This window comes from Flavobacterium supellecticarium, from assembly GCF_004801375.1.
Lineage (GTDB): Bacteria > Bacteroidota > Bacteroidia > Flavobacteriales > Flavobacteriaceae > Flavobacterium > Flavobacterium supellecticarium.
Genome location: NZ_SSNZ01000001.1, coordinates 749729 through 865071, shown reverse-complemented (window position 1 = coordinate 865071; position 115343 = coordinate 749729). Strand labels below are relative to the sequence as shown.

Sequence of the window (115343 nt, the reverse complement as noted above, 5' to 3'; positions counted from 1 at the left end):
ATGATTGTTACTTTTCCTAAGGACTCTTTTAACGATACGGTTTTTCCTTCCGGGTTTGGAGCCGAGAAATCAGGTGCTGCTTTACCAACCTGTACCGCAGTTTGTTTGTCTAAAAAGTCTTTAATGGTTTTTCCGTGCTTGTTGTCTTTAGCTTCGGGTGTAAGTAATTTATAATACTTTTCGATTTTGTCAACCGGTAATGACTGATAAATCGTGAAGTTTTCCAATAACATAACCGATAAGAACGATTCCGGGTGTTGTTGAATGAAGTCTTCCGATTTTTTGTTTAAAGCATCCTGGAATACCATATATTGTTTTCTAAGACTGTTAACAGTAACCGTATCCTGAGATTGCTGAGCCATTGCCATCTTTTGATTGTTGGCAATTTGGAAGGCCTGCATTTTTTTGAAAATCGGTTTTGATTCGTCGTTATATTTTTGGAACTGATCATTAGTAACGGTTCCGGTAACGCGTGAATTACGGATAGAATCTTTTACAAAATCGACTTTGATTGTTCCGTTTTCCAATATAAAAGGTACCATGTCACCGATGTCCTGGATTCTTAGGAAACAAAATTCTGGTTTATCGGCGATTCCTTTAAATTCGAATTTTCCGTCTTTAATTTTTACGGTGTCCTTTGAGATGGGACCTAATTCGCTTTGCGTCGCAATAATAACCATTTTGTCATTATCCACTCCTTTTGCTTCTCCGGAAATGGTATAACCATTGTCTTTTTTACAAGAAGCAAATACGGCAGCAACAGACAGTACTAAAAAAAGTTTTTTCATTGTTATTTTTAATTTGTTATGCTACAAATGTATTTAAAAACTGATTAAAAGTAGTCGTTAAATAGATTATTTTTAACAGTTGGATATGCAAAGCCCCAAAATCATATTGCTCGGATTTTGGGGCTTTTGTATTTAGTTTTGTGTGGAAGGACAAACAAATTTGGTTAGTGCTACAGGAGTATTCCGAATTCCGGATATTCCTTTTTCAATATTAATGATATTGTGATAGCCTCTGGCTTTTAAAATCGAAGCCATAATCACCGAACGGTAACCACCGGCACAATGCAGGTAAAAATCACTTTCTGTAGGTACTTCCGATAATTGATTGTTTACAAAATCCAATGGAATATTGATTGCTCCCTCTACGTGTTCGGCACTGAATTCTCCCGGTTTTCGGGCGTCAACGATCGGCAGTTTGGTAGTGTCTTTGGCGGTTGCAAATTGCTCCGGTGTGATCGAAACAATACTGTCGGTTTCAAATCCGGCTGCTTTCCAGGCTTCAACTCCGCCTTTTAGGTAACCATGACAATTGTCAAATCCTACACGTGACAGTCGGGTGATGGCTTCTTTTTCTTTTCCTTCTGTTACAATTAATAAGATCGGTTGTTGCACATCCATAATCAAGGCGCCTACCCATGGAGCAAAATTTCCCTGTAGGCCAATAAAAATGGATCCCGGAATATGTTCTTTTACAAATTCGCTTTCATGACGTACATCCAATAGTAAAGCTTCCAACTGACCTGCCATGGCTTTGAATGCTTCCGGGCTAAGTGCGGTATCGGCTTTGGCCATTACCGTCTCGAGGCTGTCATAACCCTGAATGTTCATCAATACATTCTGTGGAAAATAGGCCGGAGGTGCTCCCAAACCATCCAAAAGTTCCGAAATGAATTCGTCTTTGGTCATATCTGCACGTAAGGCATAGTTCACTTTTTTCTGATTCCCAAGCGTATCGGTCGTTTCTTTACTCATATTTTTACCGCAAGCACTTCCGGCTCCGTGATTCGGATATACAATCAAATGATCCGGTAATGGCATGATTTTATCGCGTAATGAGTCGTATAACATCGAAGCCAGTTTTTCCTGTGTTAAATCGGATACCAGCTTCTGTGCCAGATCCGGACGTCCCACATCACCAATAAATAAGGTGTCTCCGGTTATGATACCGTGCATTTCTCCGTTTTCATTCAATAATAAATAACAGGTACTTTCCAACGTATGTCCGGGCGTATGAATGGCTTTTACCGTATAGTTCCCGATTTTAAATTCCTGACCGTCTGTAGCGATTGTCGCTTCAAAACCAGGTTGTGCGGTTGGACCGTATACAATTGTAGCACCGGTTTTTTGAGCCAGATCCAAATGTCCGGAAACAAAATCGGCATGGAAATGGGTTTCAAAAATATACTTGATCGTTGCGTTATCTTTGGTGGCTTTATCAATATAAGGCTGTACTTCGCGAAGCGGATCAAAAATGGCTGCTTCACCATTGCTCTCCAAATAATAGGCGGCGTGAGCAATACATCCGGTATAAATCTGTTCTATTTTCATAATTGTATTTTTTTATTTTGTGTAAAGATAAGCGGTTGCTTTTTTTTGAAAAGTGACTTTTGTCACAAATGAAAACTTTCCTTAAGCAGAATATAAACCGCCATTAGAAGGACAAACCAGCCAAAACCTTTTTTTAATTGTGTTTCGTTGATAAACCGGTTCAGGTAAATCCCTGCAAAGATACCGAAAACCGATACCAAAGAAAAAGTTAAAAGAAACGTCCAGTCGGCATTTAGATTTTCCAGATCTCCCGTAAAACCGATTAACGAGTTTATTGCGATGATCAATAAAGAAGTGCCAACTGCTTTTTTCATCGGAAGTTTAGCAAAGAAAACCAGGGACGGGATGATTAAAAAACCGCCACCGGCACCAATTAATCCAATGACCACTCCAATCAAAAAAGTCTGCGGAATCAGGAGGAAGAAATTGTTTTTAGAGGTATCCGTTTCAGTTTCATCGGCGTTTGCTTTTTTTCGAAGCATGGCCAATGCCGCGAGAAACATAATAATCGCAAAAAATCCCATCAAAAAGGTATCTTTTGACAATGTGATAAAATCTGTTTTTATAAGCGTATCCGGTAGCGCCGGAACTAAAAAACGACGCGTAAGGAAGACCGCAATAAACGACGGTATCGCAAATAAAAAAGCGGTTTTAACAGCAACCATTCCTTTAAAATAGTTGCGAATGGCTCCGAAACCGGAAGTTGTGCCAACAATAAACAGGGAATAGGCTGTAGCCGTAACCGGCGGAATTCCCAAAAGATAGACCAGTACCGGAACCGTTAGAATGGAACCGCCACCACCAGTTAGTCCTAAAATTAATCCAATGCAAAGCGCACCGATATATCCGAAAAACGATTCCATTTTAAAAAACAAGAATTTCGATTTTGTTACGATGTAATTTGATTTTTTGCTCGTCCTGTAAGCGTTTTAGTAAGCGAGAGATTACGACCCGTGAGGTATGCATTTCGGAAGCGATTTCCTGATGCGTTGTGCTGATTTCGGTGGTACCCAATACTTTTGCTTTGTCGGTGATAAATTTATACAGGCGTTCGTCCAGATTCATAAAGGCAAGTGTGTCGATGGCTTCCAGCATTTCCATCAAACGGGCGTTATAGCTTTCGAATACAAAATTCCGCCAGGTAGGGTATTTTACAATCCATTCTTCCATTTTAGCAATGGGAATCAGGACCATTTCACCATCGGTTTCGGCAATAGCGCGGATTTTACTTTTGTTTTTTCCCATGCAACAACTCAATGTCATCGCGCAGGTATCGCCCCGTTCTAAAAAATAAAGTAACAGTTCATCCCCATTGGGATCTTCCCGCATGATTTTGATGGCGCCTTGTAAGAGGAGTGGCATCCATTCTATATTTTCTCCTATTTCTATAAGATAGTCGTCGGCTTTGAATTTTTTATAACTGGAAATCGAGTTGATTTCTTCTAGCAGGGCTTCTTCAAAAATGAAGTCGTACGATTCGAATAAGAGTGCTTTCATATGGTATTTTTTGTAAAGGTATCTTTTTGAAGCGAAACTTGATGTAACATTTGTTTCAAAAGAATCGGGTACCATGGGTTTATATCCGGATTTATTTTTATCTTTATCAAACGCAATGAATTGCGTAGAAAACCTACCATCAGGCATTTTTTCCTTCCAAGTCCTGTTTCCCAAAAATAAATACAGTAAAGAATAACGGATGCGCTATCCTTATAACGCTTTCGATCTCCATTGCTATACCGTTTTTGTTACTCCTGTATTTCCCAAATCATACGCAGTATAAATGATATTGTCATTGGTAAATGTGTGTACTAGTAATAAATAACAATAACATATGCGTAAAACGACACTTTTTGTATTGATTATGATGATTCCGTTTATATGTAAAGCCCAGAATCCGGTTTCGAACCAAAAAATGACCGCCGATTCGATAACGCCTGCTTTTTTTCAATTGGGCGAAGTAAAAATAACCACTTTTAGGAAAAGTGTAATCAAAGATCGGATCAGTCAGGCCGCAATGGAAACCTATAACAAGACAGAAGTAGGACGCGCTTTAAATTTGTTGACAGGTGTAAACCTTACGGCATCCGGACCAAGAAATGAATCGATGGTTTCGATTCGGGGATTTGACCTTCGTGCCGTTCCGGTATATATGGATGGAATTCCGGTTTATGTTCCATATGACGGTTATGTGCATCTCGCCCGATTTACGACTTTCGATCTTTCGGCTATTGATGTTTCCAGGGGATTTTCATCCCTGCTTTACGGACCGAATTCTCTGGGTGGTGCTATTAATCTGATTTCAAAAAAACCTTCGGGAAAAATAGAATATAGCGGTGCTTTAGGTATGATCAATACTAATGGCTCCCGTGGGGATCTGAATATTGGTTCGAATTTAGGAAAATACTATTTTCAGACGGGATATTCCTATTTACATCGCAATAGTTATCGTATGGCTTCCGGTTTCCACGCTCGTCCGAATGAGGATGCTGGTGAACGGGATAATTCGTTTCGTACGGATCAGAGGATCAGTTTTAAAGCCGGATGGATACCCAACGAACGACATGAATATGTGTTGGGTTATTGCTATCAGAAAGGTGAAAAAGGAACACCGGTTTATGTTGGAGATGATCAACTGAATCCGCTTTTGGCCAAACCCCGTTTCTGGCAATGGCCTGTCTGGGATAAGGAAACATATTATTTTTTATCGGATACGAAGTTAAATGATACGGATTATATCCGGAGCAGAATTTATTATGATACATTTAAAAATACACTCAACAGTTATGATGATGCTTCCTATACGACACAAACCAAGCCTTATGCTTTTCAAAGTCTTTATGATGATTATACCTATGGAGGAAATGTTACGTTTGGAGCGGCACCGACGTCATTCTTAGTGTAAATAACGTAACGCCGGGTAAATCGCAAATGCAAAATATCGGGGCAGCCGAATTTATGGGAATGGAAATAACTTTTAAATATGATTTCCGGGAAAAGTTGTCTGTGGGAGGTAATTACTCCTATATAGAAAGGCATAATAACACCAATCCGGCTGTTTTGTTCACGGATATTCCCAATACAAAAGTATTTCTGTATACGCAGTATAAGCCGATAAAACCGATACGGTTACTAGCCAGTACTGAATTTAATACATCGCGAAACAGTTCGAGCTACGGAACCAAAGCCGCGGATTTTACGCTTGTAAATTCGACTGTATCGGCCCGGTTATGGCGGTATACGGATATTGAAGCCGGGATTAATAATGTTTTTGATAAAAATTATAGGTTAGTTGAAGGATATCCGGAAGAAGGCCGGAATTTTTTTGTGACACTTCGGATTTTTAATAACTAAAAAAGACCGGTTGCTGAGGCCGGCCTTTCGTTTTAAATAAAACCTGATAAATAAAAAAAATGAAAGTATAAGCGTCAATTATCAATAAACCGGATTCGTTTATCATTAATATACACGTACCGATATGAATTCTTAATCGTTACAAATGAAAAACATATTCTAAAAACGAATAATTTTTTGCCTGAAAAGTAAAGCTATTTGCACTAAAAATACCGGATGATTTTAGAAGGAATGGCGTGAATAAAAGGGACGTACAACAGGTTTACTTGAAAAAGGAATAAACAAGACATTATGTAGACAGAAACAGACACTGTTTTTAGCCGTCTCGATTCACTTTTTATTGTAAGAGGACTTCCCTTTGTGTCGAATTATAAAAGCTACAATTTTGGGAGTTGGAAAACAGGTCTAAATGCCGTTTAAATTATGTTAATTTATTAGGTAATTCGTTTTTGCTTCAATTTTAATACTATATATTTGTATGCTTTTTTACAGAGCAATCTAACAAACAAACAAAAGTAAGTTGTAAATTATTAAATAGTATGGCAACAGCACAAAAGCCGAAGGCTAGCATGTATGAAAATGTTAAGAATCAGTTTGAAAAAGCTGCTTCTGTGATGGGACTGGATGAGACTGTTAAAAAAATCCTTTCTGTTACGAATAACGAAATTGTTGTTCATTTTCCGGTGAAAATGGATAACGGAACAGTCGAAATGTTCACAGGGTACAGAGTACAACACAATAATGTTTTAGGTCCTTACAAAGGAGGTTTGCGTTACCACGCAACGGTTGACATCGATGCTGCAAGAGCATTGGCTACCTGGATGACTTGGAAAACATCTTTGGCCGGCCTTCCGTATGGAGGTGGTAAAGGGGGTATCCAATTGGATCCGAAAAAATATTCACAAGGCGAATTAGAGCGTATCACGCGTCGTTTTGCCTATGCATTAGGAGATAATATTGGTCCGGAACACGATATCCCGGCACCGGATGTGAATACCAATGCACAAATGATGGCTTGGATTGCCGATACTTATATGTCGACAAAAGCACCGGCTGAACGTTCTAAAAACCAACACGTTGTTACAGGTAAGCCTGTAGGATCAGGAGGTTTGGAAGGTAGAGACCGTGCTACTGGTTTTGGTGTAGTCGTAACATTGGAGTCCTGGGCTAAATTAAGAGGAACTTCTTTAGAAGGTAAAAAATATATCGTTCAGGGGTTTGGTAACGTAGGATACTGGGCTGCTCACTTTATGAACAAAAACGGGGCTATCCTTGTTGGTGTTCAGGATGCAACCGGAACAATTTACAACCCGGAAGGAATTGATCCGGAAGCTTTATTGCGTTTCCAGGCCGATAACAATACCATTTCAGGATACAAAGGTACTCAGGATTATAAAGCAGATGAATTCTTCGGAATTGACTGTGATATCGTGATCCCGGCTGCTTTAGGTAACCAGATTACTGCTGAAAATGCTGATTCTATCAAGGCTCAGGTTATTGCTGAAGGAGCTAATGGTCCTATCGATACCGATGGTGAAACAATCTTATTAGCAAAAGGAATCGAAATTATTCCAGACATCTTATGTAACTCAGGAGGTGTAATCGGAAGTTATTTCGAGTGGTTACAAAACCGTAACGGAGAAATCTGGACTATGGATGACGTAATCATCAAATTAAGAAAAAAACTGGAAGATGCATTCAGCAAGGTAGTTTTAACCGGAAGTCAGTATAAAACAGACTGGAGAACGGCTGCTTATGTTCAGGCATTAGCCCGAATTGAAATGGCATACAAACAAAGAGGTATTTTCCCATAATTGGGTAGAACATACGATACGAAAAGGGGCTGACTCACTTTTGAGTCAGCCCCTTTTTATTTGATCAGATGACTTAGTGCCATACAAAACCATCCGAAAAATAATAGCAAACCACCAATTGGCGTTATGGGACCGAGAAATTTTAATTTTTTACCACCAATGCTGCTCAGGCATAAACCGTAAATGCTAAATGAGAATAAAAACGTACCGATTATAAAAAAACAGGCCGTCAGAGTTTCAATTGTTTTTGAAAAAGTGAATAGATTACTGATAAAAACCAATGCCAGTGCATGGTACATCTGGTATTTTACTCCGGTTTCAAAACTGTTGAGCGATTTGGTACTTAGTTTCTTTTGTAGGATATGTGCTCCAAAAGCTCCGAAAATAACGGCTAAACCGCCATAGCAGGCACCAATAGTGAGTAGGGTCTCTTTCATAATTGTTCGTTGTTTGGTGGGAAAGTAGTTTTAGTATTACAAATATAAGCGGGAGAAGCCAAACCACCAATTAAATTCTTAAATCTGCATTTAGTATCTTTGCCGGATGAATGGGAAAGTTTACGATAAAACCAATTTTTTTAAGCATACCTTCTGTATTTTTAGGGAGGTGGCTCCCGATGCGGTACAAGAAAAAAAGTTTCATTATACCAGTAAATCGGGAAGTAGTTATTATTTTACAGAGGAAGGTGTATATCGAAACGCCAATCATTGGGGAAGAGCGGCCAATTGTCGTTGGCGTTTGCTGCCTTTAACGGATGGAAAAACGAATAATGCCATAGCCAAAACCGGCTATGCAAAATGGACGGATTTTTATCCGAATAATGAAACGGAAAATTTGTTTTATATCGAATGGGATCCCGAAACCGATGCCATTCATTTCCAACATAAATCGAACCCGGAATACAACGGTAATGCCGTTTTGCGTAATGCTGCCGAAACCACCAAACGTATACAATTGATCAAAAAACTTTTTGAAACCGATAACTGGGCCGATTATCTTAAGTATGACGATTTTGAGGCTTTACGAAAAACGATAACGGAAGCTTTGATCACAACAAATAAAACCCTGCAACAAATCAAACAACCCTTTTTGTAATGAGTCGGCAAAACGAAGAAAATAGAAAAAAGCACAGTAAGAAAATCAACGAAAAGCGTTTGCGGGAACAGCGTTCGGAATCCGATCGCAAAGCCAAATTGAAATTGATTCTGCAAAAATTTAATTCTGATACCAATGCTGACTAATTGTTATTGCGGGAATCTGATACCGTTTTCCGACTGTTGCGAACCGTATATTAAAGGAATTAAAGCGGCGCCTACTGCCGAAACACTAATGCGTTCCAGGTATTCGGCCTATGCGGTTCATGCGATTGAGTACCTACTCAAAACGACGCATATTTCACAACGCAAATACCATTCGAAAAAAGACATCGAACAATGGGCGGTATCCAACCAATGGGTGAAACTGGAAGTACTTCAGGCTACCGAAAAAACTGTAGAATTTAAAGCGTACTTTCTGGATGATCAACTACAGCCACAGGTGCACCATGAAAAATCGACCTTTAAACAACAAAACGGGCATTGGTTTTATGTAGACGGGAAATTTTACTAAACTATTTCTTAATTGAATAATGATCGAATACGGCTTTGGATACCTTTGCTATGATAGTATTGTTAGTCGTATCATCTTCCATCGAATTTTTTACGAATACGGCTATGGCGTAGGTTTGTCCGCCGGGTAGAAAAACAATGCCGATATCGTTTTCGGCTGCTTTTAAACCTTCTTTACTGCGAAAGGAGCTACCGGTTTTATGCGCCACAAGTATGTCTTTTGGTAAAAGTCCTTTTAGTTTATCCGGTCCGGTTTTGGTACCCAACATCACGTTTAACAGGTAATCATAAGACGTAGGAGACAAGATTTTCATCTGATAAAATTGCTGTAGCAGTTGTACGGCCGCCAGTGGTGATGTCGTATTCAGATACTGATTTTCCCATTTCAGATGCATTTCTTCTTCCGTAGCAGTGATACGCGTGTCTTTTATTTTTAGGTTTTTAATATAGCGATCTACTTTTTTGGTACCACCGGCCAGACGGAATAAGATGTCGCAGGCGTTATTATCACTTAGAGCAACCATATAGCTTAAAAGTTCGCTTAGTTTGATGTTAATATTGCCATACGGGTAATTTTCGCGAAGCGGACTATGCGTGTTTTCTAATAATTCAGATTTCTTGACAAAAATATCCTGATCCAGTCGTAATTTTCCTTGATCAACCAAATGCAAAACAGCCAGTGCGACATGAAATTTATACACACTTAGGGTTGGATAATCCGGTGTGTTGTTAAAGGTTACTGTATCTTTTGTCGTAAAATTATATACGGCAATACCAACGGTCGCTTTTTTGTCTTTAACGATTTCCTGGAATTGTACACTCAGTGGACTTACCTGAGCAAAAGCAGAACCTCCAAAGATAAGTGTGAGAATAATTGGTAACGTTTTAAATAATTTCATATTTGAGTAGTATTGCGTATAACGTTCTGTTAGCTTGGCGATAGTAATGGAGTAACGGATTGGTTTCTGTTAATGATAAATTTTTTTGTAAAAAAAGTGTCAAGTTTACTAAGCAAGTAATTAATAATTACGACAAACTGCTGCTAGATACTGTTTTTTACGTTTTTATTTTCTATGGACTTCATGCTGCTTTGAAGAAGTCGCTTAGTTGATAATAATTGTCTTCCAGTAAATATTAATGATTTTCTTCTTTCGTATCTAAAATATACTAATGATTCATAAGCTTGTTTATTTGATATTAATATATCGAGTAATTCTGTAACTCTTGGGTCTGATTTATCGAAATTTGGGATTTCAATTATGATTGGATTTACAACTTGGTTAAATACAATGTCTAAATTATTACCTAATCCATTACGTAATATTTCTCTTTGTTTAAAAACCACCTTATCTTGAATCAAAGCCATTAATTTGTCATTTTGTAATTTAGTAGTTACAAACTTATTGTTGAATTCAAGTAAACGTTTTAATGAACTATTCCACAGTCCGATACTTCTATTTAAAGGCTCGTTTAAAGTTTGGTTGATTTTATTTTGAGATGAAATGAAATCTTCAATATTATGAAGACTATTTTTTATATTTATAAAGTCTTCTGATTTCTTCTTAATTTCTCCTTTTTTGTTAAGTACTAAAATTTGAAACAAATATTTAAAGTCAATTTCTCTAATTTCTGTAAGTTTGAGTTCAGGCATTATTGAAAGTGCTAAATTTTTTGCTTCCCAATCTTTTGTTTTTTTACAAACTTTTGAAATCTCATCAACTTGAAAAGTTATAAAAGTAAGAATAGATAAAATATTAATTCTAAAATATTCTTCCATTTCTTTATTTTCTTCAATTTGTTTTTTCTCTTCAACCCTTTTTTGCTCGCGAATTCCTTGTCTATAAATCCATATAGAAATAAATCCTCCTAAAAAGGCAGAAAATAGCGGAACTATAATTTCTGATAATAGTTTTAGGTTTAATAAATTTGTGTCTAACGTCACGTGGCTTTACGGGATTTTAGGATTTTTGTTACTGATGTTTACAAATATATCGAAATGAATAAAAGAAAAAAAAACTTATTTCGATGAAGAAAATACGAGTACTAACTCTGCCAGATATATACTCGAGCACAAATTTCGTAAAGCCACTGTTAGCGCTAGTTATTATTTTCTCTGTAAAGTTTTAAACCTCTTAATTTATTGTTTATTAAATAAAATATTCCTGTGGAAACTAAAAACATAATTACTTTTAGAAATAATGAAAGTGCTAAATTAGAAGGATAAATATCAACTTCATTATACATTGTCCATGAGCTTGGGAGATAATCCCGGTGAAACATTATAGTAATTATAATCATTCTTTCTATTGATATCATCAAGAGAATACTAAAGAATATTCGAAGAAAAATATTTTTTCTAATAGCCTTGAATCGTAACAATTGTGTAATTAATACCCAAAGTAATGGTTGAATCCAAATCCCAAACCAATACTTTCCAAACATTCTGTTCAAAAGTTCAGTTTTTTCTTCTTGAGGTAGGACATTTAATTGAACAAATATCCCGATAATCCATAATATTAAATACACAATGCCTATGAACGAAATAAATCGATTTGTTTCTTCATCAACTTTTTTGATAATAGGGTTCTTAATAAAAATTGAGAAAAGAAAGTATAGAAAAGTAAATAATCCAAAAGCTGTAAAAAAGTCTATTTGAATTAATTGTAATGTGAAAATTATTTGCTCCGTCATCATTAAATTGTTGTTCATATTGTTTGGGATAATTACCACTAACAACCAAAATTACAATAAATCAATCGTTTTAATAAATAAAAAAGCCTTTTAGTTTTGAGCTAAAAGGCTTTATAATAGGGTATGTTTTTGCTTATAGCTTATTCATATTTCCGGCTAAGGTTTCGATAAATTTACCGATTGGTCCTTTAACCATCATCGCCATCATCGGGTTAAATTCGCCTGTAAATAACAATTGAACTTCCGAGGTATTGGCCGTTAACGTGTTGATGTTAGCGGTTAACGTAAAAGGTAATTTGTCGCTGGCAGCACCCAAAACAACTTTGTTTGGAGCCACTTTATCTTTCATTTTTAATTTGATCTCCGGCATACCTTTTAATCCGAAAATAAAAGCGTTTTCATCCAATACTTCGAATTTAGCAATGTTCTCCGGCATTAATTTCTCAAAGTTTTTTACATCGGTAAGCGCATCAAATAAATATTGGGCGGATTTTTCTACGTTAACTTTTGGGCTTTCTAAATTCATATTCTGTATTGGTTTTTTGCTAAATTAGGTTTATTACACTTCGATTCCCCAGGTTGAAGGGTTCTGACGCCATTCTTTTAGGGTTTCGTGTTCTTCTTCGGTGATGTATTTTTTTTCAACAGCTGCTTCCAAAAGCGTGTCGTAATTTCCAAGGGTATACAAGTCGACATTGGCTGCTTTGAAATTATCCTGAGCCAGATCAAAACCATAGGTAAAGATGGCCACCATCCCTTTTACATTCGCTCCGGCTTCTTTTAAGGCTTCAACCGCCATTAAACTACTTTTTCCGGTACTGATAAGGTCTTCGATAACCACTACGTTTTGTCCTTTTTGTAAAAAACCTTCCACCTGATTCTGACGACCGTGTTTTTTAGGTTCCGGGCGTACATAAACAAAAGGAAGTCCAAGATATTCTGCTACCAGTATTCCAATACCAATAGCTCCGGTTGCCACTCCGGCAATCACATCGGGTTTGCCAAATTCTTTTTCGATATGTTTGGCAAATTCATCACGGATATAATTCCGGATCGGTGGAAATGAAAGCGTTATACGGTTATCGCAGTAAATTGGCGATTTCCATCCAGAAGCCCATGTAAAAGGATTTTTTGGATTTAATTTAATTGCGTTTATTTGTAAAAGCAATTCGGCAGTTTTTTTAGCTGTGTCTGTATTAAAAATCATAGTACAAATGTATAAAGTTTTTGTGAACGACAAACCACTTTTCTTGACAAATCAAATTGTTAAAGAAACCGATTTTCAGCTTTTTCTTTTAGAAAGTGTGGATATCAAGCAAGTTATTGTAAAAATGTTTCAGAATAAGATTCCAAAAGCTTTTTTGTATTATCCTGATGAAAAGGAAATTATGAAAAAACTAAAAGCCAAAATTCCGGTGGTAAAAGCCGGAGGCGGATTGGTTTACAATAAAAAAGGCGAGGTGCTTTTTATCTTCCGGAACGGGAAATGGGACCTGCCTAAAGGAGGCATCGAAAAACGGGAGGAAATCGACGAAACAGCTATCCGTGAAGTAGAGGAAGAAACCGGCGTAACCGGTTTGAAGATTGTGCAAAAACTGCAAAAAACCTATCATGTTTTTAAACGAAACGGTCGCTATAAATTAAAAGTGACCCATTGGTTTGAAATGAAAACGGATTTTGATGGTATTCCGAAGGGTCAGATTGAAGAAGGTATCGAAAAAGTCGCCTGGTTAAAACCCGATGAAATTAAAGAAGCGCTGACCAATTCCTATGAAAACATTAAATTATTGTTTGAGACCGAAAAGGTAACCGAATAAAAAATGCCCCAAATAGTGTCTGACTTTTTGGGGCATGTTCAATCCCGGCTTTTTTTAATTTACGATGCGATATACGGGATATTGCATATGTGATTTTTCGTAGTATTTTGAATTGCGGTAGACCCAATCCAGTTGTGCCTCGCCGCTATTTTCAAATTTGGAATCGCTTTTTCGCTTTTCGTCCAAAGCCTTTTTTAGTTCCGGATTGTCCAGAAGCAGTTGCTTGGCCACATCTTCAAAAACATAAGGCGAATAGTATTCCTTTTGCTGTAAAATGGCATCAAAGAAATTCCAGTTAAAATACGAATCCACCGCTTCCGGCTCGAGCGTTTCCAATAGGAATTTGACATTCTTCTGTTGTGTCGGAATCAGATAATCCCCTTTTTTAAAGGCTTGTTTTACAGTAGTTTTGATAACGTTGGTGTTCGAATGTCCGTAGTGACCTTCGAAAGCGGAATTTCCGGTTTTATAATCGGTTATTCGATAACTTTCAACCGTAATAATACTATCCTGTTGCAGGCGTTTCATCGTGATGTTGTTTAGCTTTAGCAAATCGGTTACATTCCACCATTGTTTCGGGATAACGTAGTATTCCGGAATACTGACCTGTTTTTTCGGTTTATAAAGTTCATAATACGGAATCATTTTTTTGAAAGGTTTATTTCGGTCGTAATACAAACGCGGTTTTCCGGAAACGTCGCTTGGTTTGTAGTTGCCTTCATAGCCCAAAAACGGAATCTGAGTCACTTTAGCCGAATCGATTTCCCATTCTACCGTATATTTTGTATTCGGTTTATAAGCCTCCAGGGTTTCACGGCGGATGTTTTTTATTGTCTGATAATGCACGTCTGTATAACGAAGCGTACTCAGCATATATTCGTAAGTCACTTTTACGCGATCACTGTATTTTTTTAGCATATGGGTTTCGACCATAGCGCCAAATGAATTGAATAAAGACGCATAACCGGTCGAAAAACGAGCGGTTTCCATATTTTTAGCAAAACCGTTTTCTGGTGTTTTATTGTAAATATTTACATAAGGTACCGGTTCTATTTTTTTGGATTGCAGGTCTTTTAAAATGGCCGGGTACATTTCGCTGTTAAAATATGTTCCGGCTTTTCCGCCTAATTTCTGATAGTGTGTCGCAATATACGTTAGCGTATACTGGTAATCGGCACCGTTACTGACGTGGTTGTCGATAAAAACATCCGGATACACCAATTGGAAAATTTCAGCAAAACTGCGGGCGTTTCGGGTATCCGATTTGATAAAATCCCGGTTCAGATCATAATTGCGTGCATTACCACGGAAACCAAAAGATTCCGGTCCGTTTTGGTTGACACGCGACGTGGAATTCCGATTTAAGGCACCACCGATATTGTAAATCGGAATGGTTACCACAACCGTATTGTTTGGAAGTGCAATCTTTCCGGTAGCCAAATCGCGGAACAGCATCATGGTCGCATCGATACCGTCGGGTTCTCCGGGATGAATTCCGTTGTTGATCAAAAGAATAGCTTTTTCGTTTTGTATACTGGCAAAATCAAATACTTTGCCGGGATTAAAGGTTACGATATGTAACGGTTCGCCACTGTCGGTTAATCCCATCGTTCGCATGGAAATACTTTCAAAATTTTTGTCCAGCATTTCATAGTAGGCTATGGTTTCTTCGTAGGTAGCCGTCTGATTTCCATTGCCTTTTTCGTAGGGTGTTGCATACTTTTGCTGTGCTAATAATGGAAGGCATTGCAGTAAAAAAAGAAGTGCAATTTTATAGGATTTTTTCATTCGAATAATGCGGTTTGTGGTTTCTGTATTTGTTTGTGGTAAATGTAAGATTTATTGCGTTGTAAATTATCTGATTTTCGAATAAAAGGAGCTCGTCTTGTTATTGAAATTGTAAGTCGAAATTGAAGTTTTTAGGAGCAACTTTTTTATTAATTAGATTGTGTTTTGGGTATATAATTTTTAATTTCCCTTTTTTATAGGATATTTCGTTAAATTTTATACTTTTTTTAGGGAATCATTTTTTTTATGATTAGATTCGCGTTTGTAACTCAAAAAACATTTAAACATGAAAAAAATTACTCTTTTAGTATTGTTTTGTTTAACATCCCTTGCTATAAATGCACAAACTGTGCTAACTCATTCGAGTTCACAGGCAATTGATGGTAATACTGTAGCGTGTGGAAACAGCAGTACTGGTACATCTAGTGATAACCGTTATTACAGAGCTTTTAATCTGGCTTCAATGGGAGTGACTTCAAGTTTTAACTTATCTGCCATTCAGTTTGGAGTAGCGTCATTAACAGCTCCAAGTGGTTATGTAGTAACCGTTAAGGCATATTCAACTACAGCTACTTTTCCTACAGGATTTCCTGCAACAGGATATACATTGTTAGGACAGGCAGACTATACGGTTCAGGCGGCTAATGTTGGAACCATTGTATCGGTGCCGTTAACAGCTACGGTTCCTGCTAATTCAACATTGGTAGTTGAAGTAGGATATGCTGCCGGAGCAACCGGAGTGCGAATCAGTTTAGGATCGAATACAGCACCACAAACAGGACCAAGTTATATTGCTTCAACAGCTTGTAGTATTGCTACTCCGACTGACGTAGCGGCAATTAACTTCCCGGATGTACACATGGTGATCAACGCTGTTGGAACAACACTTGGCGTGAATGAATTCGCTTCAAAATTAGTATCTGTTTTCCCGAACCCTACTTCAGGTTCTCTTACTGTACAAATGCCTAACGAATTGCAAATTAACAAAGCGGCTTTAGTAGACGTATCCGGAAAACAATTTGCCGTTTCGGTAAACAACGGAAATACAATTGATATTTCTGGATTCGCAACCGGAATCTATATGTTGAATTTAGAAACAGCAGAGGGTACTTTGGTTAAGAAAATTGTAAAACAATAGTCAACCGATACCTTATAAAAAATAAAAGTCGCCTTATGGCGACTTTTTTATTTTAGAACTACCGATTCGGGCACCAGGACACGATAATCACCGTTATTCCGGATCACATCGCGAACAATACTGGAACTGATATAAGACGTACTCGCAGCAGTTAATAAAAAGACCGTTTCAATCTGTGATAACTTACGATTGGTATGTGCAATGGCTTTTTCGAACTCGAAATCAGCCGGATTGCGAAGTCCACGTAAAATAAATTGTGCATTTAGTTTTTGGCATAAATCAATCGTCAGACCGGTATAGGTTACCACACTTATCTTAGGTTCGTTTTGAAACGCATCAGTGATAAATTTCAAACGATCTTCCAACGAAAACATATATTTTTTTTCAGCATTTACACCAATGGCAATAACAATTTCATCAAATAGCGGTAAAGCCCGGTTAATGATGTCATAATGTCCGAGAGTAATCGGATCGAACGAACCGGGAAAGATGGCTTTTCTCATATTATTTCAGGGCTAGTGTAATCGCGTTATCAAATAAATTCGGAAGCGAAATTCCGGCTTCACGGGCTTGTTGCGGTAAAATACTTTCGGTGGTTAATCCCGGAATCGTATTCATTTCGAGCATATGCGGTTCGCCGTTTACAATGATAAATTCACTACGCGAAAAGCCTTTCATTTTAAGAACTTCATAGGCGCGTTTGGCCACTGCATTTACTTTTTCGGTTAGTTCCGGAGCAATTCGAGCCGGAGTGATTTCCTGTGATTTTCCAAGATATTTGGCTTCATAATCAAAGAAATCGTTTTCGGAAACAATCTCCGTTATCGGTAATACTTTGATTTCTCCTTTATAATTGATCACACCAACTGAAACTTCGGTTCCGTCAAGGAAACTTTCGATGATGATCTCGTTATCTTCTTTATAGGCATTTTCGATTGCCGGTAATAATTCGGCCTCGGTTTTTACTTTGGAAATACCAAAACTGGAACCCGATTTATTTGGTTTTACAAAACAAGGCAAGCCTACAGTTTTGATAATGGTAGCTGTGTCGATAGTATCACCCAGATTCAGATAATAGGAGGTAGCGGTTTTGATACCATAGGGCTTTAAAACCGATAACAGGTCACGCTTGTTAAAGGTTAATGCCGCCTGATAATAATCACAGGACGTTTGCGGAATTCCCAATAACTCAAAATAGGCCTGCATAAGTCCGTCTTCGCCCGGAGTACCGTGAATGGCATTAAAAACGACATCAAACGATAAAGTATTTCCTTGGTAGGCTACGGTAAAATCATGACGGTTCACCGAGTATTCGGTATTATTGTCGTCAACCATTACCCATTTGTCTCTAAAAATATGGATACGGTAGGCGTTATATTTTGATTTGTCTAAAAAAGAATAGACCACATTTCCACTGGTAAGGGAGATTTGGTACTCGCTGGAATAGCCTCCCATGATAATGGCAACATTTTTCATTTTGTTCCGTTTGAATAATGAGTTAGTATACTACAAAAGTATTATTATTTGTTGAATCATGTTGGTTTGTGATATAAAATATAAGGGGTTATGAAAGTAAAACCTCCAGTATTTTATATATTTGCCAAAATTCGAATATCTATGAGCTGGAAAAAGTTTTTAACTAGTTTTACATTCTTTAAACATTTAGCATTAGCATTAATTATTATCATTGTTTTTGTGGTTTTGGTAATGCAATGGCTGGGTTATGCCACCAATCACGGGGAAGAAATTCCGGTGCCAAATCTGGGCAAAATGAGCGTTGAAAAAGCCGAAGAAAAATTAAACGATATCGACCTGGAAATCCATTTGCTGGATACGGTTGATTTTAGAGCGGATTTCCCGCCATATTCTATCGTGGAACAGGATCCGCTTCCGGGTGTAACGGTTAAAGATGGTCGTAAAGTGTATGTTAAAGTAAACTCAGGTGGCTATTCGCAGGTAACGGTTCCGGATCTGATTCAGAAAACGTACCGTCAGTCTTTGTCGACTTTACGCGCATTGGGATTGGACGAAGGTAACATCAAATACGTACCGTATATGGCGAAAGACGTAGTTTTGGAAATGAAACAAAACGGTAAACCGTTAAAAGCCGGTGATAAAGTATTAAAAGCTTCTAAAATCGATTTGGTTTTGGGTGACGGTAAAACCGGATATGTAGAGGAAACAACAACGGACAGTATTCCGGTAAAAGAACAGACAACAAACAGTAATGCAGAATAATACTACTATTGAAGATGCCGATTTAGAAGGCGAATTGTTTGAACATTATCGCTTTGAAGCGGCCAAAGGTCAGGCACCTTTGCGCGTGGATAAGTTTTTGATGAATCTTGTTGAAAATGCAACAAGAAATAAAATTCAACAGGCGGCAACAAACGGGAATATCTTTGTAAACGATATTCCGGTAAAATCCAATTATAAAGTAAAAGCGTTCGATGTGGTGCGTGTCCTGATGGAGCAACCACCATTCGAAAATATAATCATTCCGGAGAATATCCCGTTGGATATTGTCTATGAAGATGATCAGTTACTTGTGATCAACAAACCAGCCGGATTGGTTGTACATCCGGGACACGGAAATTATACCGGTACCTTGGTGAATGCCTTGGCGTATCATTTTGAAAGTCTCCCGATGAATAGCAGTGAACGTCCGGGATTGGTTCACCGTATCGATAAAGATACGACCGGTTTACTGGTAGTAGCCAAAACCGATCATGCAATGGCATATCTGACGAAACAGTTTGCCGATAAGACTTCCGAAAGGGAGTATGTGGCTTTGGTTTGGGGCAATATTGAAGAGGAAAGCGGTACGATCGAAGGTTATATCGGTCGCCATATGAAAGATCGTATGCAGATGTCGGTTTACGATAGTGAAGAGTATGGAAAACATGCGGTTACACATTATAAAGTGTTGGAGCGTTTTGGATATGTAACATTGGTTTCCTGTATTTTGGAAACCGGACGTACGCATCAGATTCGTGCCCATATGAAACATATCGGACATACGTTATTTAACGATGAACGTTATGGCGGAAACCTGATCTTAAAAGGCACAACGTTTACCAAATACAAACAGTTTATCGATAATTGTTTTAAAACGCTACCAAGACAGGCATTACATGCGAAAACACTAGGTTTTGAACATCCAACAACCAAAGAGTTTATGCGCTTTGATACCGAATTGCCACAGGATATGAAAGAATGTATCGAAAAATGGCGTACGTATTCGAAGTCTCATACAATGGAGGAAGAGGAATAACGAGAAAAGAGAAAAGAACAACGATTTGTTCGGTTTGATATAAAAAACGCCCCGATTATCGGGGCGTTTTTTTATTCCAAATCTCATACCTACGATGAAAGAGGGAGTATAATAATTAAACGAGTCTGAAAAAATCAGGCTCGTTTAATTACTTAGGATAGTAAAGGGAAGTGTTGTTAACAACAAACTCGTTTTTAGGATAGGTATACCAATCGACAAATTCATTGTAGAGTTCCTCGTTTTGTTCCTTCCATTTCTTAAATTCCTCAGGATTTCCCATTTGTAATAAATAATGACTATAGGCATCCATCAAATTGCGATCCATCAATTGTTTTTGATAAGCAAAAAGTACATTCGGATATTCTTTGTAATCTTCCATAAAATAGTTCTGTAAGAATCCGATTCGCATTTTTGATAAAGACTTTAAATTCAGTTCTTTTTGTCCATCCATTCCTAACATAAAGTTTTTTCCAAACATACCGCAAAACGGCATTTTGAATTTACCATCCTTTATTTCATCAACACTCATCACAATTTTACAAAAGTCAACTCTTGTACTGTCGTTGTTTATAGTAATGGTGTTTTGGTAGGTCTTATAAAGTAGCTCACTCATTTCGCTAGCGCGTTTGGTAGTTCGTTCCAGATTCATAAAAATTTCACCATAAATAAGTCCTGAAAGTTTTTGATTGGAACTCATAAAAATTTTAGCTAAACGATAATAATTGGACGGAAACATCGGATCGGCTTCAAGTCCATTTATATAATTGGCACAAGCTTCATCATACTTTTCCTGGATCAAAAAAACATTACCTTTTTCTAAGTATAGATTGCCTGCGTTTGGAAATATTTTTATTCCAGCATCATATTCCTTTATTGCTTTTTCCGGTTGATCAAGATAACTATAGCAATTCCCGGACATTTGGTAAACCTGACTATTACAGTTTTTATATTTTTTGGTTTTATTTAGAATACTGATTGCTTTTTGATACTCTTTTTTAAGCATATAAGCATAGGCAATTTCGTAGGGATAGGTATAATCTTTAGGATCCATTTTCTGGCATTCTTCTAGCATGGAAATACTTGCGTCTATTTCGCCTTTATCCATTAATTTAATCGCTTCTCTAGCCTTTGTTTTAGCTAGTTCGTTTTGTGATTGGGAAAAAACGGTCAGGGAAAGTAGTGTGCAAATAATAATAAAATAGTGCTTCATTTTGGATGGGATTAGTGGAAAAATAATAAATGTAATACTGCTGTTTAAAGGAAAGCAAACATAGCCATTCTTTTTATTAATTTAGAAAGGTAATAATAAAAAACACCCCAATTATCGGGGCGTTTTCTGTTTTATTTATTTTTAGTGTCAATCCATTTTCTGGCGTTAACAAAAGCTTCATGCCATGGCGATACCTGATCCTGGTGACCGGCCGGATAATGGGCCCAGTTCCAGGGGAAGGTCGAACGCTCAATATGCGGCATCATTACTAGATGACGACCGGTTGTGTCGCACATCATAGCCGTGTTGTAATCCGAACCATTTGGATTGGCCGGATAGCCTTCGTAAGCATATTTGGAGACAATCTGATATTGATCCTCGGCATACGGTAGTTTGAATTTACCTTCGCCATGCGATACCCAAACGCCTAATGTGCTTCCGGCTAAAGACGATAGCATTACGGAGTTGTTCGGTTGTACGGTCACGGATGTAAAGATACTTTCGTGTTTACCGCTGGTGTTATGGTGCATTTTTCCGTGTACGTCGTGTTCCGGATTGATCAGCTCCAATTCCATAAACAACTGACAACCGTTGCAAATACCAACGGATAGGGTGTCTTCGCGTTTAAAGAAGTTTTTCAGTGCGGTATTGGCTTTTTCGTTGTATAAGAAAGCGCCAGCCCAACCTTTAGCAGATCCCAGAACGTCTGAATTTGAGAAACCACCTACGGCGCCGATAAACTGGATATCTTCCAATGTTTCACGACCTGTGATCAGGTCGGTCATATGAACGTCTTTTACGTCAAATCCGGCTAAATACATAGCGTTGGCCATTTCGCGTTCGGAGTTACTTCCTTTTTCGCGGATGATAGCTGCTTTCGGACGTGGTTTCGAAGCGTCGATAACCGGTTTTTTACCATCAAAATGTGATGGGAACGTATAGGTTAAGGGTTGGTTTTTATAGTTGTTGTAACGCTCTTGCGCCATTCCGTTTTTGGATTGTTTCTGATCCAAAAGGAAAGATGTTTTATACCAGGTATCGCGTAATTCGGCTACGTTAAACGTAAAAGTATCCGCGTTGTTGGTAAGCGTTACAGTGTTTCCGGCTACTACTTGTCCGATTTTGAAGAAGGAAACGCCATTGTTATTTAAGATCGCTTCTGCTTCTGCATCAGTCTGGAATACCAATCCGATGTTTTCATTAAAGAATGCTTTTACCGTATCGGCTTCTCCTAAAACGGATAAATCAAACGAAGCACCAAGGTTAACATCAGAAAAACACATTTCTAAAAGGGTTGTAATTAAACCACCGCTTCCAATATCGTGCCCGGCTTGGATATGTCCGCCTTTGATCAAATCCTGGATCGTGTTGAATGCTTTTTTAAAGTAAGCTGCATCGGTAATCGTTGGTGCGGAATCACCGATGGTATTTAAAATCTGCGCAAAGGATGAGCCTCCTAATTTAAAGGTATCCTGCGACAGGTTAATATAGTAAATCGCGCCACCATTGCGTTGTAACACCGGTTCTACGACTTTAGTGATATCAGTACAGTTACCCGCTGCCGAAATGATTACCGTTCCCGGAGCGATTACTTCGTCATTTGGATATTTTTGTTTCATCGATAGGGAATCTTTCCCCGTTGGAATGTTGATGCCTAATTCGATGGCAAAATCGGAACAACCTTTTACAGCTTCATATAAACGGGCATCTTCACCTTCGTTTTTACACGCCCACATCCAGTTGGCCGATAAGGATACACCGGCTAAATTGTCTTTTAACGGTGCCCAAACAATATTGGACAAGGCTTCTCCAATGGCAGTACGGCTTCCCGCTACCGGATCGATCAAAGCCGAAACCGGAGAGTGTCCGATTGTAGTAGCGATACCTTCTTTGCCCTGGAAATCCAAAGCCATCACACCCGCATTGTTTAGTGGTAATTGTAATGGTCCGGCACATTGTTGTTTGGCAACACGTCCGCCGACACAACGGTCTACTTTGTTGGTTAGCCAGTCTTTACAGGCTACGGCTTCCAATTGTACTACCTGATTCAGATAGTCCGGAATCGAAGCAGCGGTATAGTTTAAATCTTTATAGTTGCGAACTATGGTTTTGTCGCTCATAATCATTTTCGGCGAACTACCAAACATGTCTTCCAAGGCAAAATCCATTGGTTTCGCACCGGTTGTAGCCGATTCGAATGTAAAACGATGATCACCGGTCACATCTCCTACAGTATACATAGGCGAACGCTCACGGTCGGCGATACGTTGTAAGGTATCCAGATCTTTTTCACCGATTACCAATCCCATACGTTCCTGAGATTCGTTTCCGATGATTTCTTTTGCCGATAAGGTAGGATCGCCAACCGGTAGTTTGTCCAGGTCGATTTTACCGCCGGTTTCTTCAACCAATTCCGACAAACAGTTTAAATGCCCTCCGGCACCGTGATCGTGAATCGATACGATAGGGTTATGGTCACTTTCGACTAAACCACGTACGGCATTGGCTGCCCGTTTTTGCATTTCGGGATTCGAACGCTGGATCGCATTTAATTCGATCCCTGAACCAAAAGCTCCGGTATCGGCTGATGATACGGCTGCACCACCCATACCGATACGGTAGTTTTCACCGCCAAGGATTACGACTTTATCGCCTACGGATGGTTTTAATTTTTTCGCCTGACTTTCTTTTCCGTATCCGATACCTCCGGCTAACATGATCACTTTATCAAAACCTAATTTACGGGCTTCTTCTTCGTGTTCGAAGGTTAATACGGAACCGGTAATCAACGGCTGACCGAATTTGTTTCCGAAATCGGAGGCCCCGTTTGATGCTTTGATCAGGATATCCATTGGGGTTTGGTACAACCATTTGCGTTCGTCCATTGCCTGTTCCCATGGACGGTTTTCTTCCAATCGGGAATAAGAGGTCATATATACGGCTGTTCCGGCCAATGGAAGGGAACCTTGCCCTCCGGCAAGTCGGTCGCGGATTTCTCCTCCCGAACCGGTTGCTGCTCCGTTAAACGGTTCTACGGTGGTCGGGAAGTTATGGGTTTCGGCTTTTATCGAAATTACAGAATCAAATTCCTTTACATCGTAAAAATCCGGTTTGTCTGCTGTTTTTGGCGCAAACTGTTGTACTCTTGGGCCTTTGATAAAGGCGACGTTATCTTTATAGGCGGAAACAATATCGTTTGGATGTGTCTCCGATGTTTTTTTGATCAACTTGAAAAGAGAAGTCGGTTTTTCTTCGCCGTCGATCACAAAGGTCCCATTAAAGATCTTGTGACGACAGTGTTCCGAGTTCACCTGTGAAAAACCAAATACCTCCGAATCGGTCAATTTACGACCTAATTTAGCCGATAATTGGTTTAGATAATCCACTTCTTCTTCGCTTAAAGCCAAACCTTCTTGTTGGTTATAGGCTGCGATATCCTCGATTTCCAGTATTGGTTCCGGTTGGATGTTAATGGTATAAATATCCTGGTTCAGGCTGGTGTATTTCTGGAAAAGCATCGGGTCGAAATCGTTAAAATCGGCCGTTGCTTTTTCAAACTCTTCGATACGGATAATACCGGAAATTCCCATATTCTGAGTAATTTCAACGGCATTGGTACTCCATGGCGTGATCATGGCGGCACGTGGGCCAACAAAAAAAGCATCCAGAGATGCCTTTGTATCGTTAACAACCGTGCAAGGGTTTTCAGAAGTGCTTGCAAACAGCCAGTTTAATTTCGTAATGTCCTGAGCCGAAAGCTCGTTTTGCGATTGTACTGCAAAAACCGTGTTGGTCTGGTTTCCGAAGAAATGAATCATTGTGTGTGTTGTTAGTGTGTTGTTTTTAAAAATGCAAAATTAATCTAATTCGGTCAATTAGACAATTTCAGCGGCTATATTTTTTAGCGGTTAATTCTCGAATATCACGTGGTTATAAGCACCCAGATCGGAACCTCCGTTGGGACGTACATTTCCAAGGATGTCTTCTAAAAACGGATTGGTCATGGTCGTTCCAAAAGCTTTTGCATCAGAATTATTGCCAATGATCAATTGGTTTTTGTTCGGGTTTTTAAAATCCGGTTTAAACGAATTGGAATTTACGGCAATACGACAGTTGCTATAATCGGTGGTATTGGCAATAGGATATAAATTATTGTTTGAAAATTGTTGTGCCACATCAAAGAATTTGATCAGACAGTTATTGAATCGGAAGTTAAAAGCTTGCGAATTGTTTCGGGTCATCGAAAGCGGAATATTGCTCGATCCAAACAGTATACAGTTGTCAAATTGGGCCATTTCCAATGGAATTAGCTGTTGGTCGGAACCGTTGTCGATCGCTACGGCAACCTGATTGGGACGTGACCAGTAATTCACAAAAGTCGATTGTCTAAATAGGTATTTTCCACCAAAAGTACAAGCCAGCGCTGCTTGTCCCGCTCTATTGATAACTATATTATCACCTTTGATATGCGCATTTCGGGCTAATAAGCCAACATTGGCACTGTTATAAATCTGTACGTTGGTCAATTTTAGGGTTTCGTCGGTACCATCGTTTCCTTCGGTTAAAATACCAACCACAGCATTTTTAATCGTCAGGTTTTTTAAATCGTGTGCCGTACTACCGTTACGTAACCAGATGGTTCCCCATTGTCCCGGAACTTCCGAAAAATCCTGTTCCAATCGGTCGCCTTCAAAAATCACTTCGTTTTCCAGTGCTTCGGTTACCGATTTGGTTCCGGCCACTTTTAATGACGCCCCCTGTTGTACGATCAAACCGGATTCGGCATGGAAATGAATCCGGGCACCGGCTTGTACGTTGAGGGTTTCTCCGCTTGGTACCGCGGCATAGCCATATATTACATAGGGTTTGTCTTTTTTCCAGAGGAATTCGTCGCCGTTGGTTGGATGACTATGGTTTAGATTCCGACCACGGGTGGTGAGGGTATTACCGTTTTCATCAACGCCTACCTCAACCTGTTCGTATACACCGTTGGTACGTCCCGGATAGATAAAATAGGCATCTTTAACCAGGGTTACCAGATCGACTTTCTGGTAGTTGGTACCATAGTCAAATTCGATTTTATCGGTGTATAAATATTGGGCATCCGGAGCGGAAAAATCGTTGTAATTAATGGTGGTTTCCACAAAAATATACATACTGTCTTTGGCCAGTAATTCTACGTTGTTAAAGACTTTACCCGGAATTCCGTCGACCATTAATCGGTATTTGGACGCATCGCCCTGTCCCAATCGGACACTTGGGATTTTGATGTCTTTATTACTGCGGTTGTACACTTTTAACGTATAGGTACTGGAACCGATATTCGTAAAAACGGTATCCAGATAGATCGTGTCTTTCGAAAATTCCAGATTTCCGGTACTCGGTTCGAAAGAAAAATCATTTCGACAGGAACTCAGAGCAATAAGTAAAAGGGTGACAAGGACGTAGTAATAATGACGCATGTTTCTGATTTTTGGTAAAAATACTAATTTTTGGATGTTAAATTATACTTAAATTACAATTTATATATAACGTTCGATGGCTAAGTTTATTCTTACTTCAGTTTTGATTTTGTAATTTTACCATTCAAAATATAGTTTATGTCATTTGATAAAGAAAAAGTACTGCAGCTTTGCAATCATTTGTCGAAAAATACATTGATGCAAACCTTAGAAATTGAATATATAGATGCCGGAGAAGATTTTTTAGTAGCCAAAATGCCTGTAAACCCAAGAGTACACCAACCGATGGGCTTGTTACACGGAGGCGCTACGGTAGCGTTGGCAGAAAGCGTGGGAAGTGCCGCTTCTATCATGTTTGTCGACCCGGAAAAGCAGGAGGTACGTGGTATCGAAATTTCGGCCAATCACCTCAAAAGCAAAAGGGAAGGAATTGTCTACGGAACGGCCCGAATTATCCATAGGGGACGTAGCCTGCATCTGTGGGAAATCAAAATTACCGATGAAGAAGGAAACCTGATCTCCCTTTGTAAACTCACCAATATGGTTTTACCAAAAAGAGCGTCATGACCGATTTATTTCTGAAAGTAAAAGTACATCAGGGACAAAACCTGCCATTTGTCATTTATTCAAAACCGGGCTCTGACGAAATCATTGGCCTTTTTCAAGTAAATGATCATGTGTATTTGGCCGAAAGTTTTTCCGAAACGGGCTTTATTATGGCTCCGTTTGATGGTGAAAATTATGTGCTGATTCCGGAAGAACATTCCGAAATTATAACGGAGAAATACGAACTACCGACTATTCCGGAAGAAGGAACCGTTTCTCAGGAGTATGATGAAACGGCAAAACAGCATTTTGAACAGTTGGTGGAAAAAGGCGTAGCCGCGATACATTCAGGGGATTTTAAAAAGGTGGTGCTTTCGCGGAAGGAAAAAGTAGGCGGCACGACCAAAGATGTAGAGCATTTGTTTCCACGCTTACTGGCAAACTATCCGAACGCCTTTAAATATTGTTTTTACCATCCGAAAGTCGGAATGTGGATGGGCGCCACGCCCGAACAACTGCTAAAAGTTAAGGATTATCAGATGCAAACCGTAGCATTGGCCGGAACGCAGCTTTATGAAGGAACCGAAGCAGTGCACTGGGAACCGAAGGAAATCGAAGAGCAACAATATGTAACGGAGTTTATTCTGGACAATCTTAAAGATTGGGCATCGGAAGAAAAAATATCCAATCCGTATACGGCCAGAGCGGGAAATTTGTTGCACATTAAAACAGACATTTCGGCGCGTTTAAATGACAAAGAGAGTCTGAAGCAAGTACTTGAAATCTTACATCCGACACCTGCAGTTTGTGGATTACCAAAAGAAGCCGCACGTACTTTTATTCTGGAAAACGAAGACTACGACAGGGAATTTTATTCGGGATTTCTAGGCGAACTCAACAAGAATTTTTCGACGGGTAGGAGTGAGCATTCCGATTTATATGTGAACCTGCGGTGTATGAAAATTAAAAAAGAAAACATTCATCTGTATATCGGTTGTGGCATTACCAAAGATAGTGTACCGGAAAAAGAATTTTTCGAGACACTGAACAAATCGATGACGATGAAAAAGATATTAGCATAATTAGATAAAAAACAAAATGAAATTAGATATACTAGCCTTTGGGGCGCATCCCGACGATGTAGAATTGGGATGTGGTGCTACCCTGGCAAAAGAAATTAGTTTAGGTAAAAAAGCGGGAATTATCGATTTAACACGTGGCGAACTGGGAACCCGCGGATCGGCTGAAATCCGGGATGAAGAAGCGCGTAAAGCGGCTGAAATCCTGGGAATTGCCGTACGGGAAAATCTGCGGTTCCGCGATGGTTTTTTTGTAAATGATGAAGCGCATCAATTGGAGGTGATTAAAATGATCCGGAAATATCGTCCGGAGATTGTGTTGTGTAATGCCATTGACGACCGACATATAGATCATGGAAAAGGAAGTAAATTGGTTTCGGATGCCTGTTTTCTTTCGGGTTTACGCCGTATCGAAACGGAAGTGGATGGAGTGGCTCAGGAAGCCTGGCGACCAAAAGTGGTGTACCACTATATTCAGTGGAAAAACATCACGCCGGATTTTGTAGTGGACGTGACGGGTTTTATCGATAAAAAAGTGGCCGCGATTTTAGCCTATGGTTCGCAGTTTTACGAGCCCAATTCGAACGAACCAACCACGCCAATTGCGACAAAAAACTTTTTGGATAGCCTGCATTATCGCTCGCAGGACCTGGGACGACTCATCGGAACGGATTATGCCGAAGGTTTTACGGCAGAGAGATATTTGGCTGTCAGTAGTTTAGAAAATTTGATGTAAATTTTTTTAAAAAATGCTTGCGTGATACGGAAATTGCCGTATATTTGCACCCGTAATCAAATGGTGATTGTAGCTCAGTTGGTTAGAGCGTCGGATTGTGGTTCCGAAGGTCGTGGGTTCGAGACCCATCATTCACCCTTAGTACTTTAAGCGGCTTTAGAAATAAAGCCGCTTTTTTATTGGTACAAAATTTTATCAGAGCGAATCGTTTTTTACTGAAACGGATCTTTTATAATCCGATTCAGTCATTTTATATTCCTTTGATTGATTTTTAATAACTCCAGATCATGTCAATTTGATTTAGTTTCTTATAATTTTCTCCGTTAATTCATAAAATTGGAATAGATGCGTTTAACAGGATAGTAAAGTTTACTGTTTCGCTTGTCCTATCCAATAATAGATTAGTACATAAATCAAAAGCAAAATCCCATTTATAATGATATAAAGTTCGTCTTTAAAAATCGCGAATGAAAAAATAAGATTGCTGGCAAGTGCCGTTAAAAAGAAAATCCAGGAAAGGGTTCTTGCCATAGTTGCTGTCCTCGGAAGTGTAAAACGTATTCCGATGGTTAGAATTAATGTAGTCGCCAGGAAAATGAAACTGCCAACGGTTACTAAATTTTTATTTGCGTTTGTATTAAAGGCATAGAAGCCGTAAGCGATTAAGGCGCTTACAGCTACTGCGATGCTGGTTTTTATAAAATCTAATTTCATTTGTTTGTTTTTTTAAATTGTTGGAGGGGGAGGTGGAACTGAACTGAATAACATTGCAATTTCGGGTACATTACCCGATAATTCCCAGCCAGCCATGCCTTCTTTCCAAATATGATGGTTTTGAGTAAACTGCCCACTTTGAATAAATTGTTTTAGTTGTTCCAGGTTGAAAGAACCGGATTGCTGACCGTTTAATGCTACATGATACATTGTGACAGGAGGTAGTGGTGGCATACTACTCATATTGCCCATCATTTGCCCCATTTGGTTGCCTATTTGACTACCCATGGCACTACCAATTCCCATTCCAACCATTAAACCTGAGGCATTCAATCCGCCTTCTCCGCCGTCTAAATCGATGTTGCTCATTGTTCCAAGATTTTGAGCCGCCGTTTTTAAAACATCAGTCTGCTGATTAAGTTGATGAACCGCAAAGTTTTTGCCTTCAACCCCTAATTCCATATCTTTTCTTTGGATTCGAGTCGTTTCCAAAAGATTCTCAATTTCTATGTCGGTTTTAGCTTCGGCTAATTTGGTTTGCTGATCGGCTGTTATTTTTTTCAGTTGTAAATAATGAGCGTGTGTTTTATCTAATTCAATTGTTCCTATATCCAAGCGTTTTAGATTTACACCAAAATGTTCTTCTAAATCGGATTTTAATTTAGATTGAATATGATCACTTATTTCATCGATTTTTCGTTCAATCTGCATTACCGGTAAGTTGTTATCCTGTGAAGCATTAATGATGACGGACTTTGCTTTTCGTTGGAAAAAATCTTTGACTTGATTTTTAAAATCTTCTAAATCAAAATTGATTAAACGGTTTAGTTTGATGAAGTTTTTATAATCGGTCACATTAAACGTCAACGTTCCTCGGACAGCACAAGGAACACCTAAATCTGTAAATCTGGGGTCGTAAAGATCAAAATAAGGAATCCCAAATTTGATTTGAATATTACCGGAAAGATTGATATAATAGATTTCGGCCTGAAACGGAGAACTCCCGTTAAAAGCGGCTCCTACAATATTTGTAAGAATTGGGAAGTTGGCAGATTGTATTGTTTGGTCGTGTGGACCATGTATAAAATCCTGAATGGTTCCGTCGTTTTGCTTGTAAAAAAATACAGCAAGTTCTCCGTTTTTTACACGTAAACTACTACCGTAACGTATTGCGTTTTCTTTATTTGTGGAATTAACCGGGCCAGACGGTCGCCATTTCCAAACTAAATATTCCTGTTCATCACAACGGATTACGTCCATCAACCCGCCTTCTTTTTTATTGCCAAATAATGCCATTTGTTTGTTTTTTATAATGAAATTTACTTTAAAGAGTTAGGTGTTAGTACTACTTTTATGTTGCTGCAATGGCATTACAAATAATAAAAACTAAAATAAGAGCAGCGCCTGCACCCAATACATGGAATACTTTTTTGGTGTTTTCTTTTGTAATGTTTCGGGCCTTTTCAACAATAGCCAGTACTTCGGCATACGTTTTTGGATCGTTTTTCATTGACATGGATGCTTTCGAATTTATCTGCTCAATTTTTTTAAGCCATATTTTATTCCAGGTATTTTTGTATTTGGTGTCTTCGGAGAAGATTGTCAGATAGGATACCGGATTAATTTTACTGGATGAGATTGTCAGAAATTCCAAAATATTTTCTTTGGAAACAGGTACGGGATAGTTGAGTACAAATTCTTCTTTTCGGGCATCGGTAGTCGACCATTTTGCTGATTTTGATGTTGCCAGGATAAGCTGAATACCTTTTATGAAAATCAAAATATACCAGAAGAATAACCATAATAATACGGTTCCCAAACCAATGTTACTTCCTGTGTTTTGCGCGTAAAATCCTGTACTTCTTGTTGCTTCTATTTCATCAAGCTTATCAAAAAATCGAATGATACTTCCTGATACTTCAATGTTTCTGAATTCAGCGCCACAATCGGAACACTTTGTTACAAAGCTTTCTGCAATGGCACCACAGGCGGGACATTTTTTGATGTCACCAAACTTATCCGATTCAGGAGCGGCAACAGGTTCTTGTGTTTTGTGTTTTATTTTTTCAAAAAGGCGTGCTTCCAGGACGATTTCAAATTCGTCAAGGTCAATTCCTTCGGTTTCGGCTTTTTTAAAGAGGATTTGTCTTTCTTTTTCGGTTAGTTCTCCATCAGCTAATGCTAATGCTATGAGTTTTTCTATTTTTTCGTTATATAGTATCATATGTTTTTATTTTTGGTTAGTAACTTTTTATATTCAACAATTTCATTGGTGTTATACTTTCTCAATCGCCCTACCAGTAGGCTCTAAAGCAGAATTGATGATGGAGCTATGATTAGATGTTAAGAAAATCGGATAAATGAATTTCTTCATCTATCCGATTGATTATTAATTCATATCTGAAATAGCTTGCGTTAATTTAGCTTGGATTTTAAGAAATTTAGTCATTTGAGCAGGAGTCATTTCATTTTCTGACTTTTCCATTTTCTGCGATAAATCAGTTGCTTTTTCCATATATTCCACATATTTGGTCATTGCAGAGGCATCTCCGCTTTTAGCATCTTCCATCAGAATTATGTATTGATCAACAAATTCTTCATAGCTTTTTAAATAAGCATCAGTAGCATTTTCGTCTGTGGACGTGGCAGCAACTTCTATGGTATTTTCGTCTGTTTCGGAAACAGGCGTTTCATATGTAGTTGTTACTTCGTCAAGAGACGTTTCTTCTTCGGTTTTATTGTTTTTACAAGATGTTAACGATATTGCAAGGGCTGCAATGAGTGTTAAGTGTGATTTTTTGATATTCATATCTGATAATTTTAAGTTTTAATAAAAGTGAGTTTTGAGTAGTGACTCAATAGTTTAGGCCTATTAAAAATTAAGGCGGGATTTTAATATGTATCAATTTCTTTATGGTTTCTAAGGTGAGGCAATTTATATGCGTTTTATTTGATTCCTTTACGAGTTTCCGTAATGGGAAAAAATAATGCGAATGCGTCGCCTTTGTCTATCTAGAGGTCCGACAGTGTAGTACAGTACAAAATAAAACGGAACGTCTACGTTTTATCGTAGACGTTCCGTTTATCTCGTCCTAAAATAAGTTGCTTATTTCTCAGTAATTTTTTTTAAGAAACAAATACACTTTTCTATTTCAAATCTTTCCAGATAATTAAAGCTGAATTTGTTAACCCGATCATTTATTTGTATCAATTTATATGTAGATAATAGAGAAGTAAAACTTTAAAAATTACTTTTAAAGCCGCTTTTTTTATTATAGTAGTATAAATTTTCGATCCAGTCTATAAAAACAAAACCCTGTAGTAACAGGGTTTTGTTTTTAGATCGATTAACGAACGGTTCGTTCCGTAATGTTTTCGTTGTATTTTTCATAGAAAATTTCCAATCGTTCCGGATTGATTTCGCCATTAGCATTGGTTGCTGTTTGTAAATGTTATTTGAGTTCGTTAAAAAGTTGCCAAATATATAAAACGAATCTATATGATAAAGTATTATTGTAGGTAAAGTTTTAATTTTTAGCAGGACCTGGTTTATACGTTATATTTGTTGTAAAAAAGCGAGAGGAGATTAAAACAACCTTATTCTGAAATAAGTAGATTTTTTGGAGTATCTTAGGACAATATGTAATAGTTATAACCCCAAAATCTATTTTATATGAAATTTAAGTACATACTAACACTTTTTTTGATGGGTGGTTGTTTTGCTATGGCACAAACCAAACCGATTCTGATCGAAAATGTCAGACTTTTGGACCTTAAAGCGGCTAAATTAACCACACCGATGCATGTTTTGGTTTCCGGTTCAACCATAGAAAAAATAAGTGCCACAACTATTACAGCTGATAAGGATGCTGTAAGAATCAATGGTGGTGGAAAAACGTTAATGCCTGGTTTAATCGATGTTCACGTACACATGACCTTTGGTACGTTTACGATGGCACAATTGATGGGAGAAGATTTAACGGAAGAATTTCTGGTTCGTAAAATAGGAGAATCGGCACAACAAATGCTACTTCGCGGATTTACAAGTGTCCGTGATGCGGGAGGCCCTATTTTTCCGTTAAAAGCAGCCATCGATGCCGGTAAACTAGTCGGCCCACGTATCTGGCCTTCGGGCGCTGTGGTGAGTCAGACTGCCGGGCATGGCGATTTTAGAGCACCAAGTGAACGCTCTCGCCGCTTTTTCGGAAAACCGTCCCGAGCAGAACAAGTGGGCGCTACTTTTATTGCCGATGGCCGGGATGATGTATTAACGGCTGTACGGGAAAACCTGCGTTTTGGCGCCAGTCAGATTAAACTCATGGCGGGTGGTGGAACGTCGTCGGCCTATGATCCGATTGATGTGACGCAATATACGCTCGACGAAATGAAAGCGGCCGTTGAAGCGGCATCCGACTGGGGGACCTACGTTATGGTGCATGCCTATACGCCAAAAGCGGTGCAACGTGCTGTTGAAGCCGGAGTTAAGTGTATTGAACACGGTCAGATGCTGGATGAAGAAACCTTAAAATTACTGGCAGAGAAAAACGTATGGTTAAGTCTGCAGAATTTAATGGATAACAACGACAGTATGGATGAACAGCGCAAACAAAAGCGTAAGCCGGTATTGGAAGGACAAAATAAAGTATGGCCTTTGGCGAAAAAGTTAGGTGTAAAATTGGCCTGGGGAACCGATTTTCTATTTCAACCGGAATTAAACGATGAACAGAATCGTTATATTTTACGGCTTCAAAAATGGTTTAGTAATGCCGAAATTTTAAAGATGATCACTCAGGATAACGGTGAATTGTTGCAATTATCCGGTTTGCGCAATCCGTATCCCGGAAAACTAGGAGTCGTGGAAGAACAAGCTCTGGCCGATTTACTGTTGGTAGATGGGGATCCATTAAAAGATTTGTCGTTAATCGCAAACCCGGAAAAGAACTTTTTACTGATCATGAAAAACGGACAGTTATACAAAAATACCATCAAAACTAAAAAGTAGGATATCTTTAAAATAGTATCGTGGTTTAGGGGTTTAAAAGGATATTTTGGCGACTGATGATTTTATTTTTTAAGATTTATAGGATTGAATTGATAAAAAATTATGACTTAAATTGATTTTTTTGTTAATTTGGTTCTCACTTTTATATAATAATAAATGGCGAAATTCAAAATCGAAATCAAGTGGGCTTTTATATTTATCATGATGTCGCTGCTTTGGATGGTACTGGAAAAAATTTGCGGCTTGCATAGTACCCATATTGATAAGCACCAATATCTGACGATGCTTTTTATGATTCCGGCTGTTTGGATATATGTTTTAGCGCTAAAAAATAAGAAAATGAGCTATTATGACGGTGTGATGAGCTATAAGCAAGGTTTTATAAGCGGCTTGATCCTTACGTTGATTGTGGCGCTTTTTAGCCCGGTAACACAGTGGATCATCTCTTGTATTATTACTCCTGAATATTTTCCAAATGTTATCGAGTATTCTTTAAAATCGGGTTATCATAAAAACCGGGAAGCAGCGGAAGCCTATTTTAGTCTTGAAAACTATATGAAACAGAGTGTCATCGGAGCATTGATGATGGGTATTGTTACGTCTTTTATTGTTGCCTTTTTTGTACGTAGTAAAAATTCCAAAAACAAATCTTAAAACTATATTACTATGAAAATAATAAAACTGATTGTCTGCCTGCTTTTCGGGCTTATGTTTATCAATGCCGGGCTTAATAAGTTTTTGAACTATATGCCTATGGAGAAAATGAGCGAAGAACAAATGAAAATGATGGAGGCTCTAATGACTATAAAGTGGTTGATGCCGCTAACCGGTGTTATCGAGACTGTTGCCGGATTATTGTTTATCATTCCTAAAACCAGGGCTTTAGGTGCCATTATGATTCTGCCGGTTATGGTCGGTATTGTTTGTCATAATCTTATTTTTGAACCATCCGGACTTCCTTTGGTGTTGCCGCTTTTTCTAATCAATATTCTAATTATTGTTGATAACTGGAAAAAATACAAACCAATGTTTTCCTAATATAAACGACTACTAACAGAAACGCCCCGTTGTTTACCACTTTAAACAACGGGGCGTTTCCTTTTAAAGGGGCTATTATTATTTTTTTTCTTCCGGGCGATCTTTGATCTGTGATGCTTTTAAATAAACCTTTTTACCCGTTTTGTTTACATAGTATTTTTGGTTTTTATTGTTAATGTAAACATCGGTCCCATCCGGAGCCATCTTACCTTTCCATACTTTGTCGGAAATTTTGGAAGTTCCTTTTACAGCGACTTCCGCAGTTTTGTCACCTACCTTTTTAGCGGTCTTTTCAATTTTATCGCCTACGCTTTCTTTTTTTTCCTGTCCTTGTGCCGAAATCGAAATGATTGTGAACAATCCCAGGAATACCAGGGTTAAAATACTGCTTCTTTTCATACTATTATTATTTTAAAGTTATTCGGTTAAAAACTTTTTTGCTGTAGCAGGTGATGCGTTTTTCTCTGTATGAATGTTCTATTCTATAAAGATAGTAATAAAATAGTTATTTATTATCTACTTGTTGTTTATAGACCATTGTCTAACCTGTAAATAGATTTATATTCGAAAATTAGAGTAGAAAAAGTCCGATTATAAAGACTAACAGTTCATATGATGAGATGATAATAGCGTAAAGATCTAATATTGCATCACGTTCTTATTCAAATCTCACTTGTAATTATTTTGGTAAGTTTTTTGTTGATGAGGAAGGGATGGCGGCTTAAATACGGATTGTATATGCCGGATAAACTTTTTGTATCTTGAGATTATATGAAATGCATTATCTATTGTTAGGTATTTATATAGCTATATTTAAGTTTTCCCTTTCCCCATCAATTACACAATCAGTACTCTAAATTACAGGATCATATCTTTCCCTAAGATATTGAATAAGAATATAAAGTCCTGTTAAAGCAGGCATCACTCCAATTTTTTAGCTCTGTGGCTATTTTTAATTATATCGATTGATATCGGTTATGTTTTGCTTTCGAATGTGCTATGTACATATCGAAACAATTCGATAGCTAATAAGAGCTAATAAATAATAAATAAGTTAAAACTAAATATATATATCTTATGCTTATGAGAAAAAAACTCCTGTCAATTTTATTTGTGCTAGGGGCATTCGAAATGTACGGACAAGTGGGAGTTGGAACGGAACTCCCGGATATTACTTCACAATTGGATGTAGTCGCAAATAATAAGGGAATATTAATTCCAAGAGTAAGTCTAATCGATTCCAAAAGTAAAGACCCTATAGTGAATGATGGAACGTTGCCAAATGGTCTTATCGTTTTTAATATTGCTACTTCTGGTCAAATCCCGGATAATGTTAGCCCGGGATTGTATTATTGGCTTAATGGTTCCTGGAATAGAATGATCAGCCCTGTTGATATTCGAACGTCCGAAGGGACTGTTCTATATAACCCGGAAGTTGTTGCTCTTAGTTATATTGATCAGCAAGGTGATTCGCGAATAATCAATATCGATTCCCTTGTAAAATCAAATGAAACGATCACAACACTCGTGAAAAATCAGGATGGTAGCTATACCTATACCAATGAAGCCGGACAATCGAAACGGATTGATTTTACAGGAGATGCTGTAGTCGAACAGTTTGATCATGAAGTGGTGCTGGAAAAGATTGAAGCGCTTATTAAACAAAAAGAAACGCAGACATCTCTTGTTTATGATCCGCTAACACATGTTTTGACTTATAAAGCGGAGGATGGAAATACTACCACTATCAATTTGTCAGAATTATTGAATAATGGTTCGGAAACGCTAACAGCGCTGAGTTATGATGCCACTGCACATACCATTACCTATAGAGCGGAGGATGGAAATACTACCACTATCAATTTGTCAGAATTATTGAATAATGGTTCGGAAACGCTAACAGCGCTGAGTTATGATGCCACTGCGCATACCATTACCTATAGAGCGGAGGATGGAAATACTACATCCATTGATTTGAATGCTTTGGCAAATAACCCGGAAACGCTAACAGCACTGAGTTATGACGCCAGTACGCATACCATTACCTACAGAGCGGAGGATGGAGCTAATACATTCATTGATTTGAATGCTCTGGCAAATAACCCGGAAACGCTAACAGCGCTGAGTTATGACGCCAATACGTATACCATTACCTATAAAGCTGAGGATGGAACTAATACATACATTGATTTGAATACTCTGGCGAATAACCCGGAAACTATTACGAGACTTTCGTATGACGCTAACACATTTATTCTGAATTATAATGCAGAGGATGGAACGACTACCGAAGTGGATTTATCGGATTTGGTCAATGGCCCGGAAACCTTGACCGCTCTGGTATATGATGAAGAGCGTAAAGATTTGATTTATATTGATGAACAAGGAACTAGAAACAGGGTTAACCTGCCCGTCTTTCAGAAAAATACGGAAGATGCCACAAGTCCATGGTATGTAGATGGCGGAACTGTCAGCGCAACATCTAATACGGAGAATATTTACCATACCGGAAATGTCGGTATTGGAAGACAGCCTGCTCCAGACACAGCCTTAAGTGTAAATGGATCCGTAAAAATTAATCCTGAGAATGAGGAGCGTAAAGTTTCGGTGAATATTGGTGACGGAAATACAGCCACAGGAGCGAATGCTTTGGTAAGTGGTAAACATAATGAAACACACGGAGAAAATACGGCAATTGTTGGAGGAACAGGAAATACCATAACAGAGCAAGGTGAATTTGGTGTTATTATTGGAGGCGAAACCAACCGTATTGTGGCAAGAAACGGCACAATTGTAGGTTCCAAAGAATCTGTTGCCAGTGGTCAATATAGTGTGGTTTTGGGCGGAAGTGATAATATGGCTCCTTCTGTTCATGAAATAGTTTTAGGGAATAGAGCTAAATTGTATTCTCCGGATGGAGGAAGCAATGTATGGGATAGAAATGACCGTATATTCACTGTAGCTAACGGTGACAATAATGGTCGATCGAATGCCCTTACGGTTTTGAAAAACGGAAATACCGGTTTTAAAAGTGCAGCTTCTCAGCCTACCGAAACCATCGATGTTGGTGAAGGAAAGGTACGAATCCGACAAATCCAGGGCGAAGACGGTAGTGACGATGACAGATTGGTCGTGGCCGATGCCGATGGGGTTTTGCGTACGATAGACAGAAGAGATTTACAATTAAATCGTAATTCGGATGCGCAGATCGAACCTTGGCTGGTCGTGGGATCAAACCAAAAAGCAAGATGGAATGGACAAAATATTTATCAGGCCGGTGGTGTTAGTATTGGACATGCCAGAGGATCTTTGCCATGGGCTGACCGGTTACGATTAAATGTATACGGTGCCGTACGTGGAGGCAAGGAAATTAGTGAAGGTGAAATCGGTGCTTTTTCTGCGGCCTTTGGATTTCGAAACAAAGCACAGGGAGCCTATGCATTTGTTACTGGAAGAGACAATACTACTCAACCATCTGCAGAACTGGCTACAATAGACGGTGGACATCACAATTTTATAGCTGACGGAACCGATACATCCGGTATTTTCTCAGGACGACATAATACGATAAGTGCCACCTACGGTGGTGTTATACTAGGAGGAGAAAAGAATACTGTTCAAAGTCCTTTTGGTGTGGTTGTGGGAGGAAAGTCAAATTCGGTTCTTGGTAGTAATGAGCGCGGTGTGGTTGTGGGAGGTCTTCAAAACACTGCCCTCGGAATTAATACGGTGGTTCTTGCAGGGGAAAACAATGCGGCTTATGGTAATCATTCTTTTGTATTTGGAGGAAAGTTCAATGCAGCTGAAGGAGAAAAGGGCTGTGTTATAGGAGGAGAGTTTAATAGAGTTGGTTATAGAAGTGTTTATTCGGGTATTATATGTGGACAATCTAATGAGATAGTCGATTCTCAAAACGGGTTCGTTCTTGGTGGGGATACTAATCATATAATCAATTCCACTGAATCTATTATTTTGGGGGGTTACGGCAATTATATACTAGGAGAAGGTACTAATATTTCATATTCGGCTATTATTGGGGGAAGAGAGAATAAGGTAAAAAGAAAGAATTGTGCCGTTATTGGTGGTATAGCTAATCATGCTATGGGTGAATTTAGTATGGTATTAGGAGGAGCTAGTTCTACAGCAAAATCCTTTCACGAAGTAGTTATAGGGCCTTATGGAGACATGTATGACGGAAATTCGCCAACGGAGTGGGATGAAAATGACAGATTGTTGGTAGTTGCAAATGGAACAGCTAATGAAAACCGCTCTAATGCAATTACGGTTTTAAAAAATGGAAATACCGGTTTTAAAAAACAAGCGGTTGTTCCTACAGAAACGATAGATGTAGGATCCGGGAATGTTCGCATCAGGGATATAAATGGTACTATGGGCGCTTTGGAAGATAAAGTTGTTGTGGCCGATAGGAATGGGGTGCTAAAAACCATTAGTCGCTCCGAATTCAAGGCACCGGGATCTAATGTAATCTTTAGCGATGGTTTGATGGGGCTTGCTGTACGACCAGAAGAAACTCTGGATGTAGGTACCGGAAACGTACGTATTCGCGATATTAACGCTACAGAGGGGAATAAATACGAAGATCGGATTGTTGTTGCAAGCTCGACCGGAGTTTTAAAGACAATAAGTACCGGCGAACTTATCGAATTAATTCCGGTTAGCGGATTTGTGGCAACACAAATCGGTGAGCAACGAAGACAAATTGAGTTGCAAAATACAGTAATCAGCACATTGCAACAAAGCTTACAGCGAATGGAAGAAAAGTTGGAAGCATTGGAAGCTACTGTTAGTAGTGCCAATTAGTTATAGTTTTCTTCATACTTAGGAGTGCTTAAAGTATAGGATCCCTTTTAAGTAAGGTGCTTAAAAGGGATTTATATACTGTTTTAAAAGTAAAAGAATCATTGAAATTATGAATAAAATTTTTGTAATAATTATAGCGGCTGTCTGTGGAAGTATTCCGGTTTCCGGACAAACCGTAAATAACGGGCAGATAACAGTGTCGCCCGGAACAAAATTTTCCAGTGTTGCCGATTTTAAAAATAACAGTACTGCAAATTTTGTAAATGACGGTACTTTTTTTGTCTATGCCAATTTTCATAATGATGGAATTGTTGAGTACGATCCAACGCAGGAGGGAGTAACCCATTTTGTCGGAGAGCGACAGCAAAATATTTCGGGCGCTGTTGTGAGTAAGTTAAACCATACGCTATTTAATAATCATTCCGAACAACCCGCTTTTTTGCTAAACGGAAAAGTCAGTGTGGGTGGAAATTCGGATTTTGAATACGGAATTATAAAAGTGGAAGAGAACGGTAGTTTTATTTTTGAGGCGGTAGCAACGCATTCTCATGCAGATTCAGATAGTTATGTGGATGGTTTTGTAGAACGCCTTGGTAGAGAGGAATTTCAGTTTCCGGTCGGAAGCTACGGGGCTTATCATCCCGAAACTATCGGAACCTGCGATTGGAGCGATGCCACTTTTAAAGGTGGTTACCGTAAGGAAAATTCTAACCTGCACTATGCACATAATCAAAAGGAAGACAACATTCTGATTATTGATAATACGCAATATTGGATATTGGAATGCAATCATCATGATACACACGAACTTCCGTTAACGCTGTCTATAAGCGAAAATATGTTCGGTACAGAACTCAATAACAATACCGAAGTTGCTATTGTTGGCTGGAATACTGAAACACAAAAATGGAAATCCTATCCTACTGTTATAGATACCGATCAGCAATTAGCCACTGCTGTTACGCTACATGATGGAATTTTTACCTTGGCGAAGATTGAAAAAACAAATGATATCGATGATCAAAACAATGAAATAATTGTTTATAACGGTATTTCAGGAAATGATGATGGAAAAAATGATTATTTCTTTATCGAAGGATTGAACAAATTTCCGGAGAATACTTTAGAAGTCTACAACCGATGGGGAGGAAAGGTATTTGATGCAAATCAATATGGTACTCACGAAAATTGGTTTAGAGGATATTCCAATGCCAAAGGAACAATCGATAACGGGAAAAAACTTCCATCGGGAACTTACTTTTATGTTTTAACGTATAAAATAGCCAATGGTAAAATTAAAAAGAAAGCAGGATATCTATATATCAATTGAACCCGGAATGCTTGATTATAAATTAAAAGGATTATGCTTTACAACATATCAGGCTATATAAATAACGTTAATGATGAAAAAAATTATAACAATAGGAACAATTTTATTGTGCTTCGCCTGTTCGTTTGCGCAACAAAATGTTCAGTATACACAATATATGTATAATAAAATGGCTTTTAATCCCGGATATACCGCGACAAGTGGAATACCTCGTATCATTGGAATTTATAGGTCGCAATGGGTAGGGATTGATGGAGCTCCTAAAAATATAGTATTATCAGGACAAACCCCTATAAAAGAAAAACGACATGGTATTGGATTTACTGTCGACAATGATAAAATCGGTCCTTCTTCAGATACCCGTTTGGCATTTAGTTATGCACATCCGGTAATGCTTTCGGACAAAATAATAATGTCGTTGGGGGTAAATATCTGTGGAAATTTTATGGAAATTGATTATGATAAATTACAAATTCTTGATCATACCGATAAAGAACTAAGAGGGAAATTGTCACAATTCTCACCAAATATTGGTGCCGGTGCTTACTTTTATTCAAAAAAATGGTTTGCCGGCTTGTCGGTACCTGATTTTTTAGAAACAAAATTTTACAACGATATACAATCATCGGTAGCTAAAAGGAAAATGCATTATTACCTTACTGGTGGCTACTCGTTTGATTTGGATGCTATGATTCAGTTTAAACCGGGAGCATTGATTAAAATAGTTCAGGGAGCACCTTTAGGAGTCGATGTCTCTACAACTTTTCTTTTTAATGATAAACTTCAGTTAGGAATATCGTACAGATGGGGAAATGCACTCAGTTTTTTGACTGGCTTTAAAATTGGCGATTTTACTGTTGGCTATGCATATGACTATAGTGGGGGGACTATTGGAGAGTATACTTCGGGAACACATGAGGCTTTTTTGCAATTTGATATTTTAAAAAAACATGCTGAAAATAAAGACAAAGATCTACCGAAACCCAATCATAATACTATAACAGATTTGCTTCAGAGGAATAAAACTGAAGAGCAACAGGATCTGGAACTGAAAAATAAACCAGTTCAAACAAATCCGACTACTGCCACTGAAAAGAAACAGTTGAAAAATGCAAAACACCTTGGAAAAGAGCAGGCAAAACGCGAAAAAAAAATAAAGCAAGCTCAGGAAAAGGCACTTAAGAAAGAAGTTCGTAAACAGGAAAAAACACAGAAAAAGAAGAAAACCGTTGGAACAACGAAAAATAAAAAATAACAGTAAAAAACAAAAATGCCATCTAACTGATGGCATTTTTATTATATAATAATCACTGATAATCTAATAAAAGGGCTGGCTAATTAAGTAAATATGACTTTTTGTATTCCGATGGGGTAATACCGTGGTACTTTTTAAAAGATTTAATGAAGCTTTCGTTGGTATTGAATCCCAGAAAATCATAAACTTTAATATGTTCTTTGCTTTTTGTTTGAAGTAAAACAACAGCCTTATCCATTTTGTGTTTTAAAAAATATTTCTTTGGAGAAATTCCGTAAATCTGTATGAAATGTCTTTTAAAAGTTGAAAGGCTGAGATTACACATTGATGCCATGGAAGCGATACTTATGTTTTTATATATGTTATTCTCTACAATTTGATGTATTATTGATTTTTGACGACAAATAATATTAATAAACCAGTTGATTGTATCGGGATTCTGGCTGAACAAATCCAACATAAATTCCTCAAATTTTACAAGGCATATGTTGTCTGGAGCTTTACCATGGGTAATATATTGTAAAGAAGGTAGAAAGCAACTATTGATAAAATCACTCTTTTTACATTCCAGGTAACTCTCCAGATAACGAACCGTACGATTGTTCTTTACTTTTAGAAAATCCGGATATTTTAAAAGAAAATCGTTGAGAATCTTATTGTTAAACATAATGCAGACACCTTCAATAGGATTTTTTTCTTTTGAACTTGTCTCACAAATAAATTGAGCACCAGTCGAGAAGATCATATAATTGCTACTGTTTAGTGCAATAGTATTTCTTTTGATAATTACTTTTTTAATACCCTTAATCGGAAAAAAAATCATATTATAATTAAGGACTGCTTTAATTTTTGATATGGGTCTTTGGGTCTGAAAGTGAACTATTTGTGCATCGTTTACAAGGTCATTTGTCAGACAGCGGGCGGTTTCAATTGAATTAAATACACGATCTTCCATCATAGTAAGATATTAATAAAATTAAACTTAATCTTTTGATTCATGACAGTATACTTATACTATCCTAACATAAATGTTCAAAGCAGTAGTATAGGAACATCATACAGATGTGTAAAGTTTATGGTCTTGAGGCAATATCACTAATTGTAGCTTTATGATTCAAATGAGTACTGTAATCATTTACATCATAATCTACTAATGGGAGGAATCGTAACTGGGGTGAATTTGTCTTGGTTTATCGCATAGGCATTAAATTTAGATTACTAATTCTTTTTAACGGCGGGGGGGGGGGTAAGTATTTTGGAGGAGTAAAAGAAATAAGAAATCCCTTTTAGTAAGGATAACTTAGTGGTAAACTTATGGAAAAATTTATTTCCATAAATTAAAAACGAAGTACAGGTAACCTTGTGTTTTGGCTTCAGGCTTATTGTGTGGTTACTTGGATTTTCTTATATAAAACAAATATAGTTAAAAAATATTATAAAAATAAAGAAAACATAAAAAAAAGTTAATTTGAGTATAAATGGTTAAAATATGTAAAATTTAGTTGTAAAAATGTACTTTTTATCAGGTAAACTCCTGAAGCGTGGCAATATGAATCTTAATTAGCTACTCAATCGTTCATTTTTCTTTACTAAAAGATTGAAAGATTTGAATATAAAATTTCTATTTATTCCTTTGTATCAGATTTGAATAAATATCAAATTAGATTAAGCTACTATAAGGCTCTGAATCAGAATGCGGGAATCGCTTTGGAAGATTTAAAAAAAACATAGCCTTATAATGTAAAACGAAATCATCAGATTACTGTCCACACTGATGTGTATTAAAAAAGTACTTGACTATTAAATGTAATGCTAAACTATTGCTTTTGATTTTTATGAAAAAATTTATTGGGGTTAGTTACTATTTCCAGCGTGAAATAATTTATTTTTTTTCATATTTAATCCAAAAAAAAATGTTTTTTGATCATTTTTTTTGCCGGTGTGGTTAACCGGCTTTTTTTATTTATAAAAGTTAAGAAAGTGGTTTGATATAATGCTTTGTAGGTCTGAAAACAAAAAGAATTTAACAGGATTTTATAACTTCAAACGGAACAGATCCGATTTAGAATCCTTAAATTTAAACAATTCTAAAAACAGTCTCAATAGCCCGAATTTAGACTGAATAACTCAAAATCTGCCAATAACTATGAAGACGATTATCATCGCAACTGATTTTTCAGCCGAAGCTATTAATGCTACAAAATATATTGCAAAAGCGATTACCGGAAAAGCCTATCAACTTGTACTTTATAATCTGTATAACACTTCCATTCACGCCCAAAATGCACGCTTGTCGGCTATGGAAATCGATAAAATGTTTCAAGCACAAAAAAATAAGGTAAACGAAAAAGCAAGCACTCTAAGCGAAATGTACCATGTTGAAGTGGTGGCACATGTAGTGGCGGGTAATTTTTACGATGAATTAGTAAAAAGTATACAACAATTTAATGCCGAACTGGTAGTAATGGGAATGGCCGAAAGATCGGTGGAGCAAGATTTGTTAGGCAATACAACCACCGCTGCGATCAGTATGTTGAAATTCCCGGTACTGAGTATTCCTTTGGGAACCGAATATAACGGCATTAAACATATTCTTTTTGCCTGCGATATCGTGAGAGGTGTGCATAAGACGGTACTCGACAGAGTACGGGAAGTTGCAGCCGATTATCATGCCTCGGTTGAAGTGTTTCATATCCGGGAAAAATCGGAAGAATTCATGCAGCAACAAGACGAAAAATATCCAATGGAAGAAACATTATCCGGAATTCAGCATACCTATAAAAACGTACAGTCGTCCGAAATAATAAAAGCCATTCGCGATGAAATTGTAGCCTCTGAAACCGATTTGCTGATTATGGTTCCGTATAAATATGGCTTCTGGGATTCGATGCTACACAAAAGTAAAACCCGAGCGATGGCATCCGGAAGTAAGGTTCCCTTATTATCGCTTCCGTTATAAGGCAATTTAAATTCTTTTTAAACTATAGGTTAAATTTAAGAATTGACTTGTTTTCCGAAGCAGGACTCTCTAATTTTGTCGTGTGAAAAAACTGGCCGTATACATACTTGTATTTCTGATTAGCCTGAACAATTGCTTTTTTGTACAATTGTTCAAACTGCCGGTTCTGTTCCAACACTTTGAAGAACATCAAAACGATAATGGAAATCTCGGCTTTGTCGATTTTCTGGCCATGCATTATTGGGGCGACGATATTAACGATTCGGATGATGATCGCGATATGCAGTTGCCTTTTAAAAAAGTGGATCACCATGTACCGCATTTGGTGTTTATTCCGAATCGTATTACCTATACTACAACGATCAATCGTATACCGGATACTTCCCGGTTAAAAATTACCTATAATAACCACTTACACCCTAATCCGCATTTGGGTGCTTTGTTTCGTCCTCCAATCGTATAACTTCTGTATCGGATTTTAAAAAAATACCAAAGGCACAATTGTGTCTGTTGGCGCATTTACTATAAATTCAAATGAAGTCATGCTTACAAAAATCATTCAATTTTCAGTTAAAAATAAACTGGCAATTGGGATCTTCATGTTACTATGGGTAGTCTATGGTAGCTATGAAGTGACTCGTTTGCCTATTGATGCCGTACCGGACATCACGAACAATCAGGTACAAATTATTACAACGGCACCAGCCTTGGGAGCCGAAGATGTGGAACGGTTGATCACCTTCCCGATCGAACAGGCTATTAGTAATATCCCGAAACTAAAAGAAAGCAGAAGTATTTCCCGCTTTGGTTTGTCGGTTGTTACAGTCGTTTTCGATGAAAAAGCCGATGTGTACTGGGCGCGACAACAGGTTACCGAACGCCTGCAACAAGTAGCTATCGACGAAAATGCCAACCGACCCGAAATGGCACCGGTAACCACCGGATTGGGCGAAATTTACCAGTATGTTCTCAAACCCCAAAAAGGTTTTGAAAGTAAGTATTCACTCGCCGATTTGCGAACCATACAGGATTGGACGGTGAGGAGACAGTTGCTTGGAACACCAGGTATTGCCGATGTCGCAACCTTTGGCGGAAAGCTAAAACAATATGAAGTAGCCGTTAATCCTGCCCGACTCAAAGCACACAATCTAACCATTAGTGATGTTTTTACAGCGCTAAACCGTAGTAATCAGAATACTGGTGGCGCTTATATCGAAAAAGGACCTACCGTTTCCTATATCCGTAGTGTGGGATTGGCTCGGGACATAAAGGATATCGAAAACATTGTGATCAAATCTACTCAGGCCGGAACGCCGGTACTGGTTAAAAACATTGCGGAAGTAAAATTAGCAGCTGCCATCCGTTATGGAGCGTTAACCACAGATGATCGCGGAGAAGCCGTAGGCGGAATCGTGATGATGCTAAAAGGTGAAAATGCCAGTAATGTAATCGATAACGTTAAAAATAAAGTCTCCGAAATCGAAAAAATCCTTCCGGAAGGCCTTACGATTGAACCCTTTCTGGATCGTACCAAAATGGTCGATAATGCTATTGGGACCGTAGAAAAAAACCTTATCGAAGGCGCGCTGATTGTCGTTTTGGTACTCGTTCTCTTTTTAGGAAACCTGAGAGCTGGTCTTATTGTCGCTTCGGTAATACCACTTTCGATGCTTTTTGCCATTTGTATGATGAACGCTTTCGGGGTAAGTGGCAACCTGATGAGTCTCGGAGCACTCGATTTCGGACTGATTGTCGATGGAGCCGTGATCATCGTGGAAGCCATATTGCATCATTTGCATTCGGAAAAAAAATACCAACTACGAACCGATATTTCACAACAGGAAATGGATCAGGAAGTAACCGGATCAGCTTCCCGTATGATGAATGCGGCTGTTTTTGGTCAGATTATTATCCTGATCGTTTATTTGCCAATTCTGTCTTTACAAGGGATTGAAGGGAAAATGTTCAAACCGATGGCGCAAACGGTGGCTTTTGCAATTCTCGGAGCGTTTATCCTGTCGCTAACGTACGTTCCAATGGTTAGTGCGCTGTTTATCAGTAAAAAAGTAAACCACCAACCCAATATTTCCGACAAAATAATGACGCGTTTGGAAGCGGGGTATGAAAAACTACTTTCAAGAGCGTTAATTTTCCGAAAAGGAATCATAGCGGTTGCAATCGTTTTGTTTTCGTTGGCAGTATTGTTATTTACCCGAATGGGAGGGGAATTTATTCCACAACTGGAAGAAGGTGATTTTGCAGTCGAAACCCGATTGTTACTCGGAACGAATCTGACTACAACTACCGAAACCATACAGAAAATATCCGTCGCACTAAAGGAACGGTATCCCGAAGTAAACCGGGTCGTATCCCGAATCGGTAGTGCCGAAATACCAACAGATCCGATGCCGATTGAAGGAGGAGATATGATCATTGTACTCAAAAATAAATCAGAGTGGACCAGTGCGGCTTCATTTTCCGAATTGGCCGAAAAAATGGCAGCTACCGTTCAGGAAGTCGCACCAGGGGTGACAACGGGTTTCCAGTTTCCGGTGCAAATGCGCTTTAATGAATTGATGACCGGTGCCAAACAGGATGTCGTTTGTAAAATCTATGGAGAGAACCTTGATAAACTGGCACAATATGCCGATCAGTTAGGAGCGATTAGCCGTAGTGTAAAAGGTACAGCCGATTTATATGTCGAAAAAGTAACCGGTATGCCACAAATTGTGATCGATTATAACTGGGCCGAAATGGCAAAATACGGACTGTATGTTCAGGATATTAACCGTACGGTGAATGCTGCATTTGCCGGTGCCATGGCCGGGAATATTTATGAAGGTGAAAAGCGTTTTGATCTGGTCGTACGGGTCGATGCCACAGGACGGAGTGACATTAACGACGTTCGGAATCTTCTGGTAGCTACGGCTTCCGGAGCGCAGATTCCGTTATATCAGGTAGCGTCGGTTCAGGAAGTGGAAGGACCAAATCAGATTCAACGGGAAGATGCCAAACGCCGGATTATTGTAGGATTTAATGTGCGTGGTCGCGATGTGCAGAGTATTGTAAACGAACTGCAACAAAAGGTAAACACCCAAATTAAATTTGATCCGGGGTATTATGTGACCTATGGCGGTGCTTTCGAAAACCTGCAACAGGCAAAAAGCCGATTGGGTGTGGCGGTTCCGGTAGCATTACTGTTAATCTTCGGGCTATTGTATTTTGCTTTCCGATCGTTTAAGGAAGGAATCATCATTTTTACAGCCATACCACTATCGGCTATTGGTGGTGTATTCGCACTGACCTTACGGGATATGCCGTTTAGTATTTCGGCCGGAGTTGGATTTATAGCGCTTTTCGGTGTTGCGGTTCTGAATGGAATCGTACTGATATCGGAATTCAACCGGATCCGAAAACAGGGCGAAATTACCGATCCTTTACAATTGATCATTAACGGTACCAAAAACAGATTGCGTCCGGTGTTGATGACAGCGGCTGTGGCTTCTTTAGGATTCCTACCCATGGCATTGAGTAATGGTGCCGGTGCCGAAGTACAACGTCCGCTGGCTACGGTGGTTATCGGCGGATTGCTAACCGCTACTTTGTTAACCTTATTTGTATTACCAGCCATTTATTTAATGACCTATCATACGAAACAATTTCAAAAGAAAATGAAAAAAAGTAAAAACAATAATTTGATCCTATTCTTGTTCGGATTTTTGATTTCCGGGGGATTATGGGCGCAGGAAATGGTTCCGGTTTCGTTGGACCAATCGGTTGCCATTGCGATCAAAAACAATAAACGAATCCGGGCAGCGCGACATAACGAACAATCGAAAGAATGGTTGCGCCAGTCGGCCTACGATATCCCGAAAACTAATATAGACGTCGACTACGGGCAATTTAATAGTCAGTTTAAAGATAACCGTTTTGGGATAAGCCAGACGTTTAATTTTCCAACGGTATATTCCCGGCAAAAAAAAGCATTAACAGAAGGGTTTCGGGCGGCCCAGGCACAAACACAACTTACGGAGCAGGAGTTAAAAGCGCAGGTGCGCCTATGGTATTATGAGTTAATCTGGCTACAACATAAAAAAGCGTTATTGCAGTATGCCGACAGTATTTACCGTTTGATGGAAGAGAAGTCGAAACTACGGTTTAAAGTTGGCGAAACGAATATATTGGAAAGAAGTGCCTCACAGTCGGCACGACAGTTTTATACGAATCAATTCAATATGATCAATCAGGATATTGCGATTGCACAGCGATCGTTTAATACGGTTTTGCAGGATAGTATTGTATATGTTCCGGAGGTTTCAATAATTAAAATGGACGAAAAAGGAAGGTTTGAAAAATCATCTGCCGAAAATCTTCCGGCGGTAAAGTTATCGCAATACGAAGCCGAAAGTGCCCGTTGGCGTTGGAAAACCGAACGCGCCAGAATGTTACCGGATATCACGTTAGGGTATAATAATCTTAGTATTACCGGTTTTCAGACCAATGCGTCGGGACAGGAAGTCTATTACGATAGTAACCAACGGTTTAGTTATATAAATGCCGGAATAAGTCTGCCGTTGTTTTTCGGAAGTCAGTCGGCGCGTAGTAAAGCCGCCAAAGCTGAGTGGGACTATTATAAAACGCAGGCGGAAGCTATAAAAACAGAACTTTCGGCACAACAACTCAACGCCGCAAAAGAACTGGAAAAATTCCGGGAAAGTTTGCAATATTATGAATCACAGGGACTTGAAAATGCCCAAACAATCATCGATGCGGCAAACAGCCAGTTAAATAATGGGGATATCGATTACCTGCAATGGGTACTGGTAGTCAATCAGGCCATCACCATCAAAAACGAATACCTCGATACGGTCAATAATTACAATAAGGCTGTGATTCGGGTACAATCTTTAAATAACCTTTAATATGAAAAAGTATAGCATCTCCATAGTCGCATTCGTATTTTTGACATTGATTTCCTGTAGTAAAAAGGAAACCGAAACATCAAAAGAAGCCACACCACCTACGCCGGGCATTGTAAAGCTGAGTGCCGCACAGGTTCAAAATGCCGGAATAAAGGTAGGACAGCCCTCCGAAAAAGAACTTAGTGGCGTGCTGTCCTTACAGGGAACCGTAACTGTACCACCACGAAGTCGCGTGGACGTAACGTTTCCGTTGGGTGGTTATATCCGTAAAACAAACGTAATGCCGGGTATGCATGTCAAAAAAGGACAAGTACTGGCGCAAATTGAAGACATGCAATATATCCAGTTGCAACAGGATTATCTTACGGCTAAAGAAAAATACAATCTGACCGTAATGGAATACAACCGTCAGAAAGAATTGAATGCTAAAAAAGCCAGTAGCGACAAACTGTTTGAACAAATTACAAGCGAACGCGAAACCCAGCGAATTACGATGACTTCATTGGGGCAAAAGCTTTCGTTACTGGGAATCGATACCGGACGATTGTCTACCGCTACGATTAGTAAGTCCATTGCCATTGTATCGCCGGTAAACGGACTGGTGTCGAAAGTAAATATTAATATCGGAAAATATGTCGGACCGACAGAAATGTTGTTTGAGTTGATCGATATGCAGGATGTCGTACTGTCTTTTACTGCTTTTGAAAAAGATATTGCCTATCTGCAAACCGGACAAAAACTGGACGTTTACACGAATGATCAACCGGATCGAAAACACCGCGCAACAATCGCTTATATTAATCATTCTCTAAATGAGGATCGTGCTGCTGAGGTAATTTGTAAAGTAGAATCGTACGAACCGGCTTTACTTCCGGGACTCTTTGTAAACGGTACGATCGAGGTGCAATATAAAAAGGCACTTACGGTTCCGGAAGCTAGTGTGGTGGATTGGAAAGGAAAAAAATACGTTTTTGAGGCACAACCGGAAAATCATTTTGCAATGATACCGGTAGCTGCAGGAATTGCACAGGATGGATTGCAACAAATTGTATCCGATAAAATCAATTCGGGTTCCAAACTGGTTATCCAAAATGCTTATACGCTGCTGATGAAAACGATGAATAGCGGAGAAGAATAAAGAGAATAGAGAAAAGAGTTGGGCGTTAGAAATAATTTGCCCGAGATAGAAAGACCTGTCAGGAATTGTCTTACCTGACAGGTTTTTTTGTTATATACCGAAATTGGAAAGCGGTACCGTGAGTCGTTCCAGAAAATAACGGGCGGCTTTTTTCTGATAGGCATCCTGATGTGTGATGATCATCGCACGTCGGGTCATGTTGATTTTGTTGATCGGAATAATAGCCAGCTCCTTGTCGATCGCAACAGTGGTTTTGGCCAGGATCGTATACCATTTTCCGGATTTTACCAAATCGAGCAAAGTAGGAATATCATTGATCTCGGCTGATATTTTCGGATGAATATTGTGTTTGGCAAAGATATCACCCACAAACTTACGGGTACTGTAACCAGCTGCCGGTAATACAATAGGCAATTGACGTATTTCTGTCAAATCAATTTCTTTTTTAGCGGCCAGCGGACTATTTAATGCCGCAACCAAACACAATGGCGATTCGAACAATAGTGTATACGTCAGGTTTTCGTCGGCTACGATTTCTTCAAAAGCCAGAACCAGATCCAAATGCAAACCGATCAGTTTGTCGTGTAATTCTTCCGAAGTACCAAAGTACACTTTTACGGTAACACCGGGATAATCGCTCAGAAAGGCAATTAATGCCGGTGTGAGCAGATGGCGTAATCCATAGGTCACTCCAATAGAAAGATCACCGGTTTTGAGTTCGCCGAGGTCTTTTAATAGGGTTAATCCGCTATTGGCTTTGTTAACGGTTTGCAGTGCATAACTGTAAAAAAGAGCTCCGGCTTCGGTGAGTGTAATCCGTTTGCCGATCCGGTTAAACAAAGGCGTGTCGAGTTCGATTTCCAGTTGTTTGATTTGTTGCGATAACGTACTCTGACTAATATTAAGCGCTTCGGCGGCAGCGGTAAAATTGAGTAATTCCTTGGCTTTTATAAAATATTTGAGTTGACGTAGTTCCATTTTTAAATCGGTTTTATCGATTGATGATATAGAAAAATAACGTTTTACAAATTTATAAATTATAGGGAACTTTGTAGTGTAAAATGATGTAAAAATGAATATGTTCCGGTCACTTAAGTATAGAAATTTCCAGCTTTTCTTTTATGGACAATCTATTTCTTTAATGGGAACCTGGATGCAAAAAACGGCTGTAAGCTGGTTGGTTTACCGACTTACGGGATCGGCCTTTTTATTAGGGTTGGTCACTTTTGCCAGTCTGATTCCTTCTTTGGTACTATCGCCTTTTGCCGGTAGTTATATCGAAAAGCACAATCGCTTTAAAATTATGATGAAAAGTCAGGTTATCTCAATGCTACAAGCGGGTACGTTGGCCATAATGATTTACTTTAAATATTATAGTATTCCGGCGCTGATCGGTTTAAGTTTGCTTCAGGGTATGATCAATTCGTTTGATGTAATCTGTCGGCAAACGCTCATGATGGATATGGTGGGGAATAAAGAGGATCTGCCCAATGCCATCGCGTTAAATTCAACGATGACCAACCTGGCCCGGATCATCGGTCCGGCTTTGGCTGGATTAGTGTTGGGAACTCTGGGCGAAGATTTCTGTTTTATCGGGAACTTTTTAAGTTATATTCCGGTATTGTATTGTTTGTACCGAATGGATATCCGGATTTCAAAAAATACCGAACCGGTTAATAATGTATGGTACGAGTTAAAAGAAGGCTTTCATTATCTGGTACACGAAAAAGAGTTGATCAGTTTGATTTTATTACTTTCAATGAACAGCTTGATTGTGATTCCGTTTAATACGCTGATGCCTGTTTTTGCCAAAGATATTTTTAGCGGAACGGCCAGTACTTTTAGTTTGTTCGAAAGTGCGATTGGTCTTGGTGCGGTGATAAGTGCCGTGTATCTGGCAAATCTTAAAAAGTTCGATCATATTATTAAAATCATCATAATAGCTGGTTTTATGTTGGGAAGTAGTGTGATGTTACTGGCGGGTTCCAACCTCATCGCCGTTTCGGTTATCCTATTGGTTGTAGCCGGTATCGGAATGATGGCACAAACATCAGCTATCAATACCTATATCCAAACCCATGCACATCCAAGTATGCGTTCGCGTTCCATTAGTTATTATATAATGGGCTATCAGGGACTAATTCCGGTAGGAAGTCTTTTGGCCGGTGTTGTAGCCGAATCGATCGGGGTGCGTTTAACGGTGGTTTTTCAGGGCGCCATTGGTATTGTAGCGATACTGGTATTCTACCTGTATTGGAAACGCATGAAAACCAATAGTATTATAAAAGAAGAAGTGTATAGCAAAGAACAATTCTAATCATGAAAATCATACCCCTTAGCGAAGGCATATTCCGGGCCAGTAAAATAAAAGAATTTACCTTAGTAGATACGAATCCAATAGGAGAACCCGGTGCGTTAAAAATGGCAATATGTCCTTTTCTGATTCAACTTCCGGACGATCTGCTTTTGGTTGATGCCGGACTCGGTTTTGAACGTAACGGTAAACCGATTCTGGTTTCGTTATTGCAAGACGCTGGCTACGAACCGGAACAAATCACAAAGGTTTTGTTAAGCCATTTGCATAAAGATCATACCGACGGACTGGGCTTTTTTAATGCGGATCATTTTGAAACCTATTTCCCCAAGGCAACTTTGTTTTTGCAACAAAGAGAGATGGATTATGCCTTGTCACAACCCGAAAATCCATCGTTTAATTTGCGAACGTTAAAGGCCTTACAGGAATTGCCAAATGTGGTGTATATGGAGGCCGATAAAGGTACTATCGGAGCACATATTACTTTTGAAGTTACCGGTGGGCATTCGCCGTTTCATCAGGTGTTTTGGTTCCGGGATCAGGATGAAATTGTATTTTATGGTGGCGATAATCTGCCGCAGGAATCCTATCTGAAATACCATATCGCCTATAAAACCGATTATGATGGGAAAAAGGCAATGGCATTACGTCAGAAATGGGAACAACAGGCTCGTGTGGAAAACTGGAAGCTATTATTGTATCATGATTTGGAAAAATCGGTTATAAGATTATGATACTGTTAAAAAATAATGTTATAAGTAATTTCTGTTATAAATTGGTAAATCGGTTGTTTTTTAGGGAAATAACTCTATTTTTGAAAGAAAAGAATTATTTTTTTAAGACATATGAAAATAAAAGGTTTTAATCTAAATCCCCGAAAAGTAAACAGAATTAAAAAACGACTTCGCAATTTACCCAAAGGGAGTAATCTTTATAAGTACGTTCGAAATAAATCCGCTTTTCTGTATTTAAGTGCGATCAAAAGTACAAGGGTCGTTTATCCTTCCAGTGTGGTTTTGGAGGTTACCAATCATTGTAATCTGAAATGCATTACTTGTCCGCTTCAATATGATTCCGGACAAGCGATGGATAAAGGTTTGATTAATGTCGATTCGATGCTGAAAATAGTTGATGAGGTAGCGCCTTATGTCGATAATATCGGACTCACCGGAATGGGAGAAACGCTCATCAATAAAAATCTCGAAAAAGTACTCAAGTATATCAAAGCCAAAAAAATGGGGATACAGACTTCTATCTCTACAAATGCTCATTTACCAACTACTTACGATTATTTAAAAAGAATCCTTCCTTATCTGGATCAGCTTCAGGTATCTATAGACGGTATTGGTGCCGTTTATAATGAAGTTAGAGTGGAAGGGAATTTTGATTTTTTCGTTGAAAATGTCCGTAAAATAAAACCTATTTGTGATGAATTTGACGTTCCGATTCTGTTTAATTTTACCATTGTCAAAGAGAATTTTCACCAAATGCCCGAAATACTAAAATTGGCAGAAGATCTGGGCGTGCAGTATGTTAATATGAATCCGATTAATATAACCGCTGTAAGCCGTTATGATATCTCGTACTATGATTTTTTTACGTCAGATGAATATGTCGCGGTTTTAAATAAAACGATCGAAGTAAGTAAGAAAATTGATAACGTAACGTTGTCATTATACGATTACAAATCCGAAAACGGTTTTAAAAAGTGTATCTATCCGTGGATGCATAATTATGTTACCTGGGATGGCTATTTAATTCCGTGTTGCGCCCGACCGTTTCCAAAGGAATTGAATTATGGAAATGTTTTTAAAGACGGACTACTGAATTGTTTAAATAACGAACAGTTCCGAGAAGTAAGAAGAATGTGGTACAACAATGAAACGCCAAAGTTTTGCGAAGATTGTATTGTATGTGTTCTTAAACCGATTACAACAGAACTCGATGTTGCGGTTGCCTAACATCATTATAAAGGCAATGTCCGATACATAACATAACCTCGAATGATAAAAAAAATAGCCGTTTTACTGCTTTTGAGTAGCATTTTTTTCTGTAGTTGCCGTAAAATGGATCGAAAAACGACAAGAGAAGTGGTACAGCATTACCATAAAGAAGGGAAACTGAATGGTGCTGTTTTGATTGTACAAAACGATAGTATGGTTTGTGATACGGTTTTGGGCTATGCCGATTTTAAAAGTCAGCGGCCGTTAGAAAAGGAAACGCCGTTTTATATCGCGTCACTGGCCAAACCCATTACGGCTATCGGTATCATGTTGTTGGAACAAAAGAAGCTATTGTCGTACGACGATCGTGTAAATCGTTATATAAACGACTTGCCGGATTATTTAAAAGAAATTACAATCCGACAATTGCTCACGCATACTTCGGGCGTGTGCGATTATGAAAATGTGTTAACCGGAACGCTAACGAATAAAGACGTTATGCATTGGTTACAAAATCAAAAACTACAATTTGTACCCGGTATGAAGTATCAGTATAGTAATACCGGTTATATCCTTTTAGCATTGATCATCGAAAAGGTTTCCGGAACATCATTAAAAACGTTTTTAGAGGAGAATATAAGCCACCCTTTGAAAATGCAGCATATGGTGGTATATGATGAAACAAAACCGGATATTCCCGCTAAAGCTATCGGGTATACGAAGAATAAAGTAAAAGATGATTACACACAACTCACAACCGGCGATGGTGGTATTTATGCGACAACTGATGATTTATATAAATTGGATAAGGCATTGCGTAACGGCTTATTGCTTGCTAAACACAATACGGAAGTAATGTACCGTTTACCGGTTTTCCCGGACGGTAAATTGGGGCCTTATGGATTGGGCTGGTTTGTTGAAAATAAACATACTGGAAAAATAGTCATGCATACCGGCGGATTAGCAGGTTTCCGAAGTTTATTCTGGCGCGATTTAAAAAATAATACGACAATTATTGTACTTACCAATCAAGGGGATGCTTTTCCGGTTTATAACTTTTTGGATGAAATAAAAGAAACCCTTGTGAAATAGGGCATTTTACGTTTTTTAAAGCCTAAAAATCAGTACTTTATTTTGTCAATAAAATAGTGGTTTTAAGTAGAATACAGCGGTTTTAAATAGTTATTTTTAATAGATAACACTAAACGCATTAAATATGATTTCAAAATTGAAAAGCTTGTTCCTGGTTGCTGTTGTGGCCGGGTTCTCTCAAAGTTTGAGTGCACAGGATATCAGAGTTGGTGTACACGCCGGTTTCCCGATTGGCGATGCTGCTGATGTTTCGTCATTTAATTTAGGAATAGATGGTGCCGTTTACTTTTATAAAGTAAAAGACTTTCTGGATTTGGGGATCGCAACCGGATATTCCCGTTTTTTTGGTAAAACGGTAACGGTGGCGGGTATGGATTTTACCTACGACGATTTCGGTTATATTCCGGTAGCGGCTTCGGGTCGTGGAAAATTTGATCACAATATTTTCTACACCGCAGATATCGGTTATGGAATTGGACTGAATAACGCCGACGGTGGTTTGTATTATCAGGGTAAAGTAGGATGGAACAAAGATAATTTCGATCTGTTCGCCTTTTACCGTGGAATATCCGATAACTTTACAGTGTCTGCTATTGGGGTAGGTGTGGCGTATAAACTACACTAATCCTTTTTTAAAATTTAGGAACTGCTGTACGCTACCGCCAAACCGGTAGCGTTTTTTAATTCAATTTGATTACCTTCGACCGGATTGTAGCACTATCGTATGGCTGATTTACCTTTACAACAGCTGGGGAAAGCCCTGGATTTTATCGAGCAACATCTGGAAGAACCGTTGTCGGTAGAAAAAATCGCTACTGTAGCAAATTATTCGCCCTTTCATTTTCAACGACTGTTTAAAGCCTATACGGGCGAAACCCTATTGGAGTTTTACAATAGAAAACGGATTGAAAAGATCGCGGCTTTATTAATCAGGGATACGAAGGAAACGATAGGAACCTTGGCTTTTCAATATGGTTTTTCGGATAATGCGGCGCTGACAAAGGCATTTAAAAAACGGTATTCGGTTAGCCCGACAGCATTCCGAAAACAGCGTAGTAGTCGGTATGATAAAATTAAAAATAGCAGGAATGGACAAATTTTTCAGGGATTTGAAGCCTATATTTGGCGTATCGAAAATCTTAAAAACTGGATGGAAATGAATGCAGTAATAACAGTAGAAGAAATGGTTGCGTTTCCAATGATGTATACGAATCATATCGGTATAGAAAATCTGGATACGGCTTTTACAAAAGTGATTGAATTTGCGTTGGAAAATAAACTGACAAACCCTGAAAAGTTAGCAGCGATCCGAATTTATCACGATAGTTTTAAAATTACGGCTCCGGAAAAAGTCCGTATGGAAATTGGAGTAGTGGTCGATCGGGAAACTCAAACCGAGCCGGGTATTTTCTTTAAAAACCTGTCACCCGGAAAATGTATTACCGCCAATTTTGAAATCGACCTTGCCGATCTTGAAAAAGCCTGGTCATCGCTATATATCTGGATGAATGAAAACGACTATCGCCCGGCGGAAGAATTGCCATTTGAAATCATTCGGAATAATTACAAGGAACATCCACAGCAGAAATGCAGACTTACCTTGTGTATTCCGGTCGTGCCCAAAACAACGCTTTAAAATGACTCTTTGACTTCAAAGCGGAGTGTTTCCCGGGTTTTTGGATGTACAAATTCCAGATAAGCCGCATGAAGATGCAAACGGTCGGCACTGGTTCCGTATAAATCGTCGCCTACAATCGGTGCGTTTAAACCGTGTTCATGAGCGGCATGCATGCGTAACTGATGCGTTCGTCCGGTAAGTGGCCAGAAATGTATTCGCGTTGTCGCCGATTGTCGCGCCACAACTTTCCAAAGGGTCACGGCTTTTTTGCCATGTGTATCACAAACCAATTGTCTCGGTCTATTGTCCAGATCGCCTCGTAACGGAAGTCGGATTTCGCCTTCGTCCTCTTTTACCAATCCGGATAAAAGGGCGGTATAGCGTTTTATAACCGTACGCTTTAAAAACTGACGCTGGATGTGTTTGTGGGCTTCTTTGGTTTTGGCGACAACCAAAAGTCCCGAGGTAGCCATATCCAAGCGGTGAATGATCAACGGTTCAATGGTGCCCCAGGTTGTTTTGAGTCGGGTATAAACCGAATCCTGGATTTGTATGCCCGGAACCGAAAGTAATTCAGCCGGTTTGTCTACTACAATAAGACTGTCGTCTTCGTATATGATTTTCAGTGTGGTATTTTCCCCGTGATTTTCTAATAGCGGATTAGGATCCATTGGAATACCTTCCAGCATATGTTTTAATATCGGCTGACATTTACCGGTGCAAGCCGGATAAAACTGACGGTGTTTTCGGATTTCCGATTTTGGAGATGCACCCCACCAGAATTCGGCCATGGCCAACGGTTCATAACCATTCGCAAAAGCATATTGTAATAATTTCGGAGTAGCGCATTCTCCAGCCGCTGCGGGTGGTTTTCCAAAAACGGTTTCACTAAAAATAGATTGCAGACTTCGGGTTATCCCGTCTTTATTTAGAAAGGAGTATTGCTCGAAAAGTTGTTGTTGTAAAGCGGCCGATTTTTCTTTGCGTTCTTTTTTTAACGCTTCTACCTGATCCTCAAATTGAGCTAACTGTAAACGGGTTTCGTCTAAACGTTCTTTCCATTTGTTGGTTAACACCTGTAATTCCCATTTGTCCCGTAAACTTTGTTTGATCAAATCGGCTTCAAAGATGGTGTATTCCGATTCTGTCAGGTTGTTTTTTTGCGCTTCACGGCTTTTTTTGCGCGTTTCTTTATTCGCTCTTAGTTGTTTTTTAAAAGCGGCAATTTCTTCCTGTGATTGCTTTGTAAATTGTTCCAGTTCGGTTGTAAAACGTTGGTAAAGCGGATCGGCATGTATCGTTTCAATCGCACTGTTAATGCTGTTTAAAATGGTTTCTTCTTTTAGAAAAAAACTGTTTTCAAGTAACATGTCAAAAACGGGTGGTACAAAACGCGGATGCTGATTCGTACCGGCCAGTTTTCCGGAAAACGCGGACAAATAACCTATTTTGCCGTTAGCATCCCGAACAACGAGTACACCAAACATTTTACCGATAACGATCCCTTCCTGATTTTCGATAAGTCCGAAGTTGTGTTCCATATCCGATTCACTTTCCAGGTATTCCTGTAGTTCCGACGCGGCAATTTGCGTGAGCGGATGCGGTTCATAATAAAACGGAAAGGTAAAGCGTTCCGGCAACGAAGTCGTTTCCAGAATACGGTCGGTAAAGTAGGTGATTCTATTTTGGGTGTCGTTGCCCACTGTTATTTATTTTAGCGCTGCGAAATTAGGCTATTTCGCTTTAACAGCCACTAAAACAATTCAATTTTAGCCATTCGTATTCTTTTTAGCCAGAAAATCCGGTATTCACGGGTTCCGAATCAAACGTGAAAACAGGTGATTATACGTTTATAGAACTGCAGTCTATCGTTTAATTTTAGAAACTTGTTTTTAAAACAAAAGAAACCAAATCAACACTAAAAACTAAAGTTATGGGTAAAGTAGTTATTTTAACAGTTGACGGCGGTGGTATAAAAGGGATTATACCGGCCTATTTTCTTAACGAACTGGAAAGCAGATTAAACAAAAGCTGCTATGAACTTTTCGATATGATCGGCGGAACCTCAACCGGAGGCATTATCGCCACAGGATTAACATCACCAATAAACGGGAATAAGCCCTTTACGGCGCAAGAAGTCTTGAACATTTATCAGAACGACGGTACTAAAATTTTTGTACCACAAGAGTCATTAATCCCGGACAATTGCGCACAATACTATGGCGACGATGGTAATGGTAACGGTATCGAACCGTATTTACAGCAACAATTCGGACAGCCCACTTTAAGCGAGGCACAGGCCAATATGAAAACACTTAACGGACGAACCAAACATGTGTTTACTACCAGTTATACGATTAACAGTAGCGGTAATACGGTACCCAATCCGGTATTGGGACAGGATTACGGACCGTATTTATTTAACTGGATGGACGCATCAAAATCATCTGCCGACGATTATAAAGTGTGGGAAGCGGCTCGGGCAACGAGTGCGGCGCCAACTTATTTTCCGGTAGGCGATGTGGGCGGAGGACAAAATTCAAATTCGGATGCGCAGGAACGTTGGGTACTCGACGGAGGGGTGATGTCGAACAACCCTGCTATATGGGCGGTAACAGAAGCTTTTCGTACCGGATTGGCAACCAGTCTGAGTGATATTGTACTGATTTCTTTGGGAACAGGAGTGTATACTTCCGGTGCCGGATTGGTAACGGTCGATCAGGGCGATCCGGATCCGGATAATGGAAACTGGGGCTATATTCCTTGGGTTGCCAGTGATTTGGATGATTTGTCCGGTAACGAAAACGGACGTGGTGCCGTTGTGAATATTATCACGGAATCGGTACAGTTGGTATCCAATCAACAGTTGCTGGCGTTAGCCAATTCGGGATTGACATATTTCCGATTGGAGCCAAACATTACACAGGCGCAAGCACAAATGGATAATATCGATCCGACAAATATTGATTCGTTGATCACTACCGCATCAGAATATCTGATCGATAACGGTATCGGACAAAAAACATTTAACGCAATTGTAGCCGAATTGACTGCTTTGCAACCGACTTCGGTTTCGGTTTAATACAATTTTTGATCAATATAAAAATCGGTCTTAGTATTATAAGGCCGGTTTCTTTTTGGCTTGTAAAGCCGAATATAATTTTTCGTAAACTGGTGTTGCAATTGCATAGTTAAGTCCTTCGGAAACGACATAACCGGTTAAGGATTCCAATTCGGTTTGGTCTTTTCCGTTTTTAAAATCACTATGTAACGATGAGGTTGCGGCAAACGGAAGTGTTTCTATATTGGCTAAAGTAGTAGCAACACTATCTTCCGGTAAGGGTATTTTTTTTGCTTTGGCCAAAGTGTAAACTTCTGTTAGCAGTGCTAGTAACGTATCGCGTTTGTCTGGATTTTCAAGAATTTCACCAATTGACTGATCATAAAAAGAAGTGGCCGTAGCGATGGCCGATACGAATATAAATTTCTCCCAAAGTACCGATAGGATATCCGGTGTTAACGTCGCCTGAATTCCGGCTTGTTTTAAAAGCGTTTCCAGTTGTAAAAGACGCTCGTCAGATACTGAATCGGAACCAAAAAACAAACTTTCGATGTTTCCGCTATTGGTTACGATTCCGGGAGCAGACAAACGGGAAACCAGATACACACAGCCTTCCAGCACCATCGCATTCGGATAATGTCGTTTGATTTTTAGGGTACTATCCAGTCCATTAAGCAAGGGTAGGATAACGGTTTTTTCGGTGATACAGTCTTGTAATTGTACTAATGTTGACTCTAGGTCATAGGTTTTGGTACACAGAATAATGTAGTCGGCTTTGTTGAGATCGGAAGGACTATCGCTCGCTTTTTTGGGAAAAACGGTACTACTATCCGGACCTTTCACAATCGTAAGACCATTGGCGTGAATCGCATCGAGGTTTTTGCCCCGAGCCAGAAATTGTACGGCTACAGTAGTATCGTTTTGAAATGCTTTCGCCAATAGTCCGCCAAAATAGCCGCCAACACCACCGATTCCGACAATGAGTATGGTTGTCATCACCTTTTATTTTTTGTAGAAAGTTAAACGAAAAAGAATTGGTTATCAAGATATTTTTTTGCAATTTCTGTATTTCGTTACGATTGTTGTTTTTTTCTCGGAATTATGAAATTTTAGTTTATTTTGGCACACGCAAATAAGCAACCCAAAAATAAATTAAAATTGAAACGTATTTTACTACTATTGGTATTCCTTACTAATGCCGCAGCCTGGGCGCAACAAATCGTAAAAGTCAGCAATAATTATGCAACTGAAAATAAAGAAATTCAGGAACTGATCGATTTTCAAAATATCTATATTGAGCGATTGAATTTTGTAGGAGAGGCACTTAAAGGCAAATATTATGAGATTAACATACGGGAGTTTAAAAACGGAAAACCGTCTCCTAAAGTTACGTTGTTTGATGGAAGTGAATCGGATTATTTTAAGATCAGTTTGGAAAGTCTGTCCCTGAAATTTTTCTTTAGTATGACAGACGGAAAACTAAAAACGTATATCAAGGGATCCGGTTTCGGTAGTAAAAAGAGCTATTTCAAGTTAAATAATGATTCCGAATTATATGCACTAAAAGATTTTTTTGGCTCCAACGAATTTCTGGAAATCAATATAGCTTCCGAAACGGATATCCCCATTTTTGCGATTATTACACCTACAATCCATAAAGATGGTTCGGGTTCGTATTGCGAAGTCGTGCAATCGGACATAAAGCCCGAAAATTTAGGAACACATTTTAAAATACCGCACTATTTTTTAGTGAGTATACGCTTTAAATAATATTTTTGAGATATAATTAGAACTAAAAAATGGATAATTGTAAAAACTGTACCACAGCTATAACCGGTAAATATTGCTCCAATTGCGGTCAGCCGGCACAACTTAAACGAATTAATGCACATTATATCGTACATGAAATTGAGCATGTTTTGCATTTTGAACGGGGGATTTTATATACGATGCGGGAGTTGCTTTTACAACCGGGGAAAAATATCCGGGAATACCTGTCGGACAATCGTAGCCGACTGGTAAAGCCGATTTTATTTATCATTGTAACATCGTTGATTTATTCATTTATCAACCATTACTTCCATATTGAAGAAGCTTATACGGCTCAGTTGTCTCTCAGGAAATCGGCAGTAACAACGATGACGGATTGGGTGCAAAAGCATTATGGCTATGCCAATATTATTATGGGAGTTTTTATTGCGCTATGGATTAAATTATTTTTTAGAAAATACCAGTACAATCTGTTTGAAATCCTGGTGATGTTATGTTTTGTGATCGGTATGGGAATGCTGATGTTTTCGGTATCGGCCTTATTGGAGGGACTGACCCAAATCCCATTATTCCTGTATGTGAGCGTTGTGATCACAGGATATTGCGCCTGGGCTATCGGCCAGTTTTTCGACAAAACGAAGCCTGCTAATTACATAAAAGCATTGGTGGCTTATCTTCTTGGCAGTATAACGTTCTGGATTTTATTAATGATCTTAGGTATTGTAATCGACCTTGTTTTTTAAAAAAAATAAGTCAAATCCCGAATAGTCCTGAAAACGGACTATTCGGTCATCCATTTCACCAGACTTCCTTGCTCTACGATACTCCACGAATGCGGATGTCGATCGCCATTAGCTCGGTATCCACGGTTTTCAGTAGCAATAAATTCGGTTTGTGTACTGCCCAGTTCTTTTAACGTCTTGGAGGCCTGTTCTAGTTTGTAGGCGTTTAAATCTTCGTAGGTTCTGTTTCTTTGTTGCTTTTGCCATTCCAAGGCAGGTTCGGAATAAAACCGAGTTTTAATGTCTTTTAAATATGCAATATTGTCGGTTATTTTGCAAGAAGCCAGATAAGGCGAGGCATTTTTATAATTTTCGAGATGATCAGTAGGTTTTCCAAAGGCATTTTCTAATAATTCTATTAAATAATGACCTTCTGCTACGGCTTCTGGATCTGCATTTTTTACTACATCTTTCTGGGAATCGTAGTATAAGGCTTCCAAATCGATCGGAGAATCGACTACCATAATACCTTTAGGCTGAATCGCATTTTTGCTTTTTATCAGGTAACTGGACAATAGCATCGTCACATTACCACCACCGGAAAAACCACCGATATAGAGGTTGTTTGTCGCAATATTATGCTCATTTAGTATGGAGTTGAGTGTTTTTGCGTATTCCGTTTTTTCAGCATCGCTTAAAAAAAGCCGTTGGTTGTAATTTAATAATAGGGTGGTGATTCCTTGTTTTTCGATATTTTTTAGAAATTTTGCCTCGGCTTTGGTGTTGGCAATATCGCAGGGATAACACGGGAATAATACTAAAACGGCTTTTTGCGGACTGGCAATTTTTAGCTCGTAATCTTTTCCTGTGATCACTTGTACGGGGGCTTTTTTGGGAGTACAAGCACCAAATAGAATTAACGTGAAGATAATGAATACGCTTTTTTTCATCTTGATGTAGAATAGGGTTGGGTGACGAATGTAGGAAAATTTCCTTTTAAAGAGATAAATTTAACCTTATTTTAAGGGACGCTATTGGGCTATATTTCTGTAGATATTCCGACTGTATGATCGCGCTGTTTTTGTAAATTTGTAAGCTTCCGGACGATTAAACACGGGGCTTATCTTATGATTATACGAAAAAGAGAACACTGGTTTAGAATGCTTTTTGTATGGCATGGTTCGGTATTACCCGGATTAGTCCCCCGTTTGTTGTTAATGCTGTTTTTGTCGATAGCTGTGGTTTATTTCCACGGAACGATATTGTCGTTTAAAGTACCGCTCAATACGGCTCCATTAACGTTGTTCGGTTTTGTATTGGCATTGTTTCTGGGTTTTCGGAATAGTGCCAGTTACGATCGTTTCTGGGAAGGACGAAAACTTTGGGGCGCTTTATTGAATGTGACACGCGCGCTAACACGTCAGGCAGTAACACTGGGAACTCCGGCCGATAAAAATTCCGTTCTTGAATTTGTACAGCTGTTGAGTGCATTTACGTATGCACTAAAACACCAGTTACGGCATACGGATTCCTATACCGATCTCGAAAAGCGCTTGGATAAAGCACAACTCGAAAAGATAGCAAATACGCATTATAAACCAACAATTATCCTGAATCTTTTGGGAGAATGGGTGCAAAAGGCTAAAAATACGAACCGAATCGATTCCATCCAACAGAGCCGTTTTGATGAAAATCTGGATAAATTGGCCGATATAGTAGGCGGTTGTGAACGAATCCAATCTACACCTATTCCATATAGCTATCGGGTTTTGTTACACCGTACGGTATACCTGTATTGTTTTTTATTGCCTTTTGCTTTGGTCGACAGTTTAGGGTGGTTCACTCCCTTTATTGTGGTTTTTATAACCTATACCTTTATTGCCTTTGAAGCTATTGCCGATGAAATTGAGGAACCTTTTGGAATGGAAGCCAACGATTTGGCACTTAACACTATGTGTCAGATGATCGATACAACCATTTTCGAACAGATTGGCGTGACGATTGAGACGTCACCGGAAACGGCAAAAAATATAATCGATTAGAAAAACGTTTATCAACGGTTCGTCCCGATGCGATTCATTTTAGTTGTATATTCAAAATGAGGATGGAGTTGTGGTTCTCAATAGTAAGCGGAAATTAGTATTCCTTTTCACTACAGTAGTTTGTCGTTTCAAAGGCTTTTTTATACGGTTTACCTATAAAGCCTACAAGAGACGAATGGCACAGATGTACCTTGCAGCAAAAAAACGATAGTAGTGTATGCTGGATAGTTATAATATATATGAGACGGTGTCGTATTTGTTATCTTTGCAATTGAAGTCAAATCCGACAAAACAATGATAACCAGTAAAGGAAAAAGAGCGTTACTGATCCTATTTGCTTTTATAGGCTCGTATCTGATTTCCTATATGATGGATCCGTATTCGACGTATTGGACAGATTATGCGACACGACCGCCTTCAGACATTGCGGAAGAATTTGTGATCTCCATTATTTTCTGTGCCGTTGTTTCGGAGCTTAGTTTGTTCCTCGATCGTTGGTTTAACCGAAAAATGCCGTGGACAATCGACCCGATAAAAAGGTTGGTTATTCAAAGCTTTATACAGATTCTCGGCGTACTATTGGTGACGTTGATGATGCATTTCATATTTGTGCTGATTCTGGAAGAAAACGATGTGGAAGCAACTATAAGTGAAGTTAAAAGTTATTGGCAATGGATTATCGCAACCGTATTAACAGCATTAATGATCAGTGCCATAAATACGGGTAATTTTTTGATCACCAATTGGAAAAGTACCGCCATGGAAGCCGCAGAACATAAAATTAAAGCCGCAGAACACAAACAGGTTGCCGCCGAAGCCGAATTACAGGCACTTAAATTACAGTTGGATCCTCATTTTGTGTTTAATAACCTTAGCGTACTTTCGGAGCTTATTCTCGAAAACCAGCAATTGGGATATGAATATGCCGAAAATCTGGCCAAAGTATACCGCTATTTACTGGTAAATTCCCGGAAAAAACTCATCCCGCTGGGAGAAGAATTAAAATTTCTGAATGCCTATCTGTTCCTGATCGAAAAGAGAATGGGACAAGGTGTGGCTTTTGAAATAATCGTAAGCCAGGAACATCTAAGATTGCAAATGCCACCACTGACGTTGCAGTTACTTATCGAAAATGCCTTGAAACACAATCGGACGACCAAAGACAGTCCGCTGCAAATAACAATGCAATCCGATGCCGAATATCTGACGGTTTCCAACACCTTGTTGCCATTAGTGTCCAAAGCCGACTCTGCCGGTATTGGGCTTACGAATATCCTGAGTCGTTATGCGTTGCTATCCGATAAAAAACCGATCGTGGAAGAAGATGCGTTAGTATTCACCGTTAAAGTACCCTTGTTATCATGAAAATAAAAAAAATAGTAATCATTGAAGATGAAAAACCAAATGCGGATCGACTAAAAAGGTTGTTACTCGATATACGACCCGATGCAGAAATTCTGGCAATTCTCGACAGCGTAAAAGAATCGGTGGCTTGGTTGGCGCTACATGAAAAACCGGATATTATCATGATGGATGTACGACTGGCAGACGGATTGAGTTTTGAAATATTCAATCATATTGAAGTAAAATGCCCGGTGATTTTTACAACGGCCTACGATGAATATGCGGTACGGGCATTTAAATATAATAGTGTCGATTATCTGCTAAAACCGATCGAAAAAGAAGAATTGGAAACCGCTTTACATAGCTATGAACAGCTCATGCGTGAAGTACAGACGTTAAATCCGATCATCGAAAATCTTCTGACTCAAATGTTGCCAAAGGAATTCCGAAACCGTTTTTTACTACCGTATCGGGATGGCTATAAAACGGTAATGGTGAGCGAGATCGCCTTCTTTTTTTCAGAACTGAATACCACTCAGGCGCATCTTTTTAACGGCGATTTTGAAATCGTAACCCAACCGCTGGAAAAATTGGAACAACAATTGGATCCGAAACACTTTTTTAGAGCCAACAGACAGTATATTATCAATATGGATTCGGTGGCACAGGTGCAAAATTATTTTAATGGAAAGCTAAGGATCATCCTTAAAAAATACCCGGATCGGGACATAATTATCAGTCGCGAAAAAGCCCCCCAATTTAAAAACTGGATGGATTACTAATCGATCCAAAAATAAAAGAATACAATTCCATCGTTCGGCTATACAAGTAGCCAAATAGCCATTGTAGCCCTTTGAATTTCCGTTTTCAAAAAATAGTCCTTCGATTCAATTCCCTTTAAAAACGGTTCACCCGCAAATTTTTCCGCTTCGTTTAAATTAAAAAAAATCTTCTTTAGAACCGGGTTTTCTTTGTATCAAATTCTCAAAATAATTTCGATACAATATGAAAAAACAAATAACAAAATGGCTTCCAACCGCAAAGGTGATGTCTCTTTTTTCAGTACTGCTGTTAGCTTCCTGCGCTGGAAAGGATGCGGGACAGGAAGAGGGAGCTGGAATGACTCCGTTGGAAACCGATTTTATACAACTATCAGCCGGTGATGCGAATAGTACCCATAGCTATCCCGGGAGTATAGAGGGAAGTGTAAATGTGGATATAAAGGCACAGGTAACCGGTTATCTGGAAGCGGTTTATGTGAAAGAAGGTGACTATGTACAAAAGGGACAAAATTTATTTCGGATAAAGGGAGAAGTATTTCAGGAACAGGTTGCCAATAGCGATGCCGGACTTAAAGCGGCATTGGCAGCTCAGACTTCGGCCAAAATTGAAGTGGAAAAGCTAAAACCGCTGGTGGAAGGTAAAGTGGTTTCGGAGGTACAGCTTAAAGAAGCTCAGGCCCGATATACTGCCGCTATTGCTCAGGTAGCTCAGGCCAAAGCAACTTTGGGTTCTTCCAAAATTAATGCCGATTTTACGCTGATCAAAGCACCGGTTAGCGGTTTTATTAGCCGTATTCCAAACCGAATCGGTAATCTGGTTACCCCATCTGATGCTACACCCTTAACGACTTTGTCGGAAATCAATACCGTTAATGTTTACTTTTCAATGAGTGAATCCGATTATATCACGTATAAAAAAGAAACACAAACGGAGAAAAGTGTTACGCTGATTTTGGCCGATGGTTCAGCCTATGAACACAAGGGGAAACTGGAAGCTGCCAGTGGTAATATCGACCGCACTACCGGTAGCATGCCCATGAAAGCCTTGTTTGTCAATCCGGATAAATTGTTGCGTTCCGGTGGAACAGGACGTGTGGTTATTGATCACATACAAAACAATGTGATTCAGATTCCACGTACCAGTACCAAAGATATACAGGATAAGTTTTTTGTGTATAAACTGACCGATAGTAATACGGTGGCGATGTTACCGATCCGGGTTTCCGGAAATTCCGGAAATTCCTTTTTGGTTAAATCAGGATTACAGCCGGGGGATAAAATTGCAATCAACAGGATTGATGCGCTAACACACGGTATGAAGGTTGTTCCTAAAATCATCAAAACAAGTAAGACTACTAAATAATCCGATTATAAAATATAGAATATGTTACAAAAAATAATAGACAGGCCGGTACTGGCTACGGTAATTTCCATTGTTATCGTAATACTGGGTATCATTGGGCTTACGCGACTTTCGGTGACGCGATTCCCGGATATTTCGCCACCAACGGTTTCGGTTTCGGGTTCTTATCCGGGCGGGAATAGTCAAACGGTAATTCGTTCGGTAGTAACACCATTAGAGGAACAAATCAATGGGGTGGAAGACATGCAGTATATTAAATCGACGGCCAGTAACGACGGAACGTTCTCGATTTCGATTGTCTTTAAACAGGGAACCAATCCCGATCAAGCAGCGGTAAATGTTCAAAACCGCGTGCAACAGGCAACGCCTATTTTACCGACGGAAGTGGTGCGGATGGGACTGACAACCTCCAAACAGCAGAATAGTATGATCATGATCTTTAACCTGTATACGGATGACAATGAGAAATACGACGAAACCTTTTTGCAGAATTATGCGAACATCAATTTGATTCCGCAAATTAAAAGGGTTCCAGGAGTAGGACAGGCGCAGATTTTTGGAAGTAAGGAGTATTCCATGAGGGTTTGGCTCAATCCGCGTAAAATGGCCGGATACGGCTTGGAACCAGCGGATGTAACAGCGGCTATTGCCGATCAGAGTTTGGAGTCGGCTCCCGGAAAATTGGGCGAGGAATCCGATGCTGTATTGGAATATGTAATGCGTTATAAAGGAAAGAAAAATGTCCCGGACGACTATGATAATATTGTAGTTAAAAATAACGGGACAAATCTGATACGACTTAAGGATATTGCCCGTGTTGAATTCGGTTCCATATCCTATGGCGGGAATAATACCTCCAACAGCCGAAATGCCGTAACGATTGCGATAATTCAAACCACAGGATCGAATGCAAATGCGATCGAAATGGGGATTGATAAAGAACTGGAAAAACTATCCAAATCGTTTCCACCGGGTATTAAATATGCTAAGATTATGAGTACCAAAGAAAAACTGGATGCCGCCACTGGTCAGGTGAAATCGACTTTGATCGAGGCTTTTTTACTGGTTTTTGTGGTGGTGTTTCTGTTCCTGCAGGATTTCCGATCGACCTTAATTCCGGCCATTGCGGTTCCGGTAGCGATTATAGGAACCTTTTTCTTCCTGTTGGTTTTTGGTTTTACGATTAATGTACTGACGCTCTTTGCACTCGTATTGGCGATTGGTATTGTGGTCGATGATGCGATTGTGGTCGTTGAAGCGGTGCATAGTAAGATGGAAGGAACTTCTTTAACCGGAAAAGAGGCAACGCATAGCGCAATGAGTGAAATCACCGGCGCCGTTATTTCGATTACACTTGTGATGTCGGCCGTATTTATTCCAATTGGATTTATGCAGGGATCGGCGGGGATTTTCTATAAACAGTTTGCCTATACACTGGCGATAGCCATTATCATTTCGGCTGTAAATGCCTTAACGTTGACTCCGGCACTTTGCGCACTTTTATTAAAAAATACCCACGCGGAACAACAGGAAGGAGAAGAAGCACCCAAAAAAGACGGTTTTGGAAAACGTTTTTTTACCGCCTTTAATGCCGGATTTTCGAATCTAACCGGACGCTATATCAAAACGATTAGCTTTTTGGCCGCAAGAAAATGGTTGGCCGCGGGTTGTATTATCGCCCTGTTTGCCGTAGCAACCTGGTCGATTACAAGTACGCCCAAAAGTTTTGTCCCAATGGAAGACGACGGAATGTTTATGTATTCACTTGCCATGCCACCGGGTACGGCACTCGGACCTACAACCGAAGTGATGAAAAAAATCGATACGCTGCTTTCGGAGGTGGAAGCGATAGAAGACAATACTGCCATTACTGGGTTTAATATCTTAAGTAATAGTTCCGGACCATCTTACGGGGTGGGTTTTGTAAAGTTTAAACCAACGGAACAACGCGGAGCCGTTAAGGACATCGATGCCTTAATGGAGATAGTCAATGAAAAGCTGAGTCATATAAAAGAAGGTTCGCTAATGGCCATGCGATTGCCACCGGTAGATGGTTATGGAATGACGAGTGGTGCCGAAATTGTACTTCAGGATCGGATGGCCCGTGGTGCGGAGGCTTTAAAAGCCAAAACCGATGAAGTAATCGGACAGTTGATGCAGGTTCCCGGGGTTCAGTTTGCCTATACCACTTTTCGTGCCGATTATCCGCAGTTGGAGTTGAATGTAGATGAGGATAAGGCCAAACAACTGGGGGTAAGTGTTAGCGGTATGCTAAATGTAATTCAATCGTATTTTTCCGGGGATCAGTCGTTGAATTTCTCCCGATTTGGAAAGTTTTATCGTGTAAATATCAAAGCCGATGGGGTATTCCGAATGGACGAACAAGCTTTTAACGAGATTTTTGTCCGCAACAATCAGGGGCAAATGGTACCGGTAAAAACGATGGTAACCCTGGAAAAAGTCTACGGACCGGAATCGGTGAGTCGCTATAATCTTTATAATGCCGTAACGATTAACGTCAATGCCATGCCCGGTGTGAGTAATGGAGAATTAATGACCCGTATGGAACATGTACTCGATAACTTGCCTTCGGATTACAGCTACGAATGGACCGGTTTAAGTTTGGAAGAAAATGAAGCCGGTAACCAAACCATGATGATTTTGGGACTGTGTTTGTTATTTGTTTATTTCCTTCTGGCGGCACAATATGAGAGTTACCTGTTACCGTTGGCGGTATTGTTATCGATCCCTACCGGTATTTTAGGAGCCTATTTGGGAATTAAAGCGATCGGACTGGATAATAATATTTATGTTCAGGTAGGACTTATTATGCTTATCGGATTACTGGCTAAAAATGCGATTCTTATCGTGGAGTTTGCCGTACAACGCAGAAGAAGCGGATTGTCTATTAAAGAGTCGGCTTTTGAAGGCGCACGAGCCCGACTACGACCTATTATTATGACCTCGTTGGCATTTATTGTAGGGATGATACCGCTAATGTTGGCTACCGGTGGTACGGCTACCGGAAACCGTTCCATCAGTACTAGTGCGGCGATGGGAATGTTAAGCGGAGTGGCTTTGGGTGTTTTTGTGATTCCGTTATTATATATGCTGTTCCAATATCTGCAGGAAAAACTCTCCGGACAAAAACAGGGTTTCGATACAATTAAATAAAAAGAAAAATGACACAATCATTGATTATAAAAAAACTGATACCGGGATTTCTGTTGCTGCTATTGGTTTCGTCTTGTGTGGTTGCAAAGAAATACAAGCAGCCAGCACTCGACCTGCCAGAAAAATACCGGATGGAATTACAACTCACCGCCGATACGATTCAGTTGCCGTGGAGAACATTTTTTAAGGATAAACAATTGATCACTCTGATCGGGAATGCCTTACAAAAGAATAATGAAATAGCGGTTGCTTTAAAGAGCGTCGAACAACTGGATCTGGCTTTTAAACAAGCAAAACTGGAATGGTTGCCAACACTTGAGTTAAGCGGAAGTGTCAACCGTACCTGGCAGTCTAAAAACAGTATGAACGGCTCGCTGATGGGACAGTTTGTAAGTACGCCATATATCGACGATTATATGTCCGGCTTACGTCTTAACTGGGAAATGGATATCTGGGGGAAAACTTCGATGATGAAAGCCGCAACCCGAGCCGATTATTTTGCGCAGCGGGAAAACGTAGCGGCTTTAAAAACCCGGATCATCGTTCAGGTGGCTCAGGCCTATTATAATTTGTTGGCTCTGGACGAACAGTTAAAGATCGCAACATCGAATATAGAATTGAGCGATCGTACGTTACAGATTATGCAATTGCAGTATGATGCGGGACAAATTAATTCTCTGGCTGTACAACAAGCCGAAGCACAAAAGAAAACGGCCGAAATGGTATTGCCGCTAGCAATGCAGCAAATTGCCGTACAGGAAAATGCCTTGAGTATTTTATGTGGCGCTTATCCGGACAGTGTTGCCCGAGCCGAAAGTCTGCAAAAGGCTCTTCCGGAAGATCTTGCAACAACCGGAATTCCGGCCGCGTTATTAAGTCGGAGACCGGATGTAAAGGCCGCCGAATATGCCGTGATCGTAGCGAATGCCAAAGCCGGTCTTGCCAATGCAGCCATGTATCCCAGTTTGAGTCTCGTACCGCAAATAGGAACGAATTCGATGCAATTTAAAGATTGGTTTGACTTACCGGGATCGGTTACTAAAAATATTGCGGCGAATCTTACGCAGCCGTTGTTTCAGAAAAAGATGTTGCGAACGGCCTATAAAATCGCACTGATCGAACACGAAAAAGCAGCGATTCAGTTTAAGCAAACGGTATTGCAAGCCGTAGGTGAGGTTTCCGATGCGATGGCTAGATCGAAAGGAGCGTCACAACGATTGGTATTGGCGGAAGAAAAAGGAATGGCGCTAAACAAAGCCACAAACGACGCGATGAAGTTGTACGCAAATGGTATGGCCAATTATCTGGAAGTGATTACCGCGCAGAATAATGCGTTGCAAAATGAGCTGGAAACGATTGCAATCCACTTGGAAAAATACAATGCTATAACCGATTTGTATCGCGCTTTGGGCGGTGGTGTGGAGTAATCAATTCAAAAGCAATATATACTACATAGGGGATGGAAAAATAAGTTTGTTTTTTTGATTGATTTTTATTGGGAGTGAGTGATGATTATTCCCGTCAGAAAGTGGTAAAGGAACCGAAATGTCCTTTGCCACTTTTTATTTTTTGGATGTTGAAGCGTAAAAGACAACAGCGGTTTTGTTTTAAAATGACTATATTCACAACATCGGATGACGATCGGATAACAAATCAAAACAAGTGGTTTTACGCAGCAATACGCCAACGGTTGCCACTATTTTTGAAAACTTTTGAACCCCAAAAAAAGAAAATATAATGACTACTTTACCTATCAACACTGCGGGAATGGTTTTAATAAACGCCTATTTTCCGATGTTTTTGGAACGATTAAAACTTGTCGAAAATAAAACATTTACCTCCGACGAAAATCGCGAAAAAGCGGTACTGTATTTAAACTATCTGACAACGGGATTGGAAAAGACTGATGATCATTGGTTGGCATTGAGTAAAATACTTTGCGGTATGACTCCGGATACGGTTATCACCCAAGCGATCGAAGTAACAGAGCAGGAGGACGCGCTTGTTGACGGATTACTCAACGCGGCTATTAGTTATTGGTCGGCTATTGGTATGAGTTCGGTTGCGGGTTTCCGTGGCAATTGGCTAATCCGAAATGGAACACTTACCGAGTACGGTGAACGATGGGAAGTCAAAGTCGAAAAAAAAGCCTATGATTTACTGATCCATAAATCGCCTTTTTCTTTTTCAGTCATCAAATTTCCCTGGATGATCAAACCATTATATGTAGAGTGGAGGTATTAATTTGTTTTTGATTTTAGGATCAATGGTGTCACAATTAATGAAATTAATAATGCAGTTATTGTCGTAACAATTACGTTACCATATTCTTTTAATTCAAGTCCGCTAATAAACCGTATTAAGATTATTAGTGATGACAATGTAGTTACTACTATCCAGTATTTGGGATTGATTTTACTTTTTTCAATTTTGGTTAATGGTAGTTTATATAGTACTACTACAATTGTACCGATACCTAATAAGGTACTTGTATGCTGAGCGATTTTCAATACGGGAATTTGTGTGCCAAATATGTAAATAGTCTCTGTTAATATTGAAAATTTTTGTACGAAATAGCCAGAATCATGTGTAAAACTGTCCCAAAAAATATGTGATAACGCTCCGATTAAGATAGAAATCATAACAACATACCAATTCGTTTTGAAGTATTGATTCCAATCAAATCGTTTGTAAGTAGAGAATCTGAATTTTAAAAAATCTGGAAGATTGTTAAACAATTGGTTTCGGACAATAGTATGAAAAAGAAATGCGATTACTAATCCCAAAGGTAAATCAAACCAAAAATGCCCACTAAGTGAATGACTATAATTACTTTGAATTCGCATTCTTAAAAAATATTCAAAATCGGGCGTCATACTGCCAATTATAAGTCCAGTAAGAAAAAACCACTTTTTTGGTAGATAGGTTAATGGAAAAACGATAGCTGGGTGTGCAAAAGTAAAAGGCATTTTTTACGTCGTACGTTTTAATGTTTTGTTCCACGTCAATAGCAACAGTATAAAGGCAACAATACAGATCACAGCGGCCATATTGGTCTGAATAATAAAAGCATGGATGGATGCGGCAACCAGTATCGATTGGGTACGCCAAACGGCGAATGTCAGGATAAAAGCAAAAACAATACAGAAAGCCAGAAAAATCCAGAATCCACCATACTGATCAAAATTATTAAAAATTAACAGATGCCATATCGCCCAAAAAATACCGGAAATAAGACTTTTCAAGACATAATGCGTATTTCCCAGACTTTCGATCAGGTAACCACGCCAGGCATATTCTTCCATCAAATTGTAGATAAGTGCAAACGAACAAATCAGCAACGCCCATAGATGACTGTTAATGCCGTTAGTATTGTTAATTCCAAATCCGGCATAGCATAGTAATACTATAAAAGGGAATAACAGACTCTTGATTTTATGGTTTCCCAGTAGGGTAATTTCCTGCTTTACACCGCTAAATTTATAAAATAACAAAGCCGTTACCAGTGTAACGATACCGTGATTGTAATTAAAAGTAAAAGGAATGTCGGTAATACGGGTTAGAAGAAGGTTTAGAACATTCGGAAGTTTTCGTGCAAAATAAGTACCCCCTAAAATAGTTCCGTAGAACATTAGGATTCGTAGCCAGTTTATTTTTTTGAGTTGTTCCGGTACTGTCATCGTAATTTAGTTTTAAACGTTCCATTTCTGCAAATATATCTTTTAATAGAGAAAAAACAAGTTTTGAATGATCATCTATTGTATTGATCCAAAAAAAATCCGAGCAGATGGTCTTGCGTTTTTTGAAAAAAAGTATGCTACATGGTTCAAGCGTGTTGGCTCCATCTAAGGGCCTTTTACGAATTGTGAGTAGACAATAATAATCTTTTACGGCTAATGTCACCAAGTAATTCTTTAAATTTATCTAAGTTTGCCAGCTAAAATTTTAAGCCAGTAATGAAACAATTGTATTTTGCGATTAGTCTTTTTTATTTTCCGGAATAGCATTGCATCCGGTATTTGCACAAACCAATAAAGGGAAATTTATAAATGCTTCTGTAGGACTTGGGATCGTATCTCCTTACGATCAGGAAACCAGAATGACAACAGGTTCAGGATTTTATGCTCAGGGCGAATACGTTTGGTGTCCGCGTAGTTGGTTTGGTGTAATTCCCTATGCCGGGGTGGTGATTGCTAAGGCCAGATCGGAAGAAAAAGATGTAAATCAGGAAGAATACAACCTTAAAGCCAATACTGCGTTATTGGGAACCAAGGTTCGGCTTGCAGCACCTATCCCGTATGTCGCACCATTTATCGAAGTGGGTGTGGGAGTTTCTTTGGGTTCTTTTTATACCCATACTAAAGCGGATCATTATAGTAAAAATGGATTACTAATGCACGTTCCTTTTTCATTAGGATTGGCATTAGGGCGTAAACATAATGTCGAAATAAAATTCGCCTATTATTTACATGAATCGGTAAGACAAGATTCCGGTGGTGCGGCATTTGGACTTTCTTTTCCACTAGAGGATTAATAGATGATTCCGGATTTTTGCAAAATCCGGAATCATAAAAGAGTTTTAATAGTGATCGCAATTACATTTTTTCACGCTAGTATTTTTAGCACTATTGCGATCGGATGTTTATCGTTCGTTTTGTATTCCTATACCGGATGCGACACCTGATAATTACTTTTTTATCGATCGGTTTTAGAATAGTGTTATTGTTCTGCGATTAGAGCCGGTAATAAGAATTCCTGCATCATCCGGCGCACCTGCGGATGGGCGTAGGGTTTGTTGTAGGCCGTTGCGGTAATAACAATCACAAGAGGAACGTTTTGAAAAATATAGACTTTATTACCGCCATTTCCGCTACAGGCAAAGGCGTCATAATTTTTTCCTTTTACCGTAAAGTTTTCTTTCCAGAACAGATAACCGTATCCCGGTGTGTTGGAATCTTCCGGGAAATAATTGGTAAAACTTTTTTCAACCCATTCTTTTGGAAGCAGTTGTTTGCCATTCCACAAACCTTTGTTGGCATATAATTGTCCGTAGCGTGCCAGATCCAACGTTCGCAATTGTAAGCCGCCAGCCGTGTTGGCTACGTTTTGAGGGGTGTATTGCCATTGGTAGCTTTTAATTCCCAGTGGATTGAATAGTTTGGTCGCAGCGTAGGATTCCAGTCCTTTAGGCACCCTTTGGTTTAGAATATCACCCAAAAGGACTACTCCGGCTGTAAAATAATCCCAGTTTTTTCCGATTTGTTTTTCGGAATCCATTGGAAGATCCAATGCGAATTTAACCCAATTATCCGTAGGATACATGTTTTCTTCGTTGCCTGGCGAATCCGGATTCTGATCCGATCCGTCAAAACCGGAACTCATCGTAAGTAAACTTTTTAAGGTGACGTTGTTTTTTGAAATAGAATAGTGCGCAAAGTCTTTTAGCTTGTAAAACGGATTCAGAGTTTGATTTTCGTTTTTAATATAACCATCCCGTATGGCCATTCCCATAAGGGTGGAAGCAAAGGATTTTCCAACCGATCGGGTGTTGTGAAGGGTGTTGCGATCGCTACCGTTAAAATATTCTTCGAGCGCTAATTTTCCGTTTTGGATTACGACAATACTGGTGATGTCTTTAAAACGTTTTTCCTGAATTTTTTGGTTTAAAAGGCGGATCGTAGTAGTGTCGTAGGTAGCGGTTGCCAATGGCCAGTCGCTTTTTGGGGCGATTTTCTGAATAGCAATCTGATTTTCAGATAATGAAACTATCGGAGCCGTTACGATAAGACTTCCCTGTGCGATTAATGCACCGGTTTTGATAGTTGTACCGGATTTCAGATACGGACGGATCTCAATCGTAAGTTTGTGTTCCCCGGAAAACAATGCCTCTTCGCCGCCACCGTTAAAAAAGAAGCGTGACCATAAAAACCGTCCCCAGGAATCTTCACCCGATTTGCTGATAAGCGGAATCTGAAACGTGGTTCCTTTGGTTTTACTTTGAAGTGTTCCCGCACCGGTATTCAGGTTTTCGGTATAAAGTAGTTTGTCGTCGGCATAAAACGAAAACTGGAAATTTCCACTTTGAACTAATTCGGCAACGGTTAGATTTGGGCTTATAGTATGTAGAAAATTAACCAGCGAATTGCCCATAAAAACACCGAGGTATAAATCATTTCCGTCGCTATTCTGAAACGATTCCAGAAAATCGGATTCTGTTAGTTGTTCCGATGGAATGGATTTGGAGAGGAAAACCAACTTTCCAATGTTCTTTTGGTATAGGGGATTGGTATTTATTTCGGGGGTGGTAATGTTGTGTTGTGCCGTGACGCTAAACGATAATCCTAAAATAGTGATCATACACCAAAAGTATGCTTTCATCCTGTGTTTGTTTTTTGATTTTATGCTGTAAAAATAAGGAATCGGTTTTTTTGAAAATAGCATGAAATTAACATCAGAAATGCATTCGTTTGCGGAAAGCCAACGGCGTTATTCCCATATTTTCTTTAAAACAGCGGATAAAATGACTTTGATCGGAAAAGCCGGAATCCAAAGCAATGTCCGTAAGTGATTTGTATTTGTCCGGTAGTAAGGCAAGCGATTTTTTCACTTTTAACTTCCGGATATAGTTGCCAAGAGAACAACCAAAATATTTAGGGAAATAACGGGAAATATGAACAGGATGAATTCCTAAAAGGCCCGAAAGCTGTGAAAGGGAAAGACTTTGGAGCGTATCCTCATGTAATATTTCCTGTAGTGGTTTTATCCAATCGGGACGTGCGGAATAAACGGTTTTATTTTGACCTTTGATGTTTTCCAATACGTCAACAAGAAGCGTGTCGGTTGCCAAATGACTGGCGTTATCATGGATTTTACTTTCATAAAAAAGTTTGTAGAACAATAGTTTTACATCCGGATTTTTTACGGCAATACTTCCCTGTAGACTGTCGAGCGACAAATCGAACTGCTCCAGCCAGTGTTGTGCTATTTCGATATGAAATCCGCGGGTAAATCCGGGTGGTTTTTTATTGTAATGCGCATCATCCCAATTATGAAAAAGCAGCGAACCCGCTGTACATTCATAGATTTCTTTCCGGTTGCCTTCCAGCACTTTTCCCTGAATGATAAATGTAAAATAGGGCTTTTCGTGGTAATGCCAGTCTACTTTTTCATGGGTATACTCGGTATCGGTAATGGTGAGGCCTTTCCATTCCAGGTGACTGTTGGTTGCACCGAAAAATTGTCCTGTTTTGAGTTGTTTCATCTGTTTAAAACGAACTGTTTATGCAGTACGTTATTGGATAGCAATATAAGGAAATTTATAGTTTTGAGTCGGCATTTAGGCCTGTTTTCCGGTGCTGTTTGGATAATTAAAAAGAAAATCGTTACTAAATCAATCCTTTTTTAGGTTTAAAGAGGTTCTTATTTCCATTTCGGTTTGTTTTACAATTTGAGCCACAACGATGTCGAGTTCTTCGGCAGAATGGTTTAGGTAAAAGAGGAGTTCCTCTAATTCAGAACCTTCGACAGGATCAGATTTGATCAGTTCGGTGATTCCCATAATCCGGGATAATGGATTGCGGATAACATGGGATTGCAGATGCGCAATTTCCCGGAGTTTTTCATTCTTTTGTTCAATAGCGGTAATATATTCGGCTTCCGAAGTAATGTCTCTCACAATAGCGAGTCGTACCCAGGTACCGTTAAGGCGGATGTTACTGGCATTGATGTCGACCTGAATGCGGTTTCCCTTTTTACAGTAATGTTCGTCCCGTTGGTGTACGTAATCCTGGCGTATTTTATTTCGGAAAACCGCTTCATCACAGCGTATAAGATCCGTTATTTTCATATTGAGAAGCTCCTTAATGCTGTATCCGTAACAGTCTACGGCACTTTTATTTACATGAAGCATCCGGAGGCTTTGCGGGTCATAAATGAGCATCGGTAACGGATTAAAAATAAACAGGCTTTTATAGTGGGTTACGGCATCTTCCAATAGATTTTCCCGATTAATCTTTTCCTGAATTTCCAGACGGAGTTTCTGATATAGGTTTTCCGATTTTAAAATGGTTTTTTCGAAACCGCGGATGATATATAAAATAACGGCTACCATAACCAGATTCGAAAATATAAAATTAAAGGAGTATAAAACCCATCGATCCGGAATGTTGTCGTTCATTAATTCAAGCCGATTTACCGGAAATCCTTCGTATAAGGCAATACCAAATATGAGACAGATTATGGCATTGACGGCAACCGACAAGTAGGCCATTTTTTTTGAAAACAAAAGCGTAACAAATACACTGAGCAATAGAAGGAAGACCGTTCCGAACATTAGCGAATGCAGGGTTACGATTTTTATAATCGAGAAAGTGAGCATTATCGTAACACCAAAAAGTTTTTTAAACCGAATGTCCAGTTTTTTATGTAAAACGATTAGTACTATACATGTAAATGCCGCCAGATCGGTTATGGCGGTCAGATAACTATGATGTAAGCATTCGAGTATAATACTCGGAATTAGTGCAATGATACCGGTTGGTACCGCAAATTTTATGATTTGTGTGAAAAAACGATCTTTCCACATTTCATTTCTGTTCGGATATTTCTTCCCGGTATGCGTTCCTCTGTTTATAAAAACGGAGTAGCTTCTCCACGATTTTTCGAGGAGTTTGATCATAGAGGAAGCGCTTGTTCTCATATTAGGTTTGGTAAGGCTCAATTTTACGAATAAATTCTGTATCTCATCATGGCAATAAGAAGCATTTATCCTAAAAATATCAAAACCTGAAAAAATAAAAACAGTATGTTGATTAATAGGTTTTTATCCTTAAATTGGAATAGGAGAATGAACCAATATATAAGGTAAATTAACGATCAGATTAAAAAATACACATTCAGAATGCTAACAAATGCCTCAAATGTTCGAAAGTTTATCGGAAATAGTTGACAGGATCAAATGTCTTAAGCAATTAAAAATGTATCTTTCGCCTACTAGGGAAAGCATCCGGAATTGAGTTTGGAGACTTGAATCTTGTACAGTATACGGATAGATAAGATAAAATGAAGTCAGTGGTCACAATGTTTGTTTTCAAAAGGAGATTTACTTTATTTTAGACTGTCGGTAGTTTGTTAATTAAAAAAATGAGATATGCATTCAGCGAAACTTCAGAATATGTGGAACGATGCGCTATTGAACAATATGCAGCGTATCGGAAAAGAAGGTGTATTTATTGTAGATTTTGAAGGAAACATTGTTCGGGCAAATAAAAATGCTCTTGTAGCTTTTGGCCTTGACGAGAAAATCTATCAGGGCAGAAGTTGCTTTGAGTTGTTTCGACTTTCTTATGACGAAGACAGCACGCCACTGGATAAAAAAGAGTTACCGTTTTCGGTTACATTACAATACGGAAAAACCATTGAAAATAAGCTGTTGGGAGTGGCTATAGAAATGAAACCACTCACCTGGTTGTCTGTTAGCACACAGATGATGCCGATTTCAGATCTGAAATATGTCATAATTAGCTTTTTTGATGTGACAGAAATTGTAACGAAAAGTCAAAAATTAGAGAAGCGGAAAAATCAGTTGGATGCGCTTTTGGCTTCTATAGATGATATGATTTTTGAGGTAAGTGCTACCGGGGTAATCCTAAATTGCTGGACAAACGATAAAGACCAACTTTTCTACGAGCCTTCTCTTTTTCTGGGAAAAAATCTGGAAGCGCTGTTTCCTGGTGAACTCGGATGTTCTTTTGTAGCATTGATCAAAGATTCCTTAAGCCAAAATAAATCACTTAGTATGGACTATCAGTCACCCGTTCAAACCAATAGCGGGTTGTGGTACAGGATGCAGGCAAGGCCAATTTATTCTTCAAAAAGCAAAGTGGCTGTAATTATTACCGATATTACCAACCGAATGAAAATTGAAGAAGAAGTACGGATTAACGAACAAAAGTTTAATCAGGCATTTCTACATTCGGGATTGGGAATGGCTTTGGTCGATACCGAAGGACATTGTATTGATGTTAATAAAACGTTGATTAAGATGTTGGGGTACGACTTGTCTGAAATGGCACGAATGAGTTGCTGCGAATATACCCATCCGGATGACCTGTTGCTTGTTGAGGAAAATATAAAAAAGCTAAAATCCCTCGAAAGCGAAAGTTTTACGATCAAAAAACGGTATATCCATAAGGAAGGACACTATATTTGGTGTCTTCTCACGATGTCTACTGTTTTTAATCAACAGGGAAGCCCCGTTTTTTTTATTGCTCAGGTTCAGGATATCACATTGTACAGTAAATATGTCCAAACATTACAGCGCAATAACAGACAACTGGAAATTGCCACGATCGATCTGGAAACCAAACTACGGCAATTGGAAGAGTTCAATCAGATTGTAGCCCATAATCTGAGAGGACCGGCAGGTAATATCCAGATGTTGGTTGCCGAAATTGAGCATGCCGATAATGAAGCCGACAGAAAAGAATGTTTGCAACTCTTGCAATCGTCCAGTGACGGCCTTATCGCAATTATGGAGGAATTGATTGAAATACTCGAAGTGAGAGGTAGTAAATCGCTCCCTTTTGAAGAATGTAATTTTGAACGACTCTATAAAAAAACGATTCAGCAGTTTTCGGCAGAAATCTATGCTAAAAGCGCTGTGATTGAAACAAATTTTGAAATCAATGCTATTTCCTATTCCAGAATTTATCTGGAAAGTATCCTGCATAATCTGATCGGTAATGCGCTAAAATACACCATACCGGGTAGGAAACCACATATTTATATCAGATCCTATGTCGAAGAGGGAAAGAGTTGCCTGAGTGTTAGTGATAATGGAGTAGGCATTGATCTCGAAAGACATGGAACCCATATATTCAAATTCAGGAAAACCTTCCATACCGGATACGACAGTAAAGGTATCGGACTTTTTATGACAAGACATCAGATCGAGTCATTGGGAGGACGAATGTATGTGGAAAGCGAACCGGATAAAGGGAGTACCTTTTATATCCAGTTCAACTGATGCGTAAGCCCTAAATCACCCTTTATATGACAAATTTACGTATTGCTATTATCGACGATGATTCGATATTTCGTTTTATCTTCAGTAAGATGGTAAAGAAGTTTCCCGATGTTCACACGGAGGTCATCGGTTTCGAAGACGGCCTACAGGCCCTTAATTATTTTCAGGCGAATAAAGAAAAGAGTGAAACCTGGCCGGATATGTTGTTTGTAGACATTAATATGCCTCAGATGACCGGTTGGGAATTTATGGATGAAGTATGTCGGTTGGAATTGGATTATGTGAAAAATATTCCCGTTTTTATCCTGAGCTCTTCGACAAGTCTTGCCGATATTGAAAAAATAAACGAATATCACTTTATCGATGATTATTTGGTAAAACCATTAAAAAAGACATCCTTTATGGAACTACTGCACCAGTATCACCATAAAACTGCCCGAGTTATTAAAAAACCGGAATAATTGCTTTTACTACTTTAACAACCAAATACACCTGACAGGATTTTAAAACCAGTCAGGTGTTTTTTGTTTTTGGAGAGGTTGACAAGGATATACCTGTGCCCGATTCAATCTACCGCAACTACAGAATTGTCCCGCTCAAAAACTATTAATTGCAATTAAAATAAGTGAATTTTGATTCCGAAATAAAGAAGTAGAGATAAGCGCCTGTAAAGGAGTTGTATTCTGTATGATAAAAGAATAAATAGGACCAATTAAAATTGACGGCATGAAAGAAACACCTCTTGATAAAGAAAATAATCCACAGCAGACCGAACAAAAGAAAAAACAGACGGAGTCGATACCATTGCGTACACCCGAACCCGGAAAAAACAATTTCCCATCACAAAATTCAGGAGCCCCGGGAACGACACACGAAAGTGGGGGTAAAGGATCGGCAAACAATCCGGTACCAGCTACCCATGGAACGAATTCTGCGTATTCGGAAGGTTCCACGAAAATGCATACCAAACTTCAGGAAAGTTTGCAGCAAACCGGAAATTTAAACCATCCGGATACGAAAAAAAAAGAAATGGAGTATAAAAAGAGTCTGAAGATTGATGAGTTAAGAAAATATAATGATATAAAGTCGGGTATTGATAATGCAAATAAAACGAATACTGAAAAGCAACAGGAAACACCTCAGTTTATACCGCAAGCTACCACTAATAGCGGAAAATTCCGATTACCGGCTGTATATAAAAACCAAGGTAAATATACCGTAGACTTTCATGAAAATCAAACCGATTATGATGGCTCTCTGATCACAAGTAAAGAGCAATTTAATGCCTTTATGACACGGGTTCTCAACGAGTCTGATGTAGTATTGCCCGAAGACAAGCCTAATTATGCAACGCTTACAGGGGTTTTCGATGAAAATATGGTAAAATTACTGAAAGAAGGTAAAACCATTAATTACACACCGAAATCCAATAAAAGTGAGTTAGAGAAAGAAACAAAGAGTGAAAAAAGCGGTACGGGACAAGGAGCCGGAACAGGTCATGAAAATGGTGCGGGTGCGGCACAACCTAAAAAATCGGCAGAAGAATTACGGGCGGAGTACGATGCTTTTCCGGAAGCGGTAAAAAACCTGATTCGTACCTCCGAAGAGGGAGGTTGGGTAACTCCTGAAGAAAAACTAGCCGTTGCGCAATATATATTCGACAATCTTACCGTTTTGGAAATGCTGGATTATGCCAGTAAAACCAGTAAAAGTACGATGAGCCTTTTTGAATTTAAGGCGTCGATACAAAATTATAAAGGAGATAAAGCAAACCGGGAATCTAATCAAAAAGTAAAAGCTGATCTGGAAAAAAAACTCGGTACCGCCAGCTTTAAAGAGTTATACAAGCTTTATAAAGATTATGTTTTTTGGGTAGGACAAGCCAGTACAAGTGCGGCTATAAGTGGTATGAATAATCCTCAAGCTGGTCCGGATATCGGTAGTACGATGATTATGACGGATAAGGCGGAGATTCTTCGTAAAGCTTTGGAAAATGCAGGCTATAAAGGCGGTATATCGGAATTTGAAAAACTGATTCATCAATATGAAGCCGCTTTCGAGCAGGAGGCACTTTATACCGCTATTGATCAGTTGCAGAAGTATAAACATATCTTGTTTGAAGAAAAAAACAAACTCGAAAATCCGGCCTATTTACAGCAATTGCTCAATCAGCTCAAAGGAACCGGTGCCAAGGAAATGTATAGCGCGGGTAATTCGCAAATTGCTGGTGCTTCAAAGGTACATAAATACGCGGATGGTTTTGAAATACAAGTCGATTATGACGAACGCGACAAAGGACAACAAAAAGTAAACAAAGCCGACTCCCTGGTGGGGACTATCTCGAACGATCTGGTAAAAGAAAAACAGTTTGATAAACCGGCTTTTGCCCAAGTTTCGAATGCCGCCGAGCTCAAAGCGTTTATGAAAAACTATATTCAGGAGAAGGAAGAAAGTATTGACCATATACAGGAAAAAATAATCAATAATCCAGAGGCAATTTATGGAATGGATTTGCTGTATAACAGTTGTAAACAAGCTCAGGGTATTGCTCCGGGATCTACACTCGATGAAATTCTGACGGATAAAAAAAGCCAGATAGAACAATTTGAGTTTATAAAAAATCTTGCTATTGCTTTTGGAGCAATCGTGCTTACGATCGCTTCGGCAGGAACCGGTTCGTTGGCATTGGTAGCCTTAGGTGCTAATTTTGCCTTGAGTGCCTATACCGTATATGAAACTATAGAAACCTATAAAACCGAAAAAGACGGTTATAATGCCGGTTTATTGAGTGATGATCCAAGTTTGTTATGGGTGGTTATAGCCATTGTAGGAGCAGCGGTCGATGCAGCGGCTCTTAAAAGTGCTTTTAAAGCGGCAGAGCCATTAGCGGATGCTGCGAAAGAATTTAATAGAATTAAAGATGTTACAAAACTGGAAAAACGACTTGAAGCTATTACAGAGCTGAAAAAAGAAGTACGCGCCAATATTGTAAAACAAGCGAAGGTAGAAGCGCAATATGAGCGTGTAATGCAAGGTATAGCACAAGCCAAAAAGCTTACCAATGTTACGATACCCGGGCTTCTGCAAACCGGAGAGCTCTTGACACATCTTGTGTTTGCGATTAGAAAAGGAATACTTACATTTGAAGGAGTACTGTTGGAATTAAAAGCCGCTCGTTTAATAGAGGATTTGGGCACATTAAGCAAAGCGGACATCACTACTTTGGAACAGGTCTTTGCCAAAGCCAAAACGCTGGCCAAAGACGATAAGTTGGCTATAGAATTGGAGCAGGCATTGGCCGAACAGGATTTTTCGAAATTAAAAAGCTTGTTGGATGAATTTAATGTGACTTATGGTAAAAATATGCTTGAGAAATTTAAAAAACATTCCGCTCAAATAAGAAGAGTTGCCAAAAAGTTTGACATAGAAATTCCAACAAGTCCAACGAAAATTGAAACCCAAAAAGCGATGCAGAGTTTTGTAGACAAGGTAGTGATTGAAGGCGAAAAAAGACAGGGTGAATATATGACTTTAGGAATATGTAAATGGAGTAAGCTTGATGATGGTATCGTCGTACAAAAACTAGATGGAGAGTTTGTTACATTTTTAGATTATTCGCTAGGCGGTGTTTCAAAACAATGGGATAACATAAAATAACAAAATAAGATGGAAAAATTATTAGGTGTAAATATTACGAATCTAAAGAAAATAATAGTTGTTGAGCAGGATGATAAAACAGAATTGATCGATTCTATTTTAGTAAATAATGATTTGGTTTCGTATCAAATATATACGAATCATACGGGAATATATGTGAATACCGTTTACAATACACAAGATATTGTTGTTGATGGAGAATATGATGTTTCAGCTATTTTATATGAAACGATTTTAAATGTTGAGAATTTTAATATTGATAGTATAGAATTGTTTTGGGATGAATATAAAACCTATTTATTAGGATTTATATTAAAATCGAATTCAAAAGGCTTGTATTTTATTAATTTGGGTGATGAACTTATTTTGGAATCCGAAGAAGACTTTTTTGCTAAACTAAAGAATGCCACTAATTTTCAGACCGAAAAAATATAATTTGACTTCAAATTTTAGAAGTAACGTTTGATACTTTTACAAACAAAAAACACCTGACCGATTTTCAAAACCTGTCAGGTGTTTCTGTTTTTTGTATATAACAGGTTATTATTTACCGTCTACATAATCCTGAAGGTAACTAAAACGTTCGGTTAGTTTTCCACCTTCGGTGATTTTAGCGCGTTGTAAGATACCGTCTTTATCGTTATTGTAAAAAGCCGGAATCACGTGTTGCAGGAACATTTCGCCAAAACCTTCACTGGCATCTTTTGGCAATTCGCATGGCAGATTGTCTACCGCCATTACAACAATCGCACCCGGATGGTTCACATCCACTTCCTTGTCTTCACTTGGATAATAACCGTAAATCGGCTCGGCTATCGTTGAAGCGCGTAGCGTACAGGCAATTGGTCCTTCTACATCACAGGAGATATCGGCTACTACTTTGATTTTGTTATCCGGAGCATTTAACATCTCGCGGGTTAAGATTACCGGAGCGCCGTTTCCGTAAAAGTGACCTGCCATAAAAATATCGGATACTTTTGTAAAGCGCTCAAAATCGGATACATAATCCTGCGGATTGTGGTAGAAATCCTGATTGTCCAGTTTTTGTCCGTCTTTACGTTTGTTATAATCCAATACGTCGATTTGGGTATAAACCGGAGTGGCAAAATTTTTGGTCAGATAATCTTCAATTGAAACCTGTTTGATTTTCATCGCGTCCAGGATTTCTTTAGCACCCATACCCACTTTTCCATGTCCTGTTAAAACGATTTTAATAGGGGGTAAAAGTGGTCTTCTCAGGCGTTCCACCAAAGCCGCTTTGTCGGCTAAGGTTTCGGCTTTTGGAAGGTTAAAAAGATCAAATTTAATTCCGAAAGCTCTAAAACCGTTGTAAGCACCCACAATTCCGGCATAACGGCCAAAACCGATTAGTCGGTGGTTGGTTTCGTTTACAATCGTTTCATGATCAATCAGTCGGATGTTTTTCTCCAGACAAGCCACCAGCAGTTTTCGGTTATACGGTTGCTTTTTGATGGTATGCGAAAAGAAAAAATATTTTTTATCCGGGATCAGGGCATCAACCGGTACTTCTTTTACACCTAATAACACGTCGCAATCGCTCATGTCTTCGGTTACTTCAAAACCTAAGGCTTTGTATTCTTCGTCTTTAAAAATCCGGATATCGGATGCTTCAACTTTAATTTCCGTCTGCGGGTAGTGTTCCTTTAATGTAACGAGTTCTGTTGGCGAAAAAACCACGCGTCTGTCCGGCGGATTTTTTCGTTCCTTAATAATTCCAATTTTCATTTTACAGTAAGTAGCTTTGAGAATTTAGCATCAAAACAGTAAGAAAACTGTTATTAATGTAACTCTCGATGGGTTGTTTAGTTTGTTTTTAATAAATAGTTCCCAAATGTAACATTTAAAGAATAGTGTTGCAATTATTTTTAATTGAAAATTTAATCATTTATATTTGCGGTCTGGTTTTTGCTGAGTATAGCAAAGACAACTGTTCGGGGACGACTGGTTTTGACAGCGAGTGGAATTGGACAGTAAGCACGTCGAGCGCTGGGACACAGCTCGTAAATATCATGTTTCAAACTTATAAACGGCGAAAATAATTACGCTTTAGCTGCTTAATCCGAATTATAGTACGATTTGCCTAGTTCCGACAAGGTCGGAAAGCTGGATTCTCCTCAAAAGCCTTGGTTTATGGCGTTTGGAATAGGGGAACCGTAAAAGTAAACCTAGGAACGGTAATGCTTTAAATCCGTTCTGACACTGATAAAGCTAAGCAAAAAGTGGCGGTTTCCGGCCTTGCTTTTTGTCGAAAATTTAATCGGAAACTAAGCGTGTAGAAAGCTCTTCGATTGCTTGTTTGGACGAGAGTTCGATTCTCTCCGTCTCCACATTAACAAAGCGCAATTCCTATATTCATTAGGGATTGCGCTTTTTTTGAATAATAATCCAGTCAATATTTAGTCGACATTTTTTTCAATCCCCCAAAGGAAGTACTGACTTCGGTATATAGATAAGGTTGCATAAAACGGCTATCAGGCAAAATAGATGTATCAATAGCCCATATTTAAACACCTTATAAAAATGGCAACAGCTAAAACATTTAAAAATGAAAAGCCTTTACATATGTATACGTTTTGAAAAAGTATAGCCGTTACTTTTGCTTCAGTAATTAAAATAAATCAATTTTTTGTCAGTCATGATTAATGCTAAAAACAATTTATATAAAAGCAGTTATTTCCCAATTTTATCCATCCTCATTTTATTATTTTTTGGCTGTTCACAAACTGAAAAGAATAAAGCGAACCATCAAAAAAACATGAAACACATCATTCATAAAAACCCAAAAACACTCTTCGATCCTACGCCTTTTGATTTTTCACACGCTACAAGTGCCTCAGGTAACGGAAAATATGTATTTATCTCCGGGCAAAGCGGCGGAGAGGATTTAAAACATACGCTTTCTAAGGATTTTAGAACGCAGGTTAAATTTGCTTTGCAAAATTTAGAAACCGTGCTTCAAGAATACGATCTAAAAGCAGATGACGTCCTTAAAATCACCGTACTCATTGTGGATCACGATCAGGAGAAACTTAAAATATGGACAGAGGAAATGCATAAAGTGTGGACCAATAATGAATTTCCCGCAAGTACTTTGATTCCGGTTCCGCGCCTTGCGCTCGATGGTATGCTGGTAGAAGTTGATGCTGTTGCTTTTATGCCATTATAAGCGTTGCAGAAAGTAGGAAAGTCATTTGTATGACGCTGTTTTCGGTTTTGAAAAAAAGCCTGTAATTCATCGAATTACAGGCTTTTTTATTGTATTATAAGAAAAGACTTATAATATGTACTATAAAAAACTTTTTAATAAAGACTTAAATGCCAATTTAAAGAATATCAATAGATTTTTACTAAATTGTGGCAAAGTCCAAAATTAGTATTTAGAGTGGTGAATTCTGAGGAATCCGATGGGATTAGTGTGAAGAAAAATTAAAAGCGAACGGATGAGGGATGGAAACGTTAAGGTACTATATGGTGCAACGCCAATAACACCTAGTGAACTGAAAGGTTTAAAGGAGGTGGTATGTCTGGCTGCGGAATTAATGGCGAGTGATATAACATGGCTTAATTTTTTTGATGATCATTTGAAAGAACTGAACTTAGAATGGGGGAAAACGATACCATTAGACAAATTGAATACCTTCTTTAGCAATCTTATACTAAAGAGCAATGAAATGATCATTATACCGAATACCTTAAAGCACTTTAATTCTATTGATATTCTTCCGGAGCTTTCGAGCGTTAAACTGAGGTTTTTTGTAGGGATACCGGTTTTTTTGGGTGACGGAAGGCTTATCGGTAACATCTGTTTATTTGCTGAAAAAACAAAAATCGTTACCGAATCGGAAAAGAAAATACTACATCTGTTTTCCCGACAGATTGGACTTATCATCGAAAATGAAATAAGCCGAAGGAAACTCGTAGATGAAATAGAAGAAAAAGAGGCGCGTACCGATTCGCTGTTAAAAATAGCCCAACTCCAATCCCATCAAATAAGACGACCATTAACGACCTTAATGGGACTTGTTAATCTGATTAAGGATGAAATCCATCCGGTTGATCAAGAATGGATGACTATGTTCGAGACTGCAACAAAGGATTTCGACAAAACGATTCATTTGATTGTAGATGGTTCTATGGCTAGTAAAGATCTTAAAGCGATTCGTTTTAATAAGATGGTGGAAGAGATCGATGATTATGCAATTCTTATTCTCGATGGTGACGGATATATAGAAAATTGGAATAAAGGAGCAGAACGAATAAAAGGGTACCGATACGACGAAATCGTAGGACAGCATTTTAGTGTATTTTATACTGACGAAGACCGACAAAATAAACGTCCACAAAAGTTGATCATAGAAGCTGAAAAACATGGGGTAGCAAGGGATTTAGGATGGCGACTTCGAAAAGATGGAACCTTGTTTTGGGGAAGTATTGTCATTACTTCCATACATGATAATAATGGAGCGGTAATCGGATTTACGAAAGTGACCCGGGATCTTACTGAAATCACGGAGGCACGGGATTCCTTAATAGCATCGGAAGAATTGTATAAAATGATGGTCGAAAAAACAGGAGCGTTGGCGCGTATTGGTGGTTGGGAGCTTGATGTAGTTCATCGTTTACTGTCCTGGACATCGGTTACAAGAGAGATTCATGGCGTGGATAGTGATTATATCCCGGAATTAACGAGTGCCATTAATTTCTATAAAGAAGGCACGAGTAGGGATAAGATCAAAGAGGCGGTAAAACTTGCGATCGAAACGGGGAAGTCCTGGGATATGGAACTACAGATCGTAACCGCGCAAGGAAAGGAAATCTGGGTAAGAGCAACAGGGAAGTCCAATTATAAAGATGGAATCTGCACCAAAGTCTACGGTACTTTCCAGGATATCAATACGTTCCGGTTATAAGCTACAGTTCCGGTTGTGCTTCTATTTTACTTTTTAAGCCATTTAATTGCTTCTATTACCGATGGATCGTCTGCTAGCTTATAAAAGTTCTCATATCCTTTTACATAAACCTGTGGCTTTACGATTTCGGAATACAATTTTTTGTCTTTGTTGGCAATCTTGGCTACCGAAATAAGAAAGTAAAATTCCTTGTTATAAAAAACAAAACCATTAGTCGAATTCGCCAGACCAGCGGTGTTCGTCCCAAAAGATTTTACATTGTTTTTCTGCGAAAAAACCAGCGCAACGCCTTCGCCCGAACTCGCCGTACCCGGACCTATAAGTAGGGCTACCCTGGCATCGGACAGCAAATTCATTTTTGTTTTGATAGTAGCCTGTGGCTGGTCATCAATAACGAAATCACCATTTAAAAATCCCGCTTTATCGGTTGCATTTCCGTCTTTGTCGATATAATAGGTATACGTGCCATTGTCGAAAAACATAGCCAAACCGGCAAGCATCGGTCGGATATTCCCGCCTCCATTCATTCGAAGATCAATAATCCATCCCTTCGGATTTTTAGCGCTAAGGCTATTCACGGCATCGTAAATCCAGTTGGCGTATTTATCAATATCCTGTTGTTTGCCTACGCCTATCGTAGGAATACTGATATAGGCAATATCGCCAATCATCTTGTTTTCTATTCGAAGACCTCGTTTCCATCCCGCTTTTAAAGAATCGGTATATCGCGACATGAGTTCACTATTGTCCAATCGGTATGAGTTTCCTTCCGGTGAAAAATAATTCGCATGTTTATCGCCCAATGCAGTAAAGGCAATCTTTAAAACTTCAAAGGCCTTTGCCTTAGATTTGACTTCGCTGGCTTGCTTATAGATTTGTTTTTCTACTTTTTTCCAATTGACGTTGTTAGCATATAATGAATTTTCCCGGAGCACAATAAGAGCACTGTCAATATAGGTTCTAACCGAATCCGATTGTGCAAAAACCATCGATGAGATAAAAAAGAACAGGATAGCAAGTATATTTTTCTTTATAGCCATAACATTACTTATTAATAAACCTACGTGTTATCTATCCTGAAAAGAGGATAGCGTTACAAAGATATAGATACGTTTTTCGTAAGCAAGTTTTTGTTTTAAATATTGTCGGGCTATTCGATTTGTATGATGTTTTATTTCAGCTAGTTATAAAGGTCCGGACGATGACCGAACGTTGGATCCAGGAAACGCGTTGTCGGGTTACAGACCTGATTGTCTAAAAAAGCGAACATATATCAGATGTTCGCTTTTCCAATTAATCTTTATAAATATTCAGACTTTCATCATAAACCGGACTCTGTATGCCTAAGAAATGTAGAACACTGTGAAAAACATGGTTTTGGGATACTGTTTTGTTAGGCTTAAGCTGTTTGGAACCCTCCGATACCCAAACAATAAACGGAATATCATATTGTTCTTTTGGAGCAAGACGCATCGGTAGGCCATGCATATATAAATTCTTTTCGCCCAACGATTCACCATGATCCGAAACAAATAGCATTGTACTGTTATAGTCCTTTAACTCTTTTAAATTTTCGATCACCTTATGAAGAATATAATCGGTGTAAACAATCGTATTATCATAGGCATTGATCAGTTCCTCTTTCGAGCAATTTCCTAATTCAACGCTATTACAAACCGGTTTAAACGTTTCAAATTGAGCCGGGTATTTTTGACTATAGGTTGGCCCGTGACTCGTACTCGTGTGCAACACAATAAAAACTTTATTACTTGTACTGGCTTGGATTCGTTCTTTTAATCCGGTTAGGAGCATCTCGTCATAATTGCATGCTTCGCCCTGGCAATTTGGGTTGATTTGTTCCCGTTTTTGATACTCTTTAATATGAACGGGTGGTTCGCCCCAATTGGAAGTGCGCCACACGACATCGACATGATTTCGGAACAAATAATTGGGTAAGATCTCATACAAATCGTCGGTATTGGTGTGTTCCAGAATACACTTTACCCCGGCGGTGGTATAGGTAGCGCAGGAAGTAGCATTAAAATGAAAAACATTCGGTGTTTGTGATAGCAACGGATTGGTGTTTTTACCATACCCATACAAAGAAAAATTCTGACTTCTGGCCGATTCGCCAATAACCAAAACGACAACTGATTTTTTGGTGTCTTTTATCGTAGCATCGGGTAATAGCATCTCTTTTTCGTTTTGTTTGTGTTTATGAATATAAAAAAGAGACGTATTTACGCTATACGACCAGGGCATCGCAAGGCCGCCCAATGTTTTTGAATTTTTATCAATCCACAACCAATTGCTCGCGTTTGCAAATGCTAACGCCAGAATAAATACCAAACTAAGGGCCACCGTGACTAAAAATTTCTTTAAAGGAACACTTGTTAGCTTTACTTTTAGGATATAAATACTCGGTAGAATTCCCAGAAAAAGCAAATAGATTATCAGTTTGATCGAAAAATAACTACTGGACTCTTCGTAATTGGTATTCAGTACATTACCAATCATGCTTTCGTCTATTATAACATTGTAGGTATTAATAAAATACACCGCAATGGCATTGCAAATAAAGGTCAGGACCAATAAAAATTTCCCGACATAACGGGAAAGGAAAAAGATCAGATAATACACAAAAGCATTGGCGACCAACATTATAATGATCAAACTGATAATTAACAATATGCCATTCAGACTTTTATACTCGACATTAGTACAAACAAAGGCGAAAAAAGGGTAATGAAAAAATAAAAAAGTTATACAACTCATCAGTAAAACAAAACGAGTCAGGGTTACACTATTTCTGAACATAAACTTTAATGATTTTATATGTGGAAAAAAGTAAGCAAATCAAAGACAAATAGAATATTATCAAATTCTCATGAATGATTCGGTTGATCAGTATAACTGCACAAATCAGGAACAATACAATAAAAACAGGATAATATTTTTTATCATTAACCCATGCCCAAATTTTATATTTCCGACTTATAAAAATACCTAAAAGCCCCGAAATATAACCAATAATACTCCCCACAATGACATCTATCGGATAATGGGCGCCCACGCCAACACGGGTAAAAACAAGGATTAGTCCTATAAGGATGGCCAGGAAAAACCATATAATTTTAGGACTTAATTTTTTAGGCATAAAGGCAAACATCAACACAGTATGTGCCGTAAAGATTGTGATAGCATGTCCCGAAGGTAGACTGTTGTTACCAGATAGTATTTCTCCGGTGATAATAAATTTAGAATGATCAAATGTTGCAGCAGGTCTCGGTATGGCAAATAAACTTTTTAAAAGACGGGTTAGCAGGCAAGAAATAAGCGATGCGGATAAAAAAGCTTCCCATATTTTTGGAGCATACACAATAAAAAGGCTTAAAAGGGACAATGAAATCAGGCAATCTCCAAATTGAGTCAGATTGAATTGAAGATTGGGGTAGCTACCCAAATGATGATTAATATAAAAGAAGCTATCCTGTTGAATTTTTGTATAGCTATTGATTGATAAAGCATGCTGTTGATATAGAAATAAAACAATTGTAATTAAAAGAAATAGTGGTACAAGAAACAGAAATACCCGAAGCTTTGAATAATTAGTACTAATTTTTGTGTTCATTCTATATTTTTATTTAAACGGTTTGTTGTTCAGTTAGATACAGATGTATTTCTACTTTGGGATACGCCATATATCAAAATTTATAGGAATCTGAGGTTAGAATGTAAAAAACAGCGCTGGGGATTTTCATGGCGTAAAAGTAGAAATACAAAGCGGAATAAATTTGGAAGGTATATTTGTTTACTATTTCTTGATGTAAAAGGGTATTGTCTTTAAAAACAATTGGGTAGAAAGTCTTGATATGCCATTAATCCCGGTAAAATCAGTTGCTCTTGTGTTAACGATTTGTTTACTTTTAGATTTGGGATATCGATAAATTAACATTGTGTAGTTCCGGATTTTGTTGAAATTGAAAGAACCCGGATCGCAAATGAAAATATTGATCAATTTTGAATGTTTTTTTCAAAGCGAATTTGGCCACTGTCGGAACTTCTTTGTCCGATATTTTCCGTGCATTGGCCAAAGAAATACTGGTCGCCGTAACCCTTAAAAAAAACAACATCTTTTTCATTTCTTTAAATTTTTAAAAGTTGAAGAACAAACGTCCAACACAATTTAGATGAAATTCTGAACGACCAATTCCTTTTTTTAAACCACAGCAATAAAAAGCAGGTTTTAGTACGTAAGAAATTATCCAATTGTATTTGTAAAAGTATGTTGTTTAGTTGTAAAATATTTAAAATCAGGTGTTTATATGCTGTTAAGCGGCTGTATGTTATTGTAATTTTGATTAGAAATACAATACCAGCGGAAGTCGAAAAACTGGAAAAATGAGTAGACAAAACTTTAAATTTTATCAAAATGGATGCAGAATTAAAAAACGCACAGGAGTTAGAAGCAGCATTAAGTAATGTTGCCTTGATTACCAACATTCAGGTGATTATTGACACGGATAAGATTATAAATGATTATCCGAAAGGTGGTAGTACTGACTCGACAAAACCAACAGGTATTGGACACCAATATCAGTATATGGTGGCTTCTAATTTAACTGGAAGTGCAGGAAGTGGAACAGCAGATTTAGTGATCAATGCGGTTTCCGGAGACGTTGTCCGATTCAACGCGGTATCGGAATATGATAACTTTAACAATGCGGTTATCATCTATAACATTCAGAAATTTGGCGGTACGGATGTATTTGGCCCTTTCACCTCGAAAGTATTTACGGCAGCCGGAGTGCAACCTTCTGCTGGCGCGTCGCCACTTCCGATTCAGCAGGTTAACGGAATGAGTTATTGGTTTTATCAGGCAGATGTGATCAAACCCGGAACCGAAAACTATAATGTTAGTTTTGCCCTCTATACGATGGATCGAGCATCGGGCAATATGAAATTATTCGGTTACTTCGTTTGGGATCCAACAATTATTGTGAAATAATTAATGAATACAAAATTCAGCCCCAAACTGAAGAAATTAAAATGGCTATCCGAAACCACGTTTTAGATAGCCATTTACAATTGGATTAAGCAAAGCTATTTTGCGACGGAAGCGGACGTATTGCCCAGGTTGAGCCCCCAATTGATTCCAAATATGGCCAAAAGGTTATCCGTTACCTGAAAGTCTTTTCCAAAACCTCCGGTGAGACTGATGTTTTTATCCAATGCAAAACTGATAGTACCAACCGATCGTTCGCTGCTAATACTGCCATTGCGTTTCAGATATTCGTATCCGAATGTAAATTTTCCAAACTCAAAATTGACTTTACCGCCAAAATCCCGGTAGTAGCTGGTTGTATACGTATCGGCAATTTCCATATTAAAACCGTCTTCAATATAGCGGGCGATGACCAAAACACTCATATAGTTATTGGTAGTACTTTTCTCATCGTCTTCGTTTAAAATCAGATTGAATTCTCCGGTCAACCAGGAACCAAAACGACGCACCGTTCCACCATCGGTGGTGTTTTCTTTAAAAAGATTGCTATAGGCTAAAGCGCCGTCGAGTTTAAAAATTGGCTTGATTGTCTTTTGAAAGGGTTTAAAGCGCTCTTCAATTTTTTGTTGCTCCAAATAGAATTTTTTAAAAGCTTCGTCTTTTTTCGGTCCTGCCTCCATAGATAAAATCTGGATAGGAGGTGAGGGGATTTTTAACAATTCGTCGGCAATTTTCTCGGCATTGTTGTAAATCTGTTCCTTATCAAAAAAACGCAATAGTGTCGTTCGTATCCCAATAGAAAAAGTTTTATGATCATTATCTCCGACAATATTTTTAAAATCTTTTTTTAAATAGGCAAAAGAGAGTGTCGTCGTATTGAGTCCGCTAAACGGATTTTGTTTTAAAACATCGTTTTCTTTAGTAACACCGATATATTTGTAATAAGTTCTGTTCTTACTTTTGGTGTTGATAAAAAAATAGGGAGCAACTTCAATGGCCAGACTTTCACCAAAATTGTTTTGGACATGTAATGCCAAAGCCTTTACATTTTCCGGTGTATACACATCGGTAACGGTTTCTTCCAATAACTGGAATGCGGGACTCGTGATATTGGACATCTGAAACTGACTAAGTTCTACATCGGTTTGGGCCTTAGCATACCAATAAGTACCGATAAGAAATAGGAGGATTATGTAATTTTTTTTCATCTGCTTATGATTTTACAATTTTGATATAAGCATAAGCAATAAAAAAACTAGCCGTAATTTTCTGTTTTTCAACAGTCATTTCAAAACGCTCATCGTTGTAAAGTAAAGTGTATGCTACCTGTGTAGCGTTAAAAACCGGAGTGATAATACCACTTGAGGGATTAAAAAAAGTAGTGACAATAGACATTTCCTTGTTATCTAAAATGGAAATATCGCCTAGATCGATATTGAATTTATTCTGTTTGCGTTGTTTGAAAAGAACATCATTTAAATTAATGTTGGTTACTCCAATGGCATCGGAACTGATGACGGCCTGTAGTTTTACCTGAGCGCCTTCGGGAATACGGATTGTTTTCATAATTGTTTGATTTGTAGTTGTTTGGTAAATTTAAAGCATTTGTGATAATCAGGAATTAGTGTTTTTACGTAATCTTTGATGTTTTTTTACAGTATATTGACCGAATTATTCCGGTAGCAGATTAAAAGGCAACTATCAGGATATCCGAAAAAGGTTTGTTCCCCATTGGCATTCACCGTATCTTTACCGCATGGATTCAGTAACACAGATTGTACTCGGAGCGGCCGTTGGCGAAAAAATTCTCGGTCGGAAAATAGGGAACCGGGCTATGCTTTATGGTGCTATTGCAGGGACAATACCGGATCTGGATGTTGTGATCGGACTATTTTTAGATCCATTATCCGCTGTTGAAATCCATCGGGGATTTAGTCATTCCATTCTGTTTTTTAGTATTCTGTCGCCATTACTCGGCTGGTTTATTGCCCGAAGGGAAATGGATAGCAAAGTTTCCGTGATCAATGGAGCCAGTCTGGTTTTCTGGGCTTTGTTTACACATGCTTTATTGGATGCCTTTACGACCTGGGGAACACAATTATTGTGGCCTATGGCGTATAAATTTGCTTTTCGCTCTATTTTTGTTGTCGATCCATTATATACAGTCCCGTTCCTATTTTGTTTGATCATGGCTATGCGGAAAGCACGTACGGATTACAATCGTACGCAATGGAACAACCGCGGACTTAAAATCAGTTCGGCTTATCTGATGCTGACACTGGTGTTAAAAGGAGTTACGTATTATAAATTCCAACGGGCAATAACACTTTCCGGATTGGAGGTGGTAGCACTCGAAACCAAACCAACACCCCTAAATACGATACTCTGGACAGCGACAGCAGAAACGAAAACGGCCTATTGGATTGGTGACTATTCTTTTTTCGATACCAGACCAATCGTTTTTAACGCGTATCCTAAAAATCGCGAATTGTTAGATGGTTTTATGCAGGATAAGACAATTCTACGGTTGGTCGATTTGTCGGAAGGGAACTATACCGTTACAAAAAAAGACGGAAAACTATATTTTAACGATTTACGTTTTGGATTACTGAATCGAAATACTACCAATCCGGAGTTTGCGTTTTGCTACGAACTGTTACCTTCCAAAAGCGGATTTAAAGCTCGTGAAGTTCCGAAAACCAGAGCAGAAGGACTATTGCTACTACAACAGCTCTGGAAAAGAATCTCTGGAAATTAAATGGTATAACTTCCCTTTTTAATTCTGGATTTTAGGATTATTTTGCTATACAAACTGTTCAGGATGATCATTATATAATATTTTTAAGAAGACCTTTACATATGCCTTTTGCAGTCGTCAGTTAAAAAAAGGCTAAGGAAAGGAGATGAAGCAAAATCTGTTAAAAATACTAAACACGGTAATGGTCTTAACCATAATGGTTAAAAATCTATACGACGCCTATTGGCTTTTGAATGATCCGGTACATTCAATGGATCGGATTGTTTCAGATGATTATTGTGTTATCCTGGGATGGCTTTCATTGGCATGTGCTGTACTGATTTTGTTACCGGAGACCTATTTTACCGGATATTTACTAACAATCTATAAAATGTTGAATGTAATTGCGTTTTATTTAGTGGAAGAAAAAAGAACTGCTGCTTTTTGGGAAATTCCACTATTGGTGGTTGCTATTTTACTAATCCGGTATGGGCATAGTTTCTCAAAACGGTATTTGTGGAGCGATATCATGTTGGAAGATGACAATGAATAAATAAATCCGATAGCGGGATCGAAACTATCCATTTTGCTGTAGGGGATTTTAAAAGTGGAATTCGTATTTTTGAGTTCCTTAAATAAAATGCCATGAAAATTGTAATATCGCCAGCCAAATCGTTGGATTTTGAAACAACACTGCCTACGCAACTGTATACAGAATCGTCTTTTTTAAAAGAAGCTAATACGGTACATCGGGTATTGAAAAAAAAGAAACCCAAACAGCTTTCGGAACTGATGGCTATTTCCGAAAAACTCGCCGACCTGAACTGGCAGCGTAATCAGGATTGGGCAACACCGTTTACACCGGAAAATGCACGCCCTGCAATATATGCGTTTAATGGTGATGTATATGTCGGACTCGATGCCTATTCTTTACCGATGGAAAAATTGCCCGTATTGGAATCAAAATTGCGAATTCTATCCGGTTTATACGGATTACTGAAACCGTTGGATCTGATACAACCCTACCGACTGGAAATGGGAACCAAACTTCCGGTGGGAAAAAGTAAGGATTTATATGAATTCTGGAAACCAAAAATCACAAAAGCACTAAACAGCGAACTTAAAAAAGATGAGCTGTTTATCAATCTGGCCAGTAACGAATATTTTTCGGCTGTGGATAAAAAAGCCTTGAAAGTTCCCGTTATCACTCCGGAATTTAAAGATTATAAAGATGGAAAATTAAAAATGATCAGTTTCTTCGCTAAAAAGGCTAGAGGTATGATGGTGCGTTATATTATCGATACCGACGCGCAAACAATCGACGATCTGAAAGGGTTTAATTATGAAGGTTATCAATATGATGCGAATCTGAGTAAAGGAAATACACTGGTATTTACACGCTAATTCAAATCGTTATAAATAAAGTGTTTACGGTTATTTTCAACAGAATTTTCGTAATTTTAAGGAATCAAACACTGTATTTATGAGAAAAATATCCTTTATTTTGGGGCTAATATTGCTTTTAGTAGTAGCCGGCTGTAAATGCACAAAAAATGCGGCAGCCTATGATAAACTGACCGCCAATGGCTGGGAACTGGAATATATCACCGGTGTGCGTATTGCTTTCGAAGGATTATATCCGGACACGAAACCGCAATTGTCGTTTACCAAAACCGGAGAAGCAAATGGAAATAGCAGTTGTAATCCGTTTTCAACCCGTTATACCACAAAAGAACCGAACAGTATTGCGATTGAAGCGCCAAAAGCCATGACGATGCGTTTTTGTGAAGGAGAAGGGGAGCGTCGTTTTCTGGATATGATGCAGAAAATTACTAAATATGATGTGACGCCCGACGGAAAACTCGTGTTGCTGATGGATGATATCGTAGCCATGCGTTTTAAAAAGAAACCGTAAAATGACTTTAAAAAGAAAGAGATGAGGAAAATAGCATTTGTTTTTGCGCTTCTGGCTTTGACTGTGGCGTGTAAGAAAAATTCGGATAAAGAAAAAACGACAGATAGCGACATCGACATGGTGCCTACGGTGCAGGAAGAATGTTATGAATACCGTAAAGACGGGAATACCATCTATATGCATCTCAAAAAAGAAGCCAATGCCGTTACCGGTAATCTGGACTATGCTTATAGCGAAAAAGATTCCAATACCGGAACTTTTAGCGGTACGATTAAAAACGATATACTGATCGCGATCTATACTTTCACTTCGGAAGGAATGGAAAGCAAACGGGAAATCGCTTTTCAGGTTAAGGATAAGACTTTAATTGAAGGTTATGGCGAAGTGGAAGAAAAAAACGGCACCGTAACATTTAAAAACCCGGACAAACTCGTGTTTAATTCCGGTATGCCACTCACTAAAGTGGACTGTAAGAAATAAAAAGAGGCTGACTCATTTTAGAGACAGCCCCTTTTTTTATTTAATGCATATAGAAATATTCTTCGTAATCGCGTAGGGTTTCACGGGTCATTTTTTTCTGATCGCGGGAGATTTCGCGTAACGCTTCAACCCCCTTTTTAGCACAGCGTTTGATGCGGCTCAGGCGCAATGAAAAATCCATTAACCGGTTAATATCTTCCGGACTTAATTTATTACTGAGTTCCGTAACGTAATCCTTGAATTCGTATACGACGCCCCGGTTTTCTTCGTATTCGGATTTTAAATCCTCCAACAGTTCGTTTATTTCTTTTTCGATATCATTGCAGCGGTCTTCACTTTTCCGGCTGAATTCTTCAATGATTTTCTTCTCGGAGTTGCTGAATAATCCCATGGTATGTTTTTTTAGGGTTAATAACTATTTTAAAATCAAATAGTTGCTGTATTGTAAAAGTACGTATTTTTTAATACAATTAAAAGGATAAAACGTTTTTATAACGCAAGCATAATACCATAAAAAAACTCCGGAAATACTTCCGGAGTTTTTATAACAAATTAAATAACCTTATTTAAAATTAATGAACATTCGACATGTCTACTTTACCGCCGGAGCCTTTCTTGATCAATAGTACAAACGGTACACAGATCAGGAAGAGGATTCCCAGGTACATAAAAACGTCCATATACGATAAGACTGTACTCTGTTTCATAACGGACAATTCGATGGCTTTATGCGCTTTGTCCAATGCTTCGCTACTGCTAAATCCTTTCGACATAAATCCCATTTGCAATTGCTGAATCCGTTGTTGTACTTCGAATTTGGATCCATCTAAATTGGCAATCAGATCCACACGGTGTGATTGCGTAAAACGGGCTATAAAAGTCGTAATGATCGCAATACCGAACGAACCACCCAACTGACGCATCATCCCGGTAAAAGCGGCTCCTTCGCCAATATTTTTCCCTTTTAAAGTCGACAGTGCCAACGTGGTAATCGGTACGAATAATAATCCCAAACCAACTCCTCTAAGAATTAACGGCCAGAACATATGTTCGGTTCCGGTATCCGGCGTGATCACATTGTGCATCCAGAAGGTGAAAATAAAGAACAACAGGAATCCGGTGGCCACCATATACGATTGCGGTACGCCTTTCTGAATCAGTCGACCAATGATTGGCATCATAAATCCGGTCATAATCGAACTCGGAATCAACAATAAACCGGCATCGGTTGCGGTCCATCCTAAAATAGACTGCGTATAAATCGGGATAATAAACGTGGAACCGTATAACCCGAATCCAAGAATAAAACACATAATGGTTCCTACCCGAAGGTTTCGATCCTGTAATACACGTAAGTTTACAATCGGATATTTATAGGTTAACTGTCGCCAGATAAACAGTAATAATCCGAAAAACGATACAATACTAAGGGTTACAATGATCGGATCGGCGAACCAGTCGTCTTGTTGTCCGTGTTCCAAAACAAACTGTAGGGAACCGATAAAGGACGACAGGAATACAATGCCCCACCAATCGACCTGATTGGCTTTTAATTTTTCACCATATTTTGGACTCTTTACAAAGGAAAGGGTCAATACTGTTGCGATAATTCCCAATGGAATATTGATATAGAAAATATACGGCCATGAAAAATTATCTACCAGATAACCTCCTAATGGCGGACCTAAAGTAGGTCCCACAATAACACCCATACCATAAATTGCCTGCGCCATTCCTCGTTTTGCTGCGGGATAACTTTCCGTAATAATCGTCTGAGCGGTTACCAATAAGGCACCACCACCCATACCCTGAATAAAACGAAAGGCTACCAACTCCCATATATTGGAGGCATTACCACAAAGAAAAGAGGAAACGGTAAAGATAATAATGGAGGCTGCAAAATAGTTTCTTCGACCGAATTGTTGCGATAACCAGCTGGTCATCGGGATAACGATTACGTTCGCAATCGCATAGGCCGTGATCACCCAGGCAACATCGGTAAGGGTAGCCCCTAAACTACCTCTCATGTCGTTTAGGGCTACGTTTACGATAGTAGTATCGACAATCTCCAGCAAGGCACAAAGTACCGCGGTGATTGTGATGATGACTCTTCGAAAGCCATATTCTACTAAATTATCTTCTCCGGTTGCTTCCATATTATTTTACGTGTACGTCAACTTCTACGTTCATTCCCGGACGTAATAATTTTACTTTTTCAGGATCGTTGTTTGGTGTTAATTTGATTTTTACCGGTAAACGTTGGATTGTTTTTACGAAATTACCGGTTGCATTGTCCGGAGGAAGGATGGAAAAACGTGCTCCGGTTGCCGGTGAAAAGGAATTTACTTCTCCTTCGAATTTGATATCCGGATACGCATCAACTGCGATGATCACTTTCTGACCTTCACGCATTTTGTTTAACTGCGTTTCTTTAAAGTTCGCCACAACCCAGGTTTCCTGATTGTTGATGATATAGAATAACGATTGTCCCGGTTGAACCATTTGTCCCGGTTGAATGTCGATATTGGATACCTGACCGTCTACAGCGGCAGTGATTACAGTATAGCTCAGATTCAATTCGGCTGCCTCTAACGAAGCCTGTGCTTTTTTAATGTTGGCCGCAGCTACCGATGTTTGTTTGTTGGCTACATTCGTTTTGGAAACCACAGCTTCGCGTTGGTGTGCACTGGCATTACGTTGTTGTTGTAACACTTCAACCTGTTTTTCAGCTTCCTGTTTGGCTGCTAAAGCCTGTTCGTATTGCTGTTTGGTAATTGAGTGGTTTTTATACAGGTTTTCATAACGCTCGAAGTCATTTTGAGCACGTCCCAAACGGATTTTTGCCGCATCGATATTTCCAACATTCGACTGGATTGTTGCATCGGAAATCGATATGTTCGCAGCAGAAGCACTTACATCGGCTTTGCTCACTTCAAAAGCGCTTTCAGCACTGGCTAAAGCCGCTTTGGCTTCTTCGACACGTACCAGATAATCTTTGTTGTCGATTACAAAAAGCGTGTCGCCTTTTTTAACGAAATCATTGTCTTTTACATATACTTTCGCTACATATCCCGATACACGCGGTATAATTGGATTCATGTTTTTTTCGATCTGCGCATCATCGGTCTCCTCGTGAGCCTGAGCGTGCATATATTTGAATATTCCGTATACCGAACCCAGAATAACCAGGGTTCCCAGAACAATGATGAATTTTTTATTTGATGGTTTCTTTTCCATGATCTTTACAGAAATTAATATTAGTTTTTGGTGAGTGTTACGGATGAGGTTAATTTACCACTGGCAGCAAGTGCGGTATAGTATTTTTCGATACTGTTGGCTTTGGAATAAGCCAGATTTATTTTGGATTGCAATTGTTCTACATCGGCTTCCAGTAAATCGTTGGTATCGGACAAGCCGTTGTCGTATTTGTCTTTTACAATACGGTAGTTTTCGGTAGCCTGTTCAACCGCTTCCTGGTATACTTTGTTTTGTTTTAAAGCCAGTTGGTAGTTTTCGTTTGCCTGTTGGTTTTCTACTTTTACGCGGTCGGTCATCATTTCGACAGCCTGTTCTGCTTCGTGGGCTTTGCTTTTCGCGGCTTTTACTTCTTTTCCGTTTTTGAAAATGGAAGTCAGATCATACGAAAGACCAACACCAAAGTTCATCGCGTTGGTAACGGTCATCACATTCTGAAGATCCAACGCAATATAACCCCCCATCAACGTAATGGACGGATAATAATTGGCCTGAGCGATTTTTACATTGGCATCCGCTGCTTTTTGTTGGGAACGGATCGCTTCCAAATCATTACGACCGCTAATCGCATCTTCTGCTGTAGCATTTAAAGCGTTGTTTTTATCAAATACACCGGCATTCGGAACGATTTGTGTGCTTTCCGGTAACTTTAATAAAGTCACCAATTGGAAGTTAATCGTGCTTACATTTTTCTTCGCGTCTTCCAAAGCAATTTTATAATTCGATACCTGTAATTGCGCTTTTAGTAAATCGTTTCGAGCGATAAGGCCATTGGTTTCCATTGCTTTAAAATCCTTAACACGCTGTTCGGCACTCTTAATGTTTTCGGTAATTAATTGTGTGCTTTCCTGTGCTTTATATAGGTTTACATAAAGTTTTACTACATCAAGTGCTAATTGCTCTTTGGTGTTTTTAGCCGTGTATTGTTCGGCTTGATACATGTTTTCGGCTACCTTGATGTTGTTTTGGATTTTAAATCCGGCAAACAAGGGTACCGACGCGCTTGCTTGTCCAAGCATAAGCTGGTTTACCTTTGGTGCCGCACCGGATCCTTCTTCACCACCACCGCCAATTTTCAGGTTCACATCGGCGTTGGTCAGGCGCTGATATTGTCCGCTGACTTTTAAGTCGGGGTATTGACGGTTTTTTACCGATTGCATTTCGAATGCTTTGGTGGCCACTTTGGTATCGGCCATTTTTGCCTCGGTACTTTGTGTCATAGCCAGTTGGATGGCTTCTTCCAATGCCATTTTCTTCTCCTGAGCTTCAGTAGAGAAAACACCAAATAGAAAGAAGGCGCCCAACCAGAGGGAACTATTCTTCATAGGTTAAAAGTGCTTTAATGGTTTTTTGTATGTGCTTTGTTAAATCGTTTTTAATGTAATGATCATATTTTTCCTCGGTGTCGAGTTCTAATAATTCCGTATAAAACGTACGGTTCATCTGGAAATGGAAAAAAGTGCCCATTACAGTCGGTGGAATCAGGGTGATGTTAATATTGGGTTTAAATACACCTTTTTCCTGTCCTTCCTCAATAATGTCCCGTAAGGCTTCCAGGTTGTAGCGCTTCACTTCGTTAAAGGACTCACAGTTGATTTCTCTTTTTTTGGAACTGATTTCAAAATGAATGATCTGATACATCCCTTTGTTTTTGTTGATACGGGTGATGTACAGTTCGATAAGTTTGTCAATCTTTTCAAAAGGCGAAAGGGCTTCTTTGTGTAAGTTTTCAATCTGAAGGCGTAAACCGGCTATACGTGCAATAATAAGGGCTTCCAGTAGTTTTTCTTTTGAGCCAAAATAGTAGGAGATCATCGCTACATTTATATTGGCCGCTTTGGCTATGTCTCTGACAGAAGTTCCATCAAAACCATGTTCGGAAAACAACCGTTCTGCAACCAGCAGAATCTCGTGTTGTTTATCATTAAATTCAGACATCACATAATAGGTTTGAAATGCAGGTGCAAAATTAAACACTTGTTTAAATTAAACGTTTGTTTAGTTTTGTTTTAACGTTATTTTAACTTAAATAAATGAGAAGAAAGAGACTAGAAAAAAGAGGGAAGATAGCGATTATTTTAAATGATGAATTTTAAATTTTGAATTTTGAATGGGAATATAAAGAACCTTGAAAATGCTGTAGATTTGATTTATTTTTCTATTTTTACAAACTTCCAATGCAATAAAAAAGGCAACACTAAAGTTGCCAATTCTATACGTTAAAACCCTAAATTTATTGTAATAGATAAAATCTATGTTTTTAGTTTAACTATTTTTAAATGAGTATTTTGGCGTTCTTTATTTAAACTATAGGTTTGATAAAATCCGGAATGCTTTCAATCGGGTTCTTTTTTAGAAAATTTACAAAAGCACTACCAATTATCGCACCTTTTTGATGTTGCGTTGCCTGTAAAAACGTCTCCCGATTTCCAATTCCAAATCCGACAATCTGCGGATTTTTTAAATCCATTCCGGCTATCTTTTTAAAGTAATTCTCTTGCTCTTTTCCAAAGGAATTCTGACTTCCGGTGACACTCGCGCTACTCACCATATAGATAAATCCGCTGGAGATTTTGTCGATATGTAGGATACGTTCTTCGGATGTTTGTGGGGTGATTAGAAAAATATTTAGTAAGCCATTTTGCTCAAAAATAGTCTGATAATCGGTTTCATAAACAGCAATGGGAAGATCGGGAATGATCAATCCGTCGATTCCGATTTCGGCACATTTCCGACAAAAATTAGCGAGGCCATATTGCAATATCGGGTTAAAATAGCCCATGATCAATAACGGAATCTGAACTGTTTTCCGAATGTCTTTTAACTGATCAAACAAACGTTCGGTGGTCATTCCGTTTTCTAACGCTTCGGTCGAACTCGCCTGAATGGTTGGTCCGTCGGCCAATGGGTCGCTAAACGGTAAACCGATTTCAATCATATCCACACCACTTGTTTCAAGGGATTGGATTATCGGAACCGTGTCGTTTAAACCCGGATATCCGGCGGTAAAATATAGGGAAAGGATTTTTTTGTTTTCCTGTAGCTTCTGTGTGATGCGATTCATAATCTGTTTTTTACTATACAATTTATAATCCGAAATAAGAGATATAGGTATTTAAGTCTTTGTCGCCACGACCGGAAAGGTTGATCACAACAATATCGTTGGTTCCGAATTGTCGTTGTTCCAATACGGCTAAGGCATGGGCACTTTCGATGGCCGGAATGATCCCTTCGGTTTTACAAAGTTCCAGTCCGGCTTGCATGGCTTCATTATCGGTAGCCGCAGCAAATTCGGCGCGACCACTTGTAAATAAATGCGCATGCAACGGGCCTATACCAGGATAGTCCAATCCGGCCGAAATAGAATAGGGTTCGGTAATCTGACCGTCTTCGGATTGCATTAATAAGGTTTTGCTTCCGTGGATAATACCGGTTTTACCTAAAGTCGAAGTCGCGGCACTTTCTCCGGAATCAATTCCTTTTCCGGCGGCTTCCACAGCGATAAGTTGTACATTGGAATCATCCAGAAAATGATAAAAAGCACCGGCCGCATTACTACCACCGCCTACGCAGGCGATTACGTAATCCGGATTTTTCCGCCCTTCTTTTTCGAACAATTGGGGTTGAATTTCGGCTGAAATAACACTCTGAAAACGGGCAACCATATCCGGATACGGATGCGGACCAACCACCGAACCAATGATATAATAGGTGTCAACAGGATTGTTGATCCAGTCGCGAATGGCTTCATTCGTAGCATCTTTTAGGGTTTTCGAACCGGAAGTGGCCGGGCGTACTTCGGCACCGAGCATTTTCATCCGGGCTACATTTGGCGCCTGCCGCTGGATGTCAATTTCACCCATATAAACAATACATTCCAGTCCCATTAAGGCACAAACGGTAGCCGTGGCAACCCCATGCTGACCCGCACCGGTTTCGGCTATGATTCGTTTTTTACCCAGTCGTTTGGCTAATAAAACCTGTCCTATGGTGTTGTTGATCTTATGTGCGCCGGTATGGCATAGGTCTTCGCGTTTCAGATAGATTCGGGTGTTGTATTTTTTCGAAAGGCGTTCGGCAAAATAGAGCGGTGTGGGACGGCCTACATAATCGGTTAATAATGCCTGGAATTCCGACTGAAATGCAGGTTCTTCCATGATGGCTAAATAGCGTTGCCGCAGTTCTTCTACATTCGGATAGAGCATTTCCGGGATAAATGCCCCACCGAATTCACCATAATAGCCTTGTTCGGTTGCGTGGTAGGTGGTATTCATTTTAATTGTTTTTTAGGGTTACAATAGCCTGTTTACATAGCGTTATGTTTTTTAGGCCGGGTGCTGTTTCAAATTTGCTGTTTATGTCTATCGCATAAGGCGTTAGTCCTGTTGTTGGTATCGTATTGATATGATTAATTGCTATTCCGCCGCTTAAAAAATAAGGTTTTGAGGAGGGATAGTTTTCCAAAAGTGTCCAGTCAAAAGGGAAACCGTTTCCGCCGGGTAATTTGCCTTTGGTGTCAAACAGATAGTAATCGCAAACGGTTTCATAATTATCAAGTTTCCGGAAATCGAAAGGGGTGTCAATCGAAAAAGTCTTGATGATTTCTACATCCGATTCCTTTCGAATAACGGTACATAATTCAGGTGTTTCCAAGCCGTGTAATTGTACGGCTTGTAATTGGTAGCGTTCGATGGTTTCCAGAATGCTTGTGCTATCGGCATTAACAAAAACACCGGTTTTTTTTATCGTTTTCGGAATTTCCGGAAGGGTATCGTTATAAAACCGGGCGGATTTATTATAGAAAATAAAGCCCATATAGTCCGGTTGTAAGGCCGCTATTGCCGCAATATTTTCCGCATATTTCATGCCGCATATTTTGATTAAAAATGATTTTTCCATGACTATTCAGCTAATTGATTTATAAAATTTTTAATGCTATTACCTAAATCGTTACTTTTCATAAAATTTTCACCAATCAGAAAACCTTTATAGCCATAATTCTGAAGGTCTTTTACCGCTGTTGGCGAACTGATTCCGCTTTCTGAAATTTTTACAAAATCGTCTGGAATCCGATGGGCCAATGTCTTGCTATAATCGAGGTTTACTTCAAACGTTTTTAGGTTTCGATTGTTAACACCAATCATATTTAGACTTGGCATCAGACTTTTTTCAAGTTCCATTTCGTTGTGAACTTCCAACAGGACTTCCAAACCAATCTGTTGCGCAAATTCGGATAATGTTTTGATTTCCGTACGTGACAAAACAGCCGCAATCAATAGGATCACATCGGCTCCGTAGGCTTTGGCTTCCAGAATCTGATAAGGATCGATAATAAACTCTTTTCGCAATAACGGAAGGTTAACCGAGGCTCTTGCGAGTACTAAATCGTCCAAAGAACCGCCAAAATATTTCCCATCGGTTAAAACCGAAATACCACTGGCTCCGGCTACTTCGTAACTTTTTACAACATCTTCCACTGTATAAGCAGTATTGATCACTGCTTTTGACGGAGAACGACGTTTGTGTTCGGCGATAATTCCTGTCGGACTATTTTTCAGATGCTGACTTAAAGAATACACTTTGCGGTCGAACAAAACCGAAGCTTCGAGTTGGTTTTCTGGAATAAGGCTCTTTTTTAAAGCAACTTCTTTGTGCTTGTCGGCTATAATTTGATCTAAAATGTGCATCTTAACGGGAACTTAATTGTTGTAATTTTTTTAATTTTTCAAGCGCTTTACCAGATTGCAAACTTTCCATAGCCATAGCAAATCCGTCCGGTATACTCATTTGATTTACCGTAGCAAGAGCAATCGCGGCATTGGCACAAACCACATTGTTTTGCGCTTCGGTACCTTTTCCGGAAATAATGTTCAGGAAAAGTTGTGCCGATTCGGTTACGGTCGTTCCACCTTTTATAGCGTCGGGATCCAGGCGACTCACGTTAAAATCGTCAGGCTTTAGTATTTGTTCACTGCGATTGGAAATCAGTTTGGTATTGCCGGTTAGCGATACTTCATCATAGCCGTCGAGGCTGTTTAAAATGGTAAAATTAATCGGCGTATTCTGGTATAAATAGGCATACATTCGGGCGAGTTCCAGATTAAAAACACCCACTATCTGATTTTTAGGAAACGATGGATTGACCATGGGACCCAACATATTAAAAAAGGTTTTTACAGCCAGTTCCTTTCGGATGCCACCAACATTTTTCATCGCCGGATGGAATAGTGGCGCATGTAAAATACAGATATTGGCTTCTTCGATACATTGCTGTAAAAATCCAGTATCACTACTAAAACGGATTCCCAGATTTTCCATGACATTACTGGAACCGGATATTGAGGAAACACCATAGTTTCCGTGTTTAGCCACTTTTGTTCCGGAACCGGCCACAATAAAAGAGGCCAGGGTCGAGATATTAAAAGTGTCTTTTCCGTCGCCACCCGTTCCACACAGATCAATGGTGTTGTAAGCCGATAAATCGACCGGGATACAAAGGCTTAATAAAGCGTCCCGAAATCCGGCCAGTTCATCGATGGTAATATTTCGCATCATATAGACGGTTAAAAAGCTGGCGATCTGACTCGGATTGTACGCGCCGTTGGAAATATTGACCAGAACATCCCGGGCTTCTTCACGGCTCAGCACTTCCTGATTGATCAGTCTGTTTAATATTGTTTTCATGATTTTTTGATATAATAAGGGCTGTATCTTAAAGCAAATTGGCTCCAGATAGTGTTAGTGATAAAATGATATGTTATTGTAGGTTAGTTGTTTATCCAGTTTTGGAGGATGCTTTTTCCATCTGGCGTAAGTACGCTTTCCGGATGGTATTGCACGCCTTTTACATCAAATGTTTTATGGCGTAATGACATGATCTGGCCGTTATCGTCTACCGAAGTGATTTCCAGTTCGGCCGGAAAATTATCAGGGTTGATCACCCACGAATGATAACGTCCTACTTGTATGTTTTTGTTTAATCCGTTAAACAACGGCTCATCGTCAACAGTGATGGTAACCGGTGTTGCGACGCCGTGGTATACTTTTTCAAGGTTGATCAAGCTTCCACCAAATACCTCGCCAATAGCTTGTTGACCAAGGCATACGCCCAAAATACTTTTGGTAGCTGCATACGTTCGGATGACTTCTTTTAGTAAGCCGGCTTCTTCCGGAATCCCGGGACCGGGCGACAATACGATTTTATCGAAGTCTTTCAGTTCGTCGATCAGAAATTCATCATTGCGGAAAACCGTTACAGCACATTCGAGATCTTCCAGGTAATGAACCAGATTATAGGTAAAACTGTCGTAATTGTCTATGATTACTATCTTTTTCATCGGATGCTTTATTTTGGGTTCTGTTTTAATTTTTATTTCGGTTTAAATAGTGGTGGCCAATTCCAATGCTTTGGTGAGCGCTCCCAGTTTGTTGTAAACCTCCTGCATTTCGTTTTCTTCGGACGAATCGGATACAATTCCGGCTCCGGCCTGATAATGTAATTGATGATTTTTACTTAAAAAAGTACGGATCATAATTGCGTGATTAAAGTTACCGTCAAAATCCATAAATCCAATAGCACCACCGTAAAAATTCCTTGACGTGTTTTCAATACTTTCAATGAGCTGCATGGCTTTATACTTGGGCGCACCGCTCAAAGTACCCGCTGGAAAGGTCGCCGCTACGGTCTGCATTGTCGTAGTTTTGTCGTGTAATTGCCCGGTAACTTTGGAAACCAGATGAATAACATGGGAGAAAAATTGCACTTCGCGGTATTTTTCGACCTGTACATCACGGCCGTTTCGACTTAAATCGTTTCGCGCCAGATCGACCAGCATGACATGTTCGCTGTTTTCTTTTGGATCTTCCGATAATTCTCGGGCCAGAATACTATCCGTTTCGTCGTTTCCGGTTCGCTTAAATGTGCCGGCTATCGGATGAATTTCGGCTTTCCGGTTGTGTATGACCAATTGTGCTTCCGGTGAGGAGCCCATGATTTTAAAATCACCATAATCGAAAAAGAATAGGTAAGGCGATGGATTGATACTACGTAAAGCACGGTAAACGTTAAATTCATCCCCTTTAAAAGCCTGAGAAAAACGACGGGATAATACGAGTTGGAAAACATCGCCTCGGTAACAGTGTTGTTTGGCGAGCGTTACCTGTTGTTTAAACTCGGCATCGGTCAGGTTGGACAGTACATCGCCTTCGGTATCAAAGGCATAACTGGCAAAATTTTTCGAAAAAAGCAGTTGTTCAATTTCCGGAATATTGTTCTGATTGATCACACTATGACTAAAAATAAAGGCCTCATTTTTAAAATGATTGATTGCGATAATGTTTTGATATACGGCATAATACAAATCCGGAATTTGCAGGTCGCCCTGTTTTTTTGTTAATGTCAGTTTTTCAAAATAACGTACAGCATCATAGGAAATATAACCGAACAAACCGTTGTTGATAAACGTAAATCCGTGGTTTTCCGATTCGAAACGGGCTGCAAAATCCTGTACCGCGGTGATAACATCTGTTGAATGGGTGATGGCATTTTGATTTACGGTACCGTCGGGAAAACTTTGTACGATTGTTTCATTTTCCACTTTAATACTGGCAATCGGATTGCAACAGATATACGAAAAACTATTATTATTCGCTTGATAGTCGCTGCTTTCCAGTAAAAGACTATTTGGGAATTTATCGCGGATTTTCAGATAAATGCTTACCGGCGTGATCGTGTCGGCAAGGATTTGTTTGTATTGGGTATGTAGGTGAAATTTTTTCATGCTAACAAGATTTTAATGCAACAAAAAAGGCCTGTCGTGATGACAGGCCTTTATCTATTTTTGATTTTAAAAATACAGATAGGAGGTATCGCTCACGATGTTCGACGTAAGGAATTCCACCACCAAGTATTGTTATAAAATGTGTTCATTATTGTGAATTATGTTACAAAGGTATAAAAATCATTTTCAATTAAACAAGTCTTTTGCCGAAAAATAATAGAAAATATTTTTTAAGGTCTTGTTTTATAGGTGTTTAGTGTTGTTTTTTGCTTCGGATAAAGGCTTGCCTTTTAAACGGAGATAA

Annotated in this window: 102 protein-coding genes, 1 tRNA gene and 1 other RNA gene (2 of these 104 running past the window's edge); 54 read left to right on the top strand and 50 right to left on the bottom strand. The window is 38.9% G+C overall.

The genetic code is table 11. The annotated features are described in order from the left end of the window. From E6C50_RS03990 to E6C50_RS03975, 4 genes are all read right to left on the bottom strand, one after another. Positions 1-788: the 5' portion of a TlpA disulfide reductase family protein gene (locus E6C50_RS03990; protein ID WP_136401896.1), read on the bottom strand. Its footprint begins 331 nt before the window's first position; 788 of the gene's 1119 nt are visible here — the first part of the coding sequence; its start codon is at positions 786-788; the stop codon falls past the left edge of the window. A 132-nt stretch (positions 789-920) separates the two neighbouring features. Beyond that, positions 921-2336 carry an MBL fold metallo-hydrolase gene (locus tag E6C50_RS03985; RefSeq protein ID WP_136401895.1) on the bottom strand — a complete coding sequence of 472 codons (1416 nt, stop codon included), beginning with the start codon at positions 2334-2336 and terminating at the stop codon, positions 921-923. 62 nt (positions 2337-2398) lie between these two features. Continuing rightward, positions 2399-3199 (bottom strand): sulfite exporter TauE/SafE family protein, encoded by an 801-nt coding sequence (locus E6C50_RS03980; RefSeq protein WP_136401894.1) that lies wholly within the window; start codon positions 3197-3199, stop codon positions 2399-2401. Between the two features lies 1 nt (position 3200). Beyond that, the gene (locus E6C50_RS03975; RefSeq protein ID WP_136401893.1) at positions 3201-3833 is read right to left on the bottom strand and encodes a Crp/Fnr family transcriptional regulator; all 633 of its coding nucleotides are present in this window, start codon (positions 3831-3833) and stop codon (positions 3201-3203) included. Between the two features lie 334 nt (positions 3834-4167). Here E6C50_RS03975 and E6C50_RS03970 point away from each other — a divergent pair, with 334 nt between their 5' ends. The 3 genes from E6C50_RS03970 (at position 4168) to E6C50_RS03960 (ending at position 7501) form a co-directional block, all read left to right on the top strand. Then, entirely contained in the window at positions 4168-5238 is a 1071-nt protein-coding gene (locus E6C50_RS03970) for a TonB-dependent receptor plug domain-containing protein (protein ID WP_136401892.1), read from the top strand. Between the two features lie 26 nt (positions 5239-5264). Further along, positions 5265-5687, top strand: coding sequence for a porin family protein (locus E6C50_RS03965; protein WP_230978954.1), 423 nt, complete (start codon positions 5265-5267; stop codon positions 5685-5687). A gap of 539 nt (positions 5688-6226) precedes the next feature. Further along, positions 6227-7501 (top strand): Glu/Leu/Phe/Val family dehydrogenase, encoded by a 1275-nt coding sequence (locus tag E6C50_RS03960; protein ID WP_136401890.1) that lies wholly within the window; start codon positions 6227-6229, stop codon positions 7499-7501. Positions 7502-7557: 56 nt separating this feature from the next. Here the strand turns inward: E6C50_RS03960 and E6C50_RS03955 are convergent, their stop codons facing one another. Next, entirely contained in the window at positions 7558-7938 is a 381-nt protein-coding gene (locus tag E6C50_RS03955) for a DUF423 domain-containing protein (RefSeq protein ID WP_136401889.1), read from the bottom strand. A gap of 106 nt (positions 7939-8044) precedes the next feature. Between E6C50_RS03955 and E6C50_RS03950 the strand changes: the two genes are divergently transcribed. The 3 genes from E6C50_RS03950 to E6C50_RS03945 are packed head-to-tail and all read left to right on the top strand — an operon-like array spanning position 8045 to position 9109. Continuing rightward, entirely contained in the window at positions 8045-8596 is a 552-nt protein-coding gene (locus E6C50_RS03950) for a hypothetical protein (protein ID WP_136401888.1), read from the top strand. Then, positions 8596-8742: a hypothetical protein gene (locus E6C50_RS17585; RefSeq protein ID WP_168732734.1), complete on the top strand. Its 147-nt coding sequence runs from the start codon at positions 8596-8598 to the stop codon at positions 8740-8742. The genes E6C50_RS03950 and E6C50_RS17585 overlap by 1 nt, the downstream gene beginning before the upstream one ends. Then, on the top strand, positions 8732-9109 hold the full coding sequence (locus E6C50_RS03945) for a YchJ family protein (protein WP_136401887.1): 378 nt from the start codon (positions 8732-8734) through the stop codon (positions 9107-9109). The genes E6C50_RS17585 and E6C50_RS03945 overlap by 11 nt, the downstream gene beginning before the upstream one ends. Before the next feature lies 1 nt (position 9110). Here E6C50_RS03945 and bla read toward each other — a convergent pair whose 3' ends face one another. The 5 genes from bla to pyrE form a co-directional block, all read right to left on the bottom strand. Beyond that, the gene (gene bla, locus E6C50_RS03940) at positions 9111-10007 is read right to left on the bottom strand and encodes a class A beta-lactamase, subclass A2 (protein ID WP_136401886.1); all 897 of its coding nucleotides are present in this window, start codon (positions 10005-10007) and stop codon (positions 9111-9113) included. 143 nt (positions 10008-10150) lie between these two features. Next, positions 10151-11050, bottom strand: coding sequence for a hypothetical protein (locus tag E6C50_RS03935; RefSeq protein WP_136401885.1), 900 nt, complete (start codon positions 11048-11050; stop codon positions 10151-10153). Between the two features lie 155 nt (positions 11051-11205). Continuing rightward, positions 11206-11817 carry a hypothetical protein gene (locus tag E6C50_RS03930; RefSeq protein WP_136401884.1) on the bottom strand — a complete coding sequence of 204 codons (612 nt, stop codon included), beginning with the start codon at positions 11815-11817 and terminating at the stop codon, positions 11206-11208. 115 nt (positions 11818-11932) lie between these two features. Beyond that, on the bottom strand, positions 11933-12325 hold the full coding sequence (locus E6C50_RS03925) for an SRPBCC family protein (protein ID WP_136401883.1): 393 nt from the start codon (positions 12323-12325) through the stop codon (positions 11933-11935). Positions 12326-12358: 33 nt separating this feature from the next. Then, the gene (gene pyrE, locus E6C50_RS03920) at positions 12359-13006 is read right to left on the bottom strand and encodes an orotate phosphoribosyltransferase (protein ID WP_136401882.1); all 648 of its coding nucleotides are present in this window, start codon (positions 13004-13006) and stop codon (positions 12359-12361) included. 7 nt (positions 13007-13013) lie between these two features. Between pyrE and E6C50_RS03915 the strand changes: the two genes are divergently transcribed. Beyond that, positions 13014-13616, top strand: a complete 603-nt coding sequence (locus E6C50_RS03915; protein ID WP_136401881.1) for an NUDIX hydrolase — start codon at positions 13014-13016, stop codon at positions 13614-13616. A gap of 54 nt (positions 13617-13670) precedes the next feature. Here E6C50_RS03915 and E6C50_RS03910 read toward each other — a convergent pair whose 3' ends face one another. Then, positions 13671-15404: a M14 family metallopeptidase gene (locus E6C50_RS03910; RefSeq protein WP_136401880.1), complete on the bottom strand. Its 1734-nt coding sequence runs from the start codon at positions 15402-15404 to the stop codon at positions 13671-13673. 286 nt (positions 15405-15690) lie between these two features. Between E6C50_RS03910 and E6C50_RS03905 the strand changes: the two genes are divergently transcribed. Continuing rightward, positions 15691-16542 (top strand): T9SS type A sorting domain-containing protein, encoded by an 852-nt coding sequence (locus E6C50_RS03905; RefSeq protein WP_136401879.1) that lies wholly within the window; start codon positions 15691-15693, stop codon positions 16540-16542. Between the two features lie 47 nt (positions 16543-16589). Here E6C50_RS03905 and coaD read toward each other — a convergent pair whose 3' ends face one another. Continuing rightward, the gene (coaD, locus tag E6C50_RS03900; protein WP_136401878.1) at positions 16590-17045 is read right to left on the bottom strand and encodes a pantetheine-phosphate adenylyltransferase; all 456 of its coding nucleotides are present in this window, start codon (positions 17043-17045) and stop codon (positions 16590-16592) included. Between the two features lies 1 nt (position 17046). After that, the gene (locus tag E6C50_RS03895) at positions 17047-18018 is read right to left on the bottom strand and encodes a D-alanine--D-alanine ligase (protein WP_136401877.1); all 972 of its coding nucleotides are present in this window, start codon (positions 18016-18018) and stop codon (positions 17047-17049) included. A gap of 141 nt (positions 18019-18159) precedes the next feature. Between E6C50_RS03895 and E6C50_RS03890 the strand changes: the two genes are divergently transcribed. Beyond that, complete coding sequence (locus E6C50_RS03890; RefSeq protein ID WP_136401876.1) at positions 18160-18780, top strand: PASTA domain-containing protein; 621 nt, start codon at positions 18160-18162, stop codon at positions 18778-18780. After that, a complete protein-coding gene (locus E6C50_RS03885; protein WP_136401875.1) occupies positions 18770-19816 on the top strand; it encodes an RluA family pseudouridine synthase in 1047 nt (348 codons plus the stop codon). Before E6C50_RS03890 ends, E6C50_RS03885 begins: the two co-directional genes overlap by 11 nt. Before the next feature lie 148 nt (positions 19817-19964). Here the strand turns inward: E6C50_RS03885 and E6C50_RS03880 are convergent, their stop codons facing one another. From E6C50_RS03880 to E6C50_RS03870, 3 genes are all read right to left on the bottom strand, one after another. Next, the gene (locus E6C50_RS03880) at positions 19965-21026 is read right to left on the bottom strand and encodes a tetratricopeptide repeat protein (RefSeq protein WP_136401874.1); all 1062 of its coding nucleotides are present in this window, start codon (positions 21024-21026) and stop codon (positions 19965-19967) included. A 131-nt stretch (positions 21027-21157) separates the two neighbouring features. Next, entirely contained in the window at positions 21158-24844 is a 3687-nt protein-coding gene (gene purL, locus E6C50_RS03875; protein WP_136401873.1) for a phosphoribosylformylglycinamidine synthase, read from the bottom strand. A 90-nt stretch (positions 24845-24934) separates the two neighbouring features. Beyond that, positions 24935-26488 carry a hypothetical protein gene (locus E6C50_RS03870; protein WP_136401872.1) on the bottom strand — a complete coding sequence of 518 codons (1554 nt, stop codon included), beginning with the start codon at positions 26486-26488 and terminating at the stop codon, positions 24935-24937. Positions 26489-26626: 138 nt separating this feature from the next. Here E6C50_RS03870 and E6C50_RS03865 point away from each other — a divergent pair, with 138 nt between their 5' ends. From E6C50_RS03865 to E6C50_RS03850, 4 genes are all read left to right on the top strand, one after another. Continuing rightward, on the top strand, positions 26627-27055 hold the full coding sequence (locus E6C50_RS03865) for a PaaI family thioesterase (RefSeq protein ID WP_136401871.1): 429 nt from the start codon (positions 26627-26629) through the stop codon (positions 27053-27055). After that, on the top strand, positions 27052-28116 hold the full coding sequence (locus E6C50_RS03860; protein ID WP_136401870.1) for an isochorismate synthase: 1065 nt from the start codon (positions 27052-27054) through the stop codon (positions 28114-28116). The genes E6C50_RS03865 and E6C50_RS03860 overlap by 4 nt, the downstream gene beginning before the upstream one ends. 16 nt (positions 28117-28132) lie before the next feature. After that, positions 28133-28849, top strand: a complete 717-nt coding sequence (bshB1, locus tag E6C50_RS03855) for a bacillithiol biosynthesis deacetylase BshB1 (RefSeq protein ID WP_136401869.1) — start codon at positions 28133-28135, stop codon at positions 28847-28849. 62 nt (positions 28850-28911) lie between these two features. Continuing rightward, a tRNA-His gene (locus E6C50_RS03850) sits at positions 28912-28987 on the top strand. Between the two features lie 231 nt (positions 28988-29218). Here the strand turns inward: E6C50_RS03850 and E6C50_RS03845 are convergent. The 4 genes from E6C50_RS03845 to E6C50_RS03830 form a co-directional block, all read right to left on the bottom strand. Beyond that, positions 29219-29563: a hypothetical protein gene (locus E6C50_RS03845; protein ID WP_136401868.1), complete on the bottom strand. Its 345-nt coding sequence runs from the start codon at positions 29561-29563 to the stop codon at positions 29219-29221. A 12-nt stretch (positions 29564-29575) separates the two neighbouring features. Beyond that, complete coding sequence (locus E6C50_RS03840; RefSeq protein ID WP_136401867.1) at positions 29576-30859, bottom strand: SPFH domain-containing protein; 1284 nt, start codon at positions 30857-30859, stop codon at positions 29576-29578. Between the two features lie 55 nt (positions 30860-30914). After that, positions 30915-31787, bottom strand: a complete 873-nt coding sequence (locus E6C50_RS03835) for a hypothetical protein (RefSeq protein ID WP_136401866.1) — start codon at positions 31785-31787, stop codon at positions 30915-30917. Between the two features lie 165 nt (positions 31788-31952). Beyond that, positions 31953-32372 carry a DUF6591 domain-containing protein gene (locus E6C50_RS03830; protein WP_136401865.1) on the bottom strand — a complete coding sequence of 140 codons (420 nt, stop codon included), beginning with the start codon at positions 32370-32372 and terminating at the stop codon, positions 31953-31955. 864 nt (positions 32373-33236) lie between these two features. Here E6C50_RS03830 and E6C50_RS03825 point away from each other — a divergent pair. The 3 genes from E6C50_RS03825 to E6C50_RS03815 all read left to right on the top strand — a co-directional run bounded on the left by E6C50_RS03825 (position 33237) and on the right by E6C50_RS03815 (position 35603). Then, positions 33237-34565 (top strand): metal-dependent hydrolase family protein, encoded by a 1329-nt coding sequence (locus tag E6C50_RS03825; RefSeq protein WP_136401864.1) that lies wholly within the window; start codon positions 33237-33239, stop codon positions 34563-34565. Between the two features lie 156 nt (positions 34566-34721). Then, the gene (locus tag E6C50_RS03820) at positions 34722-35219 is read left to right on the top strand and encodes a DUF4199 domain-containing protein (protein WP_136401863.1); all 498 of its coding nucleotides are present in this window, start codon (positions 34722-34724) and stop codon (positions 35217-35219) included. A gap of 12 nt (positions 35220-35231) precedes the next feature. Then, positions 35232-35603, top strand: a complete 372-nt coding sequence (locus tag E6C50_RS03815; protein WP_136401862.1) for a MauE/DoxX family redox-associated membrane protein — start codon at positions 35232-35234, stop codon at positions 35601-35603. 78 nt (positions 35604-35681) lie between these two features. On the opposite strand, the gene E6C50_RS03810 is transcribed toward E6C50_RS03815, so the two are convergent. Beyond that, positions 35682-36002 (bottom strand): hypothetical protein, encoded by a 321-nt coding sequence (locus E6C50_RS03810; protein ID WP_136401861.1) that lies wholly within the window; start codon positions 36000-36002, stop codon positions 35682-35684. A gap of 684 nt (positions 36003-36686) precedes the next feature. Here E6C50_RS03810 and E6C50_RS03805 point away from each other — a divergent pair. The 3 genes from E6C50_RS03805 (at position 36687) to E6C50_RS03795 (ending at position 43009) form a co-directional block, all read left to right on the top strand. Next, positions 36687-40424, top strand: a complete 3738-nt coding sequence (locus tag E6C50_RS03805; RefSeq protein ID WP_136401860.1) for a hypothetical protein — start codon at positions 36687-36689, stop codon at positions 40422-40424. A gap of 109 nt (positions 40425-40533) precedes the next feature. After that, a complete protein-coding gene (locus E6C50_RS03800) occupies positions 40534-41754 on the top strand; it encodes a gliding motility-associated C-terminal domain-containing protein (RefSeq protein WP_136401859.1) in 1221 nt (406 codons plus the stop codon). Between the two features lie 70 nt (positions 41755-41824). Next, on the top strand, positions 41825-43009 hold the full coding sequence (locus E6C50_RS03795) for a PorP/SprF family type IX secretion system membrane protein (protein WP_136401858.1): 1185 nt from the start codon (positions 41825-41827) through the stop codon (positions 43007-43009). Between the two features lie 79 nt (positions 43010-43088). Here the strand turns inward: E6C50_RS03795 and E6C50_RS03790 are convergent, their stop codons facing one another. Next, positions 43089-43967, bottom strand: coding sequence for a helix-turn-helix domain-containing protein (locus tag E6C50_RS03790; RefSeq protein WP_136401857.1), 879 nt, complete (start codon positions 43965-43967; stop codon positions 43089-43091). A 1188-nt stretch (positions 43968-45155) separates the two neighbouring features. On the opposite strand from E6C50_RS03790, the gene E6C50_RS03785 reads away from it, so the two are divergent. The 4 genes from E6C50_RS03785 (at position 45156) to E6C50_RS03770 (ending at position 52028) form a co-directional block, all read left to right on the top strand. Next, positions 45156-45968: a universal stress protein gene (locus tag E6C50_RS03785; RefSeq protein ID WP_136401856.1), complete on the top strand. Its 813-nt coding sequence runs from the start codon at positions 45156-45158 to the stop codon at positions 45966-45968. 82 nt (positions 45969-46050) lie between these two features. Further along, positions 46051-46431, top strand: a complete 381-nt coding sequence (locus E6C50_RS03780) for a hypothetical protein (protein WP_136401855.1) — start codon at positions 46051-46053, stop codon at positions 46429-46431. A 79-nt stretch (positions 46432-46510) separates the two neighbouring features. Further along, a complete protein-coding gene (locus E6C50_RS03775; protein WP_136401854.1) occupies positions 46511-50890 on the top strand; it encodes a CusA/CzcA family heavy metal efflux RND transporter in 4380 nt (1459 codons plus the stop codon). Between the two features lies 1 nt (position 50891). Beyond that, a complete protein-coding gene (locus E6C50_RS03770) occupies positions 50892-52028 on the top strand; it encodes an efflux RND transporter periplasmic adaptor subunit (protein WP_136401853.1) in 1137 nt (378 codons plus the stop codon). Positions 52029-52118: 90 nt separating this feature from the next. Here E6C50_RS03770 and E6C50_RS03765 read toward each other — a convergent pair whose 3' ends face one another. Next, positions 52119-53006, bottom strand: a complete 888-nt coding sequence (locus E6C50_RS03765; protein ID WP_136401852.1) for a LysR substrate-binding domain-containing protein — start codon at positions 53004-53006, stop codon at positions 52119-52121. 94 nt (positions 53007-53100) lie between these two features. On the opposite strand from E6C50_RS03765, the gene E6C50_RS03760 reads away from it, so the two are divergent. The 6 genes from E6C50_RS03760 (at position 53101) to E6C50_RS03735 (ending at position 59013) form a co-directional block, all read left to right on the top strand. Next, positions 53101-54345 carry an MFS transporter gene (locus E6C50_RS03760; protein ID WP_230978953.1) on the top strand — a complete coding sequence of 415 codons (1245 nt, stop codon included), beginning with the start codon at positions 53101-53103 and terminating at the stop codon, positions 54343-54345. Between the two features lie 2 nt (positions 54346-54347). Then, complete coding sequence (locus E6C50_RS03755) at positions 54348-55076, top strand: MBL fold metallo-hydrolase (protein WP_136401851.1); 729 nt, start codon at positions 54348-54350, stop codon at positions 55074-55076. Between the two features lie 111 nt (positions 55077-55187). Beyond that, on the top strand, positions 55188-56303 hold the full coding sequence (locus tag E6C50_RS03750) for a radical SAM protein (protein ID WP_136401850.1): 1116 nt from the start codon (positions 55188-55190) through the stop codon (positions 56301-56303). A 42-nt stretch (positions 56304-56345) separates the two neighbouring features. After that, positions 56346-57377, top strand: coding sequence for a serine hydrolase domain-containing protein (locus E6C50_RS03745; RefSeq protein WP_136401849.1), 1032 nt, complete (start codon positions 56346-56348; stop codon positions 57375-57377). Between the two features lie 124 nt (positions 57378-57501). After that, positions 57502-58002, top strand: coding sequence for a hypothetical protein (locus E6C50_RS03740; protein ID WP_136401848.1), 501 nt, complete (start codon positions 57502-57504; stop codon positions 58000-58002). Between the two features lie 99 nt (positions 58003-58101). Further along, complete coding sequence (locus E6C50_RS03735) at positions 58102-59013, top strand: AraC family transcriptional regulator (RefSeq protein WP_136401847.1); 912 nt, start codon at positions 58102-58104, stop codon at positions 59011-59013. Here the strand turns inward: E6C50_RS03735 and E6C50_RS03730 are convergent. Further along, positions 59010-60698, bottom strand: coding sequence for an RluA family pseudouridine synthase (locus E6C50_RS03730; protein ID WP_136401846.1), 1689 nt, complete (start codon positions 60696-60698; stop codon positions 59010-59012). The genes E6C50_RS03735 and E6C50_RS03730 overlap by 4 nt on opposite strands. Before the next feature lie 230 nt (positions 60699-60928). Here E6C50_RS03730 and E6C50_RS03725 point away from each other — a divergent pair, with 230 nt between their 5' ends. After that, positions 60929-62077 carry a patatin-like phospholipase family protein gene (locus E6C50_RS03725; protein ID WP_136401845.1) on the top strand — a complete coding sequence of 383 codons (1149 nt, stop codon included), beginning with the start codon at positions 60929-60931 and terminating at the stop codon, positions 62075-62077. A gap of 36 nt (positions 62078-62113) precedes the next feature. Here E6C50_RS03725 and E6C50_RS03720 read toward each other — a convergent pair whose 3' ends face one another. Then, positions 62114-63052 (bottom strand): ketopantoate reductase family protein, encoded by a 939-nt coding sequence (locus E6C50_RS03720; protein ID WP_136401844.1) that lies wholly within the window; start codon positions 63050-63052, stop codon positions 62114-62116. A gap of 162 nt (positions 63053-63214) precedes the next feature. On the opposite strand from E6C50_RS03720, the gene E6C50_RS03715 reads away from it, so the two are divergent. Together E6C50_RS03715 and E6C50_RS03710 are read left to right on the top strand one after the other, a co-directional pair. Further along, complete coding sequence (locus E6C50_RS03715) at positions 63215-63826, top strand: hypothetical protein (RefSeq protein ID WP_168732733.1); 612 nt, start codon at positions 63215-63217, stop codon at positions 63824-63826. Between the two features lie 29 nt (positions 63827-63855). Continuing rightward, positions 63856-64569: a DUF3667 domain-containing protein gene (locus tag E6C50_RS03710; RefSeq protein WP_136401842.1), complete on the top strand. Its 714-nt coding sequence runs from the start codon at positions 63856-63858 to the stop codon at positions 64567-64569. A 38-nt stretch (positions 64570-64607) separates the two neighbouring features. On the opposite strand, the gene E6C50_RS03705 is transcribed toward E6C50_RS03710, so the two are convergent. After that, the gene (locus tag E6C50_RS03705; protein WP_136401841.1) at positions 64608-65498 is read right to left on the bottom strand and encodes an alpha/beta hydrolase family protein; all 891 of its coding nucleotides are present in this window, start codon (positions 65496-65498) and stop codon (positions 64608-64610) included. 177 nt (positions 65499-65675) lie between these two features. Between E6C50_RS03705 and E6C50_RS03700 the strand changes: the two genes are divergently transcribed. The 7 genes from E6C50_RS03700 (at position 65676) to E6C50_RS03670 (ending at position 75497) form a co-directional block, all read left to right on the top strand. Beyond that, the gene (locus E6C50_RS03700) at positions 65676-66590 is read left to right on the top strand and encodes a bestrophin family protein (RefSeq protein ID WP_136401840.1); all 915 of its coding nucleotides are present in this window, start codon (positions 65676-65678) and stop codon (positions 66588-66590) included. Positions 66591-66884: 294 nt separating this feature from the next. After that, positions 66885-67955, top strand: a complete 1071-nt coding sequence (locus E6C50_RS03695; protein WP_136401839.1) for a sensor histidine kinase — start codon at positions 66885-66887, stop codon at positions 67953-67955. Further along, positions 67952-68716: a LytR/AlgR family response regulator transcription factor gene (locus E6C50_RS03690; RefSeq protein WP_136401838.1), complete on the top strand. Its 765-nt coding sequence runs from the start codon at positions 67952-67954 to the stop codon at positions 68714-68716. Before E6C50_RS03695 ends, E6C50_RS03690 begins: the two co-directional genes overlap by 4 nt. Before the next feature lie 223 nt (positions 68717-68939). Beyond that, positions 68940-70079 carry an efflux RND transporter periplasmic adaptor subunit gene (locus tag E6C50_RS03685; RefSeq protein WP_136401837.1) on the top strand — a complete coding sequence of 380 codons (1140 nt, stop codon included), beginning with the start codon at positions 68940-68942 and terminating at the stop codon, positions 70077-70079. Between the two features lie 21 nt (positions 70080-70100). Beyond that, a complete protein-coding gene (locus E6C50_RS03680) occupies positions 70101-73253 on the top strand; it encodes an efflux RND transporter permease subunit (RefSeq protein ID WP_136401836.1) in 3153 nt (1050 codons plus the stop codon). A gap of 8 nt (positions 73254-73261) precedes the next feature. Beyond that, entirely contained in the window at positions 73262-74680 is a 1419-nt protein-coding gene (locus tag E6C50_RS03675; protein ID WP_136401835.1) for a TolC family protein, read from the top strand. Positions 74681-74990: 310 nt separating this feature from the next. After that, positions 74991-75497: a contractile injection system tape measure protein gene (locus E6C50_RS03670; protein WP_136401834.1), complete on the top strand. Its 507-nt coding sequence runs from the start codon at positions 74991-74993 to the stop codon at positions 75495-75497. Here the strand turns inward: E6C50_RS03670 and E6C50_RS03665 are convergent. Continuing rightward, on the bottom strand, positions 75494-76222 hold the full coding sequence (locus tag E6C50_RS03665; RefSeq protein ID WP_136401833.1) for a DUF4184 family protein: 729 nt from the start codon (positions 76220-76222) through the stop codon (positions 75494-75496). The genes E6C50_RS03670 and E6C50_RS03665 overlap by 4 nt on opposite strands. A gap of 3 nt (positions 76223-76225) precedes the next feature. Then, a complete protein-coding gene (locus E6C50_RS03660) occupies positions 76226-76933 on the bottom strand; it encodes a CPBP family intramembrane glutamic endopeptidase (protein ID WP_136401832.1) in 708 nt (235 codons plus the stop codon). 326 nt (positions 76934-77259) lie between these two features. On the opposite strand from E6C50_RS03660, the gene E6C50_RS03655 reads away from it, so the two are divergent. Next, positions 77260-77787, top strand: coding sequence for a hypothetical protein (locus E6C50_RS03655; RefSeq protein ID WP_136401831.1), 528 nt, complete (start codon positions 77260-77262; stop codon positions 77785-77787). 185 nt (positions 77788-77972) lie between these two features. Here E6C50_RS03655 and E6C50_RS03650 read toward each other — a convergent pair whose 3' ends face one another. The 3 genes from E6C50_RS03650 to E6C50_RS03640 all read right to left on the bottom strand — a co-directional run bounded on the left by E6C50_RS03650 (position 77973) and on the right by E6C50_RS03640 (position 81951). After that, a complete protein-coding gene (locus tag E6C50_RS03650; protein ID WP_136401830.1) occupies positions 77973-79631 on the bottom strand; it encodes a serine hydrolase domain-containing protein in 1659 nt (552 codons plus the stop codon). A 73-nt stretch (positions 79632-79704) separates the two neighbouring features. Next, positions 79705-80514 (bottom strand): helix-turn-helix domain-containing protein, encoded by an 810-nt coding sequence (locus E6C50_RS03645; RefSeq protein WP_136401829.1) that lies wholly within the window; start codon positions 80512-80514, stop codon positions 79705-79707. 129 nt (positions 80515-80643) lie between these two features. Then, positions 80644-81951, bottom strand: a complete 1308-nt coding sequence (locus E6C50_RS03640; protein WP_136401828.1) for a PAS domain S-box protein — start codon at positions 81949-81951, stop codon at positions 80644-80646. Positions 81952-82401: 450 nt separating this feature from the next. On the opposite strand from E6C50_RS03640, the gene E6C50_RS03635 reads away from it, so the two are divergent. The 4 genes from E6C50_RS03635 to E6C50_RS03620 all read left to right on the top strand — a co-directional run bounded on the left by E6C50_RS03635 (position 82402) and on the right by E6C50_RS03620 (position 88371). After that, a complete protein-coding gene (locus E6C50_RS03635; RefSeq protein ID WP_136401827.1) occupies positions 82402-84279 on the top strand; it encodes a PAS domain-containing sensor histidine kinase in 1878 nt (625 codons plus the stop codon). A gap of 26 nt (positions 84280-84305) precedes the next feature. Next, positions 84306-84740: a response regulator gene (locus tag E6C50_RS03630; RefSeq protein WP_136401826.1), complete on the top strand. Its 435-nt coding sequence runs from the start codon at positions 84306-84308 to the stop codon at positions 84738-84740. Between the two features lie 265 nt (positions 84741-85005). Then, positions 85006-87936 (top strand): hypothetical protein, encoded by a 2931-nt coding sequence (locus E6C50_RS03625; RefSeq protein ID WP_136401825.1) that lies wholly within the window; start codon positions 85006-85008, stop codon positions 87934-87936. Positions 87937-87945: 9 nt separating this feature from the next. Beyond that, on the top strand, positions 87946-88371 hold the full coding sequence (locus E6C50_RS03620) for a hypothetical protein (RefSeq protein ID WP_136401824.1): 426 nt from the start codon (positions 87946-87948) through the stop codon (positions 88369-88371). Between the two features lie 108 nt (positions 88372-88479). Here E6C50_RS03620 and E6C50_RS03615 read toward each other — a convergent pair whose 3' ends face one another. Then, entirely contained in the window at positions 88480-89682 is a 1203-nt protein-coding gene (locus tag E6C50_RS03615) for an NAD(P)-dependent oxidoreductase (RefSeq protein WP_136401823.1), read from the bottom strand. Positions 89683-89890: 208 nt separating this feature from the next. Here E6C50_RS03615 and ssrA point away from each other — a divergent pair. The 3 genes from ssrA (at position 89891) to E6C50_RS03600 (ending at position 92867) form a co-directional block, all read left to right on the top strand. Then, positions 89891-90287, top strand: a transfer-messenger RNA (tmRNA) gene (gene ssrA / locus E6C50_RS03610). 425 nt (positions 90288-90712) lie between these two features. Then, positions 90713-91123: a RidA family protein gene (locus tag E6C50_RS03605; protein ID WP_136401822.1), complete on the top strand. Its 411-nt coding sequence runs from the start codon at positions 90713-90715 to the stop codon at positions 91121-91123. A 274-nt stretch (positions 91124-91397) separates the two neighbouring features. After that, entirely contained in the window at positions 91398-92867 is a 1470-nt protein-coding gene (locus E6C50_RS03600) for a PAS domain S-box protein (RefSeq protein ID WP_136401821.1), read from the top strand. Positions 92868-92893: 26 nt separating this feature from the next. On the opposite strand, the gene E6C50_RS03595 is transcribed toward E6C50_RS03600, so the two are convergent. The 3 genes from E6C50_RS03595 to E6C50_RS03585 form a co-directional block, all read right to left on the bottom strand. Continuing rightward, the gene (locus E6C50_RS03595) at positions 92894-93907 is read right to left on the bottom strand and encodes a S41 family peptidase (RefSeq protein ID WP_136401820.1); all 1014 of its coding nucleotides are present in this window, start codon (positions 93905-93907) and stop codon (positions 92894-92896) included. Between the two features lie 253 nt (positions 93908-94160). Next, positions 94161-95684, bottom strand: coding sequence for a phosphoethanolamine--lipid A transferase EptA (gene eptA, locus E6C50_RS03590; RefSeq protein ID WP_136401819.1), 1524 nt, complete (start codon positions 95682-95684; stop codon positions 94161-94163). Next, positions 95671-96498: a phosphatase PAP2 family protein gene (locus E6C50_RS03585; protein ID WP_136401818.1), complete on the bottom strand. Its 828-nt coding sequence runs from the start codon at positions 96496-96498 to the stop codon at positions 95671-95673. Before E6C50_RS03585 ends, eptA begins: the two co-directional genes overlap by 14 nt. An 801-nt stretch (positions 96499-97299) precedes the next feature. Here E6C50_RS03585 and E6C50_RS03580 point away from each other — a divergent pair. Beyond that, positions 97300-97875 carry an inclusion body family protein gene (locus tag E6C50_RS03580; protein WP_136401817.1) on the top strand — a complete coding sequence of 192 codons (576 nt, stop codon included), beginning with the start codon at positions 97300-97302 and terminating at the stop codon, positions 97873-97875. Between the two features lie 95 nt (positions 97876-97970). On the opposite strand, the gene E6C50_RS03575 is transcribed toward E6C50_RS03580, so the two are convergent. Together E6C50_RS03575 and E6C50_RS03570 are read right to left on the bottom strand one after the other, a co-directional pair. Then, a complete protein-coding gene (locus E6C50_RS03575) occupies positions 97971-99080 on the bottom strand; it encodes a hypothetical protein (protein ID WP_136401816.1) in 1110 nt (369 codons plus the stop codon). A gap of 4 nt (positions 99081-99084) precedes the next feature. Next, positions 99085-99438 (bottom strand): hypothetical protein, encoded by a 354-nt coding sequence (locus E6C50_RS03570; protein WP_136401815.1) that lies wholly within the window; start codon positions 99436-99438, stop codon positions 99085-99087. 190 nt (positions 99439-99628) lie between these two features. Between E6C50_RS03570 and E6C50_RS03565 the strand changes: the two genes are divergently transcribed. From E6C50_RS03565 to E6C50_RS03545, 5 genes are all read left to right on the top strand, one after another. After that, a complete protein-coding gene (locus E6C50_RS03565; RefSeq protein ID WP_136401814.1) occupies positions 99629-100630 on the top strand; it encodes a metal-dependent hydrolase in 1002 nt (333 codons plus the stop codon). Between the two features lie 145 nt (positions 100631-100775). Then, positions 100776-101162 (top strand): hypothetical protein, encoded by a 387-nt coding sequence (locus E6C50_RS03560; RefSeq protein WP_136401813.1) that lies wholly within the window; start codon positions 100776-100778, stop codon positions 101160-101162. A gap of 92 nt (positions 101163-101254) precedes the next feature. Beyond that, positions 101255-102013, top strand: a complete 759-nt coding sequence (gene yaaA / locus E6C50_RS03555; protein WP_136401812.1) for a peroxide stress protein YaaA — start codon at positions 101255-101257, stop codon at positions 102011-102013. Positions 102014-102092: 79 nt separating this feature from the next. Then, positions 102093-102524 carry an META domain-containing protein gene (locus E6C50_RS03550; protein WP_136401811.1) on the top strand — a complete coding sequence of 144 codons (432 nt, stop codon included), beginning with the start codon at positions 102093-102095 and terminating at the stop codon, positions 102522-102524. A 21-nt stretch (positions 102525-102545) separates the two neighbouring features. Beyond that, positions 102546-103004, top strand: a complete 459-nt coding sequence (locus E6C50_RS03545; RefSeq protein WP_136401810.1) for a hypothetical protein — start codon at positions 102546-102548, stop codon at positions 103002-103004. A gap of 40 nt (positions 103005-103044) precedes the next feature. Here E6C50_RS03545 and E6C50_RS03540 read toward each other — a convergent pair whose 3' ends face one another. The 13 genes from E6C50_RS03540 to E6C50_RS03480 all read right to left on the bottom strand — a co-directional run. After that, entirely contained in the window at positions 103045-103395 is a 351-nt protein-coding gene (locus E6C50_RS03540; RefSeq protein ID WP_136401809.1) for a hypothetical protein, read from the bottom strand. A 181-nt stretch (positions 103396-103576) separates the two neighbouring features. Then, positions 103577-105160, bottom strand: a complete 1584-nt coding sequence (locus E6C50_RS03535; RefSeq protein WP_136401808.1) for an MDR family MFS transporter — start codon at positions 105158-105160, stop codon at positions 103577-103579. Between the two features lies 1 nt (position 105161). Beyond that, positions 105162-106241, bottom strand: a complete 1080-nt coding sequence (locus tag E6C50_RS03530) for an HlyD family secretion protein (protein ID WP_136401807.1) — start codon at positions 106239-106241, stop codon at positions 105162-105164. Between the two features lie 20 nt (positions 106242-106261). Next, positions 106262-107584, bottom strand: coding sequence for a TolC family protein (locus E6C50_RS03525; RefSeq protein WP_136401806.1), 1323 nt, complete (start codon positions 107582-107584; stop codon positions 106262-106264). Further along, complete coding sequence (locus E6C50_RS03520; RefSeq protein ID WP_136401805.1) at positions 107574-108197, bottom strand: TetR/AcrR family transcriptional regulator; 624 nt, start codon at positions 108195-108197, stop codon at positions 107574-107576. The genes E6C50_RS03525 and E6C50_RS03520 overlap by 11 nt, the downstream gene beginning before the upstream one ends. 364 nt (positions 108198-108561) lie before the next feature. Beyond that, positions 108562-109323 (bottom strand): tryptophan synthase subunit alpha, encoded by a 762-nt coding sequence (gene trpA / locus E6C50_RS03515; RefSeq protein ID WP_136401804.1) that lies wholly within the window; start codon positions 109321-109323, stop codon positions 108562-108564. A gap of 22 nt (positions 109324-109345) precedes the next feature. Then, the gene (trpB, locus tag E6C50_RS03510) at positions 109346-110533 is read right to left on the bottom strand and encodes a tryptophan synthase subunit beta (protein WP_136401803.1); all 1188 of its coding nucleotides are present in this window, start codon (positions 110531-110533) and stop codon (positions 109346-109348) included. 1 nt (position 110534) lies between these two features. Further along, a complete protein-coding gene (locus E6C50_RS03505; protein ID WP_136401802.1) occupies positions 110535-111125 on the bottom strand; it encodes a phosphoribosylanthranilate isomerase in 591 nt (196 codons plus the stop codon). A 35-nt stretch (positions 111126-111160) separates the two neighbouring features. Continuing rightward, positions 111161-111946: an indole-3-glycerol phosphate synthase TrpC gene (trpC, locus tag E6C50_RS03500; RefSeq protein ID WP_136401801.1), complete on the bottom strand. Its 786-nt coding sequence runs from the start codon at positions 111944-111946 to the stop codon at positions 111161-111163. Position 111947: 1 nt separating this feature from the next. Beyond that, a complete protein-coding gene (trpD, locus tag E6C50_RS03495; protein WP_136401800.1) occupies positions 111948-112943 on the bottom strand; it encodes an anthranilate phosphoribosyltransferase in 996 nt (331 codons plus the stop codon). Positions 112944-113026: 83 nt separating this feature from the next. Then, positions 113027-113596: an anthranilate synthase component II gene (locus tag E6C50_RS03490; RefSeq protein ID WP_136401799.1), complete on the bottom strand. Its 570-nt coding sequence runs from the start codon at positions 113594-113596 to the stop codon at positions 113027-113029. A gap of 42 nt (positions 113597-113638) precedes the next feature. Next, positions 113639-115039 (bottom strand): anthranilate synthase component I family protein, encoded by a 1401-nt coding sequence (locus tag E6C50_RS03485; RefSeq protein ID WP_136401798.1) that lies wholly within the window; start codon positions 115037-115039, stop codon positions 113639-113641. 243 nt (positions 115040-115282) lie between these two features. After that, a protein-coding gene (locus E6C50_RS03480) for a voltage-gated chloride channel family protein (RefSeq protein ID WP_136401797.1) crosses the window boundary here: on the bottom strand, positions 115283-115343 show its 3' portion. 1244 nt of this gene lie beyond the right edge of the window; the window shows 61 of its 1305 coding nt (coding positions 1245-1305); its start codon lies off the right edge, out of view — the gene reads right to left on this strand; the stop codon is at positions 115283-115285.

What these genes read in the sequence shown, in the direction of transcription:
- E6C50_RS03720 (WP_136401844.1), bottom strand. Translation starts at nt 63,052, where the DNA reads ATGACAACCATACTCATTGTCGGAATCGGTGGTGTTGGCGGCTATTTT.
- E6C50_RS03830 (WP_136401865.1), bottom strand. Translation starts at nt 32,372, where the DNA reads ATGAATATCAAAAAATCACACTTAACACTCATTGCAGCCCTTGCAATA.
- E6C50_RS03575 (WP_136401816.1), bottom strand. Translation starts at nt 99,080, where the DNA reads ATGAAAAAAAATTACATAATCCTCCTATTTCTTATCGGTACTTATTGG.
- E6C50_RS03845 (WP_136401868.1), bottom strand. Translation starts at nt 29,563, where the DNA reads ATGAAATTAGATTTTATAAAAACCAGCATCGCAGTAGCTGTAAGCGCC.
- E6C50_RS03885 (WP_136401875.1), top strand. Translation starts at nt 18,770, where the DNA reads ATGCAGAATAATACTACTATTGAAGATGCCGATTTAGAAGGCGAATTG.
- E6C50_RS03870 (WP_136401872.1), bottom strand. Translation starts at nt 26,488, where the DNA reads ATGCGTCATTATTACTACGTCCTTGTCACCCTTTTACTTATTGCTCTG.
- E6C50_RS03600 (WP_136401821.1), top strand. Translation starts at nt 91,398, where the DNA reads ATGAGGGATGGAAACGTTAAGGTACTATATGGTGCAACGCCAATAACA.
- E6C50_RS03910 (WP_136401880.1), bottom strand. Translation starts at nt 15,404, where the DNA reads ATGAAAAAATCCTATAAAATTGCACTTCTTTTTTTACTGCAATGCCTT.
- E6C50_RS03765 (WP_136401852.1), bottom strand. Translation starts at nt 53,006, where the DNA reads ATGGAACTACGTCAACTCAAATATTTTATAAAAGCCAAGGAATTACTC.
- E6C50_RS03690 (WP_136401838.1), top strand. Translation starts at nt 67,952, where the DNA reads ATGAAAATAAAAAAAATAGTAATCATTGAAGATGAAAAACCAAATGCG.
- E6C50_RS17585 (WP_168732734.1), top strand. Translation starts at nt 8,596, where the DNA reads ATGAGTCGGCAAAACGAAGAAAATAGAAAAAAGCACAGTAAGAAAATC.
- E6C50_RS03825 (WP_136401864.1), top strand. Translation starts at nt 33,237, where the DNA reads ATGAAATTTAAGTACATACTAACACTTTTTTTGATGGGTGGTTGTTTT.
- E6C50_RS03965 (WP_230978954.1), top strand. Translation starts at nt 5,265, where the DNA reads ATGCAAAATATCGGGGCAGCCGAATTTATGGGAATGGAAATAACTTTT.
- E6C50_RS03660 (WP_136401832.1), bottom strand. Translation starts at nt 76,933, where the DNA reads ATGACAGTACCGGAACAACTCAAAAAAATAAACTGGCTACGAATCCTA.
- E6C50_RS03755 (WP_136401851.1), top strand. Translation starts at nt 54,348, where the DNA reads ATGAAAATCATACCCCTTAGCGAAGGCATATTCCGGGCCAGTAAAATA.
- trpC (WP_136401801.1), bottom strand. Translation starts at nt 111,946, where the DNA reads ATGCACATTTTAGATCAAATTATAGCCGACAAGCACAAAGAAGTTGCT.
- E6C50_RS03635 (WP_136401827.1), top strand. Translation starts at nt 82,402, where the DNA reads ATGCATTCAGCGAAACTTCAGAATATGTGGAACGATGCGCTATTGAAC.
- E6C50_RS03520 (WP_136401805.1), bottom strand. Translation starts at nt 108,197, where the DNA reads ATGTCTGAATTTAATGATAAACAACACGAGATTCTGCTGGTTGCAGAA.
- E6C50_RS03895 (WP_136401877.1), bottom strand. Translation starts at nt 18,018, where the DNA reads ATGAAAAATGTTGCCATTATCATGGGAGGCTATTCCAGCGAGTACCAA.
- E6C50_RS03725 (WP_136401845.1), top strand. Translation starts at nt 60,929, where the DNA reads ATGGGTAAAGTAGTTATTTTAACAGTTGACGGCGGTGGTATAAAAGGG.
- E6C50_RS03625 (WP_136401825.1), top strand. Translation starts at nt 85,006, where the DNA reads ATGAAAGAAACACCTCTTGATAAAGAAAATAATCCACAGCAGACCGAA.
- E6C50_RS03505 (WP_136401802.1), bottom strand. Translation starts at nt 111,125, where the DNA reads ATGAAATATGCGGAAAATATTGCGGCAATAGCGGCCTTACAACCGGAC.
- E6C50_RS03545 (WP_136401810.1), top strand. Translation starts at nt 102,546, where the DNA reads ATGAGGAAAATAGCATTTGTTTTTGCGCTTCTGGCTTTGACTGTGGCG.
- E6C50_RS03585 (WP_136401818.1), bottom strand. Translation starts at nt 96,498, where the DNA reads ATGAACACAAAAATTAGTACTAATTATTCAAAGCTTCGGGTATTTCTG.
- E6C50_RS03675 (WP_136401835.1), top strand. Translation starts at nt 73,262, where the DNA reads ATGACACAATCATTGATTATAAAAAAACTGATACCGGGATTTCTGTTG.
- bshB1 (WP_136401869.1), top strand. Translation starts at nt 28,133, where the DNA reads ATGAAATTAGATATACTAGCCTTTGGGGCGCATCCCGACGATGTAGAA.
- E6C50_RS03815 (WP_136401862.1), top strand. Translation starts at nt 35,232, where the DNA reads ATGAAAATAATAAAACTGATTGTCTGCCTGCTTTTCGGGCTTATGTTT.
- E6C50_RS03630 (WP_136401826.1), top strand. Translation starts at nt 84,306, where the DNA reads ATGACAAATTTACGTATTGCTATTATCGACGATGATTCGATATTTCGT.
- E6C50_RS03955 (WP_136401889.1), bottom strand. Translation starts at nt 7,938, where the DNA reads ATGAAAGAGACCCTACTCACTATTGGTGCCTGCTATGGCGGTTTAGCC.
- E6C50_RS03735 (WP_136401847.1), top strand. Translation starts at nt 58,102, where the DNA reads ATGGCTGATTTACCTTTACAACAGCTGGGGAAAGCCCTGGATTTTATC.
- E6C50_RS03700 (WP_136401840.1), top strand. Translation starts at nt 65,676, where the DNA reads ATGATTATACGAAAAAGAGAACACTGGTTTAGAATGCTTTTTGTATGG.
- E6C50_RS03595 (WP_136401820.1), bottom strand. Translation starts at nt 93,907, where the DNA reads ATGGCTATAAAGAAAAATATACTTGCTATCCTGTTCTTTTTTATCTCA.
- yaaA (WP_136401812.1), top strand. Translation starts at nt 101,255, where the DNA reads ATGAAAATTGTAATATCGCCAGCCAAATCGTTGGATTTTGAAACAACA.
- E6C50_RS03760 (WP_230978953.1), top strand. Translation starts at nt 53,101, where the DNA reads ATGAATATGTTCCGGTCACTTAAGTATAGAAATTTCCAGCTTTTCTTT.
- E6C50_RS03820 (WP_136401863.1), top strand. Translation starts at nt 34,722, where the DNA reads ATGGCGAAATTCAAAATCGAAATCAAGTGGGCTTTTATATTTATCATG.
- E6C50_RS03890 (WP_136401876.1), top strand. Translation starts at nt 18,160, where the DNA reads ATGAGCTGGAAAAAGTTTTTAACTAGTTTTACATTCTTTAAACATTTA.
- E6C50_RS03745 (WP_136401849.1), top strand. Translation starts at nt 56,346, where the DNA reads ATGATAAAAAAAATAGCCGTTTTACTGCTTTTGAGTAGCATTTTTTTC.
- E6C50_RS03565 (WP_136401814.1), top strand. Translation starts at nt 99,629, where the DNA reads ATGGATTCAGTAACACAGATTGTACTCGGAGCGGCCGTTGGCGAAAAA.
- purL (WP_136401873.1), bottom strand. Translation starts at nt 24,844, where the DNA reads ATGATTCATTTCTTCGGAAACCAGACCAACACGGTTTTTGCAGTACAA.
- E6C50_RS03840 (WP_136401867.1), bottom strand. Translation starts at nt 30,859, where the DNA reads ATGGCATTATTTGGCAATAAAAAAGAAGGCGGGTTGATGGACGTAATC.
- E6C50_RS03985 (WP_136401895.1), bottom strand. Translation starts at nt 2,336, where the DNA reads ATGAAAATAGAACAGATTTATACCGGATGTATTGCTCACGCCGCCTAT.
- E6C50_RS03750 (WP_136401850.1), top strand. Translation starts at nt 55,188, where the DNA reads ATGAAAATAAAAGGTTTTAATCTAAATCCCCGAAAAGTAAACAGAATT.
- E6C50_RS03740 (WP_136401848.1), top strand. Translation starts at nt 57,502, where the DNA reads ATGATTTCAAAATTGAAAAGCTTGTTCCTGGTTGCTGTTGTGGCCGGG.
- E6C50_RS03550 (WP_136401811.1), top strand. Translation starts at nt 102,093, where the DNA reads ATGAGAAAAATATCCTTTATTTTGGGGCTAATATTGCTTTTAGTAGTA.
- E6C50_RS03960 (WP_136401890.1), top strand. Translation starts at nt 6,227, where the DNA reads ATGGCAACAGCACAAAAGCCGAAGGCTAGCATGTATGAAAATGTTAAG.
- E6C50_RS03950 (WP_136401888.1), top strand. Translation starts at nt 8,045, where the DNA reads ATGAATGGGAAAGTTTACGATAAAACCAATTTTTTTAAGCATACCTTC.
- trpD (WP_136401800.1), bottom strand. Translation starts at nt 112,943, where the DNA reads ATGAAAACAATATTAAACAGACTGATCAATCAGGAAGTGCTGAGCCGT.
- E6C50_RS03605 (WP_136401822.1), top strand. Translation starts at nt 90,713, where the DNA reads ATGAAACACATCATTCATAAAAACCCAAAAACACTCTTCGATCCTACG.
- E6C50_RS03930 (WP_136401884.1), bottom strand. Translation starts at nt 11,817, where the DNA reads ATGAACAACAATTTAATGATGACGGAGCAAATAATTTTCACATTACAA.
- trpB (WP_136401803.1), bottom strand. Translation starts at nt 110,533, where the DNA reads ATGAATACCACCTACCACGCAACCGAACAAGGCTATTATGGTGAATTC.
- E6C50_RS03980 (WP_136401894.1), bottom strand. Translation starts at nt 3,199, where the DNA reads ATGGAATCGTTTTTCGGATATATCGGTGCGCTTTGCATTGGATTAATT.
- E6C50_RS03770 (WP_136401853.1), top strand. Translation starts at nt 50,892, where the DNA reads ATGAAAAAGTATAGCATCTCCATAGTCGCATTCGTATTTTTGACATTG.
- E6C50_RS03925 (WP_136401883.1), bottom strand. Translation starts at nt 12,325, where the DNA reads ATGAATTTAGAAAGCCCAAAAGTTAACGTAGAAAAATCCGCCCAATAT.
- E6C50_RS03540 (WP_136401809.1), bottom strand. Translation starts at nt 103,395, where the DNA reads ATGGGATTATTCAGCAACTCCGAGAAGAAAATCATTGAAGAATTCAGC.
- bla (WP_136401886.1), bottom strand. Translation starts at nt 10,007, where the DNA reads ATGAAATTATTTAAAACGTTACCAATTATTCTCACACTTATCTTTGGA.
- E6C50_RS03615 (WP_136401823.1), bottom strand. Translation starts at nt 89,682, where the DNA reads ATGAAAATTGGAATTATTAAGGAACGAAAAAATCCGCCGGACAGACGC.
- E6C50_RS03790 (WP_136401857.1), bottom strand. Translation starts at nt 43,967, where the DNA reads ATGATGGAAGATCGTGTATTTAATTCAATTGAAACCGCCCGCTGTCTG.
- coaD (WP_136401878.1), bottom strand. Translation starts at nt 17,045, where the DNA reads ATGAGAAAAGCCATCTTTCCCGGTTCGTTCGATCCGATTACTCTCGGA.
- E6C50_RS03805 (WP_136401860.1), top strand. Translation starts at nt 36,687, where the DNA reads ATGAGAAAAAAACTCCTGTCAATTTTATTTGTGCTAGGGGCATTCGAA.
- E6C50_RS03685 (WP_136401837.1), top strand. Translation starts at nt 68,940, where the DNA reads ATGAAAAAACAAATAACAAAATGGCTTCCAACCGCAAAGGTGATGTCT.
- E6C50_RS03485 (WP_136401798.1), bottom strand. Translation starts at nt 115,039, where the DNA reads ATGAAAAAATTTCACCTACATACCCAATACAAACAAATCCTTGCCGAC.
- E6C50_RS03570 (WP_136401815.1), bottom strand. Translation starts at nt 99,438, where the DNA reads ATGAAAACAATCCGTATTCCCGAAGGCGCTCAGGTAAAACTACAGGCC.
- E6C50_RS03530 (WP_136401807.1), bottom strand. Translation starts at nt 106,241, where the DNA reads ATGGAAAAGAAACCATCAAATAAAAAATTCATCATTGTTCTGGGAACC.
- E6C50_RS03775 (WP_136401854.1), top strand. Translation starts at nt 46,511, where the DNA reads ATGCTTACAAAAATCATTCAATTTTCAGTTAAAAATAAACTGGCAATT.
- E6C50_RS03905 (WP_136401879.1), top strand. Translation starts at nt 15,691, where the DNA reads ATGAAAAAAATTACTCTTTTAGTATTGTTTTGTTTAACATCCCTTGCT.
- E6C50_RS03710 (WP_136401842.1), top strand. Translation starts at nt 63,856, where the DNA reads ATGGATAATTGTAAAAACTGTACCACAGCTATAACCGGTAAATATTGC.
- E6C50_RS03795 (WP_136401858.1), top strand. Translation starts at nt 41,825, where the DNA reads ATGATGAAAAAAATTATAACAATAGGAACAATTTTATTGTGCTTCGCC.
- E6C50_RS03670 (WP_136401834.1), top strand. Translation starts at nt 74,991, where the DNA reads ATGACTACTTTACCTATCAACACTGCGGGAATGGTTTTAATAAACGCC.
- E6C50_RS03640 (WP_136401828.1), bottom strand. Translation starts at nt 81,951, where the DNA reads ATGAGAACAAGCGCTTCCTCTATGATCAAACTCCTCGAAAAATCGTGG.
- eptA (WP_136401819.1), bottom strand. Translation starts at nt 95,684, where the DNA reads ATGTTCAGAAATAGTGTAACCCTGACTCGTTTTGTTTTACTGATGAGT.
- E6C50_RS03535 (WP_136401808.1), bottom strand. Translation starts at nt 105,160, where the DNA reads ATGGAAGCAACCGGAGAAGATAATTTAGTAGAATATGGCTTTCGAAGA.
- E6C50_RS03695 (WP_136401839.1), top strand. Translation starts at nt 66,885, where the DNA reads ATGATAACCAGTAAAGGAAAAAGAGCGTTACTGATCCTATTTGCTTTT.
- E6C50_RS03580 (WP_136401817.1), top strand. Translation starts at nt 97,300, where the DNA reads ATGGATGCAGAATTAAAAAACGCACAGGAGTTAGAAGCAGCATTAAGT.
- E6C50_RS03835 (WP_136401866.1), bottom strand. Translation starts at nt 31,787, where the DNA reads ATGATACTATATAACGAAAAAATAGAAAAACTCATAGCATTAGCATTA.
- E6C50_RS03705 (WP_136401841.1), bottom strand. Translation starts at nt 65,498, where the DNA reads ATGAAAAAAAGCGTATTCATTATCTTCACGTTAATTCTATTTGGTGCT.
- E6C50_RS03525 (WP_136401806.1), bottom strand. Translation starts at nt 107,584, where the DNA reads ATGAAGAATAGTTCCCTCTGGTTGGGCGCCTTCTTTCTATTTGGTGTT.
- E6C50_RS03970 (WP_136401892.1), top strand. Translation starts at nt 4,168, where the DNA reads ATGCGTAAAACGACACTTTTTGTATTGATTATGATGATTCCGTTTATA.
- E6C50_RS03945 (WP_136401887.1), top strand. Translation starts at nt 8,732, where the DNA reads ATGCTGACTAATTGTTATTGCGGGAATCTGATACCGTTTTCCGACTGT.
- E6C50_RS03680 (WP_136401836.1), top strand. Translation starts at nt 70,101, where the DNA reads ATGTTACAAAAAATAATAGACAGGCCGGTACTGGCTACGGTAATTTCC.
- E6C50_RS03880 (WP_136401874.1), bottom strand. Translation starts at nt 21,026, where the DNA reads ATGAAGCACTATTTTATTATTATTTGCACACTACTTTCCCTGACCGTT.
- E6C50_RS03665 (WP_136401833.1), bottom strand. Translation starts at nt 76,222, where the DNA reads ATGCCTTTTACTTTTGCACACCCAGCTATCGTTTTTCCATTAACCTAT.
- E6C50_RS03860 (WP_136401870.1), top strand. Translation starts at nt 27,052, where the DNA reads ATGACCGATTTATTTCTGAAAGTAAAAGTACATCAGGGACAAAACCTG.
- E6C50_RS03650 (WP_136401830.1), bottom strand. Translation starts at nt 79,631, where the DNA reads ATGAAAGCATACTTTTGGTGTATGATCACTATTTTAGGATTATCGTTT.
- pyrE (WP_136401882.1), bottom strand. Translation starts at nt 13,006, where the DNA reads ATGATTTTTAATACAGACACAGCTAAAAAAACTGCCGAATTGCTTTTA.
- E6C50_RS03490 (WP_136401799.1), bottom strand. Translation starts at nt 113,596, where the DNA reads ATGAAAAAGATAGTAATCATAGACAATTACGACAGTTTTACCTATAAT.
- E6C50_RS03645 (WP_136401829.1), bottom strand. Translation starts at nt 80,514, where the DNA reads ATGAAACAACTCAAAACAGGACAATTTTTCGGTGCAACCAACAGTCAC.
- E6C50_RS03620 (WP_136401824.1), top strand. Translation starts at nt 87,946, where the DNA reads ATGGAAAAATTATTAGGTGTAAATATTACGAATCTAAAGAAAATAATA.
- E6C50_RS03975 (WP_136401893.1), bottom strand. Translation starts at nt 3,833, where the DNA reads ATGAAAGCACTCTTATTCGAATCGTACGACTTCATTTTTGAAGAAGCC.
- E6C50_RS03785 (WP_136401856.1), top strand. Translation starts at nt 45,156, where the DNA reads ATGAAGACGATTATCATCGCAACTGATTTTTCAGCCGAAGCTATTAAT.
- E6C50_RS03810 (WP_136401861.1), bottom strand. Translation starts at nt 36,002, where the DNA reads ATGAAAAGAAGCAGTATTTTAACCCTGGTATTCCTGGGATTGTTCACA.
- trpA (WP_136401804.1), bottom strand. Translation starts at nt 109,323, where the DNA reads ATGAATCGCATCACACAGAAGCTACAGGAAAACAAAAAAATCCTTTCC.
- E6C50_RS03560 (WP_136401813.1), top strand. Translation starts at nt 100,776, where the DNA reads ATGAAGCAAAATCTGTTAAAAATACTAAACACGGTAATGGTCTTAACC.
- E6C50_RS03865 (WP_136401871.1), top strand. Translation starts at nt 26,627, where the DNA reads ATGTCATTTGATAAAGAAAAAGTACTGCAGCTTTGCAATCATTTGTCG.
- E6C50_RS03915 (WP_136401881.1), top strand. Translation starts at nt 13,014, where the DNA reads ATGTATAAAGTTTTTGTGAACGACAAACCACTTTTCTTGACAAATCAA.
- E6C50_RS03800 (WP_136401859.1), top strand. Translation starts at nt 40,534, where the DNA reads ATGAATAAAATTTTTGTAATAATTATAGCGGCTGTCTGTGGAAGTATT.